A 115,343-nucleotide genomic window follows, 5' to 3' on the forward strand; every position below is an offset into this window, starting at 1 on the left:
TCAATAAAACAATTGGTATCAACAAACTTGGCACACTATTGAGTTCTCAAACAACAGACACACCCGGCACCACCACAACCCCAATACAGGGCCGCGACTCGCTCCGGAGCAACTTTTCAAACTTACCCGCTCCAGCAGTCCTAAGCAAATCAGCGTTACCGCCAATCACCAGTCCCACGAACAGGCCCCCACCCGGAAACAGCACGCACAACTGCGAACCATTTTCCAGGCCGTTTAGAAAGGGAGTCAGTCGCTATCTTTCCGCATCAGCGGCGGCGACTCGAACTACTTTACACACCAAACCGACCCCGAACAAATCCACCCCCACACCACCCGCCAGGCCCCGTAATCCCCGGGATTCCGCGGTTTCCGGAGGCCGCGGGCGCCCCCGGAGGCCGGCGGGGCCGCCGTCGGACTTTTATGCAGTGGGTCACACGGCGGGCCAGTGCCACGAACCTCCCCCGGAGCCGTCCCGCACGGGCCCCGTTGCACACGTCCCCCCGCCATGCCTAGGCTGATTACTAAGCATGCTTAGCGTGTTGTGGGATCCACCCGCCGTTTGTGCCGGGCCCGCCCGGGTCCGGTGCAGCGCAACCATCGGAGGAGAACTATGACTGACCAGTACACGTTCAGGAACCCCGTGACGGCCTACGAGCAGATCGAGCCGCCGGAGCAGAGCCAGCCGGAACCGGGCCTGGACGCGAAGATGACACCCAAGGCGGACCTCGGCGAGGACACCTACCGCGGGACCGGCCGGCTGGAGGGGCGCAAGGCGCTCATCACCGGCGCGGACTCGGGGATCGGCGCTGCGACGGCGATCGCGTTCGCCCGCGAGGGTGCCGACGTCGTGATGTCCTACCTGCCGGAGGAGGAAGAGGACGCCGCCCGGATCGCCGGCCTGATCGAGGAGGCCGGCCGCAAGGCGGTCAAGGTCCCCGGCGACCTGAAGGACTCGGCCGTCTGCCGGGAACTGGTGGAGACCGCGGTGCGGGAACTCGGCGGCTTGGACATCCTGGTGAACAACGCCGGCAAGCAGGTGGCGCAGAAGGCGCTGGCCGATATCACCGACGAGCAGCTGGACCACACGTACAAGACCAACGTGTACGCCATGTTCTGGCTGACCAAGGAGGCGCTGCCGCATCTGCCGGCGGGCTCAACGATCATCAACAGCACCTCCATCCAGGCCTACAGCCCGTCCGAGACCCTGGTGGACTACGCCTCGACCAAGGGCGCGATCAACAACTTCACCAAGGGGCTGGCCCAGCAGCTCGCGCCCAAGGGTATCCGGGTGAACGCGGTGGCCCCGGGGCCGATCTGGACGCCGTTGCAGCCCAGCGGCGGCCAGCCCACGGAGGAGCTGCCGGAGTTCGGCACGCAGACTCCCCTGGGCCGCGCGGGCCAGCCGGCCGAGTTGGCCCCGGCGTATGTGTTCCTGGCCTCGGCCGAGTCCAGCTACGTGGTGGGCGAGACGCTGAACGTCAACGGCGGGATGCCGACGCCGTAGCCTCCCCCGGACAGTGCCAACCGACGACGGCGGCCGCCTCCCCGGGCKGGGAGGCGGCCGCCGTCGTCGTTAGCCCCTACCGTTGCGGGACCAGGGACTTGCTCCACAGCACCGCGCCGTTGGCGTTGCGCAGGCTCACGGTGAAGACGTCGTCCGCGGCCAGGTCCACGTGGCCAAAGTACTGGCTCTCGCCGCTGCGCGGGGACTGGTTGGCATAGGCGCCGGCCTTGTAGAACGCCACCTCCGGGCCGAAGGTGCCGTCCAGGGTGTTGGGGCCGAAGCTGCCGGCGTTGATGGGTCCGGCCACGAATTCCCAGAAGGGGTCGAAGTCGGTGAACCCGGCACGCTCGGGCGAGTAGTGGTGCGCGGCGCAGTAATGCACGTCGGCCGTCAGCCAGACCACGTTTTTAACCCGGTTGCGCTTGAACGCCGAGAGCACCCCGGCGAGTTCGAGCTCCTTGCCCAAGGGGGCGCCGGCGTCGCGGTTGGAGAGCGATTCCTGGTTCACCGGGCCGTCCGGGACCACCAGTCCCAGCGGGAGGTCGTTGGCGATAACCTTCCACGTGGCTTTGGACTTGCTGACCTCGCGGATGAGCCAGTCCGCTTGTTCCTGGCCCAGGATGTGGGTCAGGTGCGTTTCCTTGCCGTCCGTGTTGGGGTCCTTGAAGCTGCGCATGTCCAGGCAGAAGATCTCCAGCTGCGGGCCGCGGCTGATTTTGCGGTAGATCCGGGCCGGTTCGAAGCCGGTGCCGCCGGGCGTGACGCCCGCGATGGGCTGGTATTCCTGCCACGCCTGCCGGCCGCGGGCGGCGAGGACGTCCACGCGGCGTTCGGTGTAACGGGTGTCGGTGAGGACCTGGCCGGGGTACCAGTTGTTGTGCGTCTCGTGGTCGTCCCACTGCGCGATCACCGGGACCTCGGCGTAGAGGGCGCGGATGTTCTTGTCCATCATGTTGTAGCGGTGCCGGCCGCGGAAGTCGTTGAGCGTCTCGGCCACCTTGGACACTTCCTCGGTGACCAGGTTGCGCCAGACCTGGCCGTCGGGCTCGCTGACCTCGGCGCTGATGGGCCCGTCGGCGTAGATAGTGTCGCCGGAGTGGATGAAGAAGTCCGGCTTGGTGGCGTGCATGGCCGCGTAGCCGCGCATGCCGCCGATGTCCTCGTTGATGCCCCAGCCCTGGCCGGCGGTGTCGCCGCTCCAGACGAAGCTCCGGCCGCGGGCCGCGCGGCCGCTGGCCAGCAGCCCGGTGCCGGGGGCAGTGCTGAAGGAGCCCTGCGCGGTCTCGCCGGCGTGGCCGTCGGCGTCCTCGAAGTGCAGGTTCACGGCGAAGCGGGTCCCGGCGGGCAGGTGCTCGGCGTTGATTTTGGCCGTGAAGTCGGTCGCCTCCGAGGCGGCGCTCCCCCGCAGCACCCGGCGGAAGGCACCGCGCCCGCGCAGCGGGGACCCGGCGTCGTCGACCGCCAGCAGTTCCGCCACCAGCCGGCCCGGACCCGACGCCCGGGACCACAGCACACCGGAGCCGGTGGTGACATCGCCCGTGGCGATCCCGGAGGGCAGGGTCAGTCGGTTGCGGACCAGGGCGACGCCGGACGGCCGTGCGGCACTGGCCGATCCGGCTGTGGCGGGGACGACGGCGGCGGCACCGGCGGCGGCCAGGGCACCTTTGAGGACATTGCGGCGGGTGAAATCAGTCATGGTGTCCATCCTTGACTGCCCGCGTAAACCGCTGGTGGCGGTGGCGTGAACAGCGCTGGCCGACTTGGGAGCCGGCTGCGGCCTCACACGCCAGTGGATTCTCTATCACTTTCGGTTGTTCTGAGGGCCTCAGACCATCCATAGGTGATAGGGCATCCGGGCAGGGGGCTCTCAGCGCGGCGGGGCGTCGACGAACGCGACCTGGCCGGCGTACTGCTGGTAGAGCTTGACGGCCTCGTCGACGTCGATGTGGCCGACGTCCAGGGACACGGCGAGGCTCTCGAGCTGGGCGCTGCAGGTCTCGGCGGCACTGACCCGGTCCGCGACCGAGCGGGAGGTCGCGAAGTTGGTGGAGAGTGCGGCGGCGACGGAGAAGATGACGGCCAGCAGGCACAGGACCCGCCAGACGATCGAGTCCTCGCTGAGCGACAGCAGGCCCGCGGTGGCGTGGGTGAAGCCGGTGCCGCCCACCGCGGGACCGGCGGTGAGCGCGGCGGCCAGGCCGCTGCCGACGATGCTGACGTTGGAGAGCCGGTTCCGGCGGGGCCGTTCGCGGGCCAGGTAGGCGGTGACGGCGCGTTGTTTGTCGTCGATCCGGTCGGACAACCGTTGCCGGGCCCCTGGTGCTTCGCTCATGCTCTGATGCCAGCTTCCCTCGCCGATCCCTGGGCTCCGCGTGGTGGCGAACGCGGACAGCAACAGGATGCTCCCGGCCGGGGGCGGTGTCCATAGGAGGTTGAAGCGCCCGGTTAAACCAAAAAAGCAGGGCCCGTCCGGAGACGGGCCCTGCTTGAAACCTAACGGTCCCGGAACTCTAAGGAATTAGAGGCCCTGGATGTTGGTTGCCTGGGGACCCTTCGGGCCCTGCTCTACGTCGAAGGAAACCTTCTGGTTCTCTTCGAGGGAGCGGAAGCCGGAGGAGTTGATCGCGGAGTAGTGCGCGAAAACGTCCTGCGAGGAGTCATCGGGGGAAATGAAGCCGAAGCCCTTTTCAGCGTTAAACCATTTGACGGTACCAGTAGCCATTATTTTTGTCCTTCGTGAAGGTGGAGGAACAGTCCCGACTTTCGGGTCCTCCGGTGTGGGGTGCTCAAAACCGCTGCTTCAGAAGAACACGGACTTTCGACCGCGCGTACTGCCTGAACTACGAACTGCATAAACACAACAACGGTCCCTACTCTACAGGATTGGGCGCGGGTCGATTACCACATGTCGGAGGGTGCGGCTGGCGGGTGCCGCCGGCCGCCACCTTAGGCGGCGGGCTGCCGGGAGTCGACCGTTGCGAGGTCCGGCGTCGGCGCCCCCGCCTTGCGTACGGCGGGCGCCGCCGTCGTCGTTTGTTGCCCGCGGACGACGGCGGGCTCCCCCGCGATTTCCGTGCAGGCGCCACGGCGCATCCGGCGTTCGACGGCGCGGCCGGCGGCGACCGAGAGGCGCTGGGCGGGGCCTTCGACGTAGCGGAAGAACAGCTCGCCGACGATGAACGAGGCCGCCACGGAGACGGCGAGCGCCAGCGGGAGCGAGACCGCCCGGAGCAGGGTGACGCCGGCGAGGATGATCGGCAGGTGCACCAGGTAGACGCTGAAGGAGACCCGGCCCAGCCATTGCGCGACGGCCGTGTCGCCGAGTTTCTTGGCGGTGCCGCTCAGCAGGAAGACCAGGACGATCAGCGTCGCGCCGACGGTGACGAGGGCCTCGACGCCCTGGACCGGGTTGGGCCGCCCGAGCCATTCGGCGTTGGCCAGAACCAGTCCGGCGGCGGTGACCGGGAGCCAGATCAGGCCCGGCCAGGAGCTGGTCAGGCTGCGGATCCGTTCCCGTTCGGCGCCGAGGATGGCGCCGATGGCGAAGATGGGGAGGTAGATGAGCCAGTCGATGTCCTGGACTGCGCCCACCCCGACGAGGGCCAGGGTGAGGCCGAGCTTCAGCAGCCAGAGCCGGCGCCAGCGGAGGGCGATCACCACGTAGAGCGGGAGCAGCAGGGAGAAGAGGACCTCCCATTTGAGCGTCCACAACGGGGTGTTGATGGTGCTCGAGCTCATCACCAGCAGGGCGTCGCGGGCGATCTGGCCCGGGTTGGGGTTGGTCACGTACATGTCCGCCCACGGGCTTTGCAGCGGCGAGGGCGTCCGGGGGACGACGGCGATCAGCGCGACGGCCGCCGCCAGCGCCGCCCAGGCCGGCAGGTAGAGACGGAGGAGCCGTTTGGCGTAGTACGGCGCCCAGCTCCTGGCGGCGCCCTGCTTAGTGAAGGGCAGGATCAGGACGAACCCGGAGAGCACAAAAAAGACGTGGACGGCGGGGGTGCCGTTCCAGAGGACGTGCAGCGGGGAGAAAACGGCCCACGACTCGAGCGGACCGAGCCCGGCGGTGCGGTCATCGAACACCACACTGCCGATTCCGGGGAGGGGGGAGAGGGCATGGCAGGCGACAACCACCAGGGCGGCGAGGCCGCGGAGGCCGTCCAATTGCGTGACTCGGGAGTGTCCAGACTGATGGGGCATCAACCCAATGTTACCAGTTCGTTACACTCGCAAACTGAGTAAGTTTCCAAGTAGTGGCTACTCGTGACACCGGACCGGGCGGACGAATAGCTTGGGCCTCAGTCACAGTTCACAGCAACAATGCCAGGCTGGGAGGCAACGATGCGTAACAGCGCAGCCCTGACCGCCGCCACGCCGGCACCCGAGCCTGAACCGCTCCCCGGCAGAGTCCGCACGGACTTCACGCCCCTGTGTGAGAAGAAGCTTTTCAACTACGCCACCGTTGCGCCCATGAGCCGGGCCGCCTACGAGGCCGCACGAACGTTTATGGAAGATTTTTTCCTCTACGGGCCACCTGAGGTCCTTTACCGCTACGACTCGATTGCAGATAACGTGTCCACCGAGGCTGCCCGGCTGGTCAATTGTGAGGCCGCGGAAATCACGTACCTGAAAAACACCACCGAGGGCATCATCATGGCGAGCGAGGCGCTGCCGTTGCACCGGGGTGATGAAGTGCTGGTGCTCGGCAACGAATATCCCGCGAACCTGCTGCCGTGGCTGCGGAAGCGGCACGACGGCGTGAGCGTCAAGGTGATCTCGGGCCGCGACAACGAAGCCGCGTTCGGCCGCCTGTTCGAGAGCATCGGCCCGCACACCAAGGTCATCAGCATGTCCTCGGCCCAGCAGTACGACGGTTTTATGCCCGCCCTGGGCCTGCTCTCGACTGTCTGCCACGCCCTGGGCATCTTCCTGGTGATCGACGCGGTCCAGCACATCGGCGCGAGGACCATCGACCTGGCCAAGACGCCCGTGGACATCCTGGTCTGCGGGGGCCAGAAGTATCTGCGGGCCGGCATGGGCATCGGCTTTATGTACGTGAACCGGAACGTTATGCCGGTCCTGCGTGACTGCAAGGCGGGCATCCGCAGTGTGGAGCGTTTCGACGAGTCATCCTACGTACTGAAAAGTACGGCTGCCCGGTTCCAGGACGGCACCCAGAACGTGGTGGGCCTGGTGGCGCTCCACGCAGCGCTCCGGGAAATCAACACCGTCGGCATGGACACCATCGAGCAGAAGAACCTTGAGCTCCTGGCGGGCATCAAGGCCATTCTGCAGGGCCACGGGCTGGAGTTCATTGACCACGGCGCGCAGCAGAGCAACATCGTGTCCATGCAGATCCCGGATCCCACCGGGCTCTTCGGCTTCCTGCTGGAACGGGGCGTCTATATCAAGGCCGTCCAGGACGTCGCGCGGCTCTCTTACATCCATGAGTCCACGCTGGACGACGTCGAGGTGCTGGCCGGGCTGACCCGGGAATACCTTGCCGGCGGCCAGGGCTAGCCTGCCGCCTGGCTTTTCGCGGGGGGCTTTAGCCAGCGGGGTTCCCAGCAACGGACTTAGCCGGCGGCGGCTTAACCTACCGACCATTCGACCTTGGGCATGATGATGGCGCGGTCGATGCTGTCCTTGTGTCGGCGGGTGAACTCGAGCATGTTGGCCATCTCTGTTTGGAGCCGGGCCTCCAGGCACTTGTGGGAGTCACTGATCGCCTCGTGCACTTCCACTTCGGGCTCGAGCTTGCCCGACGGTTCCTGGCGCGGGTTGGGGACGTAGTCGAAGCTGACGCTGGGGTCGATCTCCGCAAGCTTTTGCGCGATGTCGCCGATGCTGAGCCGGTGCGTGTAGTTGTGCACCAACTGGTGTTCGCCGGGCGCGACGTCGAGGTCGATGAACTTCAGGAAGTTCTCGGTGGTGTCGGCCAGACTGATCAGACCGGTCTTCTGGGTGCCGTCGCCGTAGATGGTGAGGGGGTGGCCGATGACCGCCTGGCAGACAAAGCGGTTGAAGACGGTGCCGAAGACGGCGTCGTAATTGAACCGGGCCGCCAGGCCGGCGCAGTCAGCGGCATGGTTTTCCGGAATCGTCGCGCCAAAGATTGTGGCCTGCTGGACGGTTACCACTTTCAGGCCCCACATGGCGGAGCAGAGGTCATCGATGAGCATGTCGGTGATTTTCGACTGGTGGTAAAAGTCGGTGGCCTGCATCGGAATGTAGCTTTGCAGGACCTTGTGCTGATTGCCGTGGTGCTCGAACGCAAAGTCGTGTTTGCCCAGCGGGATGGAATCGGTATCGGTGGCCATGTAGCAGCCGCCGGAGCCGAGCTTGATGTACTTCGTCCCTTTGCTGACGTTGGCGATGGCCCACAGCACGTTCAGGTGGCCGACAATATTATTCGTAAAGGTGGCGGCGGCGTTCTCGGCACTGCTCATGGAGAAAGGCGCCGAGGGCTGTTGGGCGGCGTTAATTACGACGGCGGGCCGGTACTTCGCAATGATCTTCTCCGTGGCCTTGGCGTCCAGGAGCTCGACTTTCTCGAACGACAGGTTCTGCTTCCCGAAGACCCGTTCGTATTCGGCAATGCGTGTTTTGGGGCTCGCCAGCGGTACGAGGACCTTGGCCCCGGCTTCTTTTTCCCAGCGGCGCTTGATGAGATTATCGACCAAGACCACCTGCTTGCCGGTGCGGTTGGCTATGGCCAGTCCCAGCGTCCAGCCCAGATATCCGTCGCCCCCCAGAATCATGAGCAGATTGCTGTTTGTCCCGCTCATGGTCTGGTCCATGGGAATCACGCTTTCCGCTTTACGCAATGCATGAAAGGTTTAGTAATTCGAGAACGTAGGGCAACAATGCGCGTAAGTCAATGATTTGGGCCGGCCGTACGTGTGCGGTCTCGGGGCGTGGTGGTAAGCGCTGCGGCCGCGGGCGTATTCTGCAGGAGAATCTGTTCCTGACCAGCCACTTTCCGGAGGTTCACCGTGGAAATGCCGAAAGCGTCCGACGCCGAGAAAGAGCACTTCCGCTCGCTGATCCCGGACCGCCCCGGGGTGGTGGTCAAGCCGATGTTCGGGAACCTCGGGGCGTTCGTCAACGGCAACATGTTCGCCGGGCTCTTCGGTCCCACCGTGGGTGTGAAGCTCTCCGGGGCGGACAAGCAGGCGCTCGAAAGCAGCGAGCGGACGGTCCCGTTCGGCCCGCCCGAGCGCCCCATGGGCGGCTACACCGGATTGCCGGAGGTCTGGAACGGCGAGGGCGACGGCGACGAGGCGCGGGCGAAGGCCTGGGTGGGGAAGGCGCTCGAGTATGTGGCCGGGTTGCCGCCGAAGACACCGAAGAAGTAGCCGCCGGGCCGCAGCGTTCCTGTGGCCGGCTGGGAGCCGGCGCCGCCGTCGTCGTTGTTACACGTAGTCTCCGGCACGTTCGCGGGCGATCTCCAGCAGGGTGGAATGGAAGGCGACCTCGGCCGGGGCGTAGACCTTGTCCTGGCGCTGGGCCAGGAGCACGCGCCGCAGCGGTGCGGCGGAGCCGAGGCTGATGACCCGGACGTCCGGGTGCTGCAGGGCCACGGCGGTCTTCGGCACCATGGCCACGCCCATGCCGACGCTCACCATGGCCTGCGCTTCCTGGTAGTCGTTGGCGAGGAAGCCGATGGTCGGTTCGAACCCGGCCTCGTGGGCGGAGCGCTGCAGGACCTCGACGACGGGGTGGGCCTCGGCGCGGACGATCCAGGATTCCTTGCGGAGCTCCTCCATCCGGATCTCGTCGCGGTCGGCCAGCGGGTGGCTGCGCGAGACGAGCAGCACGGTGCTCTCCTGGAACACCTCCGTGATCCGGATGGAATCGTCCTGGAACCGGTTCCACGGGTAGTCCCAGAGCAGGCACAGCCCGGTCACCCCGGACTGCAGGTCACTGACCAGGTCATCGAAGCGCGCGCTGCGCAGGGACAGGCCAATCGCCGGGTACCGCTTCTTGAAGGCCCGGATGACCAGCGGCAGGAAGGAGCCGGCGAGCGTGGGAAAAGTGCCGACGGTCAGCGAGCCGCGCTTGAGGCCTGCGATCTGATCCAGGTCCGACTGGGCGGCCCGCATCTGGCCGATGATCTTGCGCGCGTGGCCGGCGAGGATCTGCCCGGCCTCGGTGGGTACCACGCCACGGGAGCGACGGTTAAGGAGCGGCTGCCCGACTTCCTGCTCAAGTTTCCGCAGCTGCTGCGAGACGGCGGAGGGCGTGTACATCATCAGCTCGGCCGCGGCGGTGATGGATCCCCGCTCCACCACCTCCACCAGCAGGGCGAGGCGCCGGATGTCGAACAATTCCTGGTCAGCATCGTTAAGCAACGCTTTGCCCTTCTGTTGGATCGGTTAATTCTATACATTCGCCCGCGAATTGGCGGTGTGTAACGCCCCGATTTCGACGGCGGCGCCCGCCCGACTGGTCACTGGCCGCCGTCGCAGCAGTGAATGAAGCATCACTACAGTCCCGTGCAGATATCCAACCTTGTCTTCATTTGTGATCTGGATCAATCTCGAATCAAGCCCTTGAACACCATTGGGGCAGATCGACCCAGAACCGAAGCTAGGAACAGACCATGAAGATCGAAGCGGAGTGGATGCGCGGAGGCACCAGCAAATGCTGGGTCTTCGAAACAGGCCAGCTGGCCGAGACCGGGACCAGCCCGGACGTGCTGCTGCCCCGGCTGTTCGGCAGCCCCGACCACCGGCAGATCGACGGCGTCGGCGGCGCCACCTCCACCACCAGCAAGGCGATGATCCTGCACCGCCCCGCCGACGCCGGCATCGATGTCGAATTCACCTTCGCCCAGGTGGGCATCGAGGAGGCCGCGGTGGATTGGGGCAGCAACTGCGGCAACTGCTCCGCCGTCGTCGGCCTCTATGCGATCGAAAAGGGCTGGGTGGTCCCCGACGGCGACATCACCCGGATCGTCACCCGCAACACCAACACCGGCCAGATCATCATCCAGCGGGTGGCCACGCCGGCCGGCGCCCTGCCGATCGTCCCGCAGGCCCAGATGCCCGGCGTCCCGTTCCCCGGCTACCGGGTGGGCCTCGGCTTCCTCGACCCGGCCGGCAAGACCACCGGCCGGCTGCTTCCCACCGGCTCCGCCACCGACACCATCGTCGCCGGCGGCACCCGCTGGACCGTGTCCCTGGTCGACGCCGGAGCACCGGTCGTGATGCTGCGCGCCGAGGAGCTGGGCCTCGACCCGGAGCGGCACGCCAACTGGACCGCCGGGCTGGAACTGCAGCTGGACACCCTGGAACACATCCGCCGCCAGGCCGCCGTGCGGATGGGACTCGCGGCGACGCCCGCCGCGGCCGCCCGCGCCGTCCCCAAGGTCGCCGTCGTCGCCGCCCCGGCGCGCTCCGACGCCGAGGCCGACGTCGCCGTCGTTATGCTCTCGATGGGCAAGCCGCACCCGGCCCTGGCCATCACCGGCAGCATCGCCCTGACAGTCGCGGCCCGTACCCCGGGCACCCTGCTGGCCGAGATCACCGGCGGCACCGCCGGCCCCACGCTGCGGCTGCGCACCCCGGCCGGGGTGATCGAAACCTGGAGCGAGGAACGGGACGGGCAGCAGCTCATCGGCGTCGACCGCACCGCCCGCACCATCGCCACCACCACCATCCACCTTCCCGAGGCCCTCGGCACCGCCGTCGACGCCTCCCTTGCCAGCGCTACTCGATGAGGAGAAAGCATCATGACTAACATCGCAGAAAAGACTGCAGAAGAAACCGTAGAAAAGGCTTCGCAACAGTCCTCACCCGGGGACACCGGCGTCGAGCCATCCCGGCGTCCCGACCGCCGCCGCCGTATCCTGCTGGTGACGGTAGCCGCGATCGCTGTCCTGGGTCTGGTCGCCCTCCTGTTTGGAGGTGGCCTGTTCAACCCCGCGGCCGCCCCTGACTCGGAGCCGACCATGACCGCCACCCAGATCATCCCGCTTGTCATCCTCGTGGTGATGTTCGTCGTCGCCACCAAATGGCCGCTGAACATCGGCGTCATGGGGCTGGTGGCGTCCTTCGGCGTCGGCTACTTCATGCTCGGCATGAGCGACAAGGACATCCTGGAGGAGTTCCCGGCCAGCATCGTCCTGACCATCATCGGTGTGACCTACTTCTTCAGCATGGCGCAGCGGAACGGGTCGATCGACATCATCGTCCAGACCTGCGTGCGGCTGGTCCGGGGCAAGACCATGCTGCTGCCCTGGGTGTTCTTCCTCCTGGCCGCGGCGCTGACGTCGCTGGGCACCTTCTCCCCCGCCGCGGTGGCGCTGCTGGCCCCGGCGGCCCTGGGCCTGGCGTACGAGTCCCGCATCCACCCGGTCCTGATGGGCGCCTTCGTCATCAACGGCGCCCACGCCGGCGGTTTCTCCCCGCTGTCCGTCGCCGGTGTACTGGTGCACGACATCGCGCTGAAGAACGGCTTCCCCATCTCGCAGGGCGGGCTCTTCACGGCCAGCTTCGCGCTGAACTTCATCCTCTCCGCGCTGACCATCGTGCTGTTCGCCCTGCTGGGCAAGCTGCGCGACAAGCACGCCAACGAGTACGCCGGCTTGGAGACGCCCCGCACCGGCCGCCCGAGCGGACAGCAGCTCTTCACCCTGGTGCTGATCGCCGCGATCCTGGTCTGCACGCTGGTCTTCCACATGCCGATCGGCTTCGTGGCCCTCTCCGCCGGCCTGCTGCTGGCGTTCGTCAACATCAAGGAACACAAGACGTTCATCGGCGGCGTTTCCTGGTCCACCGTGCTGCTCGTGGCCGGCATGATCACCTACGTCTCGCTGCTGCAGCACGTAGGCGTCATCGACACCCTCGCCGAGATGGCCCTGGCCCTGGGAGCGCCGCTGCTGATCGCCCTGGTGCTTTGCTACGTCATCGGCGTCGGCTCCGCGTTCGCCTCCTCGACGGCGCTGCTCACCGCGTTCATCCCGATGGCCGGGCCGCTGCTGGCCACCAGCTCGCTGAGCGCCTCCGGCACCGTGGCTGCCCTGGCCATCGCGGCCACCGTGGTGGACGTCTCCCCCTTCTCCACCGACGGCGCCCTGGTGGTGGCCAACGCCCGCGACAACGACCGCCAGCGCGTCTACCGCCAGCTCATGATGTACGCCGGCGGCGTGGTGCTCGTGGCACCCGCACTGGCCTGGGCCCTGCTGGTGCCGACCGGGGTTATGTAGGAGGAACGCGAATTCCCGCAAAGGCAGGGCGGCTTTCACAGCCGGCCTGGCTTTGGTTTTGCGACCGGTGCGACTTCACTCGTTTCACGGCGGCTGTCGATGTATCGGCTTGAGGGAGATTGGGCCGCCGGGGCGTCCGCCGACGCCGGGGACTTCCCCGCCGCGGTCGGCTCAACCTGCCGTCGGGCCCGCGGATAATCTCCGTGACACCCGCGGCGTCCGCCGTCTGAACGCCCGCAAGGCACTTGACGATGCCTGCGAGCAGTTCATCCCGGAACTGCTCGTCGCGACCGGATGATGGCCGCCCTCCCTGATCTGGTACCAGCTTGGTGCCTTCCTCAGGACCCAGATTCGAGTTGCGTTATGGAGCAACCCCTCGGTGTCCACAGCCGCGCCAGGTCGTGCGGCGCTCCCAACAGGCCGATCTTCAAGATCGCAACGTGGAACAGCAGTCAGGGTGAGCTCCTCGAAACCATCCTTGCTAACGAGCGGGACATCAGCGGTTCCTTCCCAAGGCAGGTCGATCGAGCTCCTCTCTTCGGTTAGACACTCCTGCCGGAACCAAGAAATCCCTCAAGAGTGGTGAAAGACCTCCGCATTCGACCCGTTGTAGCAATGCATCCTAAGGAACATGTCTAGAATCGAGTTCACGCGCTCAGCGAGATTCTGTCGGCCAACGAGCGAAGTCAAAGACCTAGGAGCACGAGTGAGCAACGCAGTGATCGAAACGACGACTGAGCAGTCGGCCAAGTATGAGATGAAGGTCTCGCGACTCACAATCGACAAGCTCGGGATAAAGCTGTACGACCGTGTCACAGCTGTACTGGCCGAACTCATCGCAAACTCGTACGACGCAAATGCTTCCGAAGTAGCGGTCACCCTTCCTTTCGACACGTTCCTTGCCCCTACCGACGCGGATCCAAAATTCCCGACGTACACGGTGGAGATAAAGGACAACGGCCATGGAATGACAGCTGAAGAAGTCAACAGTGCTTACCTAATGGTGGGTTCCGATCGACGCGAACGAACCAAGTCGGACAGGTCTCGTGATGGCAAGCGCCCCGTAATGGGTCGCAAGGGCATCGGAAAGTTGGCGCCTTTTGGTATTTGCCGCTCAATAGAAGTCTTGACGGCCGGCGGTCAGGCTAATGAGGATGGATTCGAGGTCAGTCACTTGATACTTCGTCTCGACCGGATCCTGCTCGATACGGACAATACATACGAACCGGAAATAGGTTCTCTGGACGGCACTCGATCCGACACTTCGGGGACCACTATTACGCTTAGCGATTTTCACCGTAAGCGAGTCCCCAAGAAAGACGAGCTTGATCGACAATTAGCAGCGCGCTTCGGGCTACAGCAACCCGATTGGGAAGTCAAGATCTGCGACGCCAACGCGATCGATCCACTGAGCGGAGAGGCTTCCTTCGTTGTTGGAGAGCTAAAAATCGATGTTCTGGACGGCACCAAAATCGATTTGAGCTCCCGCCCGGTTCCCTTTAACGGATCTACCCTGCCGGTCAGGGGCTGGGTCGCTTATTCTAAGCGTCCATACAAAGACCCTGCAATGGCCGGTGTACGAATTTATGCTCGGGGAAAAATCGTCTCACAAACCCGAGACTTCAACATAAGCTCCGGATTTACCGGGGAATTCAAGCTCCGCTCCTATTTGGTCGGGAGTATCGATGCCGACTGGCTTGACGAAAAAGAGGATCTGGTTCGTTCCGACCGCCAGGATATTATCTGGAGCTCCGAGCTGGGGGAAGCGCTCACGGACTGGGGCCAAGCCCTGGTGAAGGAGCTAGCCCAGCGAGGGGAAAACTCGGTCAGCAAGGCGACCTGGGATGAGTTCTTGGTGGCCTCCGACTTGGATACGCGTCTGTCTAAAGACGCTCCAGCAGACAAACTGTTTCGGGACGCGGTGAAGGATGCCGCAAAGATGCTGGTCGACAAGAAGGATCGGGCGGCTGTCGAAGACCCAGATCACGTGGAACGCATAGTCAAGCTCGCCTATTCATTAGGACCGCACCGTTCGCTACTGGAAGCCCTCCGAGCGGCGAGTGAAAACGTCGACACGACCCTCGCGACCGTCATTGATCTTTTTGATCACGCCCGGATCGCGGAGATGTATAGCTTGGGCCAGATCGCGCAAGAACGTGTGGAAGTCCTCACGACTTTGGAAAAACTCGTGAACGATGGATCGACGCTAGAAGGACCGTTGCAAGCGCTCATTGAGCAGGCGCCTTGGCTACTCGCCCCGGAGTGGACTCCACTGGGGATGAACGAATCTTTGAAGCGTGTCCGCTCCGCTTTCGAGGGCTGGTACAAGAAAAAACACGGTGTTGACCTCGTGACTAGTGCGATAAATCGCCCACGAAAAGAGCCAGACTTCGTTCTTCTTCACGATGCCGGCGAGCTTTCGATAGTAGAAATCAAACGGATGGACTATCATCTCACTGACAAAGAATTTGAAAATGCACTTAACTATTTGGAGGACCTAGAGGAGTTCCTAAACGGGAATGCTGAGATCGGCTCTCAGTTTCCCGTACGAAGACTGACTTTCGTAGTGGACCACCTTGATCGACTCAGAAGCACATCCTCGTCATCGCTCAAGAACGACACCAGAATCAACAGACGCACGTGGCACGATCTTCTGGACTCTACTAAACGCGCCCACAAGGATTTCTTGGCACAAATAGACGACCTTAAGCGGGTATCATCAACATGAGTGGCCTAGAGCTCACCGCGATTGATCTCTTCTCCGGCGCCGGAGGCGCAACGAGAGGTCTGGTGGATTCCGGATTCAAGATGCTGGGTGCCGTGGAAAACGATGAAATTGCAGCAAGCACTTATATTAGGAATCACGAAAGTACCGTCGTTTCCATTTCGGATATACGAGAAATTGACGAAGCCTGCTTTAGGCGTGAGCTCGCCCTGCAGCCTGGAGATCTGTCGTTACTCAAGGCTTGCCCACCCTGCCAAGGATTCTCCAGTCTAGCGAATGGAAAGATGGATGTTTCACGGAATGATCTAGTACTAGACGTGGCACGATTCGTGAAGGAATTTCGTCCTCGTGCAGTCCTCTTGGAAAACGTTCCTGGACTAGGGCGGGATAAACGTTTAGTCGACCTAGTCAAACAGCTGCAAGCATTGGGATACACTTCCCACAAATACATTTTACAAGCGGCAGATTTTGGAGTCCCTCAGAGACGCAAGCGATTGATAGTCATAGCCATAAGGGACGCTTCGCCCGAGATCTTTCCCGATGACCTGCGGGACATATTACCCCGCACTTTTGACTTACGGGAGAGAACTGCCGGGATGGCACTCGATTCATTGCAAGAAGTAATGCCGGAGAATGATTCTCTGAATATTTCCAGGAAGAATTCTGCAACCGTATTCGCCCGTATTGCCTCGATCCCAGTCAATGGAACCCGTTTCGACCTTCCACCCGAGCACCAACTAGACTGCCATAAGACTCTGGCCTCTCAAGGCCAAAGAAACGCTACGTCGTCGTACGGCCGGGTAAGAAGGGATGCCCCATCCGCAACTATGACGACTCGGTGCACTACTCCCTCCTGTGGCGCGTTCGTCCATCCCACTGAAAATAGAGGGTTGACGCTACGCGAGGCCGCAGCACTCCAAACCTTTCCGGCAACGTACAAATTTGCGGGAAGTTACGGATCCATCGAAAAGCAAATCGGCAACGCAGTGCCAGTCCGCTTAGCCGAGGCCCTTGGCTTAGCGGTTCAGGCCCTCCTGCGGCGAAAGGAAGGCGTGGACGTTCCGGCGGGGATGCCTCCAGCGTCAGCCTGAGTATCCTGTTCGATGACGGAGATGCTGAGGAGCCCACAAATCGCTCCCGGGAAGCCATGTGGAGAGTCAGGAAAGCTGGGGTACGTTCTACCCGCGAGCACGGCTACCGGCGCTGCCGCCGCGAAAGAGGAATTTAGGGTCTTCGTCGTGGCTGATTAACGGCCAGACACCAACAAGCTCCACCGCACTGTCTGCCGGCCGTGAAACTGGCTCGAAGTCCTCTTCGTCACCGGCGCCAACAACAGGCAAGACCAAGGCAGGCAGCCCTAGCATCAGACACATCAAACGCACAGCCGGGACCGCCCCGAGGCCGGATTTTGTTCTCCCTCACCTGGCAAAGGCGCCAGTACTCGGTCTTCCGAAAGTTCACCAGACAACCCGGTTTACGGGACCTTCGGTGTCCCTAGCGGGCGATCGGACAGCTTGGCAAGGGCGCTCCGTTTCTGTACGACGACGCTCCGGATTTGGCTAGCAACCAAGTCCGGGTCTTCATGCGCCCAAAAGCGCAACACTGTCCATCCAGCCAGACTAAGCAGTTCAGTCGTCTCAAGATCGCGGGCTCGATTAGTGTCGATCTTGAGACGCCAATGGTCGACATGCGAACCCGGCTCTCGATAGTGCTCCGGGCACCCGTGCCAGAAACACCCGTCTACAAATACAGCTACTTTGACCCCAGGGAATACTAAGTCAGCGGTGCGTCGTACTTCACGGAGCGGCTGTTCGGCGACCCGGTATCGCAGCCCGAGCGCATGAACAGCCCTACGAATGGCCAGTTCGGGCTTAGTATCCCTCGACCGGTTGCCTTGCATAACCTTCCGTGCGGCCGGACCAGATGCCCAGCTAGGGGCCTTCATCTACTAACCATATGCCCGCACGGCGGCCCCGAATCGACAGGGGATAGAACCGGATATATACACTCAAAACGTAGCCCTCTAGGAGGGCCAACGGGGATCAGCGAACGCTATTCGCGCCTATCGCTGGTCGGGTGTCGAGTCTGGCCGGCGCATGCCCCACGACGCCCAGGCACATACAGGGTTTCAGTCTCCTGACGTCGCCGTCGCGAAACTTCCGCCAGATTCATCGACGGCTCGCGCCGCGGAAAGATCCTTCCACGACTTCTGCAGGGGGCCAGCCCATTCCGGTTCAATGTCGACGGCGTGAGCGAACAAGCCACCCACGTGAGATTGATAATCCTCTACGGAGGCATACCCTCGGGAAGCGGAATATTCGTCCGGTCCGAAACGTGCGCATCCGTAGACATGCCATTTCAGAGTCTTCTTGAAATCTCCACGCAATCGCACTCGGTCAGAGTCGACTAGCAGGCCCAGCACCACGAGACGAGATCCCGGTGGGCTGATGCGGATCTTGTCCTCGTGCATGCTGAAATGGTTTCGAGCAATTTCGCCACGCGCGCTTTGAATGAGGGCGAAGGCGCTGGCTCGGGAGAAGCCCGATTTCGAAGAAAACGTTAGATCGTCCGAGTAGCGTGTGTACTCGAGTGCGTTCCTGCTTGCCAATCGCGACATTGAGCGGTCCAAGTTTTCTGCGACAAGGTTCGCGAGCATCCCGCTCGTCGGTGCCCCTTGCGGCAGGTAGTCGAGTGGGGTCGGACCCGTCAAAGCGCCGAGACTGCCTTTATTGACCCTCGTGCAAAGTTTTGCCAGCTGCACCGAAGTGATTTCGTCACACCCGACTTTCCGGAATATCCTCGCAACCCGCCGTGCGTCGATGGAGTGAAAGAAGTCCTGCAGATCAAGCTTCACGAGCCAGCGTGCCCCGACGTGGACACGGGCACAGTCCCCGACGGAAACGCCCTTGCGATACGCGAAACTGGATGCCCCAGCGTGCGAACCGAGAAACATATGGTCCAAGATCCACCGTTGAGCTTTGGCCAAATCCGGTTCGGGTGCCGCGATTGTGCGCACCGACCCCCTGGCCTTGGCAACTTGGAATTCGCGATAAGGGTCGATACTGCGCGCAGCCACATCTCGGAGGTACGCCGGCCGGAGGCCTATTTCCAACGCAAGATGATCCAAATCTGGGGTCGGGCGCTTATTGATTAACATTGGTCGCCCTCGCAGCTGGACTCGGGCCCTGCTGCCGGATCTGAGGGAAGGGAATGAAGCGAACAGGACCGTCAATGTCTACATGATCGGAACGATGAAGCGACAAAACTCGTATTTCAAAGCCAGCTCAATTGGCTGGCCCAGCGTATCGCGAGACGCTTATAGGGCCTCCCCCGCCAATCCGGATTGGAAAGTGAAGCCCATGCTAGATATTGACGATCCTGTTCTGAGCGGAACTTACCGAAGCGGACGCAGGCACGTCAAATCCAAGGTCCATCTAGGTTCGGGACATACTCGGGTCCTACAAGGACCCCGTGGCCTCCGCCTCGCTGGATGCGATCCCGGGCCCCGCCGAGCTACCTATATCCTTAATCCGTCGAGGTTGCTTCGTGGCTGACAAGAGCAGCCCATGCGGCAACTTCGGACAGCCGTGCAATGCCACTTTCCAGGACCTCGGACCATCAGATGGCCTGAATCATGAGGTTCAGGACGCGACCAGCTCCCCCAGCAATCCCAAGAATTGAACGGTATGGATCACGACGCAACAATCCTTAGCCTCTTCGCCGGCATCGGGGGCTTTGAGCAGGCTTTTCGGAAAGCCGGGTTTTCGGGCGACGTGCTGGCCTACGAAAACTGGCCATCAGCCCAATCCGTCCTCAGCAAGCGCTTTCCTTCCGCCAGCATGTTCGAAGACGTACAGGACCTGCCGGAAAAGCTGCACGACGCCGAGATCGTGACAGCGGGTTTCCCCTGTACCGATCTGTCCTCTGCGGGAAGGCTTGCCGGAATCTCCGGCGACGCTTCAGGCCTCATCATCGGTGTCCTGCAGGCAATCCAGTCGCAGAAGCCTGAGTGGGTCCTGCTCGAAAACGTCCCCAACATGTTGCGACTCAAGGGGGGTGAGGCGATGTCCATCATCGGCAGCATGCTCAGCGACGCCGGCTACAGCTGGTGCTACCGCACTCTCGACGCTCAGCATTTTGGGGTTGCACAACGACGTAAACGAGTCTTCCTCCTTGCCAGCCGCCACCAGGGCCCGGAACGCGTTCTGTTTCGGGACTATGCAGCGCCTTCGGAAGGAAGACGGAGCACCACAGACCGGATCCAGAAGGCTCATGGCTTCTACTGGACAGAGGGGAATCGCGGCGTTGGCTGGGGCAACGGTGTTGTGCCAACGATCAAGGGATCTACCACGGCGGGAATCCCCTCGGCCCCGGGCGTCTGGCTTCCCGGGAAGCCCATCGAATCGAAGTTCCGGACCCCGTCCATTGAAGCCTTGGAAACCCTGCAAGGCTTTCGCCCGGGCTGGACCAGCGCAGCGCCGTCACGGGACCGCTGGAAGCTCGTTGGCAACGCAGTCGCTGTCCCGGCGGTGCAGTGGATCGCAGAGGGGCTGAGGGCATATGACCAGCTAAGTACCGTCGAGCTCCCCCGGGAACTTGATGTGAAACAAGGATGGGGCTCGGCGGGAATCTCGGTCGGTGACCACGTGCGGCGCGCAAAAGTCTCGGAAGCTCCCGTCACGGGACCTTTGCGCCGGACGTTCACCCTCCAAGGGGTTCTTGAGGAGAGGGGCTCAAACGCCCTTTCTGCGAAGGCGACGCGAGGGTTCGCCTCGCGGCTGCTCCGAAGCACCCTCCGCTACCAGGACGCCTTCATGCAAGACCTCAAGGAGTATGCCTCCCTCTGATGTCGGGGCTGGTGTGTATAAATAGTAGGAGCATCAACGAAATCGAAAAATGGGGGAGCATTAATGACAGTCGCGCCTGCGGCGTCGGCAGTTCACGACGAGCTGCCTGAGGTCGGTCAATTGGTCACGGTTCGGGGTTCAAAATGGATCGTCACCGACGTCGCAGCCCAGGCACTGGAACGCTCCAGCGCAGACGATGGCAAGGCTGAGCTCCAGCACGCAGTGTCGCTCCAGTCGATCGAGGAAGAGCACTACGGCCACGAGATGACTGCCATCTGGCAGCTTGAGCCGGGACGGGGCGTCATTCTTGACCAAGGCCTCCCCACGACGGTCGCCCCAGATCAGTTCGACGATCCGACCACGTTCGCTGCCTACGTCGATGCTCTCCGCTGGGGTGCTCTGACCTCGGCGGACGCCCGGACGCTACAGGCCCCCTTCCGCAGCAGCGCAACCATCGAGGCCTACCAGCTTGAGCCGCTGCGCCGTGCGCTGGAAGCACCTCGAGCGAACCTCCTCCTTGCCGACGATGTCGGTCTCGGCAAGACCGTCGAAGCCGGACTGGTGGTGCAGGAGCTGCTTCTCCGCCACCGCGCCCGATCGGTCATCATCGTGTGCCCGGCCGGCCTCGTCATCAAGTGGCAGGAGGAGATGCGCGACAAGTTCGGTCTCGGCTTCGAAATCGTCAACTCCAACACCATGCGCGACTTCCGCCGACGCTTCGGAGTGCACGCGAACCCGTTCATCCTTTTCCCCCGGGTGATCGTCTCTATGTCCTGGCTGCCATCACCGCGAGCCGAGCGACTCCTCCGAGATGTGTACGCCCGGGCCGACGACAAGCGTGTTGCCGACCGGTACGCCTTCGATGTCGTGATCGTCGATGAAGCCCACCACGTTGCCCCGGCCACACCATCGCGAGGCGGCAATGACAAGAGCCGCTACGCCGTCGACAGCCAGCGCACGGTGTCCGTCCGCGAACTCGCGAGGCGCTGCGAACACCGGCTCTTCCTCAGTGCCACCCCGCACAACGGTTACACCGAATCGTTCACGGCCCTCATGGAGATGGTCGACCCGCAGCGCTTCGCCCGCGGCGCCGATCTCGACGCCAAGGCGCTGCGCGAAGTGGCCGTTCGCCGGCTCAAGAAAGACCTTCCTGATGAGGGCTTCCAACTGCGGGAAGTGCACGCCCTGCTGTTCCAGCCCTCCGACGACGAGTCTGAGGCCTACGACCGGCTGATCGCGTTCACCAAACGGCGCAACGCCGCCGTAAAGGCCGAGAAGGGCAAGCGCGCCGCAGACCTCGCGACTCTGATCCTGAAGAAGCGGTTCTTCTCCTCGCCAACAGCATTCGCCTCGACCGCCGAAACGTATCTCGCCACCCGTCTGCGTGGCGACGACGACATCGACTTGCCTGACTACGACGAGGTGCTCGGCGACGAAGCCTCCGACGAAGAAGAAGGCCGCCTGGAGCAGCCTGAGCTTGAAGCACTCCGCACAGCACAGCGCGCACAGGTTCCGCTGACCGATGAAGACGTCGCGGACCTTGAGTGGCTCATCGACTGGGGATGGCGCTACGCCTCACTACCTGACACGAAGCTCCAGGCGCTCATAACCTTGATCCGAGGTCAGCTGCTCACTCCAGAGGGAACCTGGCTAAACGAACGCGTCGTCATCTTCACCGAGTACGTCGCCACGCTCAACTGGATTCGCGATGTCCTCAACGCGTTCGACCTCGGAGGTGACCGCCTTGCGGTGATCGAGGGTTCAACCGATGCCGAAGAGCGCGAACTCATCCGCGTGCGCTTCACCGAGAACCCTTCCAAGGACCCCGTGCGGATCCTGATCGCGACTGATGCCGCGGGTGAGGGCATCGACCTGCAAACACACTGCCACCGCCTGGTCAGCTTCGACATCCCCTTCAACCCCAACCGCCTTGAGCAGCGAATCGGCCGCATCGACCGATATGGGCAGACCGAATGCCCGCAGATTTACCACCCTGATCCGGAAGACAAGTCGTCTACCTCCTCGAACTACGCCAGGGACACCGACTATCTTGCCCGAGTCGCCCGCAAAATCTCCCGTGTGCAGGAAGACCTCGGGTCCGCGGGCGACATCATCGATCCGGATATCCAGCGAAAGCTTGGCTACGGAGACTTACCCGCCCGGCCGAAACTAGTCAAGGGCTCCGGCGAGCAAATCATTCAGACTGCCATGCAAGGCGAACACAATCTCCGCCGTGAACTAACTTCCCTTGCAGACAGGCTTGAGAGTTCCCGTGACCACCTTCACCTGCATGACCGCAATCTGCGCCGCGTTCTGGAAACCGGGCTGCGGGTGTCCGGACAGCCCGGCCTCATTGGTGTGGCCGACGACGACGAACAGGCTGACCTCTACGCGCTGCCGTCCGGACTCGACCGGACCTGGACGCCGGGGCTGGAGGGGCTGCGCACTCGTCTCCGCCCGGATCTGGAACGCCCCATCACTTTCGATGGTGAAGAGGCGAAGGGTCGCACCGACATAGTCTACGCCCACTTGGGTCACCCGCTTATCCAACGCGCCGCGCGTGAACTGCGCGGCCAAATCTGGACCCGCTCGAATCACATCCACGGCGTGAGCGCCGTGGTAGTCGACGGGCTGGAGCAGTCCTTCGTCGCCGGCGTCGCACGCCTGGTCGTTGTCGGGGACGGCGGCACTCGCCTCCACGAGGAAGTGTTCCTTGCAGGCACAAGGCTCACTCGACGCCAGGAACTCGGCGTCGAACGCTCGGAGGATCTTCTGGTCACAGCGCTGGACGCCGAGAAGTTGACTTCACCTGCCCCCGGAGTGCTCGCCGGACTGGCCGATCTTTGGAATTCAGATGGCGCAGACGACGGCGGCATTCGCCAGCGCGTCGCCGACGCCGTCGCCTCCCGGGCTCAGAGGTTGCGCAGCGGGATCGAGGAGGACCTTGTCAAGCGCAAGACCGCCGATCTCGAACGTGTGAACGAGGTTTTCACCCGGTTCCGCCAGACATTGGCGGGCACGCTCGACAATGCCGAAGAGCGCAAACGCGAGCTTGAGGACATGCTGTTCCACGAGGAGCAGCGCCAGCGCGAGAAGGACTTGATAAACATCAGAAGGCGTCTCGACGCCCTCGCCGAGGAGCAGCGCGATGAGCGGGACGCCGTGTCCAGGCGCTACGCCAATCTTCAACCGCACACATTTGTCGCCGCGGTCGTGTTCGCACTGAGCCCGGCAGATGCTGAGAGACTGGGGAAGAACGATGGCAACTAAGGACCCTTGGGAGTGGCTGTCTCTCGTCGACGTTGATGGGCCGTTCCTTTCGCGCGCAGCCCTCAAATCGGTGTTCCCCAACGGACTCGACCGGCCGTACAACGCCATCGACGACGTCAACAGCACCTTCATCTACGAGCACACTGTGTGGTCAAAGGTGTGGACCGCCCGTCAAGGTCAGCCAGGTCCCGCTCAGGACTTCGCTTCGCGGGACCGCTGGGTCACGTCAGTCCTCCGCGATCTTCTGCAGTGGGGCGACTACCTCGACGAGCATCCCGACTCCACGATCGTCGCCAGTTCGCCTGATGGGGACCTGACCGTACGCCCCTGGGCCGCGCTGGACGCCGGTGACGGCCGGGCCGCCCTGGTCGTAGTCGTCGACCCGACCGACGATCTCCGACGAACCGGCGCCGACGGGTGGGCCGCCGACGCCATCGACCGCACCGCCGCCCTCCTGCGCGAAGCGAAAGTCAGTGTCGGGCTCGTCACCGACGGCCGCTGGTGGGGCATCGTCTCCGCCGTCCGCGACGTCACTACAGCGAGCGGCGTCTTCGATTCGCTCATCTGGCGTGAGGAACGGGACAGCAGGGACGCATTCCTAGCCCTCGCCGGACTCGTCTCGCTCGCTGGCGGCGCCGCCGAGAAGCGTCTGCCGAAGTTGTTCGAGCTCAGCGTCGCCAGCGCCGAGGCAATCACCGAGGCCCTGGGCGACCAGGTCCGTCGCGCGGTAGAACTCGTCCTCCAGGCCATGTCCGAGTCGCACTTGCGGGCCATCGCCAACGGGGAGGAATCGCCTCTCCCGGACGACAGCAAGCAGGTCTACGAAGCGGCCGTATCCGTGCTCATGCGCGTCGTCTTCCTCCTCTTCGCCGAGGAACGCGCCCTGCTGCCGCAGCACCAGATGTACCGCGAGTCTTACGCCATTTCCGGGGTGCGCGTCGACTTGGAGCACCACGCGCAGAACGACACCGAAGAGGCCCTCGACCACACCTGGGAGACCTGGCACCGCCTACTCGCCGCCAGCACCGCAATCTTCTCCGGCGCCACATTCGAAGACACCCGGATGCCGGCGTACGGTGGATCCCTGTTCGACCCGGCCCGCTTCCCATGGCTACGGACGACCAACCCACAGGGGCAGCTCTCCGTCCGCGTCTCCGACCGGGTCATGCTCCAAGTCCTCAAGGCCGTGCAGATCGCACATGTAGGCGGCGAAGCCCGCCAGCTGTCATTCCGCGACCTCGACGTCGAACAGATCGGCTACGTCTACGAGGGTCTGCTCGGCTATTCCGCCGAATACACCCGGGACGTGGTCGTCGGACTCCAAGGCAAGAGCGGGTACGAGCCCGAAATCGCTTTGACCGAGTTGCGCACGATTGTCGACGCCGCGACCAACGGAGCAGACTTTGCCAAGAAACTCATCGACCATCTGGGCAAGACCCAACCCAATGCGAAACCCGCTACAGCACGACAAATCGCGAAAGCGTTCGAGGCGGACGACGAAACGACTGCCGCCGACGCCCGCACCCGCCTCGGTTTCGTGCTGCTTGGCCACACCGAGTTGGTCGACCAGCTCGCGCCGCTGCACGCCCTAATCCGAAACGACCTTCGCGACTTCCCGTACGTGGTCCCGGAGAACGGACTTGTAATGACCGAGTCCCCGCAACGAGCTAACACAGGTACCCACTACACCCCCCGGTCGCTCGCTGAGGAGGTGGTACTCCACGCGCTGGAACCCCTTGTCTACTCGCAAGGGCATCTTCTTGCCGATGAAGACAGCGACCGGGTCCTCAAAAGTTCGACGGAAATTCTCAACCTCAAGATCGCCGACATAGCCGCGGGTTCCGGAGCGTTCCTCGTCGCGGCCGCGAGGTACCTCGCGGATCGACTCATTGAAGCTCGCGCGAAGGAAGGACTCAGCGCCGACGCAAATGGCGACTCCAGGCGCTGGGCAATCCGTGAAGTAGTTGCTCGCTGCCTGTATGGGGCTGACATCAACGGCATGGCCGTTGAAATGTGCAAGCTCTCGCTCTGGCTAGTCTCTATGGATCCCGGAAAGCCGTTCTCATTCGTTGATGATCGTGTCTTCCATGGCAATTCGCTGCTCGGAGTCACCACGGAGCGACAACTTCGCGCCCAGCACATCGACCCACCTCATAGCCGAATCCTGCAAAGGAAGCTTCTTCAGCTCGACATCGACAGGGACCTCGCACGGGCGGCGCAGCTCCGCCGAGAACTGTCCAGCGGCCAGGTCGACGATGGGGATCGAATGCGCTCCACACGTGCCAAGCGCAGTCTTCTGGCAGAGTCGCGCGAAGTGACCGTCCGGCTCCGCGATGTCGCCGACGGCATTATCGCTGCCGGACTCCGTGAAGGGGGTAAACCCGGGAAAGGCCTAGACGGACGATATGACGATCTCGCTGATGCCCTGTACATGGCCTACCCGCAGCAGGATGTGACCGGTGATCGTAATCGACTCGACGCTATCCTGGCCGCTGGCCTCACTCCGACAGTGGACACTGACGACGCCCGATGGCGACCCCTGCATTGGGTTATCGAAGCGCCCGACGTCATCATCGACCATGGTGGCTTCGACGCAATAATCGGCAATCCCCCATTCGTCGGAAGCAGGTTTCTCAGTGGACTCCTCGGCAAGAACGTACGCGAATGGATGACCAACGTCGTCGCAATGGGAACTCAAGGACTCGGAGATTCTTTTGCCTACTTCGTGAGACGGAGTGCAAGCCTTGTAGCCGAGAGCCACGGGATTATTGGTCTCCTTTGCAAGGACTCGATTGCGGCGAAGGAGAATCGTAAGGTGGCGATGTCGCCGCTCTTGGAAGAAGGGATGCGCGTATATTCTGTCGTCGGGCCGCGAGAATGGCCGACCCAGAGCGCACACCTGCGGTACATCGTCTTTTGGGCCAGTCGGCACTTCGGGTCAGCCCGACCAACATGGAATGGTCAGACAGTGGACACTATCGGTGCGAATCTGGCTCCCTCAGCGAGGTCCATCAGCAGCTCCCCCGGCGAACGGCTCCCGCTGCCAGAGAACAAGGGTATGGCGTTCGTCGGGACCTATCCCAATGGAGTTGGTTTCCGGCTAACACCCGAGGAAGCAACTCGAATGGTTACCAGCGACGCGGTAAACGCCCAAGTCATTCATCAATACTTGGCAGCCAGCGACCTTTACCTCGCTCGGCCTCCCGTAGCGTCCGATTCGATCATCAAATTCGGAAACCGATCGATTGAGGAAGCTTCCACTTTTCGGGCACCATTTGAACGGGTAGAAAGATTAGTCAAACCTGAGCGGGCTACGAAGAAGCAGGCGCGGTTGAGGGACTATTGGTGGCAATTCAAGGCAAATGCAGACCAGCTATATCGTGGCATATCGGGCCTCAAGTACTACTTGGCGATTCCTCAGGACGGCAAGACTCTGATGCCGGTAAGAATTCCTTACTCCGACAATATTGTAATTGACACCAAGATCACCGTCATCGCTTTAGAGTCTCCCGCCGAGTTCGCTCTCTTATCCTCTGCAATACATCGCGTCTGGGTAGCTTCAGATTCCCACGGGTTAATTGGCTCGCTCAAGTACCTACCTAGAGCTTTTGAGACATTCCCGATGCCTCGGGTTTTGCTAAATGGCTTACATGCCGCCGGAGTCGACCTAGAGGCAGCCCAAAGTGAGGCGATGCGAGTCCTGGGCACTGATATGCGAGGGGCGTACACCGCGCTTACGCGATCAGGGCGTGAGACCAATGTGGAAGCACTACGCGCGCTATGGAGCGCCCACGAACGCGTCGACGCCTTAGTACTTGGATCCTACGGATGGCACGATATCCCCTGGCAGGCCAAAATCGTTGAGATAGGTGGAGTCAGTCAGCTTCTTCTTTCGGACGATGCGAATGAACTCGTCCTGAACCGTCTCCTTGACGAGAACCACCGCCGAGCGGCCCTTGAAGCGCAGAACGGCGGAAAGTCGGTCGTCGCGATGGAGCTCGACCTTGATCCGGAGACTGCCCCCGAAGGAGCGATGTTCTAAATGAACACCCAGACAGTACCCCTCCAACCGGCGACCTCCGCCCAGGTTCGGGACGAGCTCATCGACCTATTGGAGCGCGATCTGATCGGGCCGTGGGGCGGGCCGGACGAGACGGTCAATGGCACACCGCGTGCCCGGTACTTGGTAGGAGCGCTGGCGCCCGTCTCGATCAGCGACGACGACCCGCTGCCTCAGGCAAAGGCGCAGCCAGTAGTAGAGGGCCCGGAAGACTTCCGTGGCGTCGACGTTCCGGCAGTCCTGGACGCAGATGCAAGCCGTGACGTCCAAGGCGTTGTGGACGAGCCCGACGAATCCATCGCAGACGCTGGCGGAACCGACACTGACGAAGACCGCGGCCCGGAGTCCAAGCTCATCGCGCCGTCATCGATGGGGCTCCGCTTCCAGGTAGGGCCCGACGTGGGCAGCCTCGTTTTCACCGCGCGGTGGGGTCAGTACGAGTCCCGCCGGGAGACCGACGAGGACGGCCGCACGCAGACTTTCTACGACCGGACGGACCACGTCGTGCCGCAGACGATCGACATTGCGGCGGTCGGCGCTGGTAAGACGCTTACCGAAGTGATCGTTGAGGGCCACGTCGCGATCTCGGTCGAGGTCTTCGAGCACGACGGGCTGCGGGTGGTCGAAGCCGCGCTCCAGAACACCAAGGTAACCGGCAAAGAGCTCCCGCCCAAGGTCTGGCTGTTCCAGACCGAGCTGGAAGTCAGCGCCGAGGACGAGAGCGCAGTCTTCCGTCCCACCCGCGACGCGCTTGAGCAGGCACGTGACTTCGGCGACCCCGAGGTGCTGCAGCTCGATCTCCTGTACCGCGATCGCCTTGAATTCGCTGTCGGCCGCACGGCCTCCGCCACCTGGACCCTGCCGGATCCACAGTCCCGCACAGCCACTTCGGTGCGGACCACTTGGCTGCCCAGCGCCGAGGTCCCGCAGACCCTTGCACCAACCATCGAAGGCGCCGAGATGAGCATGCGGCTGCTAATGGATGCGTCTCCTGACCAGCTTGAGCAATACCTGACGCCGTTGATCGACGGCTACGAGACCTGGCTCGGTAGCCGACGCCTCGACGCTGCGGCTCTGCCCAAGCACCTCCATAAAGTCGCCGAAAGCGGAATCGAAGACGGCGAGGACGCGCTTAAGCGCCTGCGCGGGGGCCTCGGTCTGCTGACCAATACTGATCCGAACGCTCATGCAAGCGGGCAGGCTCGAAGAGCCTTTGCTTTCATGAACCGCACTATGCGCGAACAGCGCATTCGCTCCCAGATCGCGGGGCTCCGGAACGCAGATCGCGATATCACCGTCAAGGAGGCGACCGCAGCCATCGACGAGAAGGGTGATGGCGCTGCTTCATGGCGCGCCTTCCAGCTCGCGTTCATCCTGATGCAGCTGCCGTCGATCGTCGACCCGACGGTGCCTCGGCGGTCCGGTGACTTGCCCCGAGCGGAGCTCCTGTTCTTCCCCACCGGTGGTGGCAAGACCGAGGCCTACCTGGGGCTCGCTGCTTTCACGTTCGGCATCCGCCGCCTCCAAGGCGCCATTGAGACGCCCGGCGGCCTGATTGACGGCCGCGACGGTGTCGCCGTGCTGATGCGGTACACGCTCCGCTTGCTCACCTCTCAGCAGTTTCTGCGTGCCACCACGCTCATGTGCGCCGCTGAAGTAGTGCGGCGTGAAGACCCAGCGACGTGGGGCCAGGAACCGTTCCGCATCGGCCTTTGGGTAGGCTCAAGCGTCAGCCCGAAACGCTTTGCTGAGGCGGAGCAACAGGTGCGCGACGTGCGCAACGACGACGGCAACTCCGCCTACGGACTCACGGTGCTTCAGTTCAGCAGCTGTCCCTGGTGCGGTACGCCGATCAACCCCAAAGCGGATGTCGTTGCCGTGAAGACCACTCAGCGGATTCACGTGTACTGCGGGGATAAGCTCGGACGGTGCCCATTCTCCGCCGGCGGCAGCGCGGTTGAGGGGCTTCCCGTACTTACCGTGGACGACGAGATCTACCGCAACCCGCCAACTTTCCTACTGGCAACCGTCGACAAGTTCGCGAGACTGGCACGCGAGGGTGCGGCGGCGAGCCTGTTTGGCTATGTGTCGCAGCGGTGCGAACGGCACGGCTACAAGCACCCGGACACAGTGACCTCTGTATGCGGAGCTAGCGGTCACACCGCAAAATCGGAGGGCGGGAGAACCTATCCGAAGGCCGCAGTGAAGGATGTGGACCGTCTGCGTCCCCCGGACCTCATCATCCAGGACGAACTTCACCTCATCACCGGCGCGCTCGGCACTGCAGTGGGATTATTCGAAGGAGCGATAGACACGCTTTCAACGTGGGAGTACGGCTCTGCCGACAGCCCCGCGTTAGTGAAGCCCCTGGTTATCGCCTCAACCGCGACCGTGAGGAACGCCCGGGATCAGGTGATGAAGCTCTATGCACGCCAGGTGCAGATCTTCCCACCCCAGGTCCTATCAGTGACAGACACCTACTTCTCGAAGGAAGTCACTACCAGTGAGAAGGACCCCGGCCGGCGTTACGTCGGAGTTTGCGCTCACGGGGCCCGTCTGACCCTGGCGGAGATCCGAGTCAGCGAAATTCTGCTCCTCGCCGGCCAGAAGTTGTTCGACTCCCATGGTGCGGCGGCCGAGCCATACGTGACGCTAGTTGACTACTTCTCAGCCACCCGGGAGCTGGCCGGCATGCGCCGCTATCTCGAAGACGACATCGTCACCCGAACCAGCAACCCCGACAAAGACTCTGGTTACCCCCGGCGGGGGTCCAGTGGGCTGCGGATCGGCGAGCTGACGTCCCGCATCTCGTCAGCGGATATTTCGAAGACGCTCACCACCCTGGGTGTTCCGTTTGACCCGGACCGGGATACGAGTGAGGCTAAACGGGAATACGGTGTGCGGGCCGCAGCCGCCAAGAAGGCCGGCAAGAAGCTCCCTCCCCGGGACATGCCGTATGACGTGGTCCTCGCTACCTCCATGCTCCAGGTAGGTGTGGACGTGCCGCGGATTGGCTTGATGCTGGTGGTTGGCCAACCGAAGAACACTGCGGAGTATATTCAGGCGTCGTCGCGCGTTGGCCGTGAAGCCTCCAAACCCGGCCTAGTCGTGACGCTCGCCAACCGGTCCCGGCCGCGGGACATGGCGCACTATGAACAGTTCGAGCACTACCACGACACGTTTTATGCGCACGTCGAAGCACTGTCGGTGACACCGTTCTCAGATGCCGCTTTGGAACGGGGCCTGACTGGCGTACTGGTATCGGCGGCCCGCGTCGCCGACCAACGGAATGAGCCCTCGCTGTCGCCCGAAATCGGGGCTGGGACGATCGTGCAGCGGCGAACGTTCGTCGACACCCTTGTCGACCGGCTCGTTACACGGATCAGAATTGCCAGCGGCGGGAATGACGCGGTAGCGGACGCCGCCAAAAGCAAGCTCATCCTGCGCCTCGATAAGTGGACGGACGAGTCGGACAAGTGGTCAGGCGCCTTGACTTATCAAAAGGACTCCCTGGGCGGTGGGCAGATCGTGTCACCCCTGCTGGTGAGCCCGGAGACAGTGGTTCCCGACGAAGACACCCGGCTGTTTCAAGTGGCCAACTCGATGCGCGAAGTTCAGCCCGAGATCAATCTCCTTGTAACACCGATCGTTGGCAGACTAGCGGAGCCGCTAAGTGCAGCTGCGCCGAAATGGGTCTTCTCGAAGAAGGATGCGAAATGAGTCAAGTCGTAGAGGAAGAGGCATCCAGCGTCGCCGGAGTGGTGGCCAACCCGTTTGGGGAGCTGGAAGCCGCCGGCGCGAAGATCCACAGCCGCGTCGGCTCGGTGCGACCCAGCGCCCTGCTGTACACCTCGGGCATAGGGGCCACGGTGGACATGCCTCACATAGCAGTGATGCCTCAAGGGCTCGATGCTTGGGAGCTCGCTTACTCGAAGCAGGGCGGCCCGCAGCTGGTCTTGGTGCCGCGGCTGCTTGCGGCAGTCCGCAAGATGTTGCCTCGCGTTGACGAGCTGCGGCAACCCCCCTGGGTGCCGGAGAAAGCCCATGAAGGTGGCACCCCGATCGGAATCCCGACCCGAGTGTTCCCTCAGTGGCTTCGCTGCACCGGCTGCGACCTGTTGGCGCCTATCTCGGAGTCAACCAAGTTCGAGTTCGTGAACACAAGCAAGCACCGGCCTGACAAGGCGCAGTTCGTGCACAAAGCGTGCAAGGGTCGCCCCAAGAAGGGCCAGAAGCAGGGCACTTTGGAAGCGCGGCCGCGCCTGGCGGTGCCTGCACGTTACTTGATTGCCTGTACCGACGGGCACCTCGACGAGTTCCCCTATGTCGAGTGGGTACACGGCGCCGACGGCGACCCCGTGAAGTGCAAGGTCGCCAAGCCTGAGATGCGAATGATGGAATGGCGCTCAAACCTCGGACCGCAGGTGAAGATCTCCTGCGTGGCCTGCGACGTCTCACGGAACATCGCAGAGCTCACGCGGGCCGGCGGAGAAGAGATGCTTCCCGACTGCCGCGGCCGGCACCCGCACCTTCCCACTTACGCGCCGGCCGACAATCCGTGTCAGGCGGACGTCCGGCTGATGCTGCTAGGCGCCGCGAACCAGTGGTTCCCCGCCTCGGTGAGCGTGCTCGTGCTGCCCGCACGCAAGCACATCACGGGCGCGGATGTGGCCGAGACAGTGAAGGGATTGCCGGCCGTCACCTTCGCAGATGTGCAGACGCTCGACGATCTACTGGCGTGGCGGAAGTTCGGCCCGAAGGACGTCCGCTCGATCTTTGACGGAGTTGCTGATGACGCCCTCTGGAACGGAATCCAGGTCGCTCGAGGCCAAGTTGTCGCCGATCCCGAGTCCTCGCCCTCGGGCTTCGATCCGATCAGCCTGCTGGAACCGGAGTGGGACACTCTCGTCCACCCGGAGGATTTCGAGCGCGAAGACCGAAAGGCTGGCTTCCGCGTGCGGCCGGTGGAGGTGGCATCGGCCCTGCGGCCGGTTCTGTCCCACGTCGTCGCGGTGGAGAGGGTCAAAAAGGCCAATGCGTTCATCGGTTTTACGCGCATCGATGCCTTGGACCGTGTAGGCGACGCTCCCAACCGGATCGCTCCGCTCGTCCAGTCAGGGAAGCCGAAGTGGGTTCCCGCAACGGAGGACCGAGGCGAAGGAGTATTTCTGCGCTTCGATGAGGACGTGATTCGCGCCTGGGAGGACGGCGTACTCGGATCCAAGGTGTGGGAGTCCCATGTGGCCGCTCACGAGCGCAACGTCAAAAGGCGCCAGAGTCGCACCGCGGTGGCGATCGATCCGGCAGACCGAATGCCGCCGCCGCGATACTGGGCGCTGCACACGATGTCGCATTTGCTCATCCGTGAGATGGCAATGTCCAGCGGCTACGGCTCGGCATCGCTATCTGAGCGTCTTTACGCATGGCGTGAGACGGACGACCGGGAGGCTGCCGCAGGAATTCTGATCGCCACGACATCCCCCGACAGCGAGGGAACTCTCGGGGGGTTGGTTGATCTGGCCAGAACGGAGCGGCTGGAAGGGGTATTTCGGGATGCGCTGCGGCGAGCGGAACGGTGTTCTTCGGACCCTATCTGTGCGCATCGGGTGCCCAACGGTCAAGAGGATTTCCTACACGGTGCGGCCTGCCATTTCTGCCTGTTCGTGTCGGAGACGTCCTGCGAGAAGGCTAATCGCTTCCTTGACCGGCGCTTCGCACTAACGCTGAATTCAGGACCTGAGTACGCGGTCGATGGTCTGCTCCAACCGGTGCTCGAAACCTTCGGAGGCTAGGCGTCGTGGCAGATGCATTGCTTCAGTTGGCGCAGGCCCTGTCTGCCTCACAGGCGACGAGCATAGCCGCATCATTGGAAATCGACGGGCGGCTGGACCGAGCAACATCATTTTTGTCGGACTCCTCGGGTGCCGCGGTCGAGCTGCTGGGGCAGGCACTGTCATTGCTTGGCGATTCAGCAATCTTGGCGTCGGTGCTAAGGGGATATGCTTCTGCGTCGGGGCGGGCACCCGCCCCGCCGCGAGCCGTCTGGAGTGGTCCGAGCTTCCCGGGCGACGGCGACCACACGACTGCAGCTGTCGCGCACCTGGTAGACGAAGCTAAGGAAGACGTTCTCGCCTCGACTTACTCCGCATCGATCGACTCGCCGTTCGTCCAGGCCTTATGGCGAGCAATCGCCAGAGGTGTGTCCGTGACGCTTGTTCTTGAGGGGTCCAAGATGGCCGAAACAGCCATCCAACTCCAGGACAAGCTCCAGGGCGCGCGTTTCCTGAAGTACGTACCACCGAATAGGCAATACGGTCTTCAACACTCAAAAGTCGTCATAGTTGATTCTGCCCTCGCCCTCGTAACGAGCGCTAACTTCAGCGATGCCGCCGCTCACCGAAATCTGGAAGCCGGCGTTCTCATTCGCGATCCACTTTTTGCCTCGAAACTCAGACAGCGCTTCACATCTCTGCATAAGTCTGGGTCGCTTAAGGATCTGCAATCCAATGCTGCAAAAGTCTGACCTCCAAAGGAGTCGAGCGCCCGACCATATGATGGACTGCGGTCATAATTAAGAAATGAAAACATCGCTTGATGATCGACACCGTCCAACTATCCTCGTATGGGCAGCATTGAGCGTCGGTGAAGCTCTACCCCACGCGCAGGACGAAATCAGCTATCTCAGGGACTTTGAGCGGAAAGGCCTCTGTCGAACCATAGTCATGAAAGACCAGCCTTGGAAGATGCTGTCGGCAGCCCTATTGGAGCATGCGCCTGACATATTCCATTTCATTGGACACGGGGACAAGAGGGAAACCTGACATTCAACGCCGGTGGCGCACTTAGCTGGAGCCTCGAACCTCATGATTTGATGGCGATCCTCAAGGCGGCGCCAGATGGGGGCCCCCGGGGTATCTTTCTGAACGCATGCTGGTCGTCAAGCCGGGCCCCTCACCTGACGCCGGCAGACAGGTGGCTCGTCAGCATGGATAGACCGATATCTGATGACGTCGCGGCCCTTTTCGCGGATTATTTCTACACGAACATGTTGTTGCCCACAGGTCCGCCATCTCCGCATGCCGCACTCAAACTCGCTCAAGAAAACCTTCGAGTTTCCGGAGCTTCAGACGGTGATTTCGTTCAGTCAGCTTGGCTGAGTCAGACGGGTGGTCTCGTTCGCGACGACGGAGAGCTGGAAGTTGTCGACTTCGTTCGCGCGGCCTTCAACCGCAATGCTTTTCGGACACCGGCCGTCCAAGAATTGACGCTGGACTCTCTGAGAGTGGCTCTAACCGACGTCTCGATGGCTCTTGCAACCGGACGGCTCGTTACCAGAGAGACACGACATGTTTTCCGCTTGATTAAACTTCCCCGGCTCCATATGCCTGATTTCGATCGATTTGCCAGTGCTGTAAGGGATGCAATGAATCGAGTCAATCGCTCACTGGCAGTTCTCGGCGAGAAATTTCCCGAGTTCAATTCATCACCGTCCGCCTCCGTCATGGTCTCAACCGGCGATCTACCTCAGGTTCTTCGACTCATGGACGAACTGGACCGAGCCCGTAATCAGGTCATCAAAGTTCTCAACGACTACCTAAGGGAGCATAGCCTTACCGTTTTCGCGGAGATTCCGATGTCCTCGCTAACAGACACTGCAAAGTATCTGCAAAACAAATTCAAGTGATGAGGTTGTCGACACATGGGTGGGCCGACTGGATGAATACGCCCCAGCCGTGGTCTGCCATCTTCGATTTCGTCAGCCCAGCAGTCGAGCTGAGCCGCCAGGCGGCCGCCGCGGATGGCGCCACCGGACGGCAAACCGTCCCATCTCTCCGGCGTCTTCCTAAAGACCGATCTTCCGTGGAGTCTGGCGTGCATGTTCCGCTGAGAGGAACCAGCGGAAGACAACCAGGACACTTTCGTCGACCTTTCCCTTGAGAGGCCGGCCAAGGCACTCACTTGGTGCTCTAGCAGGGACCGTTCCCGGCGGAGGAACGCCTTGAGCTGCACCGCAACGGCTGAACCAAGTAGTTCGAGAAACCGAAGACGTGTTAGACATTCGCGCATGCGGGAGCCTGGCCTGCGGCATCTGCTTAAACGAAGGGAACGGCCCCTGAGAGACCGCTCTATTCGCGTGGCAACGCGGTGTCGGCCCCGAGCGGCCCGCCGGCGTCGATGCCATCGGCCTTCAGCTCTCAATGGCCGGGACGATCTTCTCCGCTTCCTCGCCGGAGCCTAACCTGGGGGACTGCTGAAGGTTTGATTGACACTTTGCCGGTGAGGATTTGATCCTTGCGGGTGGAAGGATGTTCTTCATGCCCAAGCCTTTCCTGAAGAGTTCCGCCGCGATGTCGTCGCGGTTGCCCGCGAGGGCGAAGCGCCGATCACGCAGATCGCCAAGGACTTCGGTGTTTCGCCCGCTGCCCTGCACCGCTGGATGAAGATCGCTGACAGAGAAGACGGGGTGAAGTCCGGGGCGGGGTCCGATGACGCGGCGAAGCTGCGGGAGGCCAACAAGCGCATCCGGCTCCTGGAGCAGGAAGCGGAAGTCATGCGCCGTGCGGTGGCCTATCTGTCCCGGGACATCAATCCAAGAAAATGATGTACCCCTGGTCCGCGAGCTTGCTGCCAGGGACGCCCCGATCAGGGGCCCCGTGGCAGTGTCCTGCCGGGTACTGAATTTCTCCAGACAGGCTTACTACCAATGGGCCACCAACCCAGTCCCGGCACGGGACTGGGAGGAAGCGCACCTGATCACCGCCGCCATCGACCACCACCGCGACGATCCCGCCGCCTTCGGATACCGGTTCATCGCCGATGAGATCAAGGCCGGTCCCGGACCGATGGCCACCGAACGGCGGATCTGGCGGCTGTGCTCCCTGAACGGGATCCTCTCGGTGATCCACCGCCGCCGCAGGTCAGGGCTCAAGGCCGGCCCGCCGGTCCACGATGGCCTCATCGAACGGGACTTCAGTGCCACGGCACCGAACCGGAAGTGGCTGACGGACATCACCCAGAACCACGCCGCGGAGGGGAAGCTGTATCTGTGCGCGATCAAGGACCTGCACTCGAACCGGATCGTCGGGTACTCCATGGACGGGCGGATGAAGCGTCCCTAGCCGTTGCCGCCCTGGACCGCGCCGTGGCCCTCAGGAAACCGGCGGGCACTGTGGTCCAGCGACCGACCGCTGATCCCAGTTCAGATCCCGCAAGTTTGTCCTGGCCCTGACCACCTACGGGCTGCACGGATCCATGGGCCGGGTCGGGGCACGCGGTGACAACGCGGCGATGGAATCGTTCTTCTCCCTGCTTCAAAAGAACGTCCTGAACCGGAACGATGGGAGACTCGGGCCGAGCTCCGGCTCGCCATCCCGACTTGGATCGAGCGCAGCTACCACCGCAAACGCCGCCAGCGCGCCCTTGGACGGCTGACACCCATCAAGTTTGAGACAATAAAAAACGCGGCCTCAGCCGCGTAAGAAATCCCAGCTGTCAACTAAACCTTGAGCAGTCCCGAATGCGTCAAGAACATCCATCACAACAGTGCTGCGGGCCCCTCACGTCTAAAGACACGAGCCCGAATTCACCACCAACCGCGGAGAGCCAATTTGATCGATGTCGATGACAACGCGGGAGCGGGAAGCCGTGGAGGATTCCGTAAGCCCGCCAACATCCTGCACACGCGGTGTCTATGGGACTGACTGAAGTTAGGCCGGACAACGCTGGTCTGAGTGACTAACGTTCAGGAAGTTACTGTACCCATTTGTTCCGTCGAGTGGCGGTCAGGATGTCAACCTGCTGAGCATTAGGCCCTGGCCCTTTCGTAGGCCGCATCCTGGATTTCCCTCGACGGACCGGGCCATACGGCAGCGATTGCTTCTCCCATAGACCTGGAGCGTTCTCTGATGTGGGCGTCTGTCCAGCTATCACGATGGTCGTGGACTAATCTCCTGTTGAGCACTAGCAGGCTGAAAGCTTCGAGCAGTGCTCGTTTACCCTTGCCGGGTTCTCCGCCCTCAGTAAGTCCCGTTGACTCTTCGTCTGTCCACGGACGATTGGACAGCGAGCCGTTGAGTGACTTGGTCACAAGCGTGAGATTGCCAATAGTGTTCACGAATCGGTCACGACGTGCGGCCTCTTCAGGTGTGAGTTTTGGCGACGAATCCCAGTATGCTCGCCAGCCTTGCGGCATGACGTGCTCGATCTCCAATCCTTTAGGAAGTCCAACTGCCTCATGCATAGTGCTTTGGTCGCGAAGCTGTTGTTCCACGGCGCCCAGGACTACCCGCAATCGCGCCTGACGGATGTTACCGTAAAGCTTCAGACCGGGAAGTGCCGTCAGCATCTCTTGATCCGAGGGCCAATAACGGGTCTCGGCAGTCTGTTCGGAGAGGAAATCTCTAATTGCAAACCCAGCATCATGAGACTCAATTCCCTCAAGCGACTTGAGAATCGCGACCATAAAGCGGTTTACATCTTTTGCAGTCTTCCTGAGGAGCGTACGTCGGATAACCCAACTCTCGATGGCGTCAAGGGCAATCCGGAGCTGGTCGCGAGGAACCGAGTGGTTTTCGGAGAGTAGCCAGAGCAAGACTGGAGTGGTAGCCGCAAGCTCCATCGTCCCTATGACACGGGAGCGAAATCGTCCTTCGGGTGTCCCCACGTCAAGTTGGCTGAGATTTCGATAGGTATCGGCGTCCTTCCGCAGCTCCGCGAGCAGGGCCTCAGCACCGTCGATAGTAGCCAGTTTCGACTCTGCGTAGTTAGCGAAAACTCGGAAGACCAGCTCCGATTTAACTTCTTCCTGCAATCGCATAGTCAGCCAATATTGTAAGAAGATGTCCACACGCGACCGAACATGGCGACCTTGGGATAGCTCTTCCCGCCACCATTCGGCGTCAAAATCGGACCAGTGCGTCCTGGACCACCTGTCCACGTCAGCACCAACCTGCTCCCCCTTTCGGAATACCCAGTTCTTGATGAGGTCCGCCTTCAGCAGTGGCGTGCCGCGGTCGTTGAGAGTCTCGAAGATCAACTGCGAGTCTTCATGCCCCGACAAGTCGATGGCGACGACGAGCAGTCGATGTTCAAGTGTTGAACAGAGTTCGTCGGCGCGGAGAGCCTCAGTACCGGGTGGGACGACTCCGTCATCATCCGGTACTCCCGACAGCCACCGCTCTACCTCGGTGCGAAAAAAAGTGTGAGCCTCGACCACACGGTGCTCCTCTACCCTCGGCTCCTCTGGATCCATGGCATGGGCGAACGCGGAACGATCCGCTTGCGACGGCCAGAGCTTGAATCGCTCCACGCGGCCTCTAAAGGTTGACGCCTTATTCAGTATCAGCTCTTCAAGCTTCTCCGATTCTTCCTCATGTCCGCGTTCCGAGACGACTTGATGCACGGCATCGAGTAAGAGCTGGAGCGTCGTCATGCGCTGTTGGCCATCAATGACGAGGTGTCGCGTCACATCGCCGGAAGATGCTTTTTTCGATTCGTAAACCACCGCGCCCAGGAAGTGATTGGGAATGGGAGACTTGCCACCATCAGAAAGGTGGCTTTCAGCAACGCGGACTACATCGTTCCACAGCGGCGCCCACTGGTTCTCCTCGTCCCAAACATATGGGCGTTGGAACGCGGGAATCTCGTAGTGTCGCCGACCCTCGAAAAGATCCCGCGGGCTTCTGGGGTGAGATTCCATTATTTGCACCTTCCGAATTCACTGCTCTTGTATCGCACATCCTACGCAAGTCTTAATAGGTACAACGTCGGCAGCAGCTGGCCCGTCGTTGGGGATTTCCTTTAAGAAAACTGCGAAAGCTACAACGCCATCGTCTACTTCGATCATCATCGATGATGTGGGACCAGAGCCGCGTGACACCTAAGCGCGGCGAGCGTAACGCGAGTGAACCTCTCTAGTCAGACTTACTAAGGCCTGCAGTTTCTCATCCTGCGTTGGTTTCCTCGGCATCTTTCCGAGCTCGGCAGCTAGCTTGTAAAAACCGGCGCCCTCATCGTTTGAGCCCCTGTGCGTAACGAGCGCCGAGAGCATAACGCCGTGTTCCGCATTAGTCCTAACAGAGATTTCACCGAGCATCCGGCCAATTGCCGCGCGGTCCGACGCCAGCCCATAATCGAAGGGTCTCAGTCCCGTTCGCTCCGAGATTGCGCGGTTCAAAGAGCTGTAGTCCGTCATGCCAGCTTTTTCGGCCACTGTCCCTAGAAAGCTCTCCGCGGCATCCCGCATCTCTTCCCATTCATCTCCACTGCGTCCGTAAAGACTGTTCCCTCTGTTCACCTTCTCGCCCAAATTCGTCACATGCGTGATCCTAACCCGCCGGAGGCTACTCTGTTTTCCTGACGCACCGGTCAACACCTCCGGCGTCAGCATCTCCAGCCGCTGCGGCCGGCAGCAACCATGTACCCGAACGCAGTTTCCTCATGGGCTCTCCTCCCAAGCGTCAGAAACAGGCAGTTCGACTGCTGGTTGACTCGTGCGCGCCCACAGCCTCAGAACAATGGGCACAAATCCTGAACTTACTGAGAGCGGGCGTCACGGGCGGCAGCACAGTCTTTCCTGCCCGCTCAACGTGTGTCAGATTTCCGGCAGGAAGCGCTGAACAGCAGCTGGCAGCCATCAGGACCTCGTTGGCCTGTTGGCCGCCTTGATGCCAGTATGTTCGGCAGCGTGGAGGCTTGAAGAGGTGCCCCGGTCTCATCGCTGTTGCAGGATGCTGACCCTGGCTCCCAGTAAGCTCCTCGTATGGAACTGAACAGAGCCCTCGAGCAGCACATCGCAGTGTTTGGCGAGAGCGGAAGCGGAAAAACAGTCATGCTCTCCTCGTTTTACGGGGCCACTCAGGAGCCCCAGTACCTGCAGAAGAGTCTGTTTCATGTCCTACCGGGCGATATTGGTCAAGGCAACAGACTCCATAGGAATTACTTGGGCATGAGAAATTCAGCCCGGTTGCCACCGTCCGACCGTTTCGCTGCTACGTCGTATTCATTCTCACTCAAATTCAAGGAAGGCTCTGATGGTAACGGGCTAACTGCCAGACCGTTCGACGCCCTGCGTTTGGTCTGGCATGACTACCCGGGAGAGTGGTTCGAGGAGGATGTTAGCGGTCCCGAGGAGGCACAGCGGCGAATCGACACATTCAAAGCGTTGTTGGGTTCAGATGTAGCCCTGCTGCTGGTGGACGGTCAGCGGTTACTCGACAATGCCGGAGAGGAGGAACGTTACTTAAAGTCCTTGTTCGGCAACTTCCGAAATGGGCTGCTGACGCTGAAAGATGACCTGCTCGAAGATGGGAAGCCTCTGGTCAACTTTCCACGTATCTGGATATTCGCGCTGTCAAAGTCAGATCTTTTGTCTGACCTTAACGTGTTCAAGTTCCGGGATCTTCTAATCGAGAAAGCGTCCGACGACATAGACGAGCTTCGCAAGGTGATAGCTGGGTTTGTGGAGGCCAGCAACGCACTATCCGTGGGCGAGGACTTTGTGCTGTTCTCGTCAGCGAAGTTCGACACCGACAAGATTGAAGTGGCCGAGCGCGTTGGCCTGGACCTTGTCCTCCCTTTGGCCGCCGTACTTCCGTTCGAGCGTCATGCCCGGTGGGCCGAAGCGATGCATCTCCCGGGAAAACTTGTGGAGAATCTGCTTCGCGGCGCAGGCTCTCTTGCTGCCAGCCTCCTCGGCAAGGCCCGCATGTCCGGCCCGCTAGGGCTGCTGCTTGACTTCGTCGGCCCAGACGTAGTGCAAGAAGCGGCGAATATGGCTGAAGACAAGCTCAAAGACATCAATGCGCAGGCAGTGGCCAAACGCGACTTTATAACGGCCACCTTGACGGGCTTTAGGATGGACTTAGTAAAAGGCGAAGAGGCGGAGACTCTCCTAAGGAGCCGTAGATGAAGCTCATCTGGGCTACCCGGGGCCGGATGTGGGGTTTCCGATTTCTTCATGATGGAGGATTTCCGGATCCGCTCGTGGAATACGACAAAGCCTTCTCGGGCGTTGAGGGCGAACCGGAAGTTTGTCGCCAAATCGGCGAGATGGTGGCATTGCGTTTCCCAGATCCTTCTGGCAGGCATGACAGGGCCGGTCGAATAATTCAACATGATTTTGTTGTCTTCCCGCCCATGGCCATTAGTGTCAGCACGGTCAGGGACGGGATTCGCGATGTTTGGCCCCTTGTGGCCGACAAATACGAAGAAGTGTGGAATCTGCCCAAGGCTTCCCAGGCCTAACTGCGAAGGGGGCAACTACAAATTTCGCGGCCCAACACCTAGAGCGCACGCACGGTTGGCTCGCCCGACATGAATACGAAGGGCGCGCCCGGCCGAACCGGACGCGCCCTCCCGTGCGCCGAACCCGAGGCAGGTCAGCAGCCACCAACTCAGTCGATCAGCGCCGGCTCCTTGGCACGCTCCGGGGACTCCCTAACCGGCGCAGCCTTCCGGTTCCGCTGATTCATCCAGTTCGCCACCGCCAGCAGCGCCACAAAGGTGAAGGTGCTCAGGAGCTGCGGACGGGAATCCTCGCCGATGAAACCCACCGTGAAGATCGCCGCGAGGATGACCAGGCCAAACACCGTGAGCGCCGGGAAGCCGGGCATCCGCAGCGGAAGCTCGGTGCCCGCTCGGTCGGCGCGGAGGCGCAATGCCAGCTGGGCCAGGAGGGCGGAGGTCCACACCAGCAGGCAGGTCGAGCCCACGATGTTGAGCAGGACGGGCAGGACCATTTCCGAGAGGCCAGCTCCAGCACTACCGTGACGATGCCGAAGGCGACGCTGGCCAGGACGGCGACCACCGGGACCCGGGCCTTGGACACCGAGGCCAGCACGCGCGGGGCTTCGCCGCGCTCTGCGAGGGAGTACGCCATCCGCGACGCGCCGTAGAGGTTGGCGTTCAGCGCCGAGAGCAGCGCGGCGACGGCCACCAGGGTGATCGCGGTGGCGGCACCGGGCATGCCGGCGGCGTCCAGCACCGCGGCGAACGGGCTCTTCAGCCCGTCCGATCCCACCGGGACCACGGCCGCGATAATGAAGATGGCGCCGATGTAGAAGACCAGGATGCGCCACAGCACCGTCCGGACTGCCTTCTTCACGCTGCGGGCAGGCTCGGCCGTCCCGGCGGCAGCAACGGACACAATCTCGGTGCCGCCGACCGCGAAGGCCACCACGAACAGCGCCGTCGCGATCCCGGCGAAGCCGCTGGGCGCGAAGCCCTCCCCCATGAAGTTGCCCAGGCCCGGCGACTGCACGCCCGGCAGCCAGCCGAAGGGCAGGGCGAAGCCCACCAGCTGGATCCACCACAGCCAGCCGACGGTGGCGCCGACCACCGGCCCATAGGCCTTGCGGTATAGACGGAGAAGGCGCCGATGTCCGGGTTGGCGGCGGCCATTTCGCCGAGTGCCCACATCACCAGGATGATCAGGGTGCCGGCGACGAGGTAGGAGATCAGCACTGCCGGGCCGGCGGCCTGGATGCCGGCGCCGGAGCCGATGAACAGGCCCGCGCCGATCGCGCTGCCCAGGCCCATCGTGGTGAGCTGCCGGGGTTTTAGGGCCGCGCCGAGCGCGCGGGCAGACGTCTTTGTCTGTTGTTACATGGGGATTCCTCTGGTTGTAGGCGGAACGGAGTTAGGGGTTGGGGTAAGTCAGGTGTCAGCCTGCGTGGGCTTCCAGGAGCCGGAGCACGCGGTCGTTGGCGGCGGGGTCGGCCACGGTGATGCGCACGCCGTCGCCCTGCTACCCGCGCACCAGGATGTCGGCGCGGTCGAACGCCTCCACCAGCGCCTCCCGGAGGGTGTCATCGGCCCGGATCCACAGGAAATTGCCCTGGCTTGGCTGCAGCTTCCAGCCCTGTGCTTCCAGCTGCGCGGCCATCCGGGCGCGCTCCGGCTTGACGGCTGCCACGCGTGCTTCCATCTCGTCGTTGGCATCCAGCGACGCGATGGCCGCCTTCTGGGCCAGCGCGCTCACCGAAAGGGCAGAGCGGTGCGGCGCAGTCCCTCGGCGATGGCCGGTGCCGCGACGGCGTAGCCCACGCGCAGGCGGGCGAGCCCGTAGGCCTTCGAGAAGGTGTGCAGGATGCAGACGTTCCGGTACTGGCGGTAGAGCGCCAGGGAATCGGGGCCGCTGTCGGCTTCGGCGTACTCCACGTAGGCCTCGTCGACCACCACGAGGATGTCGGACCGCACGGTGTGCAGGAAGTTTGACGGCTTCCTTGCCAATCTTCTTGGCGGCCTGTTGTTCCGCACTCTTCATGCCCGCTGCTGCAGCCCCGACTCCTGGAATCATCGCGATGCCAATATCAGCCGCGATCGCACCGGCGCTGATGAGGGCGCCCGCAGTGGTGATCGAGGTTGCGTAGTGACGCTCCAGCATTTGGATGACCTCAGCGGGCGTTGCGTCCGGATGCCGCCGGCGGAGCCTCATGACGTACTTGCGAGCAATCGTGTGACGGGCACTGACGGCCTTCGCAATGTCACGCGTGGCGTACTCGCCGGCGAGCTCCGCCTCCAGACCTGGGAGGTGTGAACGCGGCTGATAGTCCGGAGCTGGCGGTGCCGGCCTGCATCTCTGGTGATTGTATTCATGGATCCTGGCTTGCCGGATCGCGGCGCGTTCAAACTCCTCGAGCAAGTGCCTCATTTGGGCTTTGGCCAATCAATCGTTGCCGCAGCGCCTAGCCGATAGCGCGCCGGTGGTCCCTCCGATGGCGCGAACAAGGAGGCCGACGACGACATTCAGTGCCGCCGTCGGCCTCCTTTTATGCCCGGCTTATGCCCGGCGGTGACGCTATCCCCGTAGGGGGCTTGACCCTAGGCCGCCGTCGGCAGCGTTACGTAGCTGCCCTCGATGGCGCGGGCGTCAACAACAACGGGAGTGCCGTCAACGGTGACATAGCTGCCACGCCTGACGGGTGCCAGGTTACGAGCGCCAGCGACGGTGACATAGCTGCCCTCGACGCCGGAGAAGATACTGCCGGCGGGGAGGGTCACGTAGCTGCCGCCTCGCACTGCGGTGTCAGCGACACTGGGGCCGGCAGCGGCCCGGAGGGTGGCCTGGGTGGTGGATGAGGAGGTTGCGGGGCGTTCGGTCAGTAAAGTCATGAGTTCTCCGTGGGGTTCCGAGATGAGGGACATACAGGTTCTTGTGCCGCTCAAGCAGGAGGGCGGTTGCGCGTTTGCGGCGCGTGCCCCGCTGGCCCGGGTGTCTTCACCGGTGCGGTACTCAAGGGCTACGGCGTCCTGCATCTAACTTTACAGGCTTATTGTGAGTTACTCAGGATAAGGTGGGGAGGCTCACGTTGATGTGGGACGGCCGACCAGAGCGGGCTGCCAGCGAGACGACATGCAAGAAATATCCCCCGGCCTTGTGTCGTTGGCACCGACGGGAGCAAGTCTTATGCGGACTGGCGTCCCTCCAGTTAGACAAACTTGAAGGAGCTATCCATGCCCGATTTCACCCCGCTCTGGTCTGCTGTTCAGATCGGATCCGCCACACTGGCCAACCGAGTCGCTTTGGCGCCCATGACGCGAGTCAGTGCGAGCGAGGACGGACATGCAACGGAGAGAATGGCCTCCTACTACGAGAGGTTTGCCCGGGGAGGCTTCGGCCTGCTGATCACCGAGGGCATCTATCCGGACACCAGCTACAGCCAGGGCTACCTGTTCCAGCCGGGCATTGCCACCAAGGAACAGGCACAATCCTGGGTCAAGGTAGTCGAACGCGTCCATGCCGCCGGCGCGCGGATTTTCGCCCAGCTCATGCATGCCGGGGCACAGGCCCAAGGCAACCGATTCGTGGAGTCCTCGGTGGGTCCGTCGGCGATTGCCCCCAAGGGTGAGCAGCTGGCGTTCTACCGTGGAGAAGGGCCCTTCCCGGTTCCCTCGGAAATCACCGCTGCCCAAATGAACGAGGTCCGGCAAGGGTTCGTCACCGCGGCGCTGCACGCCAAGGACGCGGGATTCGACGGCGTCGAGATTCACGGCGCCAACGGCTACCTCCTCGACCAGTTCCTCACCGACTACCTGAACAAGAGGACCGACAACTACGGCGGCTCCCCCGAAAACAGGGTGCGGTTCGCCGCGGAGATCTGCCAGGCGGTCCGCGAGGCCGTTGGCCCGGAAATGACCGTGGGGATCCGGATCTCCCAGGGCAAGGTCAGCGACAACGACCACCGGTGGAGCGGCGGCGCGGAGGAAGCAAAGGTCATCTTTGCCGCCCTTGGGGCCACCGGCGTCGACTTCATCCACACCACCGAATACAAGGCTGCCGCTCCGGCCTTCGAGGACGGCCCGGAGTCCCTGGCAACTCTGGCCAAGCGGCACTCCGGAGTTACCGTCATCGCCAACGGCAACCTCGACGACCCGGAAACGGCCGTGTCCCTGCTCCAGGACGGCGCCGCCGACGTCGTCGCGCTGGGCAAGGCCGCCTTGGCCACCCGGGACTGGCCGCACCGCGTCCGGAACAACCAGGCCTTCGACGAGCTCGACGGCGGCCTGTTCGCTCCGGTCGCGGACGTCAAGGACTGGGAGCTGGAGCTGCCCGCATAAGGGTGTAATTGCATGGGACAGGCCAGGCGGACATTGCCTGGCCTGTCCTGTGCTTGGCCCCAAACCGATGCGGGCTGCAGGGGCCACCGCGCACGGCGCCCCGGCCTGGCACCCCACCTACTAGCATTAGGTCCATGCGTCCCAATGACAGTTCCGCCGTTTCCACCGGTGGAGGGCCGTCCGCCAGCACCAAGGACGCAGGCCAACTCATGGCGATGCTGGACCATAGTGTTTCCGCCGCCGACCTCGAGACCACGCTGTCCTCGTGGCTGCAAGCCGGCACCATTGACCAGTCCACTGCGGCGGCGGCACGCAGCCTAAACGCCCGGTTGTGGGAGGCGAGCCGCCGGGAGGGCCTGCTGCGCGTCCTCTACGATACGGCCACCGACCTGACCGGGATCCGTGATGTGGAGGCAGTGCTCAAGGCCATCGTCCGGCGCACCCGGTCACTGATCGGCAGCGACGTCGCCTATCTCAGCCTGAACGACTACGACACCGGCGAGTCCTACGTCCGGGTGACCGACGGCGCCACCACAGCTCTCTTCCGCAACATCCGCATGCCCCTGGGCGAAGGCGTGCTCGGCGCCGTCGCAACCGGCGAGGCACCTGCCCAGAGCGCCGACTACCCGTCGGACGAAACTAAGTCGCATCTGGAGTCCAGCGACGCCGCCGTGGCAGCCGAGGGCGTCCGGGCCATCATGGGTGTCCCCCTCCGCGCGGAAGGGAAAGTCATCGGCGCGCTCCTGGTCGCCGACAGGCATCCACACCAGTTCAGCAGCGACGACGTTGCCCTCATGGAATCCATCGGCACCCATGCCGCCGTCGCGCTGGAGAACGCCCGCCACTTTAGCGAAATGGTCAGCGCCCTCACCCGGCTGGACCAGGCACAGCAGCAGAACCTGGCCCACGTACGGGCCCTGGAGGAGCTCTCCACACTGGACCGCCGGCTCATGGAAACCCTGGCCTCAACCGGCAGCCTCCCCTACCTGCTGAACCTGCTGGCCGAGTCCCTGGGCACTCCTGTCTTTCTGGTCTCCCCCATGGGCGAGCCGCTGGCGGAGCTCGCAGCGGACGCAGACTTCGGGGGCCTCGCGGCCTTGAGCGCCGCCGAGGAGTCTGCGGCCAAAAGCGCGGCCGCGCACTTTGCAATCAAGGACAAGAAGTACACGGTCATGTCCGCGGTCGCGGGCGACCAGCACCTCGCCTCCCTCATCGTCGCAGAGGAACTCAGCCCGGCGCGGCTCGCGGTCCTGGAACGCAGCGCCCTGGTGCTCAGTGTGTCCCTGCTGCTGGAACGCACCTTCCAGGACGCCCAATACCGGCTGCAGCTCGAACTCATCGATGACCTGCTCAGCCCCCGCGCCGAAAACGCCGCGGCACTGGCCCGCAGGGCGGGGCAGTTCGGACTGGCAAACCACCTCCAGCTCGTGGTGCGCGTGGTGGGGGTCCCCGACGACCAGCGCCAGCGGGCACTCTCCATACTCAGGCACCGGTCCGAGGGCGCGCCGGGAATCATCGCCCTGCACGAATCACACTTGTGCATCATCGAACCCGTGGAACGGCACGACAACCGCCCCGATGAAGCAGGCGGCGCCGGCCGTCCCGGCCAGTCCGTCGTCGACGAACTGCAACAGCGCCGCATTACCGCCACCGTCGGGACGTCCGAACCAGTCACCGGCTTTGCCCGACTGTCCGCCGCGCACACTGAAGCCCACGATGTCCTCCGCGCCTTGCAGGCCCTCTCGCGCGACGGCGAGGCCGCGGACAGAGCCGCACTGGGTACCGCCGGAATGCTGCTCGGAGCGATGGACAGCCCGTTTGCCGGTCAGCTGCTGACGGCACAGCTCGGTCCGCTCCTGGACTACGACGAGCGCCGTGCGACCCAGTTGGTCCTCACCGCATGGACGTTCCACAACAACGGCGGCGCCACCCAGGAATCGGCTGATGCCCTGCACATCCACCCCAATACCCTCCGGCAACGGCTGGACAGGATCGACGCCCTGATCGGTGCCTCCTGGCGCCGGGGAAGCCGTTCCCTCGACGTCCAAGTGGCGCTGCGCTTGTGGCGGATGAAGACAGCCGGCGTCAGCTCGTCAGGTTCCTGACCAGCAGAAACGCTCTCCGGCTGCCCAGCTCATGGCACGGGCCCACATGCACAGGGGCGATATGTGGCAGGAAATCACATGGTGAGTGTCACGTAGCTCTGGAATGCTGAGATCTGCGGCACCTTTCTGGAAGCCGCGCATCCCATCTCTAGGAGTTATTCACAATGTCGTGTGCGCATGCAGCGGGTATCCGTCCCGCAACTTTCGGCGTCCTCCGCCTGCCGCGGAGCGTCGTCGTCGGCGCCCAGCAGCGCTTCGCTGTCGCCAACATCGCAGCGGAATTCGGGACCAACGTCCTGGTCTGCACCGATCCGCGGCTGGCTGCCTCAGAGGACCTTTCGGCCTTGGTCCGCAGCCTCGAGGACAAGAACCTGACCGTCCGGGTCTACGGCGACACCCAGGCCGAACTCCCGGCTCCCGGGATCGTGGCCTGCGTCGAGGAACTCAAGGGCCAGGAGATCGACGTCATCATCGGTTTCGGCGGCGGCAGCTGTATGGACATGGCGAAGGTCGTCTCCGTGCTGCTCACCCACGGCGGCAAGCCCAGCGACTACTACGGGGAGTTCGCCGTTCCCGGCCCCGTCAAGCCGGTCATCGCGCTGCCCACCACCGCGGGCACCGGTTCCGAAGCGACCGCCATCGCCGTCGTCTCCGATCCTGACCTGGGCATGAAGATGGGCATCTCGAGCCCCCACATCATCCCGTTCGCCGCGGTGTGCGATCCCGAGCTCACCTACTCCTGCCCGCCGTCCCTGACGGCCGCCACCGGTGCTGATACCTTCGTGCACCTGGTCGAGTCCTTCACCGCCATCACCCGCGAACCCACCGCCACCCTGGCCACGGAACGCGTCTTCGTCGGCAAGAACATCCTGACCGACTCGATTGCCCTGAACGGCATCGGGCTGGTGGGCCGCAGCCTGGTCACCGCCTACAAGGACCCGGAAAACACCGAGGCCCGCGCCGGCATGATGCTCGCGGCACTCTACGGCGGCGTGGTCCTCAGCAACGCCGGAACCGCCGCGGCGCACGCCATCCAGTACCCGGTCGGTGCCTTGACCCACACCCCGCACGGCGTGGGCGTCGGCCTCCTGCTCCCCTACGTCGTCCGCCACAACTTCCAGGCGATCCAGCCGCAGCTGGCGCAGATCGCGGAAGCCCTGGGACGCGACATCCGCGGGCTCGACGAGCGCGCCGCCGCCGTCGCAGGCGTCGAGGCAATCGATGAGGTCATTGCCGCCATCGAGCTGCCCCCGACCCTGCAGGACCTTGGCGTGCAGGAAAGAGACCTCGCCCAGATCGCCCAGCTGTCGCTGAACTCCAAGCGGCTCATCGACAATAACCCCGTGCCGCTCGACCTCGACGCCGTAACCTCCATCGTGCACGCCGCCTACGCCGGCGACCGCACCATCCGCTGACCAGCACTAAGGACCACTGATGACTCTCCTTTCAACTACTGAGCCGCTCGACGTCGACGGCCTGACGGTACCGCGCCGGCTGCTGATCGCCGGAAACTGGCAGGATGCCACCGGCAGTGACACCGTCGAGGTAATCAACCCCTCCGACGCTTCGGTTATCACCGACATCGCCGACGCCGACGTCGAGGACGGCCTCGCCGCCGTCGACGCCGCAGCAGCAGCCCTCCCCGAGTGGGCCGCGACGCCCCCGCGCCGCCGCGCCGAGATCCTGCGCCGCTGCTTCGACCTGATGACCGAGCGCAGCGAGCAGATCGCCCACCTCATCTCCCTCGAAAACGGCAAGGCCCTGGCCGACGCCCGCGGAGAAGTGGCGTACGCCGCCGAGTTCTTCCGCTGGTACGCCGAGGAAGCGGTCCGGATCATCGGCGATGTGTCCGTCTCGCCGTCGGGCGCCAACCGGATCCTGGTCCAGCACATGCCCATCGGCGTCTGCGTGCTGATCACCCCCTGGAACTTCCCGGCGGCCATGGCCACCCGGAAGCTGGCACCGGCGCTGGCCGCCGGCTGCACCGCCGTGCTGAAGCCCGCCACCCTCACGCCGCTGACCACCCTGGCGATCGCCCAGCTGATGATCGACGCCGGCGTCCCGGCCGGCGTGGTCAACATCATCACCACCAGCAAGACCAGCGACGTTATGACCCCGATCCTTGCCGACCCCCGCGTCCGCAAGCTGTCCTTCACCGGTTCCACCGGCGTCGGACGCCACCTGCTGCGCCAGGCGGCCGACAACGTGCTCAAGTGCTCGATGGAACTCGGCGGCAACGCCCCGTTCCTGGTCTTCGATGACGCGGACCTCGATTTGGCCCTCGACGGCGCCATGATCGCCAAGATGCGCAACGGCGGCCAGGCCTGCACGGCCGCCAACCGGATCTACGTCCAGCGCGGCATCCACGACGAGTTCGCCCGCCGGCTGGCTGAGCGGATGGGCGCCATGCGCGTGGGCCCGGGAACCGACGCCAGCACCGAGGTCGGTCCGCTGGTGGACGAGGCCAGCGTCCGCAAGGTCGACTCCCTGGTCCGCGACGCCGTCAGCCAGGGCGCCCGGCTCCTCGCCGGCGGCAAGGCCATCGACGGCGCCGGGTACTACTACCCGCCCACGGTCGTCACCAACGTGCCGCTGCAGGCCCGCATGGTGAGTGAGGAAATCTTCGGACCGGTGGCCTCGGTGATCCCGTTCGACACCGAAGAGGAAGTCATCGCCGCCGCCAACGACTCCGAGTACGGCCTCGCAGCCTACGTGTTCACCGAGGACCTGCGCCGCGGACTCAGAGTTTCCGAACGCATCGAAAGCGGCATGGTGGCCCTCAACCGGGGACTCGTGTCCGACCCCGCAGCACCGTTCGGCGGCGTGAAGCAGAGCGGCCTCGGCCGCGAAGGTGCCCACCAGGGCCTGCTGGACTTCACCGAAACCAAGTACATAGCCCTCGACTGGTAGCGCTGACGCTGCCGTTGTTTCCATCCGAAAGAGAAGACCAATGACGATCTCCAACACCAAAGCCAAGGCGAAGGCGCCCTGGCGCGTTCCGGCTGCAAGCTTCATCGGCACCACCATCGAGTGGTACGACTACTACATCTTCGGTTTGCTCGCCGCCACTGGCGTCTTCAGCCGCCTGTACTTCCCCGAGCAGGACCCGGCCACCGGCCTGCTGATGGCGTTTGTCACCTACGCGGTAGGTTTCGTTGCCCGTCCGTTCGGCGGCATGTTCGCCGGCCACTTCGGGGACAAGATCGGCCGCAAGCCCATGCTGGTGCTCTCCCTGCTCATCATGGGCATCGCCACCCTGGCCATGGGTCTGCTTCCCACCTACGCGCAGATCGGAGTCTGGGCTCCCATCCTGCTGACGGTCCTGCGCCTGCTGCAGGGCTTCGGCGCCGGAGCCGAATGGGCCGGTGCGGCCGTCATCTCCATCGAACACGCCCCTGCCGGACGCAGCGGATTCTTCGGAAGCTTCACCCAGATGGGCGTCCCGGCGGGCATGCTGCTGGCCAACTCCAGCGTCCTTGCCGTCAAGGCCGCCGTACCGGCGGAGGTCTTCGAATCCTGGGCCTGGCGCCTTCCGTTCCTGCTGAGCGTGATCCTGATCATCACCGGCATGATCGTCCGCACCAAGCTTGAAGACTCGAACGACTTCAAGGAACTCGTGGCGACGAACCAGACCGCCAAGAAGCCGCTGGGCGAGGCCATGAAGAAGGAAACCAAGGGGATCTGGCTTGTTGTCGGCATGCGCCTGGCAGAGAACTCCGCGTTTTACCTGTACTCGACGTTCTCCGTGGTCTACATCATGAAGACGTTTGGAGCCGAACGCGCCAACCAGGGCACGATGTCCGTTCTGGTTGCCTCGGGCATCGGCGTCTTTGCCGTCCCGCTGTGGGCGATCCTCTCGGACAAGATCGGGCGCAAGCCGCTGTACCTGTTCGGTTCCATCGGCGGGCTCCTGTTCTTCCCGCTCTACTTCGTCATGACGGACACCGGCAGCGCATTGCTGGCAACCCTCGCCATCATCATCGGGCTCGCGGTGTTCCACAACTCGATGTACGGCCCGCAGGCAGCCTTCTTTGCTGAGCTGTTCTCCACCAAGCTTCGCTACAGCGGCGCGTCCATGGGCTACCAGTTCGGCTCGGTCCTGGCCGGCGGCATCGCGCCCCTCGTGGCCGTCGCGCTGCTCACGGCCGGTAACGGCAAGCCGGGCTGGGTGATCCTGTACTTCAGCATCATCGGCGTCATCACCGTCGTCGCAACCCTGCTCGCCCCCGAAACGCTCGAAAAGCTGGACCGGCGCATCACCGCCGCCCAGGAGCTGGACGAGAAAAACGCAGCGATTGCACAGGAGCGCGTCAGCGCCAACTGATACTCCCTGAAGTAAGGCGGGCGTCGTCCGGGTCGAAGGTGGACCCGGACGACGCTCTTCTTTTTTGGGCGACGCGGTCCGCGCGCAGGACGTCTCTGCACTGGCGTTGCGCTCCGGCGGCGGCCGCTTGAGCTGTTCCCTTTAAGTTCCCGCGCCTGGAAATGAGGCCGCGCGGCCGTGCGAGGATGTCCGAATGGAACCGACGTCGAAAGTACTGCGCTATGCCGCCTTCACCACCACCCCCGACGGCGGAAATCCGGCGGGAGTGGTCCTGGACGCAACCCGGCTCGATGACGCCCGGATGCAGGCCATCGCGGCGGACGTCGGCTATGCGGAAACGGTCTTTGTCACCGAGACGTCCGTTGACGGGGATTCCCGGCGAAACCGGGTGCGGTACTTCTCCCCCATCGCCGAGGTGCCGTTCTGCGGCCATGCCACGATTGCGTTGGCCGTCGCACTGTCAGGGCGCGACGGCGTGGGCACCTTCATCTTCGACACCCCGGTGGGGCCCGTCGCGATCGAGACGGCGGCCCAGGGCGAGTCGGTTACCGCATCCTTCACCAGCGTGGAGCCCCGGGTGGCCGAGTTCCCCGACGGTGTCCTGAACACCCTGCTCGGGCTGCTCGGCGTTGGCCGGGCCGCACTGGACCCCGCGTACCCTCCGATGATCACTTTTGCCGGGAACTGGCACCCTGTCCTCGTCTTCGCAGAACGGGACACCTTCGACTCGTTCGTTTTTGACCCGGATTCCATGCGCACGCTGATGGACGCCCAAAACTGGGCCGGCACCGTCACGACGCTGTATGAGATGAAAGCCCACGAAACGGGCCCGGGCGAGTTCGACGCGCGCAACCTCTTCCCGGTGGGCGCCATCACCGAAGACCCGGCGACCGGCTCCGCTGCCGCTTCGTTCGGCGGCTACCTCCGCTTGCTCTCGCTCGTGGAGCCGCCCAGCCGCGTGATCGTGCACCAGGGCAGCCATGTCGGCCGCCCCAGCGTGCTCACCGTCGACATTCCTCAGACCGGCGGGATCGTCGTGAGCGGTGGAGCCGTCGAGATCAGCTGAATTCCCTACCGGAAGGGGCAAGAAGCGTGGCAGAGTAGCCGCGATGGCAACCTTCGATCAGTCCGGTGACCTCCAGGGCGCGACCTTCACCGGCGTGAACCTCCGGGGCGCCCGTTTCGTCCGGTCCGATCTGTCCGGCTCGGTGATGCGCGGCGTGGATGCAGCCGGGGCCGACATCGGTGCGCCGTGGCTGCAGGAGGACGGCGGCATACTGCTGGTCAACGGCCTCGACGTCGTCCCCTTGGTCGAGGCAGAGCTCAACCGCCGCTTCCCCGGCCGGGCCGCGCGGGGCGCCCGGGACCCGGACGGTCTCCCTGCGGCTTGGGCCGCGTTGGAGCTGGCCTGGCAGGCGGCGCTGGAACGGGTTGCGGCGATGCCGGCCGGGACGGTTGACGTCTCCGTGGACGGCGAGTGGTCCTTCGCCCAGACCCTGCGCCACCTGGTGATGGCAACGGACACGTGGCTGGGCCGAGGCATCCTGGAGCTGGAGCGTCCGTACCACCCGCTCGGGCAACCCAACGCCGAGTACGCGACCGACGGGTACGACCTCTCCGTATTCTCCGCCGCCACCCCGCCCCTAGCCCAGGTGCTCGCGGTCCGGGCAGAGCGGCAGACGATGGTCCGCGGCTTCCTCGCCGCGGTCACCGAGGCAGAACTGTCCGCTCAGCGCCGCAACCCGTGGGCCCCCGAGGTACCGGTGACGGTACGCTCCTGCCTGCACACGATCCTGAACGAGGAGTGGGAGCACCTGCGCTACGCCCTTCGCGACTTGGACGCCGTCGCTGCCGGCTGACAGCCGCGGACAGCAATGAACCAAGGCCCGTCGACGGCGGCGGCCCCGGCCGCCGTCGTCGTTTCTGAAAGAATGGGCCCATGACCCTCACCACCTTCGCGCTTATCCGTCATGGCCAGACCGACTGGAATGCGCAGCGCCGGCTACAGGGATCCACCGATATTCCGCTGAACGACGTCGGCCGCGGCCAGGCGCGGGACGCCGTCGCCGCCCTGTCCGGGTACGAGTGGGACGTGGTGGTCTCCTCGCCGCTGGGCCGCGCGGCCGAGACGGCGGACCTGATTGCCGCCGGGCTGGGACTCGGCGTGGACCGCCATATCCCGGAGCTCGCCGAGCGGTCCTATGGACCGGCCGAGGGCCTGACGGACGGCCCGAAACTGGACGAGCTACGCATCCCCAACGGCTTCCGGGGCGCCGAAAGCGAAGAGGACGCCGCGGAGCGCGGGCTGGCAGCGTTGGAGGCCCTGGCCGAGGAGTACCGCGGCGGCCACGTCCTTGTGGTGGCCCACGGCTCGCTGCTGCGGGTCAGCCTCAGCCGCGCGCTGGGCCGCACCATCCAGAGCATCGACAACGCCGCGCTGAACCTGGTCCACCACCACCCCGTGGACGGCTGGGAGCTCGAATACCTCAACGGCGAGCGGCTCCCGGCCGACGCCGTCGCGTAGCGCCGCCTAAGAGCCCGCGACAGCGGACGCCGCCTAAACCGCCGGGCGCGAACGCACCAGCGGCGCGAAGAACGCGGCGAGTTCCGCCGTCGCCGTCAACGGCAGAACGGTGGCGACGTACTGGTCCGGGCGGACCACCACCACAACGCCGCCGCGGTCCAGGCCGCGCAGCTCGAAGATGTCGGCGTTCGGGTCCGTGCCGTAGACCTTCTCCAGGTAATTCAGCTGGAACGGGCCCACGGCCGGCTTGAACACGGCCGGCACGGCACTGATGTCCACCCCGGTGTGTTCCTGCTGGTAGATGACCTTGACGTCGAACCAGGCGTCGCGGTCCAGGCCCACGGGGGTGGCGGCCAGCGGCGAGTCCGGCGAGTCGGCCAGCCAGTCCGCCAGGTCCGTGGTGGGCGACGGTGCACCGGCCACCGCGGTGTCGGCGAAGACATAGATCCGCCAGCGCCCGTCCGCCGCGGCCTGGTGCCCCAGGTGCAGCGGGTTGGTGTCGCAGACCCGCACCACCGGCGCGGACTTGAAGCGCTTGCCGATGGGGAATCCGGCGGCCAGTTCCTGGTGCTCCGGGCCGCCGACGATCATCGAGGGCTCGTACTGGGTCATAAACCCGGCCGGGAACTCCGCGGTGCTGACGTAGAAGTCCTCCAGCTGCGACGGGCTGTCGAACTCCTCCGGCTTCTTCGCCATCAGCGTCGACCACTCCTTGTCGAAGTCGATGAGGTTCTTCGCGACCACCTGCCGCTCGGCTGAATAGGTGGACAGCAGGGCCTCCGGGCTGCGGCCCTCCAGCACGTGCCCCAGTTTCCAGCCGATGTTGAACCCGTCCTGCATGGAGACGTTCATGCCCTGGCCGGCCTTGGCGCTGTGCGTGTGGCAGGCATCGCCGGTGATAAAGACCCGCGGGGTGCGGGTGCCGCGCTCCGCGGGGACGACGTCGTCGAACCGGTCGGTGAGCCGGTGACCCACCTCGTAGACGCTGTGCCAGGCGACGTTGCGGACATCGAGCGTATAGGGGTGGATGATGGCGTTGGCCTTGGCGATGATCTGTTCGATGCTGGTGCTGCGGACCGCGCCGGCGGCGCCGTGCGGGACCACGCCCAGGTCCACGTACATCCGGAACAGGTGGCCGCCCTCGCGCGGGATCAGCAGGATGCTGCCGCCCGTCCCGGAGGTGATGGCGCATTTGGTGCGGATGTCCGGGAAGTCGGTGTTGGCGAGGACGTCCATAACGCCCCAGGCGTGGTTGGCTTTGTCCCCGGCCATGGTGCAGCCGATCGCGTCGCGGACCTTGCTGCGGGCACCGTCGGCGCCCACCACGTACTTCGCCCTGACGGTGCGCTCGGTGCCGGCGTCGGGCCCGGCGGTGTGCAGCAGCGTCACGGTGACGGGGTACTCGCCGTCGCCCACTTCCAGGGCCTTGAACTCGTAGCCGTAGTCCGGCGTCATCCGGGTGGGCGCGTGGGCCATCACCTCGGCGAAGTAGTCCAGGACGCGCGCCTGGTTGACGATCAGGTGCGGGAATTCGCTGATCCCGGCGGGGTCGTCCAGGGTGCGGGCGGCGCGGACAATCCGGGACGGATCGGCGGGGTCCGGCTTCCAGAAGGCCATCTCGGTGATGCGGTACGCCTCGGCGGTGATCCGCTCGGCGAAGCCGAAGGCCTGGAACGTCTCCACGCTGCGGGCCTGGATGCCGTCCGCCTGCCCGATGGCCAGCCGGCCGTCCCGGCGCTCGACGATCCGGGTGGTCACGCCAGCGAACTGGGACAGCTGCGCGGCCGCCAGCATCCCGGCGGGGCCGGTGCCGACAATCAGGACGTCGACGGCGTCGGGCAGCTCGGCGGGCCGGTCCAGGCCGGTGCCGGCGGCCGGCTGGACCCGCGGGTCCCCCGATACGTAACCGTGGTGGTGGAAATGCACAGGGAACCTCACTTCGTTGTAGGGCCGGCTGGCGCCTTAGCACCGCCTGTTCGATAATTGAACATGTTGTTCTAATATCGAATCGCTGCATTGACTATAGGCTCCGCGGGATCGGGCGGGCAACTTTATTGTGGCCCCGCTCACAGGGCGACACACCGGCGGAGGCACCGCCGTCGTACCTCCGGGGGGAGGGAACGCCTAGGCCGGCCGGCGCTCGCGCCACAGCAGCGATATCACCAGCACCACGGCGCCGAGTCCGAGCATCACCAGGACCATCAGTCCCCAGTTGGCCTGCGTGACCCCGGTGCCGTAGAAGATGCCGATCAGCACGGTGGCGGTGATCGCGCCGAGGTAGCGGCAGGTCTGGAAGATCCCGGCCGCGACGCCGCGCTCCTCGAGTTTGGTGGAAAGGTACATGCCTTGGCTCGAGGCGATGCTGACCACGCAGTACGGCACGCCCAGCAGCGCCGTCATCACCAGCACCAGCGGGACGGCCAGGGACGCGGTCAGCAGCCACATGGTGGCCGAGGCCAGGATCAGGAGCACGACGCCGGCGATCAGCACCCGCCGGACACCGAACCGGTCGATCGCGCGGACCGCGGCCGGGGTGCCGACCACCGAGATAGCGGCGAGCGGCAGCATCAGCAGGCCCACGATCCCGGGGTCGTAGCCGCCGGCGGTCTGCAGCAGCTGGGGCAGGCCGAAGAACGCGAAATAGTAGATGCCGCTGAACAGCGCGAAGCCCAGGTAGACCAGCAGCAGCGGACGGTTCCGGCCCAGCAGCCGCAGGTCCAGGAACGGCGGATTAAAGCGGAGCTCGCGCCACGCGAACAGCACAGCCAGGACCAGCCCGGCCCCGAGCAGCCACCACCGGAACCCGGGCAGCACGTTCAGCAGGGCCATCATCACCAGCACCAGCGCGCCGATGAAGGCCCCGATGCCCGGCAGGTCCGAGTCGCGGAGCAGCTCCGCCACCCGGCCGTGCTCCCGTTTCGCGTCCGCCGGGGCGAACCGCCGCACCACCACCATGGCCGCGAGCGCCAGCGGGACGTTGATCAGGAACAGCGCCTCCCAGCCCACCAGGCTCACCAGCAGGCCGCCCACCACAGGCCCGATGGCGGCGGCCGAGGTGTTCGCCATCTGGATCCGGCCCAGCGGCCGCGTGGATTTCACGTTCGCCTCCCGGGCCAGCGCCGCCACCATCACCACGGCGCTGGGATACGCCGTCGCGGTCCCCAGGGCCATAAACGCCCGCGCCACGCAGAGCAGCGCGAAGTTCGGCGCGAAGGGCGCCAGCGCACAGGTCGCCGCCACCAGCGCCATCCCCAGCAGGAACAGCCGGCGCGGGCCGAACCGGTCCGCGAGCCGTCCCATCAGCGGCTGCCCGGCCGCGGAGGTGAGGTAGAAGGAGGTGACCACCCAGGTGACCGTGGCGACGTCGAGCTTGAAGTCCGCCTGCAGCACCACCAGCGCGACGGCGATCATCGAGGAGTTCAGCGGGTTCAATGATGTGCCGAGGCTGAGTCCTGCGATGGCGATACCGGTCCGGGGAGAGTTGCTCACGGCAACAGTCTGTCCTACGCCGACGGCCGGGACCGAACCGGCGGCCCGGGTCCGGCGTAATACCCGGGTCAGCCCTTGGTCTTGGCCACCGTCATCAGGATGGCCGAGTCCTCCTCCGCCACCAGGCTGTGCAGCCCGTCCGGGACGATCAGCAGGTCCCCGGTTTTGCCTTGCCACGAGTCGTCGCCGGCCTGCAGCCGGACGCAGCCACGGAGCACGTAAACGGTGGCCTCCCCCGGGTTCTGGTGCTCGCTGAGCTGGGTCCCGGCCTTGAACGCCATCACGGTCTGGCGGAGGACCCGCTCGTGACCGCCGTAGACGGTATCCGCCGCACGTCCGCTGCCGGCCGCGAGCGCCGCGGCCACCTGCTGCCGGGCCAGGGCCTCGATCGATATCTTCTGCATGCGGCCACGCTACCCACCGCGGCGGTCCCTGCCGAGGGCCCTTCGTCCCGCTCCCCTTGCCGGGACGTCAGTACACCACCCGGAAGTTGCTGTAGGCGCCCGTGGCCCGGGTGATCCGCTCGTCCACGTGATCCACCCGGCCGGGCGCCTCCGGCGAGCGTAGCCAGCTGCGGAACTCCAGCACCACCGCCTGCGGTCCCTCAACGACGACGCCGACCGTCCCGTCGTCGTTGTTCCTGACAGTGCCGCGCAGCGCCAGCTCCTCGGCCTTGCGCACCGTAAAGTAGCGGAACCCGACCGCCTGCACCATGCCCTGCACACGGGCCGTGAGGCGTACGGCGGTGCCGGTGTCCGCGGCCCCGGGGAGCTCTGCGTCGTCAGCCATACCTCCAATGTAGACCCGGCCCGGGACCGGGAGCATCCGGGACCTTTGCCCCTTTCAATCCCTCCGCCGCGCTGGGCAGGGTGGAAGGAGACCTTCGGCATTGTGCACACTGCGGACACCCCGCGTCGCCGCCCGGAGCGCCTGAAAGGACAGAGACAATGGCAGGACAATTCGAGATCTTCACCGACGCAGAATCGAACGTCCGGTTTCGTTTGTTGGGGGCTGACGGCACAATTCTCGCTGTCTCTAAGGCCTTCAAGGACAAGCGTTCCGCGGCCGACGGCATCATGGCGGTCCGTGAATGCGCCGGCACCGGACTGATCCGGGAGTCGCACGCCACCCAGCGCACCACGCAGTGGGCCGGCCAGGGCCGGACCTCGGCCGTGGGCGCCGTGGGGGCCGACCACCCGCACGCCCGTAACCGCCGCAGGCACCTGCCCGCGGTCTAGGGGCCGGTTGGAGTTTCGGGTTCACGGCGGGCGTGATCAGCCCCACCTTGACATTCCGCCGATTTCAAATGGCCGCCGAAGCTTGCTAGAGCTTAAAAGATGCAAGAGTTTCTGAGTTCCGCCATGCCCTTCCTCGCCGTGGCCCTGGCCGTGGCCGCCGGGCTGATCGCCTCCTGGGTGGTGCGCCGCGTGATCCTGCGGCTCAACCGCAAGCAGGAAGCCCTCCGCGAGACGTCCCGGATGGCGCGGCTGCCGCTGCGTTTTGCGCTCTGCCTGATCGGGGTGCGAATTGCGCTGGCCACCACCACGGCCGACGCCGAGTGGCGCCGCAACGTGGACCACGGCCTGGCCATCGCCCTGATCGGGTCCGTGGCGTGGCTGGCGATTGCCGTGCTGCTGATCATCGAGACGATGGTCCTGACCCGCTACCGGGTGGACGTGGCCGACAACCGGCGTGCCCGGCGGCTCCGCACCCAGGTGATCCTGGCCCGGCGGATCGGCGTCGCACTGATCGCCATTGTGGCCCTCGGCAGCATCATGCTGACCTTCCCCGCCATCCAGGCGCTCGGCGCCGGGCTGCTGGCCTCCGCCGGGGTGATCTCGATCGTCGCCGGCCTCGCCGCCCAGACCTCGCTGGTGAACGTCTTCGCCGGCATCCAGCTCGCCTTCACGGACGCCATACGCGTGGACGACGTGGTGGTGGTCCAGAAGGAATGGGGCCGGATCGAGGAAATCACCCTGACCTACGTGGTGGTGCACATTTGGGATGACCGCCGGCTGATCCTGCCCTCGACCTACTTCACCACCACCCCGTTCGAGAACTGGACCCGGCGCCAGTCCGAGGTGATGGGCACCGTGGAGTTCGACCTCGACTGGCGCGCCCCGGTGGAGGCCATGCGGGCCGAGCTGAAGAAGGTCCTCGCCTCGACCGACCTCTGGGACGAGCGGGTGGGCATCCTGCAGATCACCGATGCAACCGCTGGCTTTGTCCGGGTCCGGATCCTGGTCAGCGCCGGGGACAGCGCCTCGCTCTTTGACCTGCGCTGCCTGATCCGTGAGGAGCTGGTGCTCTTCCTGCAGCAGGAGCACCCGGCGGCGCTGCCGCACGTCCGGCTCGAATCCCTGCCGTCCGCCGCGGCCTCCAGCCAGCCCGCGCCCAGGCGTCCGGGCAAACTGGCCGCCGCCGACGAGACCGCCGCCCGGCTGCCCTCCGACCCGCACGACTCGCAGTTGTTCACCGGCTCCATCGAGGCCGTGCAGCGGTCCCGCGCGTTTGCCGGCCCTGGCGAGGACGTGTTCGAGGACCGGGATAAGTCGATCGCGGCGCAGAACTAGGGTTGCAGGGCCTGGGCGCACCACTGGGCAGTTGCCGTGCTGGGCCGGCCGCCGGCCCTGCTCTGGTCTTCCCTCGCCGCGGTGACGGGTCGATAATCGGAGCCATGACGATTCCCCCGCACCCAGAGCCCGATCCGTTCCCGCCCGAGCCCGGCCCGGCCACGCCCGAACCACAACCGGGCGACCCGTTCCCTCCGGATCCGGGTCCCACGCCGCCGACGCCCGAGCCCGCCCCGGGTCCCGGTCCGACGCCGTCCCCGGCGCCTGGCCCTGCCCCGACGCCCGGCCCGCTGCCGATCCCGGACCCCGGGCCGGTTGCACCGCCGTCGCCCGTTCCGCCGAGCCCGGACCCGTCCCGCTTCTAGGCCGGTCCGTGGTCCGGTTGGCGGTGGTTAGTCGATGACGATGTCGCGGGTCCGGTGGTCGTAGTGGATGACCAGCAGGCCGCCGCGGTGGTGGACCTCGTGGTTGGCGCCGTCGAAGTGGCCGAACGCGCCGTAGTTCTCGTCCCAGGACCGGTTGATGGCGATCTTGAAGCTGTAGGAGCCGGCCGGCAGTTCCGCCGCGAGCTTCCAGAGCTGGTCCACCTCGTCCAGCTGCATCTGCGACTCGTCATACTGCGGCGCCCAGTTGGCCGGGGCGCCCAGCAGGACGTTGAAGTCGCCCGCCACGGCGACGGCGGCCGGCTGGACGATCGTTTCTGCCTGGGTTTCTGCCTGGGTCCCGGCTGCGGTGTCCGGGGCCTCGGCGGGAGATTTAGCGGCCGCTTTGCGCTTGCGGACGGCCTTCGCGACGGGGGCTACGGCTTCCTCCACCAGCTTGGCGGCGGTGTCGGCCACCTTCTCGGCGACCTTTTCAGCCACCTTGACTGCCTTCGGACCGGCCTTGGGTGCAGTCTTGGGTGCGGTGTGCCCGGCGGGGGCGGACGGCAGCGGGGTGTCCGCCGGAACCGGGGTACCGGCGTCGAGCGCTGCAGTGAAGGCGGCGGGATCGGCGAAGGCGACCGTCGCGCGCTGGCCGTCCTCGGTGATGGTCCAGCCGGAGCGGCCCTTGACCAGCCAGCCGGCCTTTACCAGCTTCGCGGTCGCCGTGGTGAGCGCCTTGTGGCCGCGGGGAATGCCGCCGCTGAGCAGTTCGCGCTCGTGGTCGTTGAGCGGGACCCGCGCGATCGCCTCGCCGAGGACGGCGCCGGCGTTTAGCTTCTCGCCGGACCAGACCCCTTCCGCCAGCACGTCAAGCACAGCCTTGAGCCGAAGGTTGGTGTTTTCCGCAGCGTTGGCGCCCATGGGTCTCCTTTAGAAGCAATTGATCCATCTGCATTTTGCCAAGGTTCGGCGGCTTCCGCGACTGGGCGGGGTTAACTTTGTGTGTCGTGACCCACTGTGACGGCGACGGGGCGCCGGTGGTACGGGTCAGCGTCCGCCGCGCGGAAACCCGTTGCCCGCGGCAAGCATGCTGACTAGAGTGGGCTGATCGCCGCCGTCCCCCGGGGCTGATCCGCGGCACTCCCCCACTGGTTCAGGAGATCCCCATGGAAACACGCACCCTCGGCTCCCTCACCGTCTCCGCCCTCGGCCTGGGCTGCATGGGAATGAGCGAGTTCTACGGCAAAGGCGACGAACAGGAGTCCACGGCCACGATCCACGCCTTCCTCGACGCCGGCGGTACCCTCCTGGACACCGCCGACATGTACGGCCCGTTCACCAACGAACAGCTGGTGGGCAGGGCGATCGCAGGGCGCCGCGACGACGTCGTACTGGCCACCAAGTTCGGCAACGAACGCCGCGAAGACGGCTCCTGGGTGGGCATTAACGGCAAACCCGAGTACGTCCGGGCAGCGTGTGACGCGAGCCTGCAGCGCCTCGGTGTGGACCACATAGACCTCTACTACCAGCACCGGGTGGACAGGACCGTGCCGATCGAGGAGACGGTCGGTGCCATGGCGGAGCTGGTCCAGGCCGGCAAGGTCAAACACCTGGGCCTCTCCGAAGCGAGCGCCGACACCGTCCGCCGCGCCCACGCCGTGCACCCCATCAGCGCCCTGCAGACCGAATACTCGCTGTGGGAACGCGAACCGGAAACCAAGATCTTCCCGGTCCTAGCCGAGCTCGGCATCGGATTCGTCCCTTACAGCCCACTGGGCCGCGGCTTCCTCACCGGGCAGCTGCGCAGCGAATCCGACTTCGCGGAGGACGATTTCCGCCGCCACTCGCCGCGCTTCCAGGGCGAGAACTTCACCCGCAACCTCGAACTCGTGGACCGCGTGACCGAGCTTGCGGCGGAGAAGGGCAGCACCCCGGCCCAGCTGGCCCTCGCCTGGCTGCTGGCCCAGGGCGCGCACATCGTACCGATCCCCGGGACCAAGAAGCGCGACCGGCTGCGCGAGAACCTGGGCGCCGTCGACGTCGAGCTCTCTGCCGAGGACCTGGCCCGGCTCGACGAGCTGGCCCCAGCCGGCGTCGCCGCGGGCGCCCGCTACCCGAACATGGGCACCATCGACGTCTGACCCCGCCGTTGCCCTATCACTTATGGTCCCTATCCGGCCGGTTTAGCCGCCATAAGTGATAGAGCAACCCGGGGGGATTTAGCGGCCCGAGGCGGCCAGCTCTGCCAGCAGCTCGGTCTTCCGCTCCTCGCTCGCGAACGAGGACCGGATGGAGTTGGCTGCGAGGCGGACACAGTCGAACTCGGAGAGCCCGATCACGGATTTGAGCTGCGCGAAGTTGTCATCCACGTACCCGCCGAAGTAGGCGGGGTCGTCCGAGTTCACGCTGACGTTCAGCCCGGCCGCCAGCATGCCCGGCAGGGGGTGGTCCGCGAGGGTGTCGACGGCGCGGAGCCGGACGTTCGAGAGCGGGCAGACGGTCAGCGGCATGAGCTCCTGGACCAACCGCTCCACCAGCTCCGGGTCCTCCATACAGCGGATGCCGTGATCGATCCGCTCCACGTCCAGGGCGTCCAGCGCCTCGATGATGTACGACGGCGGGCCTTCCTCGCCCGCGTGCGCAATCCGCCGGAGCCCGGCGTCCTTGGCCCGCGCGAAGAGGCGTTCAAACTTCGACGGCGGATTGCCCACCTCGGCCGAGTCCAGCCCGATCCCGGCGATCGGCGCCTCCATGGCGAGCAGCTGCTCCAGCACCTCGAGCGCGGATTCCTCGGACAGGTCGCGCAGGAACGCGGCGATCAGCAGGGTGGAGACACCGAACTCCTCCTGCGAGGTGGCCAGCACCGAGGCCACACCGTTCACGCAGGTGGCCAGGGACACCCCGCGGGTCAGGTGCGCCTGCGGGTCCAGCATGATCTCGGCATGCCGCACCCCGGCGGCGGCGGCCCGGGTCAGGTAGGCCCGGGTCATGTCGGCGAAGTCCTGCTCGGTCTGCAGCACGGCCATATTCGCGTAGTAGAGATCGAGGAACGACTGCAGGTCCGTGAACTCGTACCGCGCCCGCAGCTCGTCCAGGTCCGCGTAGGGCAGCGTGATGCCATTGCGTTCCGCGAGCGCGAAGATCAGTTCCGGTTCGAGGGTGCCCTCGATGTGCAGGTGCAGTTCGGCCACCGGGAGTGCCGCGTGGACCCCGCCGGGAACCTCGGCGAACTCCGGAATCCCCTCGACCTGCGGCGCAGTCTCCTGCTCCGCGTCCTGCACTGCCTGCGGCGCTGCTCTCTGCTCTGCCTGCGGCGCTGGGGCGCCGCCGTCGTAAGTTTCCATTGGGTAAGGATATGCCCGCCGTTATGGATATGCCGCCCGGGGCCGGGACGGATAGAGTCGAACAGATGCACAATGATCAGCAGGCTTCCGATTCCGCCGGCCTGGCGCCGGACCACCCCACGGACGGCTTCGTCCGGGTCCGCGGCGCCCGGGAAAACAACCTGCGCAACGTGGACGTGGACGTCCCGCGCGACGCGATCGTGGCCTTCACCGGGGTGTCCGGGTCCGGGAAGTCCTCGCTCGCGTTCGGCACCATCTACGCCGAGGCCCAGCGCCGCTACTTCGAATCCGTGGCGCCCTACGCCCGCCGGCTGATCCAGCAGGGCCACAACCCGAAGGTGGAGCTGATCACCGGCCTTCCGCCCGCCGTCGCCCTCCAGCAGCGGCGCGGCACCCCCAGCTCCCGCTCCACCGTCGGCACGGTCACCACCTTGTCCAACTCGCTGCGGATGCTCTTCTCCCGCGCCGGCAGCTACCCCGACGGCGCCGCGCCGCTGGACTCGGACGCCTTCTCCCCCAACACGGCGGCCGGCGCCTGCCCGGAGTGCCACGGCCTGGGCGTCGCGCACACCGTCACCGAATCCTCGCTGGTCCCGGACCCCGCCCTCAGCATCCGCGACGGCGCCATCGCCGCGTGGCCCGGGGCGTGGCAGGGCAAAAACCTGCGCGACATCCTCACGCACCTGGGCTACGACGTCGACACCCCCTGGCGGAAGCTGCCCAAAAAGGACCGCGACTGGATCCTCTTCACCGAGGAGCAGCCCGTCGTGGAGGTCACGCCGCAGCGCGACCGGGTGGCCAAGCCGTACAAGGGCCGCTTCTGGAGTGCCCGCAGCTACGTCCTGCACACCCTCGCCGATTCCAAGAGCAGCACCATGCGGGAGAAGGTGCTGCGCTACATGGAGACAGGCCCGTGCCCGCGCTGCGGCGGCAGCGGCCTGCGCCCCGAAGCCCTGGCCGTGACCTTCGCGGGGAAAACCATCGCCGAGCTCAACGGCGTCCCGATGACCGAGCTCGCCGCGGTCATCCGCCCCACCACCGAACTGACGACGGCGGGGACGGCCTCCCGTAAGCACTCGTCCGGCGAGTCCAACGAGGTGGCCGTCGCCATCACCCGTGACCTGCTCCAGCGGATCACGGTGCTGCTGGACCTGGGCCTGGGCTACCTCGCGCTGGGCCGGTCCACGCCGACGCTCTCCCCCGGCGAAATGCAGCGGCTCCGGATCGCCACCCAGCTGCGCTCGGGCCTCTTCGGCGTGATCTACGTGCTGGACGAGCCCTCCGCCGGCCTGCACCCGGCCGACGCCGAACCCCTCCTCGCCGTCCTGGACCAGCTGAAGTCCTCCGGCAACTCCGTGTTTGTGGTGGAGCACAACATGGACGTGGTGCGCCGCGCCGACTGGCTGGTGGACGTGGGCCCGCGCGCCGGTGAAGGTGGCGGCGAGGTCCTCTACAGCGGCCCCGTCTCCGGCCTCGCGGCGGTGGACGCCTCTGTCACCCGGCCCTACCTGTTCCCGGCGGACGGGAGGCCGGCCGGCAGCAAAGCGGCGCGGGACCGCCGTGAGGCCGCCGGCTGGCTCGAGCTGCAGGGCATCACCCGGCACAACCTGCAAGACCTCGACGCCACCTTCCCGCTGGGCGTCCTGACCGCCGTCACCGGGGTGTCCGGCTCCGGCAAATCGACACTGGTCAGCCAGGTCCTCGCCGAGGTCGCCAACGCCTGGCTGCACCCGGACGCCGACGCCGCGGCGCCCGACGAGACGGAGGACGACGCCGGTGAGCCCGCCGCGCCGCTGAGCGTGGGCCCGGTGACCGGCCTGGAGCAGATCGACCGGCTGGTGAAAGTGGACCAGAAGCCGATCGGCCGCACCCCGCGGTCCAACCTGGCCACCTACACCGGGCTTTTCGACGCCGTGCGGAAGGAATTCGCGGCGACGGATGAGGCGAAGGCCCGCGGTTTCAGCGCCGGACGCTTCTCCTTCAACGTGGCCGGCGGCCGGTGCGAGACCTGCCAGGGTGAGGGCTTCGTGGCGGTGGAGCTGCTGTTCCTGCCCGGCAGCTACGGCCCGTGCCCGGAGTGCAACGGCTCGCGCTACAACCCGGAGACGCTGGAAGTCAGCTACCGCGGCAAGAATGTGGCCGAGGTGCTCGGCATGACGGTCAACGCCGCCGCGGAGTTCCTCACGGACGTCCCCGCCGCGGCCCGGGCGCTGCAGACCCTCCGCGAAGTGGGGCTGGGCTACCTCCGGCTCGGCCAGCCCGCCACCGAGCTCTCCGGCGGCGAGGCCCAGCGCATCAAACTTGCCACGGAGCTGCAGCGGGCCCAGCGCGGCCACTCGTTGTACCTGCTGGACGAGCCCACCACGGGACTGCACCCGGCCGACGTCGAACTCCTGATGGCCCAGCTCCACCGCCTGGTGGACGCCGGGAACACCGTGGTGGCGGTGGAGCACGAGATGGATGTGGTGGCCGCCGCGGACTGGGTGATCGATCTGGGACCTGCCGGTGGCGACGCCGGCGGCAAGATCATCGCCGCCGGGGAGCCCGCCGTCGTCGCCCGCTCCAAAAAGAGCAGGACCGCCCCGTACCTCGGGGCGGTCCTGAAGGGCTGAGCCGGAGGGCGGTCAGGCAGCCTTGGGAAGTTCGCGGACGATGCGGACCTTCCACGCGGCGTCGTCACTGGTGTCGAGCAGGGCCACCGTGCCCTGGGCCAGGTGCAGGGCAACGCGCTTGGCGGCCAGCAGCTCCAGGTAGAGCTGTTCGTTCATGCGCGCGGGGGTGTCGATGACGTACTTCACGGCGTCGCGGACCTTCCGGTAGTTGGCGCTGCGTTCGCGGTGCAGGTGGAGTTCGAGCAGGCGGCGCTGGCGCAGGCGCGGCTCGTGCCGGTTCAGCCAGGACACGGCGGCGTGGACGGCCACCACCAGGGTCAGCGAGACCGCATAGATTTCCCAGCCGCTGGAGAGCAGGAAGAGCGGCAGGTTCGCGATGGCGACGACGGCGATCAGCAGCCGGAACGCGAGCAGCCGGCGCATGGTCAGGGCCACGGAGGCCAGGGCCGCGCGGAAGCCGGTTTGTTCCTTGCGGGCCTCGGCAGGGTCCAGCGTGAATTCTTCGAGAACCAGGATGCCGTTGGCTTCCGGGCCGAGCATTTGTCCGTATTTGGGCGCAAAGGGCGCCGCTGCTTCGAGGTTCATGGCAGGTCTTCCGTGCGGCTGGGGTGGTTGCCGTAAATAATAAATCTCCGGGCTGGGAGCTGTCTGTAAGTATCCGCGATGTGAACACGCTCACCCGGGACGCCCAGCAATTGGCGATGCGGGCCCGTGGCCCCAAACTGGAGAGATGCAGACTTTCCTTCCCTTCCCCGATTTCCGGCAGAGCGCCGCGGCCCTTGACCCCGCGCGGCTCGGCAAGCAGCGCGTCGAGGCGCTGCAGATGCTGCGCGCGCTGGTGATTCCCGAGTACGGCTGGCAGTCCCACCCGGCCGTGCGGATGTGGATGGGGCACGTCCCGGCCCTGACCATGTACGGCCTGGCCATGGTGGATGAGTGGACGGCGCGCGGCGGCGAGGACACCACCCGGGAACGGATCATGGAGTTCGCCCCGCAGGCAGCCCACCCGGACTACGCCGCCAAGATCCAGATGCCGTGGTGGCTGGGGAATCCGGACTTCCACCTGAGCCACCGGTCCCGGCTGCTGGCCAAGGACCACAAGTTCTACGCCTCGGTCTTCCCCGGCACGGACCCGGACCTGGAGTACGTGTGGCCCGAGCCCAAGCACGAGCTCATCCCCGAAGATCCTGCCGGTGACCGGATGTGGATCCTCCGCCTTCCGCTGGGTGACACCGACCCGCAGCAGCTGGACACGGTGAGCCTGCCCCCGGTGCGGGGCAAGGGGGCCGGTGCGGGCGAGGACGAGGAGTACCAGTTCGTGTACGCGGACAACGGGTCGCGCCGGCCGGAGAAGAACTCCCGCAAGCGTCCGGCCAAGCCGCTGGTGAAGAAGCCCTCCCGCAAGCGCCAGGCCCAGGAAGAGGCTTTCGCGACGCTGCCCGGCAAGTCCGTCGTCGCGGTCCCGTTCGACGGCGGCCGGTCCTTCGCCGTGGGCGAGGTCCAGGGCCGTCCGATCACCGTGGACGGCCGGTTCGCCCGCAACTTCCAGGTCACCGAGGTCCTGTCCCGCTCGGACTTCGACTACCCGGCGCTGCTGCAGGACCCGCGGGTCTTCTTCCCGATCGCCGCACGCTAGCCCCGCCCGCGCCGCCCTGAAATTACTGGCAGACTGGCCATTATGACTGTACTGCTGGCCGGTTGCGGCGATCTGGGGACCGAGGCCGGACTGCGCTTTGCAGCGGCCGGGCACAAGGTGGTGGGCTGGCGCCGCTCGCCGCACAAGCTGCCGGCCGAAATTCAGGGTGTGGCCACGGACCTCAGTTCCGGCGAACTGCCGCCGGTCCCGGCGGACACCACCGCCGTCGTGGTTGCCGTCGCGGCTGACTCCCCCACCGAGGACGCGTACCGGGCGGCGTATGTGGACGGCCTGGCCCGGGTGCTCGACGCCGTCACGGCGTCCCGGGCGCCGGTGCGGCGTGTGCTCTTCGTGTCCTCCACGGCGGTGTATGGCGATGCCGGCGGCGGCTGGGTGGACGAGACGACGACGCCGAATCCCGGCGGGTTCTCCGGCCGCATCCTGTGTGAGGCCGAGGACCTGCTCAGCAGCCGCCTCGACGCAACCGGGATCACGCCCGTAGCGCTCCGGCTGGGCGGGATCTACGGCCCGGGCCGGACGCGCCTGATCGACCAAGTGCGCGCCGGGAACGCCACGGTGCCGGCCGGGCCCCGACTGACCAACCGGATCCACCGCGACGACGCCGCCGCGGCTATCGTCCACCTGTGCACCGTGGCTGCGGAGCCGGCACCCCTGTACCTGGGTGTGGACAACGAACCCGCCGAACTCGGCGAGGTGCTGCGGTTCCTGGCCGGCGAGCTCGGACTGCCGGCGCCGGCCAGTGCTGCGCCCGGGGATGACGGGTCGCAGAGCGGCGCTGGCGCGGCGGGCGGCGGGGCTGGCGGCGGCGGCGAGCCGTCGCGCGGCGGGAACAAGCGCGTCAGCAACGCCCTGCTCCGCGGCACCGGGTTCACTTTTGAGTACCCTAGTTTCCGCGAGGGCTACCGCGCTGTCCTGGCCGGCGTCGGCGAACGGCATCCCTGACCGGCCCTGAGGCGCGCCGCCGTTCCACCACCAGACTTCACACCCAACTCCTCCAAGGGGCAGCATGGATTTTCAGCACATCATTGAGACGGTCGGCCGGTTCATGGACTTCGCCGGGGTCGCCATCATGGTGGTCGGCGCCGTCGTGTCGTTGCCTATGGCCTTGCGCGGCTTCCAGCCCAAGGAACTGCCTGCCGGCGCCGAGCCACTCTCGATCTACCGGTCCTACCGGCAACTGCTGGGCCGCTCTATTCTGCTGGGCCTCGAGCTGCTGGTCGCGGCCGACATCATCCGCACCGTGGCCGTCACCCCGACCTTCGAGAGCGTGGGCGTGCTTGCCATCATCGTGCTGATCCGGACGTTCCTCAGCTTCTCCCTGGAGCTCGAAATCACAGGGCGCTGGCCCTGGCAGAAACAGCCCCCAACCAGCCCGGCGGCGACAACCGGCTGAGCTTGCTCCAGGACGCGTCCTCGAGAAGGCGCCCGACGGCGGCGGTGCTGGCTAGCGCGGCCGCCGCTGGAACTCGGTCACCGAGGTCACGACGCCGGTGAACTGCCGCTTGGGTGCGTAGCCGATGACCTCCATGGCCCGCCGCGCGCCGGTCCTGCTGGTTAGCTCCACCACCCAGACCGTGTTGTATTTGAGGATGCGGTTTTTGGCGGTTTTGACGTCGTATCTCCGGTCGAAGATGCGTCCCCACTCCGCGGCCGTCCGCGCCATCGTGGGGTCATTGAGGCCCTCGAAGGCCTCCGGGTAGCCACGGAACGCCATGTCCCGGTCGTTTCCAATCACAAAGGCGTCCCCGGGGCGGGCCTCCCGGTGGATGGTGTCCGCGATGAAGCGGAAGTCATCACTCTGGATGCGCCCGTATTCCGTGCGCTGCCCAACGTAGGACGGCAGCGAGATCCCCAGCGCGGTCAGCAGCCCCACGGCAGTCGCCGCCATCCGAACCTTGCGGACGCGGCCGCCCTGCGGGTTGCCCGGTGGTTTCCCCTGCGGGCTGGCGAGCCGCCTGGCCAGGAGCGGAGCCGCCGCCAGCATCGGCAGGGCCGCCAGCTCAAACGAAACATACCGCGGCAGGTAGTAGCCGCGCCCCGTGATCACCGATCCCGCAATGACCGCAGCCAACGGAAGCACCAGCCACGGCACGGCCAGCTTGACGGCGAAGGTCTTCCGGGCCAGGATCGCGCCAATCAGCGCCGCGACCCAGACCAGGGCCGCCAGTCCGTACATCGAAAAGTCCTCGCCCGGCGTCGGCTGCGGGCTGGAAACGAAGTTTTCGGTCGAGTAGTAAGCGTCGCTGAAGAACTGGACGAAGGCGACCTCGTACGTCGTCGACGCCCCGATGGGCGGCACCCAGGCGATCTGGAACTGCTGCCCCGAGGCGACGGCCGCCACCACGCCCGCCGGGATGAGCCACCCCACCGAGGCCAGCGCGAGGGCACGCCAATGCCTGCGGAGGCGTTCGTCTGCCAGCAGCGTGACCGCGTGCGCCGCTATGAGGAGCACGGCATAGAAGGACAGGCTGACAGTGACCAGGCCGGTGAGGCCGTACCAGAGCCAACGCAGCCTGGACGGGGATTCGCGGATGACCACCAGGAGGTAGGTCGCCAGCACGGCGCCCAACACCGTCAGCGCGTAGGAGCGGGCGTCGGTGGCCACGTACTGCACCCGCGGGAGGATGACGAAGATCGCAGCGGCGGTGATCCCGTAGGCGGTCCCCCCGAGCCGGCGGCACAGGGCCATCAGCAGGCCGGCGGCGACAGCGACGGCGAGAAGGCTGGGCAGACGCATGGCCAACTCCGAGAAGCCGAATATTCTCGTCCAGCCATACATCAGGATGTAGTAGGCGCCGTGCACCGCGTCCACCGTTCCGAGCATGCTCCACAGCTCGGGGAACTCCCGGTTGACGGCGCTGACGGTGGCGGCCTCGTCCGTCCAAAAGCTGGGTACCGATACGCCGACCATGGTGTACAGGAAGGCCAGCACCCCCACGAGGATGGGGACGCGGCTGCTTCTCTTCACCCGACAATCTAAGCATGGATGCCGGGGCCGATCCGGCGCCCGCCGGGCCTACCGTCCCGCGGCGTACCCCTGGGCTCCCCGCGGGTTGGCCGCTGCCTGCAGCACTCCCGTCCCGGGGTCGCGGACGACGGCGGACAGGCGGCCCAGCGTCCACCCGCCGGCCACGGTCACCACGTGACCTCGGCGCTCCAGCCCGGCGATGACGTCAGCTCCCAGACGGTCCTCGACGACGGCGCCCCCGGGCTCCCAGGTGCGGGGCCAGAACGAGCCGGGCATCGACGTCGTATGGAACGTGGGTGCGTCGATGGCCTGCTGCGGCGAATAGCCGCCCACAATGGTCCGCAGCAGGTACGGGAGCTGCCACTGGTCCTGCTGGTCCCCGCCCGGTGAGCCCAGGGCGGTCACGGCGTGCCCGTCCCGGAATACCAAAGTAGGCGTCAGGGTGGTGCGGGGCCGTTTGCCCGGGGTGAGGGTGGACGGTGTGCCGGGTTCTAGCCAGGTCATCTGCAGGCGGGTCCCAAGGCAGAAACCGAGCTCCGGAATGGCGGGCGAGGATTGCAGCCAGCCGCCGGACGGTGTGGCCGAGACCATGTTGCCCCAGCGGTCGACGACGTCGATGTGGCATGTGTCGCCCCGGGTCTCCCCGGTCGGTGCCACGGTCGGCTCCCCCACGCCCAGGCCCGCGGGACCCGCGGCGCCGCTCCGTGCCAGCGCCGGCGGCGTGTACTCGGTCCGCAGCACGGGCACATACGGCTCAAGCCCCGGCACCTGGCCGGGCCGGTATTCGTGCGACGCCCGGTCCGTGATCAGGGCCCGGCGCCCGGCGCAGTATTCCTCGGAGAGGAGGTAGTCCAGCGGCACGTCCGTGTCCCCGTAGTACGCCTCGCGGTCGGCCAGCGCCAGCTTTTGGGCCTCCAGGATGGTGTGCGCCCCGAGCTCGGTGGACGGGTCGAGGAAGCGGTCCTCGAAGCCCGAGAGGATGGCCAGGGTCTGCAGCAACGCCGGGCCCTGGCCCCAGGGACCGGTCTTGGCGATGGTGTGCCCGCGGAACTCGACGGTGGCAGCCGCCTCGTACCCCGCCTCGAACCCGGCCAGATCCTCCAGCGCCAGGACCCCGGCGTGATCGGTGCCGGACGAGTGCCGGTGCGGGGTCTGCACCGACTCCGCCATGGCGCGGGCCACGAAGCCCTCGCGCCATTCCCGCCGGGCCGCATCGATCCGGGCCTCGCGCGACCCAGCCGTCCCTGCCGCCTGGCCGGCGTCGATCAGCCGTTCCAGCGTCCGGGCGTAGGCGGGGTTCCGGAACAGTTCGCCGCCGGCGGGGATCCTGCCTTCGGGCATCCACAGTTCAGCGGAGGCGGGCCAGTGCTCCTGGAACAGCTCCGACACGGCGGCGATGGTGGTTACGACCCGGCCCAGCAGCGGGTGGCCGTCCCGGGCGTAGCCAATCGCGAATTCCAGAACGTCCGCCAGCTCCCAGGTCCCGTGGTCGCGCAACAGGAGGAGCCAGGCGTCGACGGCGGCTGGCACCGCCGCGGCGAGGGCCCCCGAACCGGGCACCAGGTCCAGTCCTTCGGCCCGGTAGTGGTCCACCGTGGCGGCGGCGGGCGCAGGTCCCTGGCCCATGAGCACCACGGGCGTGCTTGGGTCAGAGGCCGCCGCGAAGACGCCGGTCATGTCCCCGCCGGGGCCATTCAGGTGGGGCTCCACGACGTGCAGCACGAAGGCGCCGGCCGTGGCGGCGTCGAACGCGTTGCCGCCGCGTTCCAGCACGGCCTGGGCCGCCGCCGTCGCGAGCCAGTGCGTGGAGGCACTCATCCCGAAGGTGCCCTGCAGGGTGGGGCGGGTGGTGAACTGTTCAGCCGGGGTGAAGGTCATGAATCAGCCGAAGAGCGCCGCCACGCGGGTCAGGGTCTCGTAGACCCCGTAGGCCAGGGGCACCCCGACCAGGGCCCAGGCCACGGCGACCTTTCCGGTGGATGCGTTGACGGCCGTTCCCCGGGCGCCGGTGTTGGGTGCTGTGCTCATCTCAGGCCTCCATGGCGGGTTGGTGCGACTCTTTGTGGTCCGGGCGCGGCTCGTGGAACCGTGCGTCGACCGGCTTGACCAGCAGGTTGGCGACGAAGCCGATGACCAGCAGCGCCACCATGGTCAGCAGGGCCGGCTGGTAGGACGCGGCGTTCAGCTGCCCGGGCTTGCCCTGGGCATCGAGGAACGCGTTCACGATCAGCGGCCCGGCGACGCCGGCGGCGGACCAGGCGGTCAGCAGCCGGCCGTGGATGGCCCCCACCTGGAAGGTGCCGAAGAGGTCGCGCAGGTAGGCCGGGGCGGTAGCAAAGCCGCCGCCGTAGAAGGAAATGATGAAGAACGCGAGCACCACGTAGAGGAGGGTGGTGGAGGAGCCGGCCAGGGCCAGGACCGTGTAGAGCACCGCGCCGACGCCCAGGTACACCATGTAGATCCGTTTGCGGCCGGTCACGTCGGAGGTAGCGGACCACGCGAAGCGGCCGGCCATGTTGCCGATGGAGAGCAGCCCCACGAACCCGGCGGCGACGCCGGCACTGACCAGGGACGCGCCGTCGGACTTCCGGAAGAAGTCCTGGATCATCGGGGCGGCCTGTTCCAGGATGCCGATGCCGGCGGTGACGTTGCAGAACAGGGCGATCCAGACCAGCCAGAACTGTTTGGTCTTGATGGCGTTCCGGGCCGAGACGTTATCCGTGGTGACCAGTTTGGAGGCCTTGACCTTGGCGGGATCGAAGCCCGCGGGCCTCCAGCCCTCTGCCGGCACCTTGATGGTGAAGGCGCCGAAGAGCATGTAGGCGAGGTACACGGCGGCGAGGGTCAGGAAGAGCTTCCCGACCGAATCGCCGCTGGCCACCCAGCCCTTGGCCCCGGAGTTGGGGTCGTACAGCTTCAGCAGGGCGGTGGACACCGGGCTCGCGATCAGCGCGCCGCCACCGAAGCCCATGATGGCCATGCCCGTGGCGAGGCCGGGGCGGTCCGGGAACCACTTGATCAGGGTCGATACCGGCGAGATGTAGCCGATGCCCAGGCCGATGCCGCCGACCACGCCGTAGCCGAGGTAGACCAGCCACAGTTGCTGGGTGAAGATTCCGAGCGAGCCGATCAGGAAGCCGCTGGCCCAGAACATGGCTGAGGTGAACATGGCCTTGCGCGGGCCTTTCTTGTCCACCCAGGTGCCCATGATCGCCGCGGAGAGGCCGAGCATCACGATAGCGATGGAGAAGATCACGCCGATTTCGGTCAGGCTGGCGCCGAAGTGCTTGACCAGCGCCGTCTTGTACACGCTGGTTGCGTAGGCCTGGCCGATGCAGAGGTGGACCGCGAGCGCCGCGGGCGGCACGAGCCACCGGTTGAATCCCGGCGGAGCGATAGTTCGTTCACGGTCCAGCCAGCCCATATGTGCTCCCCTTGCTCGTCGCGGACGTCGTCGTCCCTCTGCCTAGAGGCTAAAGCCACAGAAGTGGCTCAGTTGCCTCCGGCAATCATGAGGCAGATCATCAGCAAACGTAGCACTTCTGCGCCGAGCGGTAGCCAATCCGCGACGAACGGCGGTTCTACCTCCCGAGACCGGCCTTCCGCAGGGCTTCAGCCATCGCGGTGTCCGCCGGGCCGGCCTTGGGCGCGGCGTTGGGCTTCATGCCGGGTGTGGATCTGTGGGCGCCCTTGGGGGCTGGCTTTTGTGCGCCCTGCGGGGCCGGCTTTTGTGCGACCCGGGGTGCGGCCTGCTGCCGGGACGGGGCGCCGGACGGTTCGTCGTCGAGCCTCAGCGTCAGCGAAATGCGCTTCCGCTCCGGATCGGCTTCGAGCACCTTGACCCGGACCACCTGCCCGGACTTGACCACCTCGCGGGGGTCCGCGACGAAGCGGTTGGCGAGCGCAGAGACGTGGACCAGCCCGTCCTGGTGCACCCCGACGTCCACGAACGCCCCGAAGGCCGCCACGTTGGTGACCGTTCCCTCGAGCACCATGCCCGGTTTGAGGTCGGAAATCTTCTCGACCCCCTCCAGGAACGTGGCCGCCGCGAACGCAGGCCGCGGGTCCCGGCCGGGTTTCTCCAGCTCGGCAATGATGTCCCGGACGGTGGGCAGCCCGAACGAGCCGTCCACAAAGTCCTGCGGGTCCAGCGCGGACAGGTTCCCGCCCGCCGCGGACCCGGACGCGGCTGCGGCCCCGGCCGCGGCACGGATCTTCCGGGCCAGCGGGTACGCCTCGGGATGCACGCTGGAGGCGTCCAGCGGTTCGGCTCCCCCGGTGATCCGCAGGAAGCCGGCGCACTGTTCGAAGGCCTCCGCGCCCAGCCGGGGCACCTTCTTCAGTTCGCTGCGTCTGGCGAAGGGACCGTGTTCGTTCCGGTACGCCACAATGTTTTCGCTCAGCAGCGGCCCGACGCCGGCCACCCGGCTCAGCAGCGCCGGTGAGGCGGTGTTGAGGTCCACGCCCACAGCGTTTACGCAGTCCTCGATGACGGCGTCGAGGCTGCGGTCCAGCTTGGCCGCGGTGACGTCGTGCTGGTACTGCCCGACGCCGATGGACTTCGGCTCGATCTTCACCAGTTCGGCCAGCGGATCCTGCAGCCGCCGGGCGATCGAGACAGCCCCGCGCAGGGACACGTCCATCCCGGGCAGTTCCGCGGCGGCGAGCGCCGAGGCCGAGTACACGGAGGCGCCGGCCTCGGAGACCACGAGTTTCTGCGGCGCCGTGCCGGGCCCCGAACCCAGCTGCCTGATGAGCTCGGCCGCGAGTTTGTCCGTTTCCCGGGAGGCAGTGCCGTTGCCGATCGCCACCAGCTCCACGCCGTGTTTCCGGGCCAGGGCCAGTAGCGTGCGGAGCGCCTCGTCCCACTTCCGGGCGGGGGCGTGCGGGTACACGGTGTCCGTCGCGACCACCTTGCCGGTTCCATCCACCACCGCCACTTTCACGCCGGTCCGGAGGCCCGGGTCGAGGCCCAGGGTGGCGCGGTTGCCGGCCGGGGCGGCGAGCAGCACGTCCCGCAAGTTGGCGGCGAACACCCGCACGGCCTCGTCCTCGGCGGCGGCGAACATCCGGCTGCGCAGGTCGCCGCTGAGGCGGCTGAGCACGCGGGAGCGCCAGGCCTGCTGCGCTGTCTGCACGAGCCAGGCGTCGGCGGGCCGGCCACGGTCGGCGACCCCGAGGAACCTGGCCACGGCGCTTTCATACCGTCCGCGGGCGGCGGTGAGAGCGGCGTCGTCGTCCGGGTCCGCCTCGCTGAGATCCAGTTCCAGGATTCCGTCCTTTTCGCCGCGCAGCAGCGCCAGCACCCGGTGCGACGGCATCCCGGCGGGCGCCTGGGAGAACGCGAAATAGTCCTTGAACTTCTGTCCCTCTGCCTCTTTGCCTTTCTTGACGCGCGAGACCATACGGCCCTGCGTCCAGAGCCGGTCGCGAAGGGTGGCGGCCAGGTCGGGGTCCTGGGCAACGCGCTCAATGAGGATGGAGCGGGCTCCGGCGAGCGCCGCGGCGGCATCGCCGATGGAGTGTTCGGCGTTCAGGTAACGGGCCGCTTCGCGTTCGGGATCCAGATCCGGACGCTTCAGCAGCGCGTCCGCGAGCGGCTCCAGGCCGGCTTCCCGGGCGATCTGGGCCTTGGTGCGCCGCTTGGACTTGAACGGCAGGTAGATGTCCTCGAGCCGCGACTTGGTGTCGGCACCGGCGACGGCGGCCTGCAGGTCCGGGGTCAGGGCGCCCTGGGCGGCGATCGCTTCCAGGATGGTCCGACGGCGGTCTTCGAGCTCGCGCAGGTAACGCAGCCGTTCCTCCAGGGTGCGCAGCTGGGTGTCGTCCAGGGTGCCGGTGGCTTCCTTGCGGTACCGGGCAATGAACGGCACCGTCGATCCGGCGTCGAGCAACTCCACGGCCGCTGTCACCTGCCACGGCTTGACGCCGAGTTCGGCGGCGATCTGGGTCTCAATCGGGGCGGTCTTGGCAGGGCGCTGCGGGGTTTGGCTCACCCGTCTATTTTGCCTTACCCGGCCGGGGCGCCCTCCGTTCCCGCCGGCGCCACGGTCTCCTGCACGTCCTGGACTACCTCGTTATGGCGCAGGAACCAGGGCTTGAACGGCGGGTCGAAGCGGGCAAACCGCGGCGGCCCCACGGCCGTCAGCCCCGCAAGCGTCAGCGCCGCCTGTAGCCCGTCGTTGCGCTGCGCGAACGCGGACCGGGTGCCGCGCCCGGTGAAGCGAAGGGCAGCGGACAGGGCTCCGGGCACGGCGCGGATCCGGACGCCCGGGCTGGTGGGCACCGGAGCAGTCTCGGCAGTCAGGCCCGCGGGAAGGACAAACGCAACCACGAAGTCCGCCGGCGCATCATCGCCCGCCAGCGGGCCGCTTTGGAGCACCGGGGCGGTCATCGCCAGCTTTCGGGCGGCACCGGGTCCGGGAGTTACTCCCGGCCCGCCGGCACTTTCCGCCTGGACCACCGGGGCGGTCATGGCGAGCTTCTGCGAGGCGGTGTTGCTGCCGCTGATGTAATTGAACAAGTGCCGGAAGGCCGCGTTCCCGGCACGGTCGAAGCTCGCGGTCACCCGGATCTCCGCCACAACATAGGCGGGATACCGGCGCAGTTCGAAGTGCGGGTAGCGGTGGACCAGGTCATAGGGCTGCTGTTCGGTCATGGTCTTCCCGACCCTACGCCGGTCCTCCGACAGCGGCCAGAGTGATTTTGCCCGGCCGCCGGTTTCCTGTCGGAGGGCTTTGATAGCTTGGCAGCAGGGATACTCGACCAGCGGCCAAACGGGGGCACAGTGTTTTTTCTTGAACCGGAAACAGCCGGCGCGGCATCGGACCTGGTCTACTCCGCGAGCGACCTTGTGGTGGCTGTGGACTGTGAATACCAGCTGCTGCGCAAACTGGACGAGAAACTGGGCCGCACCGCCACGGCCGATTTCGGCACTGACGAGATGCTTGAGCACGCTGCCCGGCTGGGCGATGTCCACGAGCGCAAAGTCCTGGACGGGTTCGTGGACGAATTCGGGACGTGGGACCCGGCCCGGGGGCACGGCGTGTACGACGTCGTTCCCGCCGGGGCGATGGACCGCGCCAGCCTGGCGGCCAAGCACCGGGAGTCGATCGAGGCACTGCGTGCGGGAGCCGACGTCGTGTTCCAGGCCGCCTTCTTTGACGGGCAGTTCCATGGCCGCTCCGATTTCCTGGTCCGGCAGCCCGACGGCGGTTACGCCGTGTTCGACACCAAACTGGCCCGCCACGCCAAGGTGACCGCCTTGCTCCAGCTCGCCGCCTACGGCGATCAGCTGCTCAGGGCCGGAATCCCTGTGGACCCGGCGGTGACCCTGGTCCTCGGCGCCACCGTGCAGCTGCCCGGCGGCGGATACGACTACGTCCGGAGCCACCACAAACTCGCCGAAATCCTGCCCGTGTTCCGGGAACGCCGTGACCGGTTCGTTGCCCTGACGTCCGCGCACATCGCGCAGTCCGCCCCCGTCCGGTGGGGCGTAGACGCGATCACGGCCTGCGGCCGCTGCGATTACTGCCAGGAGCAGGTCAAGGCCACCGACGATCTGCTCCTCGTGGCCCGGATGAACGCGCAGCAGCGCAAGCACCTCCACGACACAGGCGTCTACACCGTCACGGAGCTGGCCCGGGCGAGGCTGACGAATCCCACACCCACGCTCCAGCGGCTGCAGGAACAGGCCCGGATGCAGAGCGGAGTCGGTGCAGCCGACGGGGAGGTCCGGTACACCAAAGACGGTGCGGAACACACGCTGCGCTACGGCGTCCTGGCCAAGAACACCCTCGCGGAACTGCCGCCGCCCAGCCCCGGGGACATCTTTTTCGATTTCGAGGGTGATCCGCTGTGGCAGGAAAGCGCCACGGGGGTGTGGGGCCTCGAGTACCTGTTCGGCGTGATCGAGGCGCCGGCCGCACCCGGTGTGCCGGGGGTTTTCCGGCCGTTCTGGGCTCACGACCGGGCTGCGGAGAAGCAGGCGTTCCTGGACTTCCTGGACTACGTGGAGAAGCGGCGGCGGGACCACCCGGATATGCATGTCTACCACTACGCCCCGTACGAAAAGACAGCGCTCCGGAAACTGTCCGTGCAGCACGTGGCGGGCGAGGACATTGTGGATGAATGGCTCCGCGCGGGACTGCTGGTGGACCTGTACCAGACGGTCCGGAACAGCATCCGCATCTCCGAGAATTCCTACAGCATCAAGAAACTCGAGCCGCTCTACATGGGCAGCAATCTCCGGTCCGGGGACGTGAAGGACGCGGGCGCGTCGGTGGTGGCCTACGCCCGCTATTGCGAAGCCCGCGACGCCGGCCGGGCCGGGGACGCGGCGGTGATCCTTGACGGCATCTCCGACTACAACGAATACGACTGCCTCTCAACCCTGGAGCTGCGGAACTGGCTGCTGCAGCGTGCCCGGGAACGCGGGATCGAGCCGGCCGGCCCGGGTCCGGTGCCCGCCCCGCGCGGCAGCTCGGAGGACGACGGCGGTTCCCCGGACAGCGGGCCGACCCTCGGCCCGTCGGAGGTGGCGTTGCTGGCCTACTCGGAGCCCGGACGCGGCCTGCCGGAGGAGGACCGTAAGGCCGTCGCCATGCTGGCGGCGGCGGTGAGCTATCACCGGAGGGAGCGGAAATCGTTCTGGTGGGCGCACTTCGACCGGTGCGAGCAGGGTCCGGACACCCACGACCGGGACCGGAACGTGTTCCTGGTCGAGTCGGCGGAGATCCTCGACGACTGGCATCAGGTGGGACGGAAGCTCCCGGAGCGGCGGGTGAAACTGACCGGCACCGTGAGTCCAGGCTCGGACTTGCGCGAAGGCAGCAAATGGTTCCGTATGTACGGCCGGCCGCTTCCCGCCGGCCTGGAGGGCACCGGCAAAGAAGGGACCGGCCGGAACGGCTGGTTCGGCACAGAAGTCCTGGCGCTGGGGCATGAGGACGGCAAGGACACCGTCATCATCCGGGACCGGCTGCACAAGAACGTGCCGCCCCACGATGAGCTGCCCATCGCCCTGACCGAGGACCAGCCCCTCGCCACCCAAAGCCTGGAACAGGCGCTGGAATCACTCGCGGACTCGGTGGCCGCCGGGCTGGCCGCCGGTTCGATCCCCCGTCATCCGGGCCTCGATCTGATCCGCCGGTTGCCGCCAACGCTTAGCGGAGGCGCGCCGCTGCCGCAGCCCGGCGACGGACCGGATCGATTCATCGATGCCATCACCGACGCGGTCCTTGGACTGGACCACTCCTACGTCGCCGTCCAGGGTCCCCCGGGTACTGGAAAGACCCACGTGGGCTCCCACGTCATTGCCCGGCTGGTCGCCCGGGGCTGGAAGGTTGGTGTGGTCGGCCAGTCCCACGCGGTGGTCGAAAACCTGCTGAGGACCGCCGTCACAAAAGCCGATGTCAGCCCGGCCCTGGTGGCCAAGGACGTGAAGCACGACGGTCCGCTCCCCTGGCAATCGCGGACGGCCAAGGACGTGGCGGCGCTGCTGGCTTCCCCCGGCGGGGCCCTGATCGGCGGCACGGCCTGGACCATGACCGGGTCCACGGTCCCGGCAGGGTCGCTGGATCTGCTGGTGATTGACGAGGCCGGCCAGTTCTCGCTGGCCAACACCCTCGCCGTCGCCCAGGCAAGCAGCCGACTGCTGCTGCTCGGCGACCCGCAGCAGCTCCCGCAGGTCAGCCAGGGTAGGCATCCCGAGCCGGTCGACGAGTCGGCCCTGGGCTGGATCTCCGCCGGGCACGCCACCCTTCCGCCCGAACTCGGATATTTTCTCGCCGATTCCTGGCGGATGAACTCGGAGCTTTGCCGGGCCGTCTCGGCGTTGTCCTACGACGGGCGGCTGACTTCCGCCGCCGCCGCGGACCTGCGGCGCCTGGACGGCGTGCCCGCCGGGATAGAAACGGTAATTCTGCCCCATACCGGCAACACCACGTCCTCGCCGGAGGAAGCCGCCGCGGTGGTGGAGCAGGTGCGGCGTCATCTGGGGCTGACGTGGCACACGGCCGAGGGCACTCGCCCCCTCGAGCCCGCGGACATCCTGGTGGTGGCGGCCTGCAACGCCCAGGTGAATCTGGTCCGCGACGCCCTGGACCAAGCGGGCCTGTCCGGAGTCCGGGTGGGCACGGTGGACAAGTTCCAGGGACAGGAGGCCGCGGTGGTGATCGTCTCCCTGGCATGCTCCGCCGTGGCCGAGGCTCCCCGGGGCATGGAGTTCCTGCTCTCCCGCAACCGCATCAACGTGGCGGTGTCCCGCGGGCAATGGCGGGCGGTCATAGTCCGGGCGCCGGAGCTGACCAACTTCCTGCCGGCCCACCCGGACGGCCTGGAGCAACTGGGAGCCTTCATCGGCCTCTGCGAGCGATCGGTTCCCCCGACTCGTTAGGGACATGCCCGTTTCCCGCATCAGCCAATGGACTGTCCGTCCCCCGCACCTACGAATGGACATGCCCGTTCCGGGCCAACGTGGCAGACGGACATGTCCATCCCTAAACGCGACCAGTGGACAGAATATGAATCTGTCCACCGTTCGAGGCCCCCAATGGGCATGTCGGTATCTAATCAACGTCACCGCCGGACAGGCCCAACCCCTGCACCAACTCGATGGACATGCCCAGTTTCCGCACCCACGAATGGACATGCTCGTTCCGGGCCAACCTGCCGGACGGACATGTCCATCCTTGAACGCGAACAGTGGACAGAATATGAATCTGTCCACTGTTCGCGGAACCCAATGGGCATGTCCGTCTCTAACCAAGGTCACCGCCGGACAGGCCCAATCCCTGCACGACCCCCATGGACATGCCCGTTCTCCGCACCTACCAATGGACATGCCCGTTCCTGGCCAACCTGGCGGACGGACATGTCCATCCTTAAACGCGAACAGTGGACAGAATATGAATCTGTCCACTGCTCGAGGCGCCCAATGGGCATGTCCATCCCGGACTAGGCCGGGACGGCGAGCCTAGTTCTGGTAGGCCGGGTAGTCCGTGTAGCCCTCGGCACCGTCGGAGTAGAACGTCGCCGGGTTGGGTTCATTGACCGGAAGTCCTTCACGCCAGCGGCGCACGAGGTCCGGGTTCGCGATGGCCGGGCGACCCACGACGACGGCGTCAGCGTGGCCGTCGGAAATCAACGACGTTGCCTCTTCGCGAGTTGTCACAACGCCGAAGCCGGTGTTCAGCAGGAACGTTCCGTTGAAGCGGGAGCGCAGGTCCTGAACGAGTTCGCTCGTCGGTTCCTTGTGGAGGACACTGAGGTACGCCAACTTCAGTGGGGCCAGGGCGTCAACGAGGATGCCGTAGGTGGCGCGTACATCGGCGGCGTCTTCTTCCACAGCACCTTGGACATTGTGCTCCGGCGAGATACGGATGCCCACACGGTCTGCGCCCACGGCGTCAACGACGGCCTGGGTTACCTCAATGACGAAGCGGGCGCGGTTTTCGGGCGAACCGCCGTACACATCCTCGCGCTGGTTCGCGGCCGGCGTCAGGAATTCGTGAAGCAGGTAGCCGTTCGCGGAGTGAAGTTCGACGCCGTCGAACCCTGCGTCGATTGCATTGCGTGAAGCCTGAACGAACTCCTCCCGGATGCCAGCCAGCTCTTCCGTCGCCAGCGCACGCGGAACCGGGAAGGACTGCTTGCCCTCGTAGGTGCGGGTCTGGCCTTCGATGGCGATGGCACTCGGGGCGACCACTTCGTAGCCACCCGTGGTGTCCTCGTGGGTGACGCGGCCGGCGTGCATCACCTGGGCGAAGATCCTGCCGCCTTCGGCGTGGACCGCAGCAGTTACGTCGGCCCAACCCTTGAGCTGTTCTTCAGTAACCAGACCAGGCTGGCCCGGGAAGCCACGGCCGGCCGGGCTGGGATAGGTCCCTTCGCTGACGATGAGGCCGAGTGAGGCGCGCTGCCTGTAGTGCTCGACGACGAGCGGGCCGGGGATGCCCTCTTTGCCCGACCTGACTCGGGTGAGCGGAGCCATCACGAGTCGGTTGGGTACTTCCAGCTGGCCGATGGTCATGGGGGAAAACAGCATGCGCAATTCCTTTCGGAGTGGATTGGGTCCACTGAAGGGAACTCCGCGGCGTCTGCAACTATTCCAGCTGAGACTCGGATCACCGCATCTTCATCGGGACGACGGCGGTGCGCCGGGACACCCTTGGCCTTGCCGATTTCGAAGGCAGTCGTCGGCGTAGTTACGCGTGATCGACCGCCACACGCTGACCTGCTGCGGCGGCGCGTTGAACTGCCCCTGGCCAGGGATCGGCAGCGGCGGTCCTCCGTTGACCGAGTACGTGCCCTGGAAAAATGTCGTCAGGACCACCGCGAAGTCACCGGTCCGGGCGTAGACGTGACTGGTGGACGTCTTTTCACCCCACCGCTCCTGCGGCAGCGGACCACCGGCCGAACTCTGGGGACCGAACGAAGTACCGTCGCCGTAACTCCACGTGTATTGGACAGGTTTGGCGTCCACGTGGACGTCCTGCGCCAGTATTTTGATGTCGAACTGTTGTTCGGCTGCCTCGCCGAAGAAATTCGTCTCTGCACCTCGAAGCGTATGCGGGCTGGGCTGAGCTGTTACACGGCCTGCGGCGATCGGAAGTTTTTGGAACTCGGTTTGAATCATCGCGGCGATGCGGGGCAACAGTTCTTCGGGGCGGGCATCGAAGAGACACGTTGGGCCCGAGTGATAGCTCCAGACCGGGTTCGGCACCCCAGCGGGCGCTTTCAGCCAAATGACAGGAATCCCGTCCTTACCGCCCGGGCCCTTCTTGCACTCGACCACAGTCTTCAGGCAGTCGGCATCAAAATCGCCGCCCCCGAGATGGCATTGGAGCTCGTATTTGTATTGGAACGGATCCGACGAGGGAGTTCCAGGTTCAGTGGGAACGAACTTTCCGGTAGCCGGATCCATCCTCCAGCCGCCGACGTTGACACCTTGGTTCCCAAAGCCCGCATCGACTCCCTCATCGGCGACTGCAGAAATCGAAGTGACGCTGGTCAGGGCCAAGGCAAGGACCAGTGATGCCAAGATCGCGAACCGGAACCTGAAGATGTTCATCGGATCGGGTGCAGACCTGTAACCTGCCACGCTCCATTGCGAAACGCTGACAGCATGATATTCCCGGTATCTGAAGGCGGCGTCGGGGCGCGGAATTGAGATCGGTCGGGGGCGAAATAAGAAATCTTCGATTGCTGGACCTGCACTACTACCTGATAATTTCCATCAGTCCCAGCATCAAATTTCGTACTAATGGCCGCTGCAGCAATTTTGCCTCCGACTAGCCAGCGATCTCCCTGGTAGTTATGCTTGACGGCCCCTACGAGATTGGAACAGAGTTCGCAGGTCTGTGCCGTAGTCGCCGACAGCTCATTCGTTTTGCCTGTCTCGTAGGCATAGTTCAGTTGTTCGAACCAATACCGTGCGAAGGCCTCCAGCCCTTCCTTCGTCTTCGCCTTCGCGGCCGCCGGCATGACGGGGACTGGGACGTTCTGCGCACGGCCCTTGGCGTCGGCGGGCCTGTAGCTGGCGGTCGGCGTCGGTGTGGCGCTGGGCGTCTCACTGGGACCGGCGGAAGCGGTTTCTGCGGCCGAACCGCTCGCTGAAGCGGAACTGGGTGGCGGCTGCGCCGTGCAGGCCGTTCCCAAGAGGGTGGTCGCGGTGAGCAGTGCAACAGCGGCGGCAAGCTTGCGGCCGGTGGTTGGAATGCGAGTTGTCATGTTCAGCTATTCCCCCGATAGAAATCAAGACGCCTGAATCCAAACAATGCCTAAGGGTAACTGAGATCACATTCCCGCGGTAAGGGTTATCCACAGCCCACTCGCGGGGCTCCCGCCGTTGCGTCGGAACGCCGCTACGAGCCCCGCGGGAACCCGGCCCCGACCACCGCCCCACCACCACCACCAACCCCGGACCACTAACCCGGGACCACCGACTCTGGAAATTCTCTACAGCGGCCAGAACAATGGGCCCATGATGTTCGAACACACAGACGGCAGCCCCATCCTGACCCTGACTGATGACCAGATCTGGAAACTCATCGAGGGAACACAACACGGCCGGCTGGTGGTGACAGTGGGCGGCGAGCCGGATATCTTCCCGGTGAATTACGCGACGACCAACCGCAAGCTCTACCTCCGCACCGCACCGGGCAACAAGCTGGCCGAGCTAACTATCAACTCCAAGGTCCTCTTCGAGACGGACGGCATCATGTCCGAAGAGGCATGGTCCGTGGTTCTTCGGGGCACGGCGCTGGTCCTGGAGAACTCAGCCGACATCGCTGCGGCCGAAGCCCTCGGACTCAAACCGTGGGTGCCAACGCTGAAAGACTTTTACGTCGAAATCGAACCGACGACGGCGAGTGGCCGGCATTTCCAGTTCGGCGAGCACCCCGAACGCGAGATCTAGGCGGCAACGTTCATATGCCTGCCGCCTAGACTTGAACCATGGCGGACAAGCTGACCCCTGAGCGGCGCAGCTGGAACATGTCCCGGATTCGCGGCAAGAATACCAAGCCCGAACTCCTGGTCCGCCGGATGTTGCACGCCAAGGGCTACCGCTACCGGCTGCACGGCACCGCGAGCGGTGGCAGGCTCCCCGGAAACCCGGACCTCGTCTTCGCCAGCCGCCGGAAGGTTATTTTCGTCAACGGCTGCTTCTGGCATTTCCACGACTGCCGGGTGGGCCAGCACGCACCAAAATCCAACGCCGAGTTCTGGGATACCAAACGCACCCGCACCAGGAACCGCGACGCCGAACAGCGCCGCCTGCTCGAAGGCGCCGGATGGCAGGTTCTGACCGTGTGGGAGTGCGAGCTGAAGGACCTCTCGGCCCTCGAGCACCAGCTCGACGGCTTCCTCAGCCGCTGACACCGGCGGACGCCGGACGCCGGACGCCAGCCCCAGCCCCGCGGCCTCCGCCGCTAACACCACCACCCGCTAACGCCGATGATGGGCAATCAGCCACTCGGCCATATGCCGGGCACGCCCGGCCGCGGCCCGGTCTCCGCCCGCGGCAGCAACGATCGCGCCCTTCATCAGGATGTACCAGGACCGGGCGAAGCCATCCGGGTCGTTGAGCTCAGCCTCTTCGGCGAGCTCCTGCACGTGGCCCCTGATCTTGTCGAGGTAGTCGATGCTGGCCCGGCCCAGGGGGTGGGTGGGGCCCATCTCCAGCAGGATGTTGACGAACGAGCACGCCTCGAAGTCCTCCCGTGCGAACCAGTCGGCGAAGACGTCGAAGATGGCCAGCAGCCGGCCCTCCGGGGTGAGGCCCCGCCGTCGGGCCTCCGAAATGATGGTGGCGACCGTCCATTGCCGGTCGCGGCGCTCCAGGAAGGCGAGCACCAACTCGTCCTTGGATGCGAAGTGGCGGTAGAAGCTGGCTTTCGCCACACCGGAGCGGCTAATCAACTCGTTGATGCCGACGTCCCGCACGCCACGACGCGAAAATAATTCGTAGGCAACATCCAGAATGCGTTCACGGATCCCGGTAGTCTCGGCAGCACCGGCGGCGGTGCCGCTGCCGGACGCAGGAGCATGGCCTCCGCCCGCGCGTTGGGGCGGTGGTGATGCGGCCTGGGAATTGGTTGGAAGAGACATCGAAAATATCGTACCGCTACACGAGACAGACTGGTCTACCTGAGCTAAGATCGAAGCTCGGGGACTAGCACTTATTGGTCAGTACGTGGGGATACTACAAACTCCGCAGGAGAATGCACCATGCCACACCTGTTGTTGTCTACCGAGACCCGCACGCGGCACGCTGCCCGGACCCCTGAAACTCAGGAGGATCTGGAGCCCCTGCGCCGCCAGGTTTCCGCCATCATCGAGGCAATTCTCGAGGAGACCAAGCCCGATGAGGCTTTGGTTCGCGAGCAGCTACGCTGGCACGTCGCAAACAATCCCGGAGAGCCGGAAAAGGCACTCCTGAATCACCTGCTGTCCGTCTCCACGGCGGCGCAGGACAATATCGCCTAGCGCGCGGAAGAACGCTCAGCGGCTGATGGTCGCCTGGCGGACAACTTCGCCCCAGGACTGCTGCGCGAGGTCGGCCACCGAGGCCAGGATCTCCTTCGGCGGCAGGGACAGGTCCAGCGGGAACTCCACCACGTCGATGTCCGTGTTGAGGATCCGCCGCAGCTTGATCTCGCCCGCGCCGGCGTAAACAAGCCAGGCCGTCGGAACCCGCAGCGAGGTGCAGTACGCCAGCATCCGGTAGTGGTCGGCGGAGAGCGAGGCGCCGACGTCGGACGCCGCCTTGTACTTCGCGTCGTACACCATCACCGGCCGCCCGCCGAGCAAATGCACCGCGCCCGGCTGCACCATGATCCGGTCGGTGTCGCGCACGGCCTCGTTCAGCATCGAGTTGTACCGCAGCCGCATTTCGCCCGGGAACGCGCCCATCGCCTCGCGCAGGGCGGTGCCGACGAAGTCCTCGAAGACTTTGGCCATGTCCACCACAAACGACGCCGACTGCTGCTTGCCGTCGCCGGCTTCGGCCGAGGCGTTCCGCAGGATGACCTCGGCGAGCCGCAGCGCCGGATGGTACCGGGTGTTCATCCGGCTGGCCCGCCAGGGCGGCAGGGGCGCGCCCGACTGAAGGCGGGTCACGGCGTCGAGCTTTCCCTTCAGCCGCCGCAGCCGGCTGAGCACGTCGGCCCGGACGCCGGGGACCTGGGACATGCGTTCCAGGGCGGCCCGCAGGATCCGGTTCTCCGGGATGTCCTCGGTGAATTCGTCGTAGGAGACCTCCAGGGGCACCAGCATGCCGGGGCGGCGCGAGATCTGGTCCGACATCCGGATCCGGCCCTTTACGGTGCGCAGCGACTCGTCGACGTTCAGGTACCCCTGCAGCACCCCGCGGCTCAGGGCCCGGTCCGCGAGCTGGGCCAGCGACTCGGCCAGGGCGCTCCACAGGTCCGCGTCCTCGACGGCAGCCACGGCGTCATCGCGGAAGCCCTGGTTTTCGGTGTAGCCGAGCAGGAACAGCAGCCGCCCGAGGCCGAGCCGCTCCTTGGGCCGCACTTCGAGCTGCACCGACGGGGTGCGCACCGATCCGACCTTCCCGACGGGTTCAATCCGGAACAGGCCCATGCCCAGCGGCGAGGCCTTGGCCAGTCCGCTGCCGTTGATGTACGCGGCGCTGCCGGCATCGATCCGCTCCACCACTCCCCCGGACAACTCGTCCAGCACAACGTGCTGGACGGAGCCCTGAAGGGCGGGACTAGACGCGCGCAAGGCGGGCCAACAGCTGCTCCAGACCGAACCGTTCTTCCAGCTGCGCCCGGTTGAGCTGGCCGTGGTAGTGCTCTTCGAGCAGCGGCATGAGCTCGTACTTCCAGATCCGGCGGAGCCCGGTGGGGGTCTGGGCGGCCTTCTTCATGAAGTACGACGGCCCGATCATGAGGTCGCGGTCCCATTCGTCGATGGCGGTGTTCAGCTCATCGAGCAGGAGCGCCGGCGTCGTGTCCAGGTCGCGGGCCTGCAGGAAGCGCAGCAGCGAGCCCTTCACCGGTTCCGTCTTGGGGTGCAGCTCGATGAAGGAGAACCGGCGTCGGATGGCGGCGTCCATCATCGCGATGGACCGATCGGCGGTGTTCATGGTGCCGATGATGTACAGGTTGTCCGGCAGCGAGAACGGCTCCGTGGGGCTGTACTGCAGGTAGATGCGGTCGTCGCGGTATTCCAGCAGGAAGTACAGCTCGCCGAAGACCTTCGCCAGGTTGGCGCGGTTCATCTCATCAATGATCAGGAAGTAGGGCTTGCTCTCGTTGCCCGGTTTCGCGGCTTCCTCGGCCAGCCGGCGCAGCGGTCCAGCGACCAGCTTGAAGGACACCTGGCCTTCGTCGGTCTTGTCCGGGCGGTACCCCTCGAAGAAGTCCTCGTAGGCGTAGGAGGGGTGGAACTGGACGAGTTTGACCCGTTCCTCACCGGTATCGCCGGCCAGCTCGGCCGCGAGGTGCTTGGCCAGGTAGGTCTTTCCGGTGCCGGGAGGGCCATAGAGCACCAGCTGGCGGTTTTCCTCCAGCAGTTCGGCGATTTCCTGAAGGGGTTCGAGGTCCATGTGCAGGGACGCGGCGAATTCGGCCGTCAGCGGGCGGAAGCCCTCGCAGGGAGGTTCGACGACGGCGTCCGGCTCGGCGCCGTCGTCCGGCTCTGCCTCGGCTTCGGCGGGCAGAAGGGTATCGAGCGCCTGGATGACCCGGGTGACGTCCACGATCAGCCCCGAGCTGGCCAGCTGACGCTGTACGTGGCGGGGCAGTTCTGCCGTCGAGTGGACCTCATCGAACCAGCGGACCTTGCGGCGCAGCCGCCGGTTGTCCTCGTAGTGCTCGGGCTCGCCGAGGACCACGCCCACCCGGACGGTGCCGGAGTGCTGGTACAGCGTGAGATCGCCCGGTTTCATGACGGTCAGGAAGGCGAAGACGGCCGTTTTGGTGTCTTCGCGCTCCACGTAGCTGAGGTGCTTGTAGTCCTCGTCCACGGCGTGCTGGACCACGCCCGCGGTCACCCCGGGATCGAGCAGGCGGAGGTGTTCGACGTCGAGCGTCACCGCCTCCTCTTCCTGCCAGGTGGCGAGCAGTTCGGCGTTGTCGTGGTGGCTGCGCAGCAGCCAGGCCCGGCGGCCGGGGTCGCCCACCTTGCGCCACTGGCTGACCAGCTGCCGGGAGTACCAGTCGATCCGCTGGCCGGCCTGCTCGTCCAGGTGCAGCCGGATCCGGTGGATGTCGGCCGAAACTTCCTCGTCCGTGTCCCCCTTGGCGCCGCCCACCAGGGACGCGAACGCGTCGCGGATTTCCTGGCGTTCGACGTCGGCGACTACGGGTTCGAAGTATGCGGGCCAGACCAGGAATTCAATGCTGCGCCGGATCGCGGGCTGGTCTTCGGGAGTGCCGGCGGTGAGTTCGTGGAAGGCCAGGGGGTCTGCGACGGCGGCCTCGACGACGGCGGTGGGCTGGGCGTCGACGTGGGCCACGAAGCGGCAGAGCCACTTCAGGTGGTCCCAGATGGTCCAGTTGAACTCCGCCGTGCGGTCCCGGATGACCCCGTGGTCCGTCATGCCGGCATAGAGTTCCTCGGGCAGTTCCAGGGGCGGCTCCAGCCAGGACGCGGCCTCCGCGACCCGGGCCCTTTTGACCTTCAGCGACTTCACCTCGTGCGCCAGCGGCAGGGACTGCAGGAAGAGCAGTTCCACGGCCAGCTGCTTCGCCCCGCGGGACGCGCCCTCCAGGTTCTGCCGGAGGTTGGTCATCATGGGCGCCTTCGGGTCCGTGGCGCCGCTGTCCAGGCGTTCGAGCAACTCGGCGGCGGCCTCGGCCGTCCACGTCATGGTGCGCCCGTCCAAGGCAGAGGGCTGGCCGTTCAGGCCGGCGCCGAGTACAAACCAGGCCGCGTCCTCGATCTCTTTGGAGATGCCGAGGGCGCGGTGCATGGCGGTCTTTGGCGATGGGGTCATGTTTTCAATTTACAGGCTAAAGCTGAACGAAGGCATAAAAGGGCGACACTAGTTACCCTTCAGTAGGGCCGCCGCCGTGAGGCTGACGGGCCGTGCGGACCCCTATTTGGCGGCCGGGCTGCGCTTGACGCCGAAGGTGAAATACGTGCCCGGGCCCACAAAGTTCACCAGGGTCGCGGCCCGCCACAGCGCCTTGCTGCCGCGGATCTCGGCCGCGGGGCGGCGGGAGATATCCCGCTGGGCGGCAATCAGCAGGGAAATCTGGACCACGGCGGCCGTGATGGTGCCGATCTTGGCCATCGGCGAGAGTTCTTTCCAGGTCTTCTTCCGCGGGTTGCTTCGCTTGGCCATCATTGCTGCTCCTCGCTCTCGACGCTCCGGAGTCCCCCGGGCCCGTTCAGTCTAGGACCGATCCCGGGGGCGAGGTAGGGCTAGTGGGCCTGGTGGACGGCCATAAACGGGGCGAGCTTGGCCCTCTGTTCCGGGGTCAGGCGCAGGACGCGCCCCGTGGCCTCGTCCACGAAGGCCAGGTGGCTGCTGGCCTTGACGCAGTCCTCGCCGGTGACGGGGTCCTGGACGAGGTAGTGGATGTCGAAGCTGGCGCCCTTGACCGCGCCGACCCAGAGCTGGACCACGGCCGGGATGTTGCGGTACTCCAGGGTCCGGACGTACCGGATCCGGTGCTCGACCACCAGCGCCAGCGTCCCCTCCGGCACATCGTTGAAGAGCGACACCTCGGGTTCGATCCCGGGCAGGCCAGCCCCGCGGGGCGGCCCGAAGGCGGCGATGCGCGCCTCCTCCAGGATCCGGACGAGCTGCACGTTGTTGATGTGCCCGTACGCGTCCATATCGCCCCAGCGCATCGGCACCTTCACCTCGAGGCGGCGCGGCCCGTCCGCCCCGGCCACGGCGGCGCTCAGCTGTGGACCGCCGTCGGGTCCTCCAGGACGGACGCCTCGGCGTCCTCCCCGGCGAACTGGGACATGTACAGCCGGTAGTAGGCACCCTGCAGCTCGAGCAGCTGTGCGTGGCCGCCCTGCTCCACGATGCGCCCGGACTCCATCACCAGGATGGTGTCGGCGTCGCGGATGGTGGAGAGGCGGTGGGCGATCACGAAGCTGGTCCGCTCGGTGCGCAGCGCGGCCATGGCCTTCTGGACCAGGACCTCGGTGCGGGTGTCGACCGAGCTGGTGGCCTCATCCAGGATCAGCAGCGAGGGGTTGGCCACGAACGCCCGGGCAATGGTGATCAGCTGCTTCTCACCGGCACTGACGTTGTTGCCTTCCTCGTCGATGACCGTGTTGTAGCCCTCCGGCAGGGCCCGGACGAAGCGGTCCACGAAGGTGGCCTTCGCTGCGGCCATGATCTGGTCCTCGGTGGCGTCCAGCTTGCCGTAGCGGATGTTCTCGTAAATGGTGCCGCCGAACAGCCACGCATCCTGCAGGACCATACCGACTTTGGAACGCAGTTCGGAGCGGCTGAGCCTGGTGATGTCGACGCCGTCGAGGGTGATGCTGCCTGCGTTGAGCTCGTAGAAGCGCATCACCAGGTTCACCAGGGTGGTCTTGCCGGCCCCGGTGGGACCAACGATCGCGACCGTGTGGCCCGGTTCGGCGGTGAAGGAGAGGTCCTCGATCAGCGGCTTGTCCGGGGTGTAGCTGAAGGTGACGTTCCGGAACTCGACGTGCCCGTCGGTCTTGGCCGGCAGGTGTTCGGTGGCGGTCTCGGCGTCCTGTTCGTCGGCGTCGAGGAATTCGAAGACCCGCTCGGCCGAGGCCACGCCGGACTGCAGCATGTTGGCCATACCGGCCATCTGTCCCAGGGGCTGGGTGAACTCGCGGGAGTACTGGATGAACGCGGTCGCGTCCCCCAGGCTCATGCCGCCTGAGGCCACCCGCAGGCCGCCGACCACGGCGATGCCCACGTAGCTGAGGTAGGAGACGAACTGCATGACCGGCATGATCATGCCGGAGACGAACTGGGCACCGAAGCTGGCCTTGTAGAGTTCCTCGTTGCGCTCGTCGAAGCGGGCCAGCATGTCGGCGTCGCGGCCGAACACCCGGACGAGGTCGTGGCCGGAGAACGATTCCTCGATCTGGCCGTTCAGTTCGCCGGTGTTCTTCCACTGCGCCGCGAAGAGTTTCTGGCTGCGCGCGCCGATGATGCCTGCCGCGACACCGGAGAGCGGGAGCGCGATCAGGGCGATCAGGGCCAGCTGCCAGGACACGATGAACATCATGATCACGATGCCGAGCACGGTCAGGGCCGAGTTCACCAGCTGCGCGAACGCCTGCTGGAGGGCCTGCTGGATGTTATCGACGTCGTTGGTGACGCGGGAAAGGATGTCCCCGCGCTGGCGGGTGTCGAAGTAGTTCAGCGGGAGCTTGTTGAGCTTCTTCTCGGTGTCATCGCGCAGCCTGCGGACCACACGCATCACGAGCACGTTCAGGACGTAGCCCTGCAGCCAGAGGAAGATGTTGGCGACGAAATACATCACCAGGACCACGCTGATCAGGAACGCGAGCTTCTGGAAGTCGATGCCGACCCCGGGAACGACGTCCATCCTGGACAGCATGTCCGCGAAGTTGTCCTGGCCCTGGGTACGCAGCCCGGCGATGAACTGGTCCTTGGTGACGCCGGCCGGGAGCTGTTTGCCCACCACGCCGCCGAAGATCACGTCCATGGCCTGGCCGAGGATGCGCGGGGCGATGACGTTGAGGACGACGGCGACGGTCACCATGGCCAGGACGGTGACGATGCCGGCGCGCTCGGGCTTCAGCAGTCCCATCAGCCGTTTCGCGGACGGCCAGAAGTGCTGGGCCTTCTTTGCGGGCACACCGAACATCCCGCCATCGGCCTCGCCGGGGGTGAATTCCTCTTCGTAGAAGTCGTCGTCGGACGCGTCGTCGGGCGCCGCGGCGGCGTCGTGCGGGGTCTTGGCAGCCAGTTCGGGGCTGAGCTTTTCGTTGGTGCTCACGCGATGGCCTCCGCGGTCAGCTGGGATTCGACGATTTCCTGATAGGTGCTGGAGCTCTCCAGGAGCTCCTCGTGGGTTCCGCGGTCCACGATCCGGCCCTTGTCCAGGACCAGGATCTGGTCCGCGTCCGCAATCGTGGAGACGCGCTGGCCCACGATGATGACGGTGGCGTCCGCGGTTTTGGCTTTAAGCGCCCGCCGGAGCCGGGCGTCGGTGGCGACGTCCAGGGCCGAGAAGGAGTCGTCGAAGAGGAAGACCTTGGGTTCGGTGACGAGGGCGCGGGCGATGCACAGGCGCTGGCGCTGCCCACCGGAGACGTTGGTGCCGCCCTGCGCGATCCGGGACTCGAGCCCGTTCTTCTTTTCACGGACGAAGTCCGCGGCCTGGGCGACCGTGAGGGCGTCCCAGAGGTCCTGGTCGGTGGCTTCAGGCTTGCCGAACCGCAGGTTGTGCTCGATGGTGCCGGAGAACAGGTAGGGCCGCTGCGGAACCATCGCCACGCGTCCGGTGATCTCGGCGCGGTCGAGCCGGGTCACCGGGACGCCGTCGAGCAGGACCTCGCCGGAGGCGGCGTCGAAGAGCCGGGGCAGGAGCGCCAGCAGGGTGGTCTTGCCGGCGCCGGTGGACCCGATGATCGCCACTGTCTGGCCGGGTTCGGCGGTGAAGCTGATGTCGCTGAGGACCGGCGCCTCGGCACCGGGGTAGGCGAAGGAGACGTTGCGGAACTCCACCCGGCCGGTCTTGGCGGCGGGCGCCTCGGGGCTGAGCGGTTCGTGGATGGAGGGTTCGACGTCGAGCACCTCGCCGATGCGGTCCGCACATACCGAGGCCCGCGGGATCATCATGGCCATAAACGTCCCCATCATGACGGCCATCAGGATCTGCAGCAGGTACTGCAGGAACGCGGTCAGGGACCCCACCTGCATCTCCCCGGCGTCCACCCGCTGGCCACCGAACCAAAGGACGGCGGCGGTGGAAACGTGCAGGATCATGCCGATCGCCGGGAACATCAGCACAAACAGGGAGCCGATTTTCAGCGACACGTCTGTGAGTTCCTTGTTGGCGCCGCCGAAACGGTCCGCCTCGTGGGGTTCGCGCACGAAGGCGCGGACCACGCGGATGCCGATGATCTGTTCGCGCAGGATGCCGTTGAGCCGGTCGATCTTGGCCTGCATGGAGCGGAAGAGCGGCATCAGGCGGACCACGAGGTACCCGACCACCACCACCAGGAGCGGCACGGAGACCCAGACCAGCCAGGACAGGTTGAGGTCCTCGCGGAGGGCCATCACGATGCCGCCGATGCACATGATGGGGGTGGCCACCATGAAGTTCAGCCCCATGAGCATCAGCATCTGGACCTGCTGGACGTCATTGGTGCCGCGGGTGATCAGGGTGGGTGCGCCGAAGACGTTCACGTCGCGGGCGGAGAAGCTGCTGACCTTGCGGAACACCCCGCGGCGCAGGTCCCGGCCGAAGGCCATCGCGGCCTTGGACCCGAAGTAGACACCGGCGATCGCCGTGACCACCTGGACCAGCGCCACCGCGAGCATCAGCCCGCCGGTCCGCCAGATGTAGTCAGTGTCACCGCGGGAGACGCCCTCGTCGATGATCTGGGCGTTCAGGCTTGGCAGGTAGAGGGCCGCAATGGTGGAGGCCAGTTGGAAGACGACAACGGCCGCAATATACGGCAGGTACGGCTTGGAATAGCGCCGTATAAGGGTGACAAGCATGCCCGCGGGTCCTTCGGAAGGGTTTGTGTAGCGCAGAAGAGAAAAATGGCAGGAGAGGAACAAGGAAAGTATTAGCAGGAGGGGCCGACAGCGTCGGCTGTCCTACTCTACGAAATCCGCCGCCGGCGCGGAACCTCCGGGAACGAATGTCATCCAATCGTTTTAGGAGGTGGGCCGCTGCGGCTCTGGAAAGAGTGCCCGAAGCGGGCCCTGGCGGCAGGACAGCGGCCCCGCGGCCCCCTGGATCGGGAGCTGCGGGGCCGCTGGTGGTGGTGTGCCGGCCTACTCGCCGCGGTGGCGGGCGTGCGTGGCGATGTAGTCGGCCGCGGCGCGCTGCAGTTTGCGCTCCTTGGCCAGCTGGCGGCGCAGCCTGGTCAGCTCATCGCTGACACGGGCCTGCTCGGCGGCGATGGCCCGCTGTTCGGCAGCCTGCTCGTGGACGGCGCGGAGCGCGTCGGCGAGCTGGAGCTGCTGCTCGGCGAGCAGCCGCTGGGTCTGGACCAGCAGGGGCACGATGTCAGCGTCGTCGGCGCGGGCCTCGGCCACCAGGGTCCGGGCCCGGAGCCGGGCACCTTCCCGCTCGTTCCTGGCCTCCCCTTCAGCGGACGGACGGTGGTCCTGGCCGAGCCGGGCGGCGTCCGGGAAGCGGGATTCGGCGGTCCGCTGACGGCTCAGGACCTCGATGAACTCACGGTCCAGGTCGACGATGCCGGTGGCCGGCCCGTCCGTAACGGAGTCCGTTTCCCGGCCGGCGACGACGGCGTGGGCTTCTGCCCCGGCGTCGACGTCGGCGCCCGAACCGGTGACGGACGCGGAGGCCGCGGCGGCCGCCGACGACTCCGGCTGGAGATCCACCGTGCGGCGCAACGGCTTCTCTTTGATGAACAGCACGGCGATCAGGGCAACCACACCGATGATGGCCGAGATCAGGAAGATCTCCGCGGTGGCGTCACCGTAGGCGGCGCGCATGATGTCGCGGATCCGCGGCGGCAGGTCCTTGAGGTCCATGCTGGCCCCGGCCGAGCCGCCCTTGACCGGAATCCCGGCGGCGGCCAGGCCCTCGGTGGCGAGGGTCTTGACGCGGTTGCCCAGGACGGCGCCGAGCACCGAGACACCCGCGGCGCCGCCGACCGAGCGGAAGAACGCAACCGAGGCGCTGGCGGTACCGATGTCGGTGGCCCGGACGGTGTTCTGCACGGCCAGCACGAGGTTCTGCATCAGCAGGCCCAGGCCCAGGCCCAGCACGGCGGTGTAGATGCCGGTCAGCCAGAGCTCGGTGGTGTGGTCGATGGTGCCGGCGAGGCCGAGGCCGCCGATCAGCAGGATGGAGCCGGCGATCAGGTAGCGCTTCCACTTGCCGGTGCGGCTGATCAGCTGGCCGGAGAGCACCGAGCCGATGAGGTTGCCGGCGATCATGGGAAGGGTCAGCAGGCCGGCCTCGGTGGGGCTGGCGCCGCGGGCCACCTGGAAGTACTGGCCGAGGAATGCGGAGGAGCCGAACATGGCGACGCCCACGGCCACGGAGGCCAGGATGGAGAGCGCGGTGGTGCGCTCGGAGATGATCTTGAGCGGGATGATGGGCTGCGCCACACGGGACTCGACCAGCACCAGCAGGCCAAGGAGGACGACGCCGCCGCCCACCATCGCCGCGGTCTGCCAGGACCACCAGTCGTAGTAGTCCGGGTTGCCGGCGAAGGATACCCAGATCAGCAGGAGGCTGACGCCGGAGGTCAGCAGGATGGAGCCGAGCCAGTCGATCTTGGCCGGGCGCTTGACGTGCGGCAACTTCAGGGTGATCTGGAGCAGGATCAGGGCGATGACGGCCAGGGGCACGCAGACGAAGAACGTCCAGCGCCAGCCGAGCGGGCTGTCCACGATGAACCCGCCAAGGAGCGGGCCGCCGGCGGTGCCGACCGCCATCACAGCGCCCATGTAGCCGGAGTACTTGCCGCGGTCGCGGGGCGGAATCATCGATCCCATGATCGCCTGGGCCAGAGCCGTGAGGCCGCCCATCGCGACGCCCTGGATGACGCGGGCCGTCAGCAGCAGCGGAATGGTCTCCGAAAGACCGGCCATGACCGAGCCGGCCACGAAAATCACGATGCTCAGCTGGACCAGGAACTTCTTGTCGAAGAGGTCCGCCAGCTTGCCCCAGATGGGGGTGGTGGCGGCGTTGGCCAGGAGCGCGGCGGTGATGACCCAGGCGAAGTCGGTCTGGGTGCCCTTGAGCTCGGACATGATGGTGGGCAGCGCGTTGGCGACGATGGTGCTGCTGATGATGGCGGTGAAGAACGCCGCGAGCAGGCCGGTCAGGGCTTCCATGATCTGCCGGTGGCTCATGGCCACCTGGGGTGCCGGGTGCGGGTTCGGGGTGGGTGCCGGGGGAATTCCGGCGGCGGCAGCGTGGCTGGCCATTGATTTACTCCTCAACAAAGGTGGTCGTGTCGGTGGATCCGGCCGTCTTTGCCCGGGCTGAACTCCGTAGGGATTCAGCTAGTTTTTTCAGGGTGCGTGCGGTCTCTTCGACGTCGTCCTCGCTCCAGTCCTGCAGGAAGACCTGCAGGGCGGCTGCACGCTGCGCCTCGATGGACCGGAGCTTCTCGATCCCGGACGGTGAGAGCGCGATCAGCTGCGCCCGGCCGTCCTCGGGGTCGGGCCGGCGGACCACGTAGCCGTGGTCGACCAGTTCGGCGAGGTGCCGGCTGAGCACGGGAGCGCTGACGCCGAGCCGCTCCGCAAGCTGCGTGGCCCGGGTTTCGCCCTCCCCCACAAAGCGCAGGACGCCCTGGAGCGCGACGCCGGTTTCGTCGCCGCGGAGGTTCGCCGCAGCAACGCACCGGACGGCGCGCTGGAGATCAAAAATGTGGTGGACCAGATTGGCCGCAGTAGTCGACGCGACTGACATATGTGGGTACGCCCCCTTATTTGCTTGCCCGAAGCAACAATACCTTAAATTGATTGCTTTGGGAAACTAAGAAGCGCACGGGAGGGGGTCCGGAAACGCCTCAGACCCCGAATCCGGGCGGACTCAGGGCCTGAGGCGGACGGGGTGCTGGTGCCTAGACGTCCAGGTGGGTGGGCGCGAACATCTTCAGGAGCGTCTCGACGACAACGACGTTGGGGCCGTCAGCGGCGAACCCGGCCGCCAGGGCATCCCCCACATCCTCCGGGGCCACCCGCACGGCCGGGACCCCGAAGGCCTCGGCCAGTTTCACGAAGTCCGGGCGGGCGAGTTCGGTGGCGGTGGCCTTGCCGAAGGCGCCCACCATGTATTCGCGCAGAATGCCGTAGCCGCCGTCGTCGACGATCAGCCAGGTGACCGGGACGTTGTGCTGCTTGGCGGTGGCCAGCTCGGAGATGGAGTACATGGCCGAGCCGTCGCCGGAGACGGCGAGCACCCGGGCGGGCTTGCCGGAGGTGCCCGTGGTCTCCAGGCCCACGGCCCCGCCGATGGCTGCCGGGAAGCCGAAGCCCAGGCCGCCGGCACCCTGGGCGGAGTGGAACTGGCCCTCGCGGGCGTCCCAGCAGGACCAGCCCCAGTAGGCGGAAATGGTCATGTCCCAGAAGGTCTGCATGTGCGCGGGGACGGCCTCGCGGATGTCGGCCATGAATTTCAGCTCTTTGCCGAGGTCCTGGGATTCCAGGCGTGCCGTGACCTTGGCCAGGGTGTCCTTGACCAGGTCCTCGGGGGTGCTGCCGTGCCAGTCCGCGCGCTCGCCGTGCGGTTCCGTCAGGGCCGCGTCGAGGGCTGCCAGCGCCTGGCCCGCGTCGGCGCGGATACCCAGGCCCGGCCGGTTGGATTCGAGCACCCGGGGTTCGGCGTCGATCTGGATGATCCGGCCGCGCGGTTCGAAGGTGAAGTAGTTGGAGGTGACTTCGCCCAGCGAGGATCCGATGACGATCAGCACGTCCGCGTCCTCGAGCAGCTCGGTCATGTACTGGTCCTCGATCCAGGACTGGAGCGAGAGGTCATGGTTCCAGGGGAAGGCGCCGTTGCCGCCGGGCGTGCAGATCACCGGGGCGCGGAGCTTTTCGGCGATGGACAGCAGGGACTTCTCGGCCCGGCCGCGGCGGGTGCCGCCGCCGGCGATGATGGCCGGGCGCTTGGCCTCCGAGAGCCAGGTGACGGCTTCGCGGACGAGCTCCACGCGGGGCGGGTTGTCTGCGGCTTCGGCGAGCGCGTCCTCCACCGGCGGGACCATGATCGGATCCAGCAGGACGTTCTGCGGGATCTCGAGCCAGACGGGGCCCTGCGGCGAGGAGATGGCCTCGGTCCAGGCGTCCTGGATGGCCGAGGGGATCCCGGAGGCGTGCTGGATCAGCCGCTGGCTCTTGGTGACGTTGGCGGCCGAGGCCTTCTGGTCATCGAGCTGGTGCAGCATGCCCTTGCGCCGCGCGCCCAGGCCTTCGAGCGGAATCTGGCTGGCCACCACCACCATGGGCACCCCGGTGGCGTAGGCCTCCTGCAGTCCGGCCAGGGAGGTCAGGGCGCCGGGGCCGGTGGAGAGGAAGAGGACCCCCACCTCGCCTGTGGCGCGGGAGTAGCCGTCTGCTGCGAAAGCTGAGTTGTTTTCCACCCGCGAGGAGACGAAGTGCAGGTTCCCGCGGCCCATCGCATCGAACAGGCCCAGCGCGTGCTGGCCCGGGATGCCGAAGACGGTTTTGGCGCCGAGCGCCTCGAGGGTCTCGACGACGAGGTCGCCGCCGTTGCGCACGCCGCTCACTGGGCGACTCCGGCTTCGACGGGACGGGCAGCGGGCGCGCTGAAACCTGCCGGACGGCGGGTCTCGCGGCCGAGGGCCTGGGCGGCATAGCCGTTCGGCGCACCGGTCCGGTCGCCGTCGACGGCGTTGTCAGCCATCAGGGTGACCAGTTCGTAGGCGACATGGCTGGCGGCCACCCCAGTGATTTCCGCGTGGTCGTACGCCGGAGCGACCTCGACGACGTCGGCCCCCACCAGGTTCATCCCGCGGAAGCCGCGGATGATCTCCAGCAGCTCGCGGCTGGTGAGGCCGCCGGCTTCCGGGGTTCCGGTGCCCGGGGCGTGGGCGGGGTCGAGGACGTCGATGTCCACGGAGATGTACAGCGGGCGGTTGCCGATCCGGTCGCGGACCTTGGCCACGGTTTCCAGGACGCCCTGGTAGTAGACGTCGGCGGAGGTGACGATCCCGAAGCCGAAACGGTGGTCGTCGTCGAGGTCCTTCTTGCCGTACAGCGGGCCGCGGGTGCCGATGTGGCTGGTCGCCTCGGTGTCCAGGATGCCTTCCTCGACGGCACGCCGGAACGGGGTGCCGTGGGTGTATTCGGCGCCGAAGTACGTGTCCCAGGTGTCCAGGTGGGCGTCGAAGTGGAGCATGGCCACGGGGGCGCCGGCACGTTCGGCGGCGGCGCGCAGCAGCGGCAGGGCGATGGTGTGGTCCCCGCCCAGGGTCAGCAGCTTGCTGCCGGCGGCGGTGAGGTCCAGGGCGTTCTGCTGGATGGTCTCGATGGCCTCGTTGATGTTGAACGGGTTGACGGCCATGTCCCCGGCGTCGGCAACCTGGATGTTCTCGAACGGGCTGACGTCCCAGGCCGGGTTGTAGGGCCGGAGCAGACGGCTGGCCTCACGGACGTGGTTGGCGCCGAAACGCGCGCCGGGACGGTAGGAGACCCCCGAGTCGAACGGGACGCCGACCACCGTGACGTCGGCCTTTGCCACCTGGTCCAGGCGCGGCAGGCGGGCGTAGGTGGCGGCGCCGGCGTAGCGCGGGATGCGGGAGGAATCGATGGGGCCAAGGTTGCCGTTGGCTTCGATGCGCAGCTCTTCCAAGAGGGCGTCTCCTTCGAGGGTTGTCCGACTGGTGTGACTGTCATCATACACTCGAAGTTGCCCGTCGCGCATCAAATGTTTACCTTCTGGCGGCCGGCCCCTACTGGCTGGCGGCGGGGACCAGCACCCAAAGCACCTCGACCGGCTCGTTAGTGGGATTGATCCACGTGTGCGGCTCCCGGCCCGGGAAAGTGACCGTATCGCCGGTTTCCAGCTCGAACTCCTCATTGGTCAGGATCAGCCGGATACTGCCCTTGACCACATGAAGGACGTCGACATCGCAGTCGACGGCGTAGAGCTCGGACTCGCCGCGGCCCTGCGGCTCGATGACGGCCTGGATAATCTGGACCCGGCGCTCGGAGCGCGCAGTGAGGAGCCGTTCGACGATCCCCTCGCCGCCAAGCGAGATCCGGGGACCGTCGCCCTTTTTGGTCAGGTGGGTTTCCGGGGCGGCAAAGAGGTCCCCGATCGAGATGGAGAGCACCTGGCAGAGGGTGACCAGCGAACTCACCGACGGGGAGGTGAGGTCCCGTTCGACCCTGCTGAGGAATCCCTTGGTCAGCCCGGTGGCGTCCGCGACCTGTTCGATGGTGAGCCGCTGCGACTGCCGGGCGGCGCGGATCCTGGAACCGATGGCAACGGGCGCATTGCTCGGTTCTACGGGTAGAGCCTTCATGAGGGAAACCTTTCACGGCCGGCCGCGCGGCCCCAGCGTTGGAGCCAATCCTAACTGGAGACACGCGCTGGAGCGGCAGGCCGGACACGCCGTCGTAACACCTTGACTGTTACCGACGTCACACCCTACTGTTTGGCAACAAGTGTTGCCTATTAGGCAATGAACCGGGTGTTCCCCTCCGGAGCCCTCCGGCACTCTACCGTCAAGCAGCCACGGCGGCCCGCAACGTTGCGGCCCGGCCGGCAGCGCTGCTTCCGAACCGCTCCAAGGAGCCCTCAATGGACGCAAGTTTCGTCAACATCGCCATCGTGGTGGTGTATCTCGTTGCCATGCTGGCCTTCGGCTGGTGGGGCAAGTCCCGCACCAAGAACAACAGCGACTTCCTGGTGGCCGGCCGCCGGCTCGGCCCCTTCCTCTACACGGGCACCATGGCCGCCGTGGTCCTCGGCGGCGCGTCCACGGTTGGCGGTGTGGGGCTGGGCTACAAGTTCGGCATCTCCGGGATGTGGCTGGTGGTCGCGATCGGCGCCGGCGTGCTGCTGCTGAGCCTGCTCTTCGCGGGCACCATCCAGAAGCTGAAGATCTACACCGTGTCCCAGATGCTGAGCCTGCGCTACGGCAGCCGGGCCACACAGACCTCGGGCATCGTGATGCTCGCCTACACGCTGATGCTCTGCGCCACCTCCACCGGCGCCTACGCCACGATCTTCGTGGTCCTCTTCGGCTGGGACCGTTCCCTCGCCATCGCCATCGGCGGCGCGATCGTCCTTGTGTACTCCACCATCGGCGGCATGTGGTCCATCACCCTGGCCGACCAGGTCCAGTTCGTGATCAAGACCGTCGGCATCTTCCTGCTGATGCTCCCCTTCACACTCAACGCCGCCGGCGGCCTCGACGGCATCCGCAGCCGCGTTGACGCCAGCTTCTTCCAGATGGACGGCATCGGCGTCCAGACGATCATCACCTACTTCGTTGTGTACACGCTGGGCCTGCTGATCGGCCAGGACATCTGGCAGCGCGTGTTCACCGCCAAGACGCCGTCGGTCGCCCGCTGGGGCGGCGCCACCGCCGGCGTCTACTGCATCCTCTACGGTGCGGCCGGCGCGCTGATCGGCCTGGGCGCCCGCGTGGCCCTGCCGGCCATCGACGTCAAGGCCCTCGGCAAGGACGTCGTCTACGCCGAGGTCGCGACCAACCTGCTGCCGGTCGGCATCGGCGGCCTGGTGCTGGCCGCGGCCGTGGCCGCCATGATGTCCACCGCTTCCGGCGCCCTGATCGCCGCCGCCACCGTGGCCCGCGCCGACGTCCTGCCATTCGTGGCCGGCTGGTTCGGCAAGAACGTCAACACCGACGACTCGGACAACCCGGAGCACGACGTCAAGGCCAACCGGATCTGGGTCCTGGGACTGGGCGTGGTGGCTATTGTCATCGCCATCATCACCAAGGACGTGGTGGCGGCGCTCACCATCGCCTACGACATCCTGGTCGGCGGCCTGCTGGTCGCCATCCTGGGCGGCCTGCTCTGGAAGCGCGGCACCGGCGCCGGCGCGGCTGCCTCGATGGCCGTCGGCTCGGTGATCACCCTCGGCACCATGATCGTGCTGGAGATCAACGCGGAGGTCCCGCTGGACGGTATTTACGCCAACGAACCGATCTACTACGGCCTGCTGGCCTCCGCGGTGGTCTACGTCGCCGTGTCGCTGCTGACCAGGCCGACCGACGCCGCCGTGATGGCGCACTGGCGGGACCGGGTTGCCGGCGGCGCAACGCCGGAAGAGGACAAGGTTCCGGCCCTGAACCACTAGCAGGGTCCGGCAGCGGCCGGTTTCAGGTTTCGAAGGACGCACGACGGCGGCGCCTCCCCACCGGGGATGCGCCGCCGTCGTGTTCCCTGCCGTCGTGCCACTCGGGGCGGGACCCCGGACAGGGCTACTCCTCCCCCGCGTCCCTGAACTCGTCAGCGTCGACCGGCGGGGTCGGCTGGTCGTCGCCGAGGAAATCGTCCGCGTCCAAGGGGACGAGCCGGTCGGCTTCCTCCAGTAGTTCCTCGTCGTCGGGCTCCGCGGCGCCGACGGGGGCGTCTTCGGCGTAGTCGTAGGCGGGGTCGGATTCGATGGAGTCCCTGGCCGGCTGTGCGGCGTGTGGTCCGGTGCTGTCCATGGTGCAACCTCCGTGGGTCGGGCGGCGGCAGTGCGAGTCGGGCCGCCCGGAGCCTTGCACCGGTCCCGGACAACCACCCGGGCGGGCCCGCCGGAGAACCCGCCCTGGCCTCCATTCGAGCACCGGGGACGGTGGGGGTCAAGGGCCGCCGGGCCCCCGGTAGGCGGTGCTGTGCGGGAGCTGTTTTTACGGGCCGCCGAAACTTTCCGCTGAGGATTGCCAGCCGAAAACCCCCGGAATTACGGGGTACGCTGGAGTCGCAATGGGGCCGCATCATGCCCCATCGAGCCCAGGAGTTTACGTGTCCCAACACGCCCCTTTTGACCAAAACCACGCTACCGCCGCCACCCCGGCGGACATCAAGCGCTGGCGGCAGTACCTTGCCGACGAACGCGCCGAGGCCGCGGTGTACCGCGATCTCGCGCAGAACCGCAGCGGCGAGGAACGCGCCATCCTGCTGGCGCTGGCCGAAGCCGAAGGCCGGCACGAGGCGCACTGGCTGAATCTGCTCGGCGAGCACGCCGGCCGCACCCGTCCCGCCTCGCTCCGCAGCCAGTTCCTTGGTTTCCTGGCCCGGCACTTCGGGTCCGTTTTTGTCCTGGCCCTGGCCCAGCGCGCCGAAAGCCGCTCGCCTTACGCCAACGATCCCTCGGCCACCCCGGCCATGGTCGCGGATGAGCAGATCCATGAGGAAGTGGTCCGCGGCCTGGCCACGCGCGGCCGCAACCGCCTCGCCGGCAGTTTCCGCGCCGCGGTCTTCGGCGCCAACGACGGGCTGGTCAGCAACCTCTCCCTCGTGATGGGTATGGCCGCCTCCGGCGTGGGCAGCTCCGTGGTCCTGCTCAGCGGCGTGGCGGGCCTGCTGGCCGGCGCGCTGTCGATGGGTGCCGGCGAGTTCATCTCCGTGCGCTCCCAGCGTGAGCTGCTGGCCGCGACCCGGCCCACCCAGGTCACCCTGGCCGCCGCGCCGCTGCTGGACCTCGAGCACAACGAACTTGTGCTGGTCTACCTGGCCCGCGGCATGTCCCGGGAGGCAGCGGAGCACCGCGTGGCCGAGCGGATGGGCCTGCTCGACTGCGACTGCGATCCCAGCCTGTCCCTGCGGCCCGAACTCCCGGAGACCGAGGACCAGCACGAGGCCGTCGGCACGGCGTGGAACGCTGCGGCGTCGAGCTTCTGCTTCTTCGCCTCCGGCGCCATCATTCCGATCATTCCGTTCCTGCTGGGCATGACCGGCATCGCCGCCCTGGTGGTCTCCGCCGCCCTGGTGGGCGTCGCGCTGCTGCTCACCGGCGGCGTCGTCGGCCTCCTGTCCGGCACCTCCCCCACCAGCCGGGCGTTCCGCCAGCTCGCCATCGGCCTCGGCGCGGCCGCGGTGACCTACCTGCTTGGCCTGGTGTTCGGCGCGGTGGTCGGCTAGTGGACGACCCCGGGTTGCCGGACTCCGGGTTGCGGGACCGGGGGCCGCGGCACGGCCGCGCCCGCGGTGCCGCCCGCGTGGTCCGGAACCTGGCCGCCGTGGTCCTGATCGCCGGAGCCGCCTTCCTGACGGCAGGGCTGGCGTACGGGGATCCGCGGTTCGTGGGACTGTTCGAGTTCAACGGCGGAGCCGACCACCAGCAGGCCCGTCCCCTGGCGGGCCACCCGACCGCCAGTCAGGCCGGCCGCCACGCCGGCGTCCCTGCCGGCGGGGAACAAATGGCGGTGCCGCCGCCGGGCTTCGAGGAACAAAACCAGCCCCTGGGCCAGCCGCAAACGCCGCCGGTGGACAGCAAGTCCTACAAATTCCTGGCCACCAACGCCGACGGGAGCCCCGTGGGCTACTCCCCCTGCCGGCCCCTGCATTATGTGGTGAACGCCGCCCTGGCCCCCAAGGGCGCCGGCAAACTGGTGGAGAACGCGATCCGGACGGTATCCGAGGCGACCGGGATCAGGTTCATCGACGACGGCGCCACCACCGAGCTGCCGTCGCAGACGCGGGCGCCGTACCAGAAGGAACGGTACGGCGAGCGCTGGGCTCCGCTGCTGATCGCGTGGACCACCCCCGAGCAGGCGCCGCAGCTTAAGGGCACCGTGATCGGAACGGGCGGCAGCACCCATTTCAGCTACGGCGACGGACCCAAGAGCTACGTGACCGGCAGCCTGGAGCTGGACGCGCCGCAGATCGGCGAGGACCTGGGCCGGGCGGACGGCGCGGCCTATGCCACGGCGGTGATCCTGCACGAACTGGGCCATGTCATGGGCCTGGAGCACGTCAGCGACCCCAAGCAGCTCATGTACCCGGAGATCGGTACTCCCGACGGCCTGGCCGCCGGTGACCTGAACGGCCTCTACGCGCTGGGCCACGCCCAGTGCCGCAAGGACCTCTAGGGTTCCAGGACGGCCACTGCCTCCTGGACCGAGTCCACCAGGAAGATCCTGTCCTCCATTCCCCGGCCCGCGGCGAGGCTCTGCAGCAGCGGCCACGCCGGGAATCGCCGCAGCCAGTGCTCCCGCCCCACCAGCACCATGGGCGTGATGGTTTCGGGGGCGGCGTAGTAGTTCTCGCAGGCGTCCTGGAAGATCTCCTGGATGGTCCCGCCGGAGCCGGGCAGGAAGATGATCCCGCCGTTGCAGAGTTCCAGCAGGATCGCCTCCCGGATGGCGTTCGCGAAGTATTTGGCGATGTGCGTGGCGAAGAAGTTGGGTGGTTCGTGCCCGTAGAACCAGGTGGGGATGCCCAGGGACGGAGTGCCGTCCGGATGGCGTTCGACGACGGCGGCCGCCGCCCGCGCCCAGGCGGACACCGAAGGCCGGAAGCCGGGCACGGCGGCGAGGTCCGCCAGGGCCCGCTCGAAGACGGTGTCATCCGCCGCGCTGAGGTACGCGCCGAGGTTTGCGGCTTCCATGGTGCCCGGGCCCCCGCCGGTGGCGACCACCCGGCCGTTCCTGGCCAGGAGCCGGCCGAGCTGCGCCGCCTCGGCGAAGCTGGCCGAGCCGCGGGCCTCGGCGTGGCCGCCCATCACGCCCACCAGGGACCGGCCCCGGCACAGCTCGGAGCGGGTCAGTTCGTCCAGGGCGTCGCCGATCGAATGGTCGTGCAGCGCCGCGGCCAGGGTCGCGTCCAGCCGGTGCCGCTGGCCGGGCCGGATGCTCCACTGGTAGACGCGGGCGTCGAGGGTGTCCTCATACCGGGAGTCGGCGATGCCCGCATAGAGCTCCTGCGGGGTGTACAGCTGGCCGCGGTAGGGGTTGAACGGCACCTCGTCCAGCTTGGGGAAGATCAGCGCGCCGCGGGCGCGCAGGGACTGCTCCACGCCGTCGTCAAAGGTGCAGCCCAGGAAGATCGCTCCCTGCGCTGCCAGGGATTCGAGGGTTGACCGCCGCCCGCGGAGGTCCAGCGATTGCAGATGCCAGCCGTGCATGGTGCGCGCGCCGTCCCGGACCATCCGGTCGAAGGTGTCGAGGCTTTCCACCTCGAGGGTGCGCGGGCTCGGGTGCAGGCTGCGGGCAGCGCTCATCCGGCGCCTCTAGCCCCGGCGGCCGGCGGCGCCGGCGGCGCCAAGGTGGGCGTCGAGCTTGGCCAGGGTCTGTTCCAAGTTGGCGGGGTGGCGGCGGAGGTAGCCGGCCAGGCGGAGGAAGAACTTGCCGCGCACCCCGCGGGCGTCCCACTGCTCGGTGACGGTGGTGCCGGGGATGCCGGCGGCGTCGGTGCCGGGTTCCAGCAGGTACCGCCAGATGTGCCCGTAGAAGTGGCGCCAGGCGATGCGGCGGCCTTCCTCGAATTCGCAGACGGTGTTGAGGATCTTGTAGTCCACGCCGATCTTCATGTCCATCCCGAACTTCGCACCGGGACCCAGCCGCTGCGGGCCCCTGGGCTGGGCGCCCTTGACGGTGTCGGAGCCGTCGATCACGCTGTGCAGGGCGGGGGTGGCGAGCACCTCGAAGATGGCTTCCGGGCTGGCGGCGATGAAGCGGCTGCGGGACACGAGATACCTGTTGTTCATCCGGCAATCCTAGCCCTGCGGAAAATCCGCAGTTGTGATGCAAAATGAGTCATGCAGAATCCAGCACGGCCCGCTGCCGGCCGCCCCCGTATCGGTATCCCGGTGCGCCTGACGAGTTCCTCGAACCCGGATCCGCGGGTGGCCGAGGCCAACGCTCTGTTCGATTACATCGTTGACCTGGTCCGCGACGGCGGCGGCGAGCCCGTGCTGCTCACCGCGGCGGAGGGAACGGAAGGGCTCGACGGCGTGGTGCTCCCCGGCGGCGGCGACCTCGCCCCGGAGCTGTACGGCGAGGAGGCCGGCGGCGCCTGTTACGACGTCAACCCCGGGCAGGATGCCCTGGACATCGCCGTGGCCCGGCAGTCGATCGACGCCGGGCTGCCGGTGCTGGGCATCTGCCGCGGCCACCAGCTGCTGAACGTGCTGTATGGCGGCAGCCTGATCCAGGACATGGACCCGGGGTCCGTGGCGCACCGCGAACCTGCCCCGGCCCACGATGCCGGACCCTGGGCGTGGCACGAGGTCGGGATCGCCGCCGGATCGAAGGTAGCCGGGCTGTACGCGGCCGAACAGGACACCGGAGAACAGCGCCCCGGAGTTCAGGGCACCGGAGTTCAGGGCAGCGGAGCGCCGGCGCTGACCGTCAAGATCGCCTCCGGACACCACCAGGCAGTGGCCCGGGTGGCCAACGGCCTCGTGGTGACGGCCGTGGCGGACGACGGCACCGTGGAGGCGCTCGAGGACCCGGCGCGCTGGGTGGCCTCGGTCCAGTGGCACCCGGAGGCGCGGGAGCTTCCGGCCGGGGAACGGCTGGCGCCGTTCCGGGCCTTTGTGGAGGTCTGCCGGAGCAGCCCCGCGCGTCCGCAGCCGAACTAGAGCCGCTGCAGTTCGGCGTCGTCGTCCCGGACCGCCGTCTCCGGCGCATTGGGGACGGCCGTCTCCGGGGTGCGCGGTGCCTTGCGCGCGGCGGCGGCTGCGAAGGCCATCACGGCCAGGCCCAGCAGGGTGATGCCCGCGCCGGCCCAGATCGGCGAGGTGTAGCCGAGGCCGGCGGTGATGGTCACGCCGCCCATCCAGGCGCCCAGCGCGTTGCCCACGTTGAAGGCGCCGATGTTGGCGCCGGACGCGAGCGTGGGGGCGGTTTCGGCGTACTTCATCACCCGCATCTGCAGGCCGGGCACGGTGGCGAAGCCGAAGCCGCCCAGCAGCACCATGGACGCAATGGTGATCGGCTGGCTGGTCGAGGTCAGCGCGAACACAACCAGCACCACCACCAGGGCCGCCAGCACCACCAGCAGGGTGCGGTCCACGTTCCGGTCCGCGGCCCGGCCGCCGACGGTGTTGCCGATGAACAGCCCCACCCCGAAGAGGATCAGCAGCCACGGCACGGTGGAGGCGGCGAAGCCGGTGACCTCGGTGAGGGTGAACGCGATGTAGGTAAACGCCCCGAACATGCCGCCGTAGCCGAGGATGGTCACGGCAATGGAAAGCCAGACCTGGCCGGACCGGAAGGCGCGGAGTTCGCCCCGCAGACCGCCGGCGGCACCGGGCGCCCCCGCCCCGGTCTTGGGCACCAGGGCCAGGATCCCCGCCAAAGCGAGCACCCCAATGCCGGTGATGGCCCAGAACGTGGAGCGCCAGCCGGCGGCCTGGCCGAGCATGGTGCCGAACGGCACGCCCAGCACGTTGGCGGCCGTCAGTCCGGTGAACATAATCGCGATGGCGCCGGCTTTTTTGGAGGGGGCGACCATGCCGGCGGCCACCACCGCGCCGATTCCGAAGAAGGCGCCGTGGGCCAGGGCCGCGATAATCCGGCCCACCATCATCAGCGCATAGTCCGGGGCGAGCGCGGAGACGAGGTTGCCGGCAATGAAGAGGATCATCAGGACCGCGAGCACGGGCTTGCGTTCGAACCGGGTCACGGCGGCGGTCAGGAGCAGCGCCCCGACGACGACGGCGAGCGCGTAGCCGGAGATCAGCCAGCCGGCGACGGCCTCGCTGACGTGGAAGTCCGCCGCCACTTGCGGCAGCAGGCCCATAATGACGAACTCGGTGAGTCCGATTCCGAACCCGCCGAGGGCGAGGGCTATCAGGCCGATGGGCATGGCGATGCTCCTTCAAAACTGTACGGGGGTGTGTGCGAGGCGTAAGCTAGTAGTTGCAGACGCGTTATTTATTGTTGCACACGCAACTATAGCGCGCAAGCAACTATATTTGGCACCCCGCGTCCGCGCCGGACAGCAGGAGCCCGACCTGGAAGGGAGCACAACTGATGGGCATCAAGGACGACGCCGTCGAGGTCCGGGCGCAAGGCTGGCGGACCCTCGCGGCACTGCACGGACTGATCGAGGCGGAGCTGGAGCGCTCCCTGCAGGCCGAGGCGCAGCTCTCCGTGGTTGAATACACGGTCCTGGACGCGCTCAGCCGGCAGGACGGCTGGCATATGCGGATGCAGCAGCTGGCCCGGGCGTCCGCCCTGAGCGCCAGTGCCACCACGCGGCTGGTCAACCGGCTGGAGGAGCGCGGGCTGCTGACCCGGATCCTGTGCGCGGACGACCGCCGCGGGATCTACACCGAGCTCACCCCGAGCGGCATCGCCCTGCTGGACCAGGCCCGGCCGGCCCACGACGCCACGCTGGAGCGCGCACTCGCCCAGGCCCAGGAGGTCCCGGAGCTCGCCGCGCTGGTGGACGCACTCCCCCGGCTGCACGCGCGGGTCTAGCCGGGTCTAACCGGGGGGCAGCAGCCGCCAACCCCTTGGCAAGCGGCACCGGCGGGGGTACGGTTAAACAACCAGAAGGTTGATCAACACATCAGTTGATTACGGAGCTGGTGACCGTGTAGCACGAGAGCGTGACGCCATGGCTGACGACGACGGACTCCTCGACACCGCTTTCCTGGCGCTCGCCGACCCCATCCGCCGCAGCATCATCGCCCGGCTTAGCCGCGGCCCGGCCACGGTCAACGAATTGGCGGAACCCTTCGCGATCACCAAGCAGGCGGTCTCGAAGCACATCCAGGTGCTTGAGCAGGCGGACCTCGTCACGCGCACGCGCGACGCCCAGCGCCGGCCCGTCCACCTGAACCCCGCACGGCTGGAGGCACTCACCGCGTGGATCGACCGGTACCGGCTGGTCCGCGAGGGGCAGTTCCGCAGCCTCGATGCCGTGCTCCAATCCCAGGCTGCCGAACGCGGCACCCAGGCAAAGGACTCATCATGAGCAACGTACTGAAACTCACGGTTCCGGAAGACCTGCCCTTCATCGACTTCGAGCGGGAGTTCGACTTTGCAGTGGCCGACGTCTTCCGCGCCCACAAGGAACCCGAACTCGTCGCCCAGTGGCTCGGCCCACGGCGGCTCACCATGGACGTAGACCACTACGACTTCCGCACCGGCGGGACCTACCGCTACACCCATACCGGGCCCGACGGCGTCGCCCGCCAGTTCAACGGGGTCTTCCACACCGTGCGGGAGAACGACTTCGCCGTCCAGACCTTCGAGTACGGCGGCTACCCGGACGTGGTCAGCATCGAGTTCATGACCTTCGAGGACCTCGGCGGCGGCCGCACGAGGCTGAGGGCCCACGCCGTCTACCCGAGCATGGAGGCCCGGAACGGTATGGCGGAATCCGGGATGGGCGACGGGCTCTCCGAGGCCTACGAACGGCTCGAGGAACTGCTGGCCGGCGCCAAGGTCTGACGCGCCAGGGCCTCGTCCAGCACCAGGCCGAGGTTGGACGCGTCGTGGGCAAACCGGCCCAGGAAGAGTCCGTCCGCCGCCAGTTGCGGCAGCAGCCCGGGTCCGGCGCTGCCGCCGTAGATGATGGGGCACCGGCCGTCCAGCCCGTCGCGGATCAGTCCCACCACGGCGTTGACGTACGACGGCGGGGCCGGCCGGTCCGCGCCGATCGCCCAGACCGGCTCGTAGGCGAGGACTAGTCCCGCGCCCAGTTCCGCGTCCCCGGCGGCAGCGGACCGGACCTGGCCCAGGCAGAACTCCGCGGCTTCCTCCGGCGCCGTCTCCGCCGGCTCGCCGACGCACAGCAGCGACGTCAGCCCGGCGTCGGCGGCGGCCCGCACCTTGCGGGCCACCACGCCGTCGTCCTCGCCGAACTGGGCCCGGCGTTCGGCGTGGCCGATCTCCACCAGCGTGACGCCGAGTTCGGCCAGCAGGCCCGGGCTGACTTCGCCGGTGAGCGGCCCGTCCCCCCAGGCGCAGTTCTGCGCGCCGAGAAGTATCGGCGAGCCGGCCAGGAGCGTCCTGGCCTCGGCCAGGACCGGGAACGAGGGGATCACAAAGACCACCACGTCCCGGCCAGCGGCCAGGGCGGGGCGTTGGTCCACCACGGCCCGCACCTCCGACAGCCAGCGCAGACTTTCCTGGTAGCCCAGGTACATCTTGGTGCTGACACCGACGTACAGCGGGCGTTCGGTGTCACTGGTGCCGGAGGTGCGGGTCATGGGTTTCCTTAGGTGGTGCGGTGGGCCGGACGTCAGTCCAGGAGCTCGTCCGCCTTGTTGCTGAACCGTTTGGTGGCAAACATCATGGCCGCCGCCACGAACGGCAGGACCCCGAGGGCGTAGACCCCCATCGACCCCGTGGGCGAGTGCGTGGCCTCGTTGACCGCCGTCCGCAGGATCGGAGCGACGAACCCGCCGAGGTTGCCCAGGGAGTTGATCAGGCCGATCCCGGCTGCCGCGGCGGACCCGGCGAGGAACGCCGTCGGGTAGGACCACACCACCGGGCCGACGGCCAGGAAGCTGCACACCGCCAGGGTGATAAAGACCATGCCGAGCACGGGCTGGTGGTTGGTGCCGGCCCACGCCGACCCGAAGATGCACAGGCCCGTGGAGAGGAACAGGATGGTGCCGAACTTCCGCCGCTTGGCCACCGTGTTGGCCGCCCGGCCGATGAAGTAGCAGGCGAAGATGCCGAAGAACCAAGGGACGGCGATCAGGAGGCCGACGGCGAGGCCCACCTTCTGCCCGGTCAGCGAGGACACCTGCTGCGGCAGGAAGAACGTCACGCCGTAGACCGCGATCTGAAGGCAGAAATAGATCGCCGTGAAGTACCAGACCCGGCCGTTGCGCATCGCGGCGAGGATGCCGCGGGGGCCGTGCTCGTCCTTGATGTTGTCCTCAAGGGCCATCACTTCCTTCAGCGCATACTTTTCGTCGCTGCTGAGGAACTTCGCCTTGTCCGGGCCGTTGATGAGGAAGAAGAAGGCGGCGATGCCGGCCACGACGGCGAGCAGGCCTTCGACGAAGAACATCACCTGCCAGCCGCGCACGCCCGGCACCTGGTCGCCGATGTTGATCAGCCAGCCGGACAGCGGATTGCCGATCATCTGGGAGAACGGCTGCGCCAGGTAGAAGATCGCGAACATCTGCACGCGCACCTTGTTCGGGAACCACTCGGCGAGGTACATGATGACGCCCGGGAACAGGCCGGCCTCGGTCACACCGAGGAGGAACCGCAGGATCACGAACGAGGTTTCGCCCTGCACAAACGCGAAGCAGGCGGACACAATGCCCCAGGTGATCGCGATGCGGGCCAGCCAGACTTTGGCGCCGACCTTTTTCAGCAGCAGGTTGCTGGGGATCTCAAAGATCGCGTAGCCGATGAAGAAGATGCCGGCGCCGAGGGCGAAGGCCCCCGCCGACACCCCCTTGTCCGCACCCAGGGCCGCTTCGGCGAAGCCGACATTGGTCCGGTCCAAAAATGAAACGACGTACAGAATGACCAGCATCGGCATCAGCCGGCGGGCCGCCTTGGAAATCGCGGACTTCAGGACCGGTCGGGCCAAAAGCTCCTTGGATGTAGCGGTGGATACGGACACAGCACTCTCCTTCGAGTGATGAGGTGGGGTGGTTCGCCCGCGGGCCGGCGGCCCGCGGTTCCCTGCTGGTTTCCGGGTTCCGGAAACCGTCAGTGCATATACAGGCCGCCGTCGACGTTGAGCGTCTGGCCGGAAATGTAGCCTGCGTCCTCGCCGATCAGGAAGTGGATCGCGGCCGCGACATCGCGGGTGTTGCCGACGCGGTTCACCACCAGGTCCTTGACGAGTTCATCCTTGCGTTCCTCGCTGAGGGTGCCGCCCATAATGTCCGTGTCGATCGGACCCGGGGAGATGGCATTGACAGTGATGTCGTACTCGCCCAGCTCCCGGGCCGTGGCCCGGGTCAGGCCGATGACGCCGGCCTTCGCCACCGAGTAGGGGGTCTTGCTGAAGGTGCCGCCGCCGCGTTGGGCGGAGACCGAGGAGATGTTCACGATCCGGCCGAGCCGGTTCCGGGCCATCGATTCGGCGGCCCGCCGGGTGGCGTAGTGGACACCGTTCATGTTGATGTTCAGCACGCGGTCCCACTCTGCGGCGTCGAGTTCGAGGTAGGGCACCGG

88 protein-coding genes and 3 pseudogenes (1 of these 91 running past the window's edge) are annotated in these 115,343 nt (G+C 66.1%); 43 read left to right on the plus strand and 48 right to left on the minus strand.

Annotated features, from left to right (window positions below; all coding sequences use genetic code 11):
• Positions 1 to 610: 610 nt before the first annotated feature.
• The gene (locus tag AC1DHY_RS10350) at positions 611 to 1,504 is read left to right on the plus strand and encodes a glucose 1-dehydrogenase (protein ID WP_476879858.1); all 894 of its coding nucleotides are present in this window, start codon (positions 611 to 613) and stop codon (positions 1,502 to 1,504) included.
• Positions 1,505 to 1,580: 76 nt separating this feature from the next.
• On the opposite strand, the gene AC1DHY_RS10355 is transcribed toward AC1DHY_RS10350, so the two are convergent.
• The 4 genes from AC1DHY_RS10355 to AC1DHY_RS10370 form a co-directional block, all read right to left on the minus strand.
• Positions 1,581 to 3,209, minus strand: a complete 1,629-nt coding sequence (locus AC1DHY_RS10355; protein ID WP_476903571.1) for an alkaline phosphatase D family protein — start codon at positions 3,207 to 3,209, stop codon at positions 1,581 to 1,583.
• Positions 3,210 to 3,371: 162 nt separating this feature from the next.
• Positions 3,372 to 3,836 (minus strand): hypothetical protein, encoded by a 465-nt coding sequence (locus AC1DHY_RS10360; protein WP_476879856.1) that lies wholly within the window; start codon positions 3,834 to 3,836, stop codon positions 3,372 to 3,374.
• A 186-nt stretch (positions 3,837 to 4,022) separates the two neighbouring features.
• Entirely contained in the window at positions 4,023 to 4,226 is a 204-nt protein-coding gene (locus AC1DHY_RS10365; protein WP_208747914.1) for a cold-shock protein, read from the minus strand.
• A 224-nt stretch (positions 4,227 to 4,450) separates the two neighbouring features.
• On the minus strand, positions 4,451 to 5,704 hold the full coding sequence (locus AC1DHY_RS10370; protein ID WP_476879855.1) for an acyltransferase family protein: 1,254 nt from the start codon (positions 5,702 to 5,704) through the stop codon (positions 4,451 to 4,453).
• 141 nt (positions 5,705 to 5,845) lie between these two features.
• On the opposite strand from AC1DHY_RS10370, the gene AC1DHY_RS10375 reads away from it, so the two are divergent.
• Entirely contained in the window at positions 5,846 to 7,024 is a 1,179-nt protein-coding gene (locus AC1DHY_RS10375; RefSeq protein ID WP_476879854.1) for an aminotransferase class V-fold PLP-dependent enzyme, read from the plus strand.
• A 71-nt stretch (positions 7,025 to 7,095) separates the two neighbouring features.
• Here the strand turns inward: AC1DHY_RS10375 and AC1DHY_RS10380 are convergent, their stop codons facing one another.
• Entirely contained in the window at positions 7,096 to 8,292 is a 1,197-nt protein-coding gene (locus AC1DHY_RS10380) for an NAD-dependent epimerase/dehydratase family protein (protein WP_476903572.1), read from the minus strand.
• A 207-nt stretch (positions 8,293 to 8,499) separates the two neighbouring features.
• Here AC1DHY_RS10380 and AC1DHY_RS10385 point away from each other — a divergent pair, with 207 nt between their 5' ends.
• Entirely contained in the window at positions 8,500 to 8,862 is a 363-nt protein-coding gene (locus AC1DHY_RS10385) for a TfoX/Sxy family protein (protein ID WP_476879853.1), read from the plus strand.
• 57 nt (positions 8,863 to 8,919) lie between these two features.
• On the opposite strand, the gene AC1DHY_RS10390 is transcribed toward AC1DHY_RS10385, so the two are convergent.
• Positions 8,920 to 9,858, minus strand: coding sequence for a LysR substrate-binding domain-containing protein (locus tag AC1DHY_RS10390; RefSeq protein ID WP_476879852.1), 939 nt, complete (start codon positions 9,856 to 9,858; stop codon positions 8,920 to 8,922).
• A 251-nt stretch (positions 9,859 to 10,109) separates the two neighbouring features.
• Here AC1DHY_RS10390 and AC1DHY_RS10395 point away from each other — a divergent pair, with 251 nt between their 5' ends.
• The 4 genes from AC1DHY_RS10395 to AC1DHY_RS10410 all read left to right on the plus strand — a co-directional run bounded on the left by AC1DHY_RS10395 (position 10,110) and on the right by AC1DHY_RS10410 (position 16,532).
• Positions 10,110 to 11,228, plus strand: a complete 1,119-nt coding sequence (locus AC1DHY_RS10395) for a PrpF domain-containing protein (protein ID WP_476879851.1) — start codon at positions 10,110 to 10,112, stop codon at positions 11,226 to 11,228.
• A gap of 231 nt (positions 11,229 to 11,459) precedes the next feature.
• On the plus strand, positions 11,460 to 12,716 hold the full coding sequence (locus tag AC1DHY_RS10400; protein WP_476879859.1) for an SLC13 family permease: 1,257 nt from the start codon (positions 11,460 to 11,462) through the stop codon (positions 12,714 to 12,716).
• 706 nt (positions 12,717 to 13,422) lie between these two features.
• Positions 13,423 to 15,444, plus strand: coding sequence for an ATP-binding protein (locus tag AC1DHY_RS10405; RefSeq protein WP_476903573.1), 2,022 nt, complete (start codon positions 13,423 to 13,425; stop codon positions 15,442 to 15,444).
• Complete coding sequence (locus tag AC1DHY_RS10410) at positions 15,441 to 16,532, plus strand: DNA cytosine methyltransferase (RefSeq protein ID WP_476903574.1); 1,092 nt, start codon at positions 15,441 to 15,443, stop codon at positions 16,530 to 16,532. Before AC1DHY_RS10405 ends, AC1DHY_RS10410 begins: the two co-directional genes overlap by 4 nt.
• Before the next feature lie 383 nt (positions 16,533 to 16,915).
• On the opposite strand, the gene AC1DHY_RS10415 is transcribed toward AC1DHY_RS10410, so the two are convergent.
• A complete protein-coding gene (locus tag AC1DHY_RS10415) occupies positions 16,916 to 17,386 on the minus strand; it encodes a very short patch repair endonuclease (RefSeq protein ID WP_476903575.1) in 471 nt (156 codons plus the stop codon).
• Positions 17,387 to 17,569: 183 nt separating this feature from the next.
• Positions 17,570 to 18,598, minus strand: coding sequence for a reverse transcriptase family protein (locus tag AC1DHY_RS10420; protein WP_476903576.1), 1,029 nt, complete (start codon positions 18,596 to 18,598; stop codon positions 17,570 to 17,572).
• Between the two features lie 529 nt (positions 18,599 to 19,127).
• On the opposite strand from AC1DHY_RS10420, the gene AC1DHY_RS10425 reads away from it, so the two are divergent.
• The 8 genes and pseudogenes from AC1DHY_RS10425 to AC1DHY_RS10460 form a co-directional block, all read left to right on the plus strand.
• Entirely contained in the window at positions 19,128 to 20,288 is a 1,161-nt protein-coding gene (locus tag AC1DHY_RS10425) for a DNA cytosine methyltransferase (RefSeq protein ID WP_476903577.1), read from the plus strand.
• A gap of 63 nt (positions 20,289 to 20,351) precedes the next feature.
• Positions 20,352 to 23,558: a DISARM system SNF2-like helicase DrmD gene (drmD, locus tag AC1DHY_RS10430; protein ID WP_476903578.1), complete on the plus strand. Its 3,207-nt coding sequence runs from the start codon at positions 20,352 to 20,354 to the stop codon at positions 23,556 to 23,558.
• The gene (locus AC1DHY_RS10435; protein ID WP_476879135.1) at positions 23,548 to 27,600 is read left to right on the plus strand and encodes an Eco57I restriction-modification methylase domain-containing protein; all 4,053 of its coding nucleotides are present in this window, start codon (positions 23,548 to 23,550) and stop codon (positions 27,598 to 27,600) included. The genes drmD and AC1DHY_RS10435 overlap by 11 nt, the downstream gene beginning before the upstream one ends.
• Entirely contained in the window at positions 27,601 to 31,338 is a 3,738-nt protein-coding gene (drmA, locus tag AC1DHY_RS10440) for a DISARM system helicase DrmA (protein WP_476879136.1), read from the plus strand.
• The gene (drmB, locus tag AC1DHY_RS10445) at positions 31,335 to 33,410 is read left to right on the plus strand and encodes a DrmB family protein (protein WP_476879137.1); all 2,076 of its coding nucleotides are present in this window, start codon (positions 31,335 to 31,337) and stop codon (positions 33,408 to 33,410) included. Before drmA ends, drmB begins: the two co-directional genes overlap by 4 nt.
• Before the next feature lie 5 nt (positions 33,411 to 33,415).
• Positions 33,416 to 34,141: a DISARM system phospholipase D-like protein DrmC gene (drmC, locus tag AC1DHY_RS10450; protein WP_476879138.1), complete on the plus strand. Its 726-nt coding sequence runs from the start codon at positions 33,416 to 33,418 to the stop codon at positions 34,139 to 34,141.
• A gap of 462 nt (positions 34,142 to 34,603) precedes the next feature.
• Positions 34,604 to 35,302 (plus strand): hypothetical protein, encoded by a 699-nt coding sequence (locus AC1DHY_RS10455; protein ID WP_476879139.1) that lies wholly within the window; start codon positions 34,604 to 34,606, stop codon positions 35,300 to 35,302.
• Positions 35,303 to 35,944: 642 nt separating this feature from the next.
• Positions 35,945 to 37,097: pseudogene (locus AC1DHY_RS10460) on the plus strand (IS3 family transposase); the annotation flags it as partial.
• A 326-nt stretch (positions 37,098 to 37,423) separates the two neighbouring features.
• On the opposite strand, the gene AC1DHY_RS10465 reads toward AC1DHY_RS10460, so the two are convergent.
• Both AC1DHY_RS10465 and AC1DHY_RS10470 read right to left on the minus strand, forming a co-directional pair.
• Positions 37,424 to 39,316 (minus strand): DUF262 domain-containing protein, encoded by a 1,893-nt coding sequence (locus AC1DHY_RS10465; protein ID WP_476903579.1) that lies wholly within the window; start codon positions 39,314 to 39,316, stop codon positions 37,424 to 37,426.
• Positions 39,317 to 39,496: 180 nt separating this feature from the next.
• Complete coding sequence (locus AC1DHY_RS10470) at positions 39,497 to 39,934, minus strand: hypothetical protein (RefSeq protein WP_476879176.1); 438 nt, start codon at positions 39,932 to 39,934, stop codon at positions 39,497 to 39,499.
• 444 nt (positions 39,935 to 40,378) lie between these two features.
• Here AC1DHY_RS10470 and AC1DHY_RS10475 point away from each other — a divergent pair, with 444 nt between their 5' ends.
• Both AC1DHY_RS10475 and AC1DHY_RS10480 read left to right on the plus strand, forming a co-directional pair.
• Complete coding sequence (locus AC1DHY_RS10475) at positions 40,379 to 41,527, plus strand: ATP/GTP-binding protein (protein ID WP_476879175.1); 1,149 nt, start codon at positions 40,379 to 40,381, stop codon at positions 41,525 to 41,527.
• Positions 41,524 to 41,862 (plus strand): hypothetical protein, encoded by a 339-nt coding sequence (locus tag AC1DHY_RS10480; protein ID WP_476879174.1) that lies wholly within the window; start codon positions 41,524 to 41,526, stop codon positions 41,860 to 41,862. The genes AC1DHY_RS10475 and AC1DHY_RS10480 overlap by 4 nt, the downstream gene beginning before the upstream one ends.
• Before the next feature lie 149 nt (positions 41,863 to 42,011).
• On the opposite strand, the pseudogene AC1DHY_RS10485 reads toward AC1DHY_RS10480, so the two are convergent.
• The 3 genes and pseudogenes from AC1DHY_RS10485 to AC1DHY_RS10495 form a co-directional block, all read right to left on the minus strand.
• Positions 42,012 to 43,155 (minus strand): annotated as a pseudogene (locus tag AC1DHY_RS10485) (amino acid permease).
• A 124-nt stretch (positions 43,156 to 43,279) separates the two neighbouring features.
• Positions 43,280 to 43,827: pseudogene (locus AC1DHY_RS10490) on the minus strand (aminotransferase class I/II-fold pyridoxal phosphate-dependent enzyme); the annotation flags it as partial.
• A gap of 612 nt (positions 43,828 to 44,439) precedes the next feature.
• Positions 44,440 to 44,730, minus strand: coding sequence for a hypothetical protein (locus tag AC1DHY_RS10495; RefSeq protein ID WP_476903580.1), 291 nt, complete (start codon positions 44,728 to 44,730; stop codon positions 44,440 to 44,442).
• Positions 44,731 to 45,072: 342 nt separating this feature from the next.
• On the opposite strand from AC1DHY_RS10495, the gene AC1DHY_RS10500 reads away from it, so the two are divergent.
• The 8 genes from AC1DHY_RS10500 to AC1DHY_RS10535 all read left to right on the plus strand — a co-directional run bounded on the left by AC1DHY_RS10500 (position 45,073) and on the right by AC1DHY_RS10535 (position 55,129).
• Complete coding sequence (locus AC1DHY_RS10500) at positions 45,073 to 46,176, plus strand: oxidoreductase (protein ID WP_476879172.1); 1,104 nt, start codon at positions 45,073 to 45,075, stop codon at positions 46,174 to 46,176.
• Between the two features lie 134 nt (positions 46,177 to 46,310).
• A complete protein-coding gene (locus AC1DHY_RS10505; protein ID WP_476903581.1) occupies positions 46,311 to 48,281 on the plus strand; it encodes a helix-turn-helix domain-containing protein in 1,971 nt (656 codons plus the stop codon).
• Between the two features lie 164 nt (positions 48,282 to 48,445).
• Positions 48,446 to 49,696: an iron-containing alcohol dehydrogenase gene (locus AC1DHY_RS10510; RefSeq protein WP_476903582.1), complete on the plus strand. Its 1,251-nt coding sequence runs from the start codon at positions 48,446 to 48,448 to the stop codon at positions 49,694 to 49,696.
• Positions 49,697 to 49,715: 19 nt separating this feature from the next.
• A complete protein-coding gene (locus AC1DHY_RS10515; RefSeq protein ID WP_476879169.1) occupies positions 49,716 to 51,191 on the plus strand; it encodes an NAD-dependent succinate-semialdehyde dehydrogenase in 1,476 nt (491 codons plus the stop codon).
• Between the two features lie 40 nt (positions 51,192 to 51,231).
• On the plus strand, positions 51,232 to 52,605 hold the full coding sequence (locus AC1DHY_RS10520) for an MFS transporter (protein ID WP_476903583.1): 1,374 nt from the start codon (positions 51,232 to 51,234) through the stop codon (positions 52,603 to 52,605).
• Positions 52,606 to 52,798: 193 nt separating this feature from the next.
• Positions 52,799 to 53,671: a PhzF family phenazine biosynthesis protein gene (locus tag AC1DHY_RS10525; protein WP_476903584.1), complete on the plus strand. Its 873-nt coding sequence runs from the start codon at positions 52,799 to 52,801 to the stop codon at positions 53,669 to 53,671.
• Positions 53,672 to 53,714: 43 nt separating this feature from the next.
• Entirely contained in the window at positions 53,715 to 54,464 is a 750-nt protein-coding gene (locus AC1DHY_RS10530; RefSeq protein ID WP_476903585.1) for a DinB family protein, read from the plus strand.
• An 80-nt stretch (positions 54,465 to 54,544) separates the two neighbouring features.
• The gene (locus tag AC1DHY_RS10535; protein ID WP_476880410.1) at positions 54,545 to 55,129 is read left to right on the plus strand and encodes a histidine phosphatase family protein; all 585 of its coding nucleotides are present in this window, start codon (positions 54,545 to 54,547) and stop codon (positions 55,127 to 55,129) included.
• Between the two features lie 33 nt (positions 55,130 to 55,162).
• On the opposite strand, the gene AC1DHY_RS10540 is transcribed toward AC1DHY_RS10535, so the two are convergent.
• From AC1DHY_RS10540 to AC1DHY_RS10555, 4 genes are all read right to left on the minus strand, one after another.
• A complete protein-coding gene (locus AC1DHY_RS10540) occupies positions 55,163 to 57,055 on the minus strand; it encodes an FAD-binding monooxygenase (RefSeq protein ID WP_476903586.1) in 1,893 nt (630 codons plus the stop codon).
• 198 nt (positions 57,056 to 57,253) lie between these two features.
• The gene (locus AC1DHY_RS10545) at positions 57,254 to 58,618 is read right to left on the minus strand and encodes an MFS transporter (protein WP_476903587.1); all 1,365 of its coding nucleotides are present in this window, start codon (positions 58,616 to 58,618) and stop codon (positions 57,254 to 57,256) included.
• Positions 58,619 to 58,686: 68 nt separating this feature from the next.
• Complete coding sequence (locus AC1DHY_RS10550) at positions 58,687 to 59,022, minus strand: cupin domain-containing protein (RefSeq protein WP_476879027.1); 336 nt, start codon at positions 59,020 to 59,022, stop codon at positions 58,687 to 58,689.
• A gap of 67 nt (positions 59,023 to 59,089) precedes the next feature.
• Positions 59,090 to 59,407, minus strand: a complete 318-nt coding sequence (locus AC1DHY_RS10555) for an acylphosphatase (protein WP_476879026.1) — start codon at positions 59,405 to 59,407, stop codon at positions 59,090 to 59,092.
• A gap of 158 nt (positions 59,408 to 59,565) precedes the next feature.
• Between AC1DHY_RS10555 and AC1DHY_RS10560 the strand changes: the two genes are divergently transcribed.
• Both AC1DHY_RS10560 and AC1DHY_RS10565 read left to right on the plus strand, forming a co-directional pair.
• Positions 59,566 to 59,856: a YegP family protein gene (locus tag AC1DHY_RS10560; protein ID WP_476879025.1), complete on the plus strand. Its 291-nt coding sequence runs from the start codon at positions 59,566 to 59,568 to the stop codon at positions 59,854 to 59,856.
• A gap of 99 nt (positions 59,857 to 59,955) precedes the next feature.
• Complete coding sequence (locus AC1DHY_RS10565; protein ID WP_476903588.1) at positions 59,956 to 61,191, plus strand: mechanosensitive ion channel family protein; 1,236 nt, start codon at positions 59,956 to 59,958, stop codon at positions 61,189 to 61,191.
• Positions 61,192 to 61,583: 392 nt separating this feature from the next.
• Here AC1DHY_RS10565 and AC1DHY_RS10570 read toward each other — a convergent pair whose 3' ends face one another.
• The gene (locus tag AC1DHY_RS10570) at positions 61,584 to 62,477 is read right to left on the minus strand and encodes a pullulanase X25 domain-containing protein (RefSeq protein WP_476879023.1); all 894 of its coding nucleotides are present in this window, start codon (positions 62,475 to 62,477) and stop codon (positions 61,584 to 61,586) included.
• Positions 62,478 to 62,722: 245 nt separating this feature from the next.
• Between AC1DHY_RS10570 and AC1DHY_RS10575 the strand changes: the two genes are divergently transcribed.
• A complete protein-coding gene (locus tag AC1DHY_RS10575; protein ID WP_476879022.1) occupies positions 62,723 to 63,697 on the plus strand; it encodes an aldo/keto reductase in 975 nt (324 codons plus the stop codon).
• A 78-nt stretch (positions 63,698 to 63,775) separates the two neighbouring features.
• Here AC1DHY_RS10575 and AC1DHY_RS10580 read toward each other — a convergent pair whose 3' ends face one another.
• Entirely contained in the window at positions 63,776 to 64,900 is a 1,125-nt protein-coding gene (locus AC1DHY_RS10580) for an adenosine deaminase (protein WP_476879021.1), read from the minus strand.
• A 65-nt stretch (positions 64,901 to 64,965) separates the two neighbouring features.
• On the opposite strand from AC1DHY_RS10580, the gene uvrA reads away from it, so the two are divergent.
• Positions 64,966 to 67,512 carry an excinuclease ABC subunit UvrA gene (uvrA, locus tag AC1DHY_RS10585; RefSeq protein WP_476879020.1) on the plus strand — a complete coding sequence of 849 codons (2,547 nt, stop codon included), beginning with the start codon at positions 64,966 to 64,968 and terminating at the stop codon, positions 67,510 to 67,512.
• A 12-nt stretch (positions 67,513 to 67,524) separates the two neighbouring features.
• On the opposite strand, the gene AC1DHY_RS10590 is transcribed toward uvrA, so the two are convergent.
• Complete coding sequence (locus AC1DHY_RS10590) at positions 67,525 to 68,097, minus strand: hypothetical protein (protein ID WP_476879019.1); 573 nt, start codon at positions 68,095 to 68,097, stop codon at positions 67,525 to 67,527.
• Positions 68,098 to 68,242: 145 nt separating this feature from the next.
• On the opposite strand from AC1DHY_RS10590, the gene AC1DHY_RS10595 reads away from it, so the two are divergent.
• The 3 genes from AC1DHY_RS10595 to AC1DHY_RS10605 all read left to right on the plus strand — a co-directional run bounded on the left by AC1DHY_RS10595 (position 68,243) and on the right by AC1DHY_RS10605 (position 70,562).
• Positions 68,243 to 69,148 (plus strand): MSMEG_6728 family protein, encoded by a 906-nt coding sequence (locus AC1DHY_RS10595; RefSeq protein WP_476879018.1) that lies wholly within the window; start codon positions 68,243 to 68,245, stop codon positions 69,146 to 69,148.
• A 42-nt stretch (positions 69,149 to 69,190) separates the two neighbouring features.
• A complete protein-coding gene (locus AC1DHY_RS10600; protein ID WP_476879017.1) occupies positions 69,191 to 70,111 on the plus strand; it encodes an NAD-dependent epimerase/dehydratase family protein in 921 nt (306 codons plus the stop codon).
• A 64-nt stretch (positions 70,112 to 70,175) separates the two neighbouring features.
• Positions 70,176 to 70,562: a DUF1622 domain-containing protein gene (locus AC1DHY_RS10605; RefSeq protein WP_476879016.1), complete on the plus strand. Its 387-nt coding sequence runs from the start codon at positions 70,176 to 70,178 to the stop codon at positions 70,560 to 70,562.
• 51 nt (positions 70,563 to 70,613) lie between these two features.
• On the opposite strand, the gene AC1DHY_RS10610 is transcribed toward AC1DHY_RS10605, so the two are convergent.
• The 6 genes from AC1DHY_RS10610 to AC1DHY_RS10635 form a co-directional block, all read right to left on the minus strand.
• Positions 70,614 to 72,137 (minus strand): glycosyltransferase family 39 protein, encoded by a 1,524-nt coding sequence (locus tag AC1DHY_RS10610; RefSeq protein WP_476879015.1) that lies wholly within the window; start codon positions 72,135 to 72,137, stop codon positions 70,614 to 70,616.
• A 48-nt stretch (positions 72,138 to 72,185) separates the two neighbouring features.
• Entirely contained in the window at positions 72,186 to 74,015 is a 1,830-nt protein-coding gene (locus AC1DHY_RS10615) for a gamma-glutamyltransferase family protein (RefSeq protein WP_476903589.1), read from the minus strand.
• Between the two features lie 3 nt (positions 74,016 to 74,018).
• Positions 74,019 to 74,165 carry an MFS transporter small subunit gene (locus tag AC1DHY_RS10620; RefSeq protein WP_476880597.1) on the minus strand — a complete coding sequence of 49 codons (147 nt, stop codon included), beginning with the start codon at positions 74,163 to 74,165 and terminating at the stop codon, positions 74,019 to 74,021.
• A gap of 1 nt (position 74,166) precedes the next feature.
• A complete protein-coding gene (locus AC1DHY_RS10625; protein ID WP_476903590.1) occupies positions 74,167 to 75,561 on the minus strand; it encodes an OFA family MFS transporter in 1,395 nt (464 codons plus the stop codon).
• A gap of 157 nt (positions 75,562 to 75,718) precedes the next feature.
• The gene (locus AC1DHY_RS10630) at positions 75,719 to 78,133 is read right to left on the minus strand and encodes a Tex family protein (protein WP_476903591.1); all 2,415 of its coding nucleotides are present in this window, start codon (positions 78,131 to 78,133) and stop codon (positions 75,719 to 75,721) included.
• Positions 78,134 to 78,147: 14 nt separating this feature from the next.
• Positions 78,148 to 78,795, minus strand: coding sequence for an SOUL family heme-binding protein (locus AC1DHY_RS10635; protein ID WP_476878118.1), 648 nt, complete (start codon positions 78,793 to 78,795; stop codon positions 78,148 to 78,150).
• A gap of 129 nt (positions 78,796 to 78,924) precedes the next feature.
• On the opposite strand from AC1DHY_RS10635, the gene AC1DHY_RS10640 reads away from it, so the two are divergent.
• Positions 78,925 to 82,533, plus strand: coding sequence for a TM0106 family RecB-like putative nuclease (locus AC1DHY_RS10640; RefSeq protein ID WP_476903592.1), 3,609 nt, complete (start codon positions 78,925 to 78,927; stop codon positions 82,531 to 82,533).
• A gap of 579 nt (positions 82,534 to 83,112) precedes the next feature.
• Here the strand turns inward: AC1DHY_RS10640 and AC1DHY_RS10645 are convergent.
• From AC1DHY_RS10645 to AC1DHY_RS10655, 3 genes are all read right to left on the minus strand, one after another.
• Positions 83,113 to 84,183 (minus strand): alkene reductase, encoded by a 1,071-nt coding sequence (locus AC1DHY_RS10645; protein ID WP_476878120.1) that lies wholly within the window; start codon positions 84,181 to 84,183, stop codon positions 83,113 to 83,115.
• A gap of 90 nt (positions 84,184 to 84,273) precedes the next feature.
• Positions 84,274 to 85,209 carry a PKD domain-containing protein gene (locus AC1DHY_RS10650; RefSeq protein ID WP_476878121.1) on the minus strand — a complete coding sequence of 312 codons (936 nt, stop codon included), beginning with the start codon at positions 85,207 to 85,209 and terminating at the stop codon, positions 84,274 to 84,276.
• A complete protein-coding gene (locus tag AC1DHY_RS10655; RefSeq protein WP_476903593.1) occupies positions 85,206 to 85,868 on the minus strand; it encodes a DUF6318 family protein in 663 nt (220 codons plus the stop codon). Before AC1DHY_RS10655 ends, AC1DHY_RS10650 begins: the two co-directional genes overlap by 4 nt.
• Before the next feature lie 253 nt (positions 85,869 to 86,121).
• On the opposite strand from AC1DHY_RS10655, the gene AC1DHY_RS10660 reads away from it, so the two are divergent.
• Positions 86,122 to 86,556 (plus strand): pyridoxamine 5'-phosphate oxidase family protein, encoded by a 435-nt coding sequence (locus tag AC1DHY_RS10660; RefSeq protein WP_476878123.1) that lies wholly within the window; start codon positions 86,122 to 86,124, stop codon positions 86,554 to 86,556.
• 38 nt (positions 86,557 to 86,594) lie between these two features.
• Positions 86,595 to 87,017 carry a very short patch repair endonuclease gene (locus AC1DHY_RS10665; RefSeq protein ID WP_476878124.1) on the plus strand — a complete coding sequence of 141 codons (423 nt, stop codon included), beginning with the start codon at positions 86,595 to 86,597 and terminating at the stop codon, positions 87,015 to 87,017.
• A 69-nt stretch (positions 87,018 to 87,086) separates the two neighbouring features.
• Here the strand turns inward: AC1DHY_RS10665 and AC1DHY_RS10670 are convergent, their stop codons facing one another.
• Positions 87,087 to 87,635: a TetR/AcrR family transcriptional regulator gene (locus AC1DHY_RS10670; protein WP_476878134.1), complete on the minus strand. Its 549-nt coding sequence runs from the start codon at positions 87,633 to 87,635 to the stop codon at positions 87,087 to 87,089.
• Positions 87,636 to 87,869: 234 nt separating this feature from the next.
• Between AC1DHY_RS10670 and AC1DHY_RS10675 the strand changes: the two genes are divergently transcribed.
• A complete protein-coding gene (locus AC1DHY_RS10675; protein WP_476878125.1) occupies positions 87,870 to 88,127 on the plus strand; it encodes a hypothetical protein in 258 nt (85 codons plus the stop codon).
• Positions 88,128 to 88,142: 15 nt separating this feature from the next.
• Here the strand turns inward: AC1DHY_RS10675 and AC1DHY_RS10680 are convergent, their stop codons facing one another.
• The 11 genes from AC1DHY_RS10680 to AC1DHY_RS10730 all read right to left on the minus strand — a co-directional run bounded on the left by AC1DHY_RS10680 (position 88,143) and on the right by AC1DHY_RS10730 (position 102,797).
• Complete coding sequence (locus AC1DHY_RS10680) at positions 88,143 to 89,339, minus strand: 5-methylcytosine restriction system specificity protein McrC (RefSeq protein ID WP_476878135.1); 1,197 nt, start codon at positions 89,337 to 89,339, stop codon at positions 88,143 to 88,145.
• 34 nt (positions 89,340 to 89,373) lie between these two features.
• Positions 89,374 to 91,605 (minus strand): McrB family protein, encoded by a 2,232-nt coding sequence (locus AC1DHY_RS10685; protein WP_476878126.1) that lies wholly within the window; start codon positions 91,603 to 91,605, stop codon positions 89,374 to 89,376.
• Positions 91,606 to 91,707: 102 nt separating this feature from the next.
• On the minus strand, positions 91,708 to 91,959 hold the full coding sequence (locus AC1DHY_RS10690; RefSeq protein ID WP_476878127.1) for a hypothetical protein: 252 nt from the start codon (positions 91,957 to 91,959) through the stop codon (positions 91,708 to 91,710).
• Between the two features lie 77 nt (positions 91,960 to 92,036).
• Complete coding sequence (locus AC1DHY_RS10695) at positions 92,037 to 92,468, minus strand: acyl-CoA thioesterase (protein ID WP_476878128.1); 432 nt, start codon at positions 92,466 to 92,468, stop codon at positions 92,037 to 92,039.
• A gap of 53 nt (positions 92,469 to 92,521) precedes the next feature.
• Positions 92,522 to 94,450 carry an ABC transporter ATP-binding protein gene (locus AC1DHY_RS10700; protein ID WP_476878136.1) on the minus strand — a complete coding sequence of 643 codons (1,929 nt, stop codon included), beginning with the start codon at positions 94,448 to 94,450 and terminating at the stop codon, positions 92,522 to 92,524.
• A 128-nt stretch (positions 94,451 to 94,578) separates the two neighbouring features.
• Positions 94,579 to 96,312 (minus strand): ABC transporter ATP-binding protein, encoded by a 1,734-nt coding sequence (locus tag AC1DHY_RS10705; protein ID WP_476878129.1) that lies wholly within the window; start codon positions 96,310 to 96,312, stop codon positions 94,579 to 94,581.
• Positions 96,313 to 96,594: 282 nt separating this feature from the next.
• Positions 96,595 to 98,652 (minus strand): MFS transporter, encoded by a 2,058-nt coding sequence (locus tag AC1DHY_RS10710; RefSeq protein ID WP_476878137.1) that lies wholly within the window; start codon positions 98,650 to 98,652, stop codon positions 96,595 to 96,597.
• Between the two features lie 79 nt (positions 98,653 to 98,731).
• Positions 98,732 to 99,217: a MarR family winged helix-turn-helix transcriptional regulator gene (locus tag AC1DHY_RS10715; protein WP_476878130.1), complete on the minus strand. Its 486-nt coding sequence runs from the start codon at positions 99,215 to 99,217 to the stop codon at positions 98,732 to 98,734.
• A gap of 154 nt (positions 99,218 to 99,371) precedes the next feature.
• The gene (locus AC1DHY_RS10720; protein WP_476878131.1) at positions 99,372 to 101,036 is read right to left on the minus strand and encodes a thiamine pyrophosphate-binding protein; all 1,665 of its coding nucleotides are present in this window, start codon (positions 101,034 to 101,036) and stop codon (positions 99,372 to 99,374) included.
• Complete coding sequence (speB, locus tag AC1DHY_RS10725; RefSeq protein ID WP_476878132.1) at positions 101,033 to 102,121, minus strand: agmatinase; 1,089 nt, start codon at positions 102,119 to 102,121, stop codon at positions 101,033 to 101,035. The genes AC1DHY_RS10720 and speB overlap by 4 nt, the downstream gene beginning before the upstream one ends.
• Positions 102,122 to 102,221: 100 nt before the next feature.
• Positions 102,222 to 102,797 (minus strand): helix-turn-helix domain-containing protein, encoded by a 576-nt coding sequence (locus tag AC1DHY_RS10730; protein ID WP_476903594.1) that lies wholly within the window; start codon positions 102,795 to 102,797, stop codon positions 102,222 to 102,224.
• 278 nt (positions 102,798 to 103,075) lie between these two features.
• On the opposite strand from AC1DHY_RS10730, the gene AC1DHY_RS10735 reads away from it, so the two are divergent.
• Entirely contained in the window at positions 103,076 to 104,602 is a 1,527-nt protein-coding gene (locus tag AC1DHY_RS10735; protein ID WP_476903595.1) for a sodium:solute symporter family protein, read from the plus strand.
• A gap of 124 nt (positions 104,603 to 104,726) precedes the next feature.
• Here AC1DHY_RS10735 and AC1DHY_RS10740 read toward each other — a convergent pair whose 3' ends face one another.
• On the minus strand, positions 104,727 to 104,957 hold the full coding sequence (locus AC1DHY_RS10740; RefSeq protein WP_476878815.1) for a hypothetical protein: 231 nt from the start codon (positions 104,955 to 104,957) through the stop codon (positions 104,727 to 104,729).
• A 301-nt stretch (positions 104,958 to 105,258) separates the two neighbouring features.
• Here AC1DHY_RS10740 and AC1DHY_RS10745 point away from each other — a divergent pair, with 301 nt between their 5' ends.
• Positions 105,259 to 106,377: a VIT1/CCC1 transporter family protein gene (locus AC1DHY_RS10745; RefSeq protein ID WP_476878816.1), complete on the plus strand. Its 1,119-nt coding sequence runs from the start codon at positions 105,259 to 105,261 to the stop codon at positions 106,375 to 106,377.
• Positions 106,377 to 107,327 (plus strand): matrixin family metalloprotease, encoded by a 951-nt coding sequence (locus tag AC1DHY_RS10750; RefSeq protein ID WP_476878817.1) that lies wholly within the window; start codon positions 106,377 to 106,379, stop codon positions 107,325 to 107,327. The genes AC1DHY_RS10745 and AC1DHY_RS10750 overlap by 1 nt, the downstream gene beginning before the upstream one ends.
• On the opposite strand, the gene AC1DHY_RS10755 is transcribed toward AC1DHY_RS10750, so the two are convergent.
• Positions 107,324 to 108,457 (minus strand): LOG family protein, encoded by a 1,134-nt coding sequence (locus tag AC1DHY_RS10755; RefSeq protein WP_476878818.1) that lies wholly within the window; start codon positions 108,455 to 108,457, stop codon positions 107,324 to 107,326. The two genes, AC1DHY_RS10750 and AC1DHY_RS10755, sit on opposite strands and share 4 nt — an antisense overlap.
• Positions 108,458 to 108,466: 9 nt before the next feature.
• On the minus strand, positions 108,467 to 108,943 hold the full coding sequence (locus tag AC1DHY_RS10760) for an SRPBCC family protein (protein WP_476878819.1): 477 nt from the start codon (positions 108,941 to 108,943) through the stop codon (positions 108,467 to 108,469).
• Positions 108,944 to 108,994: 51 nt separating this feature from the next.
• Between AC1DHY_RS10760 and AC1DHY_RS10765 the strand changes: the two genes are divergently transcribed.
• A complete protein-coding gene (locus AC1DHY_RS10765; protein ID WP_476878820.1) occupies positions 108,995 to 109,819 on the plus strand; it encodes a gamma-glutamyl-gamma-aminobutyrate hydrolase family protein in 825 nt (274 codons plus the stop codon).
• Here AC1DHY_RS10765 and AC1DHY_RS10770 read toward each other — a convergent pair.
• The gene (locus AC1DHY_RS10770) at positions 109,816 to 111,048 is read right to left on the minus strand and encodes an MFS transporter (protein WP_476878821.1); all 1,233 of its coding nucleotides are present in this window, start codon (positions 111,046 to 111,048) and stop codon (positions 109,816 to 109,818) included. The two genes, AC1DHY_RS10765 and AC1DHY_RS10770, sit on opposite strands and share 4 nt — an antisense overlap.
• 167 nt (positions 111,049 to 111,215) lie before the next feature.
• On the opposite strand from AC1DHY_RS10770, the gene AC1DHY_RS10775 reads away from it, so the two are divergent.
• The 3 genes from AC1DHY_RS10775 (at position 111,216) to AC1DHY_RS10785 (ending at position 112,643) form a co-directional block, all read left to right on the plus strand.
• Positions 111,216 to 111,665 (plus strand): MarR family winged helix-turn-helix transcriptional regulator, encoded by a 450-nt coding sequence (locus AC1DHY_RS10775; protein WP_476903596.1) that lies wholly within the window; start codon positions 111,216 to 111,218, stop codon positions 111,663 to 111,665.
• 139 nt (positions 111,666 to 111,804) lie between these two features.
• On the plus strand, positions 111,805 to 112,164 hold the full coding sequence (locus AC1DHY_RS10780) for an ArsR/SmtB family transcription factor (protein ID WP_476878823.1): 360 nt from the start codon (positions 111,805 to 111,807) through the stop codon (positions 112,162 to 112,164).
• Positions 112,161 to 112,643: an SRPBCC family protein gene (locus AC1DHY_RS10785; protein WP_476878824.1), complete on the plus strand. Its 483-nt coding sequence runs from the start codon at positions 112,161 to 112,163 to the stop codon at positions 112,641 to 112,643. Before AC1DHY_RS10780 ends, AC1DHY_RS10785 begins: the two co-directional genes overlap by 4 nt.
• On the opposite strand, the gene AC1DHY_RS10790 is transcribed toward AC1DHY_RS10785, so the two are convergent.
• The 3 genes from AC1DHY_RS10790 to AC1DHY_RS10800 all read right to left on the minus strand — a co-directional run.
• Positions 112,601 to 113,404 (minus strand): triose-phosphate isomerase family protein, encoded by an 804-nt coding sequence (locus tag AC1DHY_RS10790; RefSeq protein ID WP_476878825.1) that lies wholly within the window; start codon positions 113,402 to 113,404, stop codon positions 112,601 to 112,603. The genes AC1DHY_RS10785 and AC1DHY_RS10790 overlap by 43 nt on opposite strands.
• Positions 113,405 to 113,436: 32 nt before the next feature.
• The gene (locus tag AC1DHY_RS10795) at positions 113,437 to 114,783 is read right to left on the minus strand and encodes an MFS transporter (protein ID WP_476878826.1); all 1,347 of its coding nucleotides are present in this window, start codon (positions 114,781 to 114,783) and stop codon (positions 113,437 to 113,439) included.
• Between the two features lie 89 nt (positions 114,784 to 114,872).
• On the minus strand, positions 114,873 to 115,343 hold the 3' portion of the coding sequence (locus AC1DHY_RS10800) for an SDR family NAD(P)-dependent oxidoreductase (RefSeq protein ID WP_476903597.1). It continues 297 nt past the right edge of the window; 471 of the gene's 768 nt are visible here — the last part of the coding sequence; the start codon falls outside the window, past its right edge; its stop codon occupies positions 114,873 to 114,875.

The organism is Arthrobacter sp. 05L44, from assembly GCF_056397605.1.

Coding starts and splice junctions, on each gene's coding strand:
- AC1DHY_RS10350 (WP_476879858.1), top strand. CDS start 611: ATGACTGACCAGTACACGTTCAGGAACCCCGTGACGGCCTACGAGCAG.
- AC1DHY_RS10355 (WP_476903571.1), bottom strand. CDS start 3,209: ATGGACACCATGACTGATTTCACCCGCCGCAATGTCCTCAAAGGTGCC.
- AC1DHY_RS10360 (WP_476879856.1), bottom strand. CDS start 3,836: ATGAGCGAAGCACCAGGGGCCCGGCAACGGTTGTCCGACCGGATCGAC.
- AC1DHY_RS10365 (WP_208747914.1), bottom strand. CDS start 4,226: ATGGCTACTGGTACCGTCAAATGGTTTAACGCTGAAAAGGGCTTCGGC.
- AC1DHY_RS10370 (WP_476879855.1), bottom strand. CDS start 5,704: ATGCCCCATCAGTCTGGACACTCCCGAGTCACGCAATTGGACGGCCTC.
- AC1DHY_RS10375 (WP_476879854.1), top strand. CDS start 5,846: ATGCGTAACAGCGCAGCCCTGACCGCCGCCACGCCGGCACCCGAGCCT.
- AC1DHY_RS10380 (WP_476903572.1), bottom strand. CDS start 8,292: ATGAGCGGGACAAACAGCAATCTGCTCATGATTCTGGGGGGCGACGGA.
- AC1DHY_RS10395 (WP_476879851.1), top strand. CDS start 10,110: ATGAAGATCGAAGCGGAGTGGATGCGCGGAGGCACCAGCAAATGCTGG.
- AC1DHY_RS10400 (WP_476879859.1), top strand. CDS start 11,460: ATGACCGCCACCCAGATCATCCCGCTTGTCATCCTCGTGGTGATGTTC.
- AC1DHY_RS10410 (WP_476903574.1), top strand. CDS start 15,441: ATGAGTGGCCTAGAGCTCACCGCGATTGATCTCTTCTCCGGCGCCGGA.
- AC1DHY_RS10415 (WP_476903575.1), bottom strand. CDS start 17,386: ATGAAGGCCCCTAGCTGGGCATCTGGTCCGGCCGCACGGAAGGTTATG.
- AC1DHY_RS10420 (WP_476903576.1), bottom strand. CDS start 18,598: ATGTTAATCAATAAGCGCCCGACCCCAGATTTGGATCATCTTGCGTTG.
- AC1DHY_RS10425 (WP_476903577.1), top strand. CDS start 19,128: ATGGATCACGACGCAACAATCCTTAGCCTCTTCGCCGGCATCGGGGGC.
- drmD (WP_476903578.1), top strand. CDS start 20,352: ATGACAGTCGCGCCTGCGGCGTCGGCAGTTCACGACGAGCTGCCTGAG.
- AC1DHY_RS10435 (WP_476879135.1), top strand. CDS start 23,548: ATGGCAACTAAGGACCCTTGGGAGTGGCTGTCTCTCGTCGACGTTGAT.
- drmA (WP_476879136.1), top strand. CDS start 27,601: ATGAACACCCAGACAGTACCCCTCCAACCGGCGACCTCCGCCCAGGTT.
- drmB (WP_476879137.1), top strand. CDS start 31,335: ATGAGTCAAGTCGTAGAGGAAGAGGCATCCAGCGTCGCCGGAGTGGTG.
- AC1DHY_RS10455 (WP_476879139.1), top strand. CDS start 34,604: ATGGATAGACCGATATCTGATGACGTCGCGGCCCTTTTCGCGGATTAT.
- AC1DHY_RS10465 (WP_476903579.1), bottom strand. CDS start 39,316: ATGGAATCTCACCCCAGAAGCCCGCGGGATCTTTTCGAGGGTCGGCGA.
- AC1DHY_RS10475 (WP_476879175.1), top strand. CDS start 40,379: ATGGAACTGAACAGAGCCCTCGAGCAGCACATCGCAGTGTTTGGCGAG.
- AC1DHY_RS10480 (WP_476879174.1), top strand. CDS start 41,524: ATGAAGCTCATCTGGGCTACCCGGGGCCGGATGTGGGGTTTCCGATTT.
- AC1DHY_RS10495 (WP_476903580.1), bottom strand. CDS start 44,730: ATGACTTTACTGACCGAACGCCCCGCAACCTCCTCATCCACCACCCAG.
- AC1DHY_RS10500 (WP_476879172.1), top strand. CDS start 45,073: ATGCCCGATTTCACCCCGCTCTGGTCTGCTGTTCAGATCGGATCCGCC.
- AC1DHY_RS10505 (WP_476903581.1), top strand. CDS start 46,311: ATGCGTCCCAATGACAGTTCCGCCGTTTCCACCGGTGGAGGGCCGTCC.
- AC1DHY_RS10510 (WP_476903582.1), top strand. CDS start 48,446: ATGTCGTGTGCGCATGCAGCGGGTATCCGTCCCGCAACTTTCGGCGTC.
- AC1DHY_RS10515 (WP_476879169.1), top strand. CDS start 49,716: ATGACTCTCCTTTCAACTACTGAGCCGCTCGACGTCGACGGCCTGACG.
- AC1DHY_RS10520 (WP_476903583.1), top strand. CDS start 51,232: ATGACGATCTCCAACACCAAAGCCAAGGCGAAGGCGCCCTGGCGCGTT.
- AC1DHY_RS10525 (WP_476903584.1), top strand. CDS start 52,799: ATGGAACCGACGTCGAAAGTACTGCGCTATGCCGCCTTCACCACCACC.
- AC1DHY_RS10530 (WP_476903585.1), top strand. CDS start 53,715: ATGGCAACCTTCGATCAGTCCGGTGACCTCCAGGGCGCGACCTTCACC.
- AC1DHY_RS10535 (WP_476880410.1), top strand. CDS start 54,545: ATGACCCTCACCACCTTCGCGCTTATCCGTCATGGCCAGACCGACTGG.
- AC1DHY_RS10550 (WP_476879027.1), bottom strand. CDS start 59,022: ATGCAGAAGATATCGATCGAGGCCCTGGCCCGGCAGCAGGTGGCCGCG.
- AC1DHY_RS10555 (WP_476879026.1), bottom strand. CDS start 59,407: ATGGCTGACGACGCAGAGCTCCCCGGGGCCGCGGACACCGGCACCGCC.
- AC1DHY_RS10560 (WP_476879025.1), top strand. CDS start 59,566: ATGGCAGGACAATTCGAGATCTTCACCGACGCAGAATCGAACGTCCGG.
- AC1DHY_RS10565 (WP_476903588.1), top strand. CDS start 59,956: ATGCAAGAGTTTCTGAGTTCCGCCATGCCCTTCCTCGCCGTGGCCCTG.
- AC1DHY_RS10570 (WP_476879023.1), bottom strand. CDS start 62,477: ATGGGCGCCAACGCTGCGGAAAACACCAACCTTCGGCTCAAGGCTGTG.
- AC1DHY_RS10575 (WP_476879022.1), top strand. CDS start 62,723: ATGGAAACACGCACCCTCGGCTCCCTCACCGTCTCCGCCCTCGGCCTG.
- AC1DHY_RS10580 (WP_476879021.1), bottom strand. CDS start 64,900: ATGGAAACTTACGACGGCGGCGCCCCAGCGCCGCAGGCAGAGCAGAGA.
- uvrA (WP_476879020.1), top strand. CDS start 64,966: ATGCACAATGATCAGCAGGCTTCCGATTCCGCCGGCCTGGCGCCGGAC.
- AC1DHY_RS10590 (WP_476879019.1), bottom strand. CDS start 68,097: ATGAACCTCGAAGCAGCGGCGCCCTTTGCGCCCAAATACGGACAAATG.
- AC1DHY_RS10595 (WP_476879018.1), top strand. CDS start 68,243: ATGCAGACTTTCCTTCCCTTCCCCGATTTCCGGCAGAGCGCCGCGGCC.
- AC1DHY_RS10600 (WP_476879017.1), top strand. CDS start 69,191: ATGACTGTACTGCTGGCCGGTTGCGGCGATCTGGGGACCGAGGCCGGA.
- AC1DHY_RS10605 (WP_476879016.1), top strand. CDS start 70,176: ATGGATTTTCAGCACATCATTGAGACGGTCGGCCGGTTCATGGACTTC.
- AC1DHY_RS10615 (WP_476903589.1), bottom strand. CDS start 74,015: ATGACCTTCACCCCGGCTGAACAGTTCACCACCCGCCCCACCCTGCAG.
- AC1DHY_RS10620 (WP_476880597.1), bottom strand. CDS start 74,165: ATGAGCACAGCACCCAACACCGGCGCCCGGGGAACGGCCGTCAACGCA.
- AC1DHY_RS10625 (WP_476903590.1), bottom strand. CDS start 75,561: ATGGGCTGGCTGGACCGTGAACGAACTATCGCTCCGCCGGGATTCAAC.
- AC1DHY_RS10635 (WP_476878118.1), bottom strand. CDS start 78,795: ATGACCGAACAGCAGCCCTATGACCTGGTCCACCGCTACCCGCACTTC.
- AC1DHY_RS10645 (WP_476878120.1), bottom strand. CDS start 84,183: ATGCTGTTTTCCCCCATGACCATCGGCCAGCTGGAAGTACCCAACCGA.
- AC1DHY_RS10650 (WP_476878121.1), bottom strand. CDS start 85,209: ATGAACATCTTCAGGTTCCGGTTCGCGATCTTGGCATCACTGGTCCTT.
- AC1DHY_RS10655 (WP_476903593.1), bottom strand. CDS start 85,868: ATGACAACTCGCATTCCAACCACCGGCCGCAAGCTTGCCGCCGCTGTT.
- AC1DHY_RS10660 (WP_476878123.1), top strand. CDS start 86,122: ATGATGTTCGAACACACAGACGGCAGCCCCATCCTGACCCTGACTGAT.
- AC1DHY_RS10665 (WP_476878124.1), top strand. CDS start 86,595: ATGGCGGACAAGCTGACCCCTGAGCGGCGCAGCTGGAACATGTCCCGG.
- AC1DHY_RS10675 (WP_476878125.1), top strand. CDS start 87,870: ATGCCACACCTGTTGTTGTCTACCGAGACCCGCACGCGGCACGCTGCC.
- AC1DHY_RS10685 (WP_476878126.1), bottom strand. CDS start 91,605: ATGACCCCATCGCCAAAGACCGCCATGCACCGCGCCCTCGGCATCTCC.
- AC1DHY_RS10690 (WP_476878127.1), bottom strand. CDS start 91,959: ATGATGGCCAAGCGAAGCAACCCGCGGAAGAAGACCTGGAAAGAACTC.
- AC1DHY_RS10695 (WP_476878128.1), bottom strand. CDS start 92,468: ATGCGCTGGGGCGATATGGACGCGTACGGGCACATCAACAACGTGCAG.
- AC1DHY_RS10700 (WP_476878136.1), bottom strand. CDS start 94,450: ATGTTCGGTGTGCCCGCAAAGAAGGCCCAGCACTTCTGGCCGTCCGCG.
- AC1DHY_RS10705 (WP_476878129.1), bottom strand. CDS start 96,312: ATGCTTGTCACCCTTATACGGCGCTATTCCAAGCCGTACCTGCCGTAT.
- AC1DHY_RS10710 (WP_476878137.1), bottom strand. CDS start 98,652: ATGAGCCACCGGCAGATCATGGAAGCCCTGACCGGCCTGCTCGCGGCG.
- AC1DHY_RS10715 (WP_476878130.1), bottom strand. CDS start 99,217: ATGTCAGTCGCGTCGACTACTGCGGCCAATCTGGTCCACCACATTTTT.
- AC1DHY_RS10730 (WP_476903594.1), bottom strand. CDS start 102,797: ATGAAGGCTCTACCCGTAGAACCGAGCAATGCGCCCGTTGCCATCGGT.
- AC1DHY_RS10735 (WP_476903595.1), top strand. CDS start 103,076: ATGGACGCAAGTTTCGTCAACATCGCCATCGTGGTGGTGTATCTCGTT.
- AC1DHY_RS10740 (WP_476878815.1), bottom strand. CDS start 104,957: ATGGACAGCACCGGACCACACGCCGCACAGCCGGCCAGGGACTCCATC.
- AC1DHY_RS10755 (WP_476878818.1), bottom strand. CDS start 108,457: ATGAGCGCTGCCCGCAGCCTGCACCCGAGCCCGCGCACCCTCGAGGTG.
- AC1DHY_RS10760 (WP_476878819.1), bottom strand. CDS start 108,943: ATGAACAACAGGTATCTCGTGTCCCGCAGCCGCTTCATCGCCGCCAGC.
- AC1DHY_RS10765 (WP_476878820.1), top strand. CDS start 108,995: ATGCAGAATCCAGCACGGCCCGCTGCCGGCCGCCCCCGTATCGGTATC.
- AC1DHY_RS10770 (WP_476878821.1), bottom strand. CDS start 111,048: ATGCCCATCGGCCTGATAGCCCTCGCCCTCGGCGGGTTCGGAATCGGA.
- AC1DHY_RS10775 (WP_476903596.1), top strand. CDS start 111,216: ATGGGCATCAAGGACGACGCCGTCGAGGTCCGGGCGCAAGGCTGGCGG.
- AC1DHY_RS10780 (WP_476878823.1), top strand. CDS start 111,805: ATGGCTGACGACGACGGACTCCTCGACACCGCTTTCCTGGCGCTCGCC.
- AC1DHY_RS10785 (WP_476878824.1), top strand. CDS start 112,161: ATGAGCAACGTACTGAAACTCACGGTTCCGGAAGACCTGCCCTTCATC.
- AC1DHY_RS10790 (WP_476878825.1), bottom strand. CDS start 113,404: ATGACCCGCACCTCCGGCACCAGTGACACCGAACGCCCGCTGTACGTC.